General features: G+C 59.5%; 84 protein-coding genes, 7 tRNA genes and 3 pseudogenes (1 of these 94 only partly in view). 44 read left to right on the forward strand and 50 right to left on the reverse strand.

Annotated elements, in window-relative coordinates; all coding sequences use genetic code 11:
- The 5 genes from tsaD to H3V04_RS01925 all read left to right on the forward strand — a co-directional run.
- A protein-coding gene (gene tsaD, locus H3V04_RS01905; protein ID WP_198187026.1) for a tRNA (adenosine(37)-N6)-threonylcarbamoyltransferase complex transferase subunit TsaD crosses the window boundary here: on the forward strand, positions 1–544 show its 3' portion. It extends 500 nt beyond the left edge of the window; only the last 544 of its 1,044 coding nucleotides appear in the window; the start codon falls outside the window, past its left edge; the stop codon is at positions 542–544.
- Between the two features lie 78 nt (positions 545–622).
- Positions 623–695 (forward strand) — tRNA-Asn (locus tag H3V04_RS01910).
- A 396-nt stretch (positions 696–1,091) separates the two neighbouring features.
- Positions 1,092–2,627 (forward strand): alpha-N-arabinofuranosidase, encoded by a 1,536-nt coding sequence (locus tag H3V04_RS01915; protein ID WP_198187027.1) that lies wholly within the window; start codon positions 1,092–1,094, stop codon positions 2,625–2,627.
- 196 nt (positions 2,628–2,823) lie between these two features.
- Positions 2,824–3,489, forward strand: coding sequence for a M23 family metallopeptidase (locus H3V04_RS01920; protein WP_198187028.1), 666 nt, complete (start codon positions 2,824–2,826; stop codon positions 3,487–3,489).
- 119 nt (positions 3,490–3,608) lie between these two features.
- Positions 3,609–5,435, forward strand: coding sequence for a long-chain fatty acid--CoA ligase (locus tag H3V04_RS01925; RefSeq protein WP_198187491.1), 1,827 nt, complete (start codon positions 3,609–3,611; stop codon positions 5,433–5,435).
- On the opposite strand, the gene H3V04_RS01930 is transcribed toward H3V04_RS01925, so the two are convergent.
- Positions 5,405–6,973, reverse strand: coding sequence for a hypothetical protein (locus H3V04_RS01930; protein ID WP_198187492.1), 1,569 nt, complete (start codon positions 6,971–6,973; stop codon positions 5,405–5,407). The genes H3V04_RS01925 and H3V04_RS01930 overlap by 31 nt on opposite strands.
- A gap of 256 nt (positions 6,974–7,229) precedes the next feature.
- Positions 7,230–8,480, reverse strand: coding sequence for an NADP-dependent isocitrate dehydrogenase (locus H3V04_RS01935; protein WP_198187029.1), 1,251 nt, complete (start codon positions 8,478–8,480; stop codon positions 7,230–7,232).
- Between the two features lie 163 nt (positions 8,481–8,643).
- Here H3V04_RS01935 and H3V04_RS01940 point away from each other — a divergent pair, with 163 nt between their 5' ends.
- From H3V04_RS01940 to H3V04_RS02055, 24 genes are all read left to right on the forward strand, one after another.
- Complete coding sequence (locus tag H3V04_RS01940; protein WP_198187030.1) at positions 8,644–9,768, forward strand: GuaB3 family IMP dehydrogenase-related protein; 1,125 nt, start codon at positions 8,644–8,646, stop codon at positions 9,766–9,768.
- 187 nt (positions 9,769–9,955) lie between these two features.
- Positions 9,956–10,510: a hypothetical protein gene (locus H3V04_RS01945; RefSeq protein WP_198179538.1), complete on the forward strand. Its 555-nt coding sequence runs from the start codon at positions 9,956–9,958 to the stop codon at positions 10,508–10,510.
- 38 nt (positions 10,511–10,548) lie between these two features.
- Positions 10,549–12,531, forward strand: a complete 1,983-nt coding sequence (locus H3V04_RS01950; RefSeq protein WP_198179540.1) for a long-chain fatty acid--CoA ligase — start codon at positions 10,549–10,551, stop codon at positions 12,529–12,531.
- A 3-nt stretch (positions 12,532–12,534) separates the two neighbouring features.
- Entirely contained in the window at positions 12,535–13,017 is a 483-nt protein-coding gene (locus tag H3V04_RS01955; protein WP_045935314.1) for a peptide deformylase, read from the forward strand.
- Between the two features lie 225 nt (positions 13,018–13,242).
- Entirely contained in the window at positions 13,243–14,112 is an 870-nt protein-coding gene (gene rpsB / locus H3V04_RS01960) for a 30S ribosomal protein S2 (protein WP_198187031.1), read from the forward strand.
- A gap of 26 nt (positions 14,113–14,138) precedes the next feature.
- Positions 14,139–14,990 (forward strand): translation elongation factor Ts, encoded by an 852-nt coding sequence (tsf, locus tag H3V04_RS01965; protein WP_015021749.1) that lies wholly within the window; start codon positions 14,139–14,141, stop codon positions 14,988–14,990.
- 219 nt (positions 14,991–15,209) lie between these two features.
- Positions 15,210–15,965, forward strand: coding sequence for a UMP kinase (gene pyrH, locus H3V04_RS01970; RefSeq protein WP_198177834.1), 756 nt, complete (start codon positions 15,210–15,212; stop codon positions 15,963–15,965).
- A 114-nt stretch (positions 15,966–16,079) separates the two neighbouring features.
- Complete coding sequence (frr, locus tag H3V04_RS01975) at positions 16,080–16,634, forward strand: ribosome recycling factor (protein ID WP_110412761.1); 555 nt, start codon at positions 16,080–16,082, stop codon at positions 16,632–16,634.
- 26 nt (positions 16,635–16,660) lie between these two features.
- Positions 16,661–17,650: a phosphatidate cytidylyltransferase gene (locus tag H3V04_RS01980; RefSeq protein ID WP_198187032.1), complete on the forward strand. Its 990-nt coding sequence runs from the start codon at positions 16,661–16,663 to the stop codon at positions 17,648–17,650.
- Between the two features lie 44 nt (positions 17,651–17,694).
- Entirely contained in the window at positions 17,695–18,882 is a 1,188-nt protein-coding gene (rlmN, locus tag H3V04_RS01985; RefSeq protein ID WP_198187033.1) for a 23S rRNA (adenine(2503)-C(2))-methyltransferase RlmN, read from the forward strand.
- Positions 18,883–18,996: 114 nt separating this feature from the next.
- Positions 18,997–19,773 (forward strand): imidazole glycerol phosphate synthase subunit HisF, encoded by a 777-nt coding sequence (gene hisF, locus H3V04_RS01990; protein ID WP_198187034.1) that lies wholly within the window; start codon positions 18,997–18,999, stop codon positions 19,771–19,773.
- Positions 19,774–19,912: 139 nt separating this feature from the next.
- Positions 19,913–20,326, forward strand: coding sequence for a phosphoribosyl-AMP cyclohydrolase (hisI, locus tag H3V04_RS01995; protein ID WP_198187035.1), 414 nt, complete (start codon positions 19,913–19,915; stop codon positions 20,324–20,326).
- A 64-nt stretch (positions 20,327–20,390) separates the two neighbouring features.
- Positions 20,391–22,496, forward strand: coding sequence for a tryptophan synthase subunit beta (gene trpB, locus H3V04_RS02000; RefSeq protein WP_198187036.1), 2,106 nt, complete (start codon positions 20,391–20,393; stop codon positions 22,494–22,496).
- The gene (gene trpA / locus H3V04_RS02005) at positions 22,496–23,395 is read left to right on the forward strand and encodes a tryptophan synthase subunit alpha (RefSeq protein WP_198187037.1); all 900 of its coding nucleotides are present in this window, start codon (positions 22,496–22,498) and stop codon (positions 23,393–23,395) included. Before trpB ends, trpA begins: the two co-directional genes overlap by 1 nt.
- A 37-nt stretch (positions 23,396–23,432) precedes the next feature.
- Positions 23,433–24,344 (forward strand): prolipoprotein diacylglyceryl transferase, encoded by a 912-nt coding sequence (gene lgt, locus H3V04_RS02010; protein ID WP_045935325.1) that lies wholly within the window; start codon positions 23,433–23,435, stop codon positions 24,342–24,344.
- Between the two features lie 90 nt (positions 24,345–24,434).
- The gene (gene rpe, locus H3V04_RS02015; protein WP_029678892.1) at positions 24,435–25,100 is read left to right on the forward strand and encodes a ribulose-phosphate 3-epimerase; all 666 of its coding nucleotides are present in this window, start codon (positions 24,435–24,437) and stop codon (positions 25,098–25,100) included.
- A gap of 31 nt (positions 25,101–25,131) precedes the next feature.
- Positions 25,132–25,395 (forward strand): phosphoribosyl-ATP diphosphatase, encoded by a 264-nt coding sequence (locus H3V04_RS02020; RefSeq protein ID WP_046322855.1) that lies wholly within the window; start codon positions 25,132–25,134, stop codon positions 25,393–25,395.
- A gap of 51 nt (positions 25,396–25,446) precedes the next feature.
- The gene (gene hisG / locus H3V04_RS02025) at positions 25,447–26,298 is read left to right on the forward strand and encodes an ATP phosphoribosyltransferase (protein WP_198187038.1); all 852 of its coding nucleotides are present in this window, start codon (positions 25,447–25,449) and stop codon (positions 26,296–26,298) included.
- 4 nt (positions 26,299–26,302) lie between these two features.
- A complete protein-coding gene (locus tag H3V04_RS02030) occupies positions 26,303–26,917 on the forward strand; it encodes a CDP-alcohol phosphatidyltransferase family protein (RefSeq protein ID WP_198187039.1) in 615 nt (204 codons plus the stop codon).
- Positions 26,910–27,866, forward strand: coding sequence for a DUF881 domain-containing protein (locus tag H3V04_RS02035; RefSeq protein WP_198187040.1), 957 nt, complete (start codon positions 26,910–26,912; stop codon positions 27,864–27,866). Before H3V04_RS02030 ends, H3V04_RS02035 begins: the two co-directional genes overlap by 8 nt.
- Before the next feature lies 1 nt (position 27,867).
- Positions 27,868–28,200: a small basic family protein gene (locus H3V04_RS02040; RefSeq protein ID WP_015021764.1), complete on the forward strand. Its 333-nt coding sequence runs from the start codon at positions 27,868–27,870 to the stop codon at positions 28,198–28,200.
- 4 nt (positions 28,201–28,204) lie between these two features.
- Positions 28,205–29,038 carry a DUF881 domain-containing protein gene (locus H3V04_RS02045; protein WP_198179559.1) on the forward strand — a complete coding sequence of 278 codons (834 nt, stop codon included), beginning with the start codon at positions 28,205–28,207 and terminating at the stop codon, positions 29,036–29,038.
- A 6-nt stretch (positions 29,039–29,044) separates the two neighbouring features.
- Positions 29,045–29,488 carry an FHA domain-containing protein gene (locus tag H3V04_RS02050; RefSeq protein WP_015021766.1) on the forward strand — a complete coding sequence of 148 codons (444 nt, stop codon included), beginning with the start codon at positions 29,045–29,047 and terminating at the stop codon, positions 29,486–29,488.
- 13 nt (positions 29,489–29,501) lie between these two features.
- Positions 29,502–30,098, forward strand: coding sequence for a MerR family transcriptional regulator (locus tag H3V04_RS02055; protein ID WP_198187041.1), 597 nt, complete (start codon positions 29,502–29,504; stop codon positions 30,096–30,098).
- 223 nt (positions 30,099–30,321) lie between these two features.
- On the opposite strand, the gene H3V04_RS02060 is transcribed toward H3V04_RS02055, so the two are convergent.
- From H3V04_RS02060 to H3V04_RS02085, 7 genes and pseudogenes are all read right to left on the reverse strand, one after another.
- Positions 30,322–31,053: an HAD hydrolase-like protein gene (locus tag H3V04_RS02060; RefSeq protein ID WP_198187042.1), complete on the reverse strand. Its 732-nt coding sequence runs from the start codon at positions 31,051–31,053 to the stop codon at positions 30,322–30,324.
- Complete coding sequence (locus H3V04_RS02065; RefSeq protein ID WP_198187043.1) at positions 31,046–31,393, reverse strand: RNA polymerase-binding protein RbpA; 348 nt, start codon at positions 31,391–31,393, stop codon at positions 31,046–31,048. Before H3V04_RS02065 ends, H3V04_RS02060 begins: the two co-directional genes overlap by 8 nt.
- Positions 31,394–31,477: 84 nt before the next feature.
- A complete protein-coding gene (locus H3V04_RS02070; RefSeq protein ID WP_198187044.1) occupies positions 31,478–34,042 on the reverse strand; it encodes an RNA helicase in 2,565 nt (854 codons plus the stop codon).
- Positions 34,043–34,055: 13 nt separating this feature from the next.
- Positions 34,056–34,379 (reverse strand): hypothetical protein, encoded by a 324-nt coding sequence (locus H3V04_RS02075; protein WP_045935335.1) that lies wholly within the window; start codon positions 34,377–34,379, stop codon positions 34,056–34,058.
- 21 nt (positions 34,380–34,400) lie between these two features.
- A pseudogene (locus H3V04_RS10500) lies at positions 34,401–35,498 on the reverse strand (helix-turn-helix transcriptional regulator); the annotation flags it as partial.
- Between the two features lie 74 nt (positions 35,499–35,572).
- Positions 35,573–36,356 (reverse strand): annotated as a pseudogene (locus H3V04_RS10505) (WYL domain-containing protein); the annotation flags it as partial.
- Between the two features lie 143 nt (positions 36,357–36,499).
- Positions 36,500–37,930: a UTP--glucose-1-phosphate uridylyltransferase gene (locus H3V04_RS02085; RefSeq protein ID WP_198187046.1), complete on the reverse strand. Its 1,431-nt coding sequence runs from the start codon at positions 37,928–37,930 to the stop codon at positions 36,500–36,502.
- 179 nt (positions 37,931–38,109) lie between these two features.
- On the opposite strand from H3V04_RS02085, the gene H3V04_RS02090 reads away from it, so the two are divergent.
- Positions 38,110–38,183, forward strand: a tRNA-Pro gene (locus H3V04_RS02090).
- Between the two features lie 677 nt (positions 38,184–38,860).
- Here H3V04_RS02090 and H3V04_RS10510 read toward each other — a convergent pair.
- Together H3V04_RS10510 and H3V04_RS02100 are read right to left on the reverse strand one after the other, a co-directional pair.
- Positions 38,861–39,133 (reverse strand): DUF2599 domain-containing protein, encoded by a 273-nt coding sequence (locus H3V04_RS10510; RefSeq protein ID WP_198187047.1) that lies wholly within the window; start codon positions 39,131–39,133, stop codon positions 38,861–38,863.
- Between the two features lie 15 nt (positions 39,134–39,148).
- Entirely contained in the window at positions 39,149–39,868 is a 720-nt protein-coding gene (locus tag H3V04_RS02100) for a hypothetical protein (RefSeq protein WP_198187048.1), read from the reverse strand.
- Between the two features lie 509 nt (positions 39,869–40,377).
- On the opposite strand from H3V04_RS02100, the gene H3V04_RS02105 reads away from it, so the two are divergent.
- The 4 genes from H3V04_RS02105 to H3V04_RS02120 all read left to right on the forward strand — a co-directional run bounded on the left by H3V04_RS02105 (position 40,378) and on the right by H3V04_RS02120 (position 44,526).
- Entirely contained in the window at positions 40,378–40,866 is a 489-nt protein-coding gene (locus H3V04_RS02105; RefSeq protein ID WP_198187049.1) for a hypothetical protein, read from the forward strand.
- Positions 40,867–41,082: 216 nt separating this feature from the next.
- Positions 41,083–43,263 (forward strand): glycosyltransferase family 39 protein, encoded by a 2,181-nt coding sequence (locus tag H3V04_RS02110; RefSeq protein ID WP_232342421.1) that lies wholly within the window; start codon positions 41,083–41,085, stop codon positions 43,261–43,263.
- Positions 43,254–43,382 (forward strand) — tRNA-Arg (locus H3V04_RS02115). Before H3V04_RS02110 ends, H3V04_RS02115 begins: the two co-directional genes overlap by 10 nt.
- 691 nt (positions 43,383–44,073) lie before the next feature.
- Positions 44,074–44,526 (forward strand): hypothetical protein, encoded by a 453-nt coding sequence (locus tag H3V04_RS02120; protein WP_198187051.1) that lies wholly within the window; start codon positions 44,074–44,076, stop codon positions 44,524–44,526.
- Between the two features lie 872 nt (positions 44,527–45,398).
- On the opposite strand, the gene H3V04_RS02125 is transcribed toward H3V04_RS02120, so the two are convergent.
- From H3V04_RS02125 to H3V04_RS10105, 6 genes are all read right to left on the reverse strand, one after another.
- Positions 45,399–45,578, reverse strand: coding sequence for a hypothetical protein (locus H3V04_RS02125; protein WP_198187052.1), 180 nt, complete (start codon positions 45,576–45,578; stop codon positions 45,399–45,401).
- 427 nt (positions 45,579–46,005) lie between these two features.
- Entirely contained in the window at positions 46,006–47,037 is a 1,032-nt protein-coding gene (locus H3V04_RS02130; RefSeq protein ID WP_198187053.1) for a hypothetical protein, read from the reverse strand.
- Complete coding sequence (locus H3V04_RS10515) at positions 47,021–47,587, reverse strand: hypothetical protein (RefSeq protein ID WP_373564642.1); 567 nt, start codon at positions 47,585–47,587, stop codon at positions 47,021–47,023. The genes H3V04_RS02130 and H3V04_RS10515 overlap by 17 nt, the downstream gene beginning before the upstream one ends.
- A gap of 442 nt (positions 47,588–48,029) precedes the next feature.
- Positions 48,030–48,623 (reverse strand): hypothetical protein, encoded by a 594-nt coding sequence (locus H3V04_RS02135; RefSeq protein ID WP_198187054.1) that lies wholly within the window; start codon positions 48,621–48,623, stop codon positions 48,030–48,032.
- Between the two features lie 317 nt (positions 48,624–48,940).
- Entirely contained in the window at positions 48,941–49,414 is a 474-nt protein-coding gene (locus H3V04_RS02140; protein ID WP_198187055.1) for a hypothetical protein, read from the reverse strand.
- A gap of 273 nt (positions 49,415–49,687) precedes the next feature.
- Positions 49,688–50,023 carry an ATP-binding cassette domain-containing protein gene (locus H3V04_RS10105; RefSeq protein ID WP_373564644.1) on the reverse strand — a complete coding sequence of 112 codons (336 nt, stop codon included), beginning with the start codon at positions 50,021–50,023 and terminating at the stop codon, positions 49,688–49,690.
- 381 nt (positions 50,024–50,404) lie between these two features.
- On the opposite strand from H3V04_RS10105, the gene H3V04_RS02150 reads away from it, so the two are divergent.
- Together H3V04_RS02150 and H3V04_RS02155 are read left to right on the forward strand one after the other, a co-directional pair.
- Positions 50,405–51,163, forward strand: coding sequence for a TipAS antibiotic-recognition domain-containing protein (locus H3V04_RS02150; RefSeq protein WP_232342423.1), 759 nt, complete (start codon positions 50,405–50,407; stop codon positions 51,161–51,163).
- An 84-nt stretch (positions 51,164–51,247) separates the two neighbouring features.
- Entirely contained in the window at positions 51,248–51,775 is a 528-nt protein-coding gene (locus tag H3V04_RS02155) for a hypothetical protein (RefSeq protein ID WP_198187057.1), read from the forward strand.
- A gap of 308 nt (positions 51,776–52,083) precedes the next feature.
- Here the strand turns inward: H3V04_RS02155 and H3V04_RS02160 are convergent, their stop codons facing one another.
- The 11 genes from H3V04_RS02160 to H3V04_RS02210 all read right to left on the reverse strand — a co-directional run bounded on the left by H3V04_RS02160 (position 52,084) and on the right by H3V04_RS02210 (position 62,612).
- On the reverse strand, positions 52,084–52,488 hold the full coding sequence (locus H3V04_RS02160; protein ID WP_198179596.1) for a DUF2511 domain-containing protein: 405 nt from the start codon (positions 52,486–52,488) through the stop codon (positions 52,084–52,086).
- Between the two features lie 35 nt (positions 52,489–52,523).
- On the reverse strand, positions 52,524–53,384 hold the full coding sequence (locus H3V04_RS02165; RefSeq protein WP_198179597.1) for an ABC transporter ATP-binding protein: 861 nt from the start codon (positions 53,382–53,384) through the stop codon (positions 52,524–52,526).
- Positions 53,385–53,415: 31 nt separating this feature from the next.
- Positions 53,416–54,174, reverse strand: coding sequence for a murein hydrolase transporter LrgB (locus H3V04_RS02170; protein WP_198179599.1), 759 nt, complete (start codon positions 54,172–54,174; stop codon positions 53,416–53,418).
- Entirely contained in the window at positions 54,171–54,788 is a 618-nt protein-coding gene (locus H3V04_RS02175) for a hypothetical protein (protein ID WP_198187058.1), read from the reverse strand. The genes H3V04_RS02170 and H3V04_RS02175 overlap by 4 nt, the downstream gene beginning before the upstream one ends.
- A 967-nt stretch (positions 54,789–55,755) precedes the next feature.
- Positions 55,756–56,352, reverse strand: a complete 597-nt coding sequence (locus tag H3V04_RS02180) for an RNA polymerase sigma factor (RefSeq protein ID WP_373564645.1) — start codon at positions 56,350–56,352, stop codon at positions 55,756–55,758.
- Positions 56,353–56,560: 208 nt separating this feature from the next.
- On the reverse strand, positions 56,561–57,094 hold the full coding sequence (locus H3V04_RS02185; protein ID WP_198187059.1) for a ClbS/DfsB family four-helix bundle protein: 534 nt from the start codon (positions 57,092–57,094) through the stop codon (positions 56,561–56,563).
- A 316-nt stretch (positions 57,095–57,410) separates the two neighbouring features.
- Positions 57,411–58,796: a hypothetical protein gene (locus H3V04_RS02190; RefSeq protein ID WP_198187060.1), complete on the reverse strand. Its 1,386-nt coding sequence runs from the start codon at positions 58,794–58,796 to the stop codon at positions 57,411–57,413.
- Between the two features lie 32 nt (positions 58,797–58,828).
- Positions 58,829–59,587 carry an ABC transporter ATP-binding protein gene (locus H3V04_RS02195; RefSeq protein ID WP_198187061.1) on the reverse strand — a complete coding sequence of 253 codons (759 nt, stop codon included), beginning with the start codon at positions 59,585–59,587 and terminating at the stop codon, positions 58,829–58,831.
- A gap of 288 nt (positions 59,588–59,875) precedes the next feature.
- Positions 59,876–60,916 carry a zinc-dependent alcohol dehydrogenase family protein gene (locus H3V04_RS02200; protein WP_198187062.1) on the reverse strand — a complete coding sequence of 347 codons (1,041 nt, stop codon included), beginning with the start codon at positions 60,914–60,916 and terminating at the stop codon, positions 59,876–59,878.
- Between the two features lie 306 nt (positions 60,917–61,222).
- Positions 61,223–61,900: an endonuclease III domain-containing protein gene (locus H3V04_RS02205; RefSeq protein ID WP_198187063.1), complete on the reverse strand. Its 678-nt coding sequence runs from the start codon at positions 61,898–61,900 to the stop codon at positions 61,223–61,225.
- A gap of 64 nt (positions 61,901–61,964) precedes the next feature.
- Positions 61,965–62,612, reverse strand: a complete 648-nt coding sequence (locus tag H3V04_RS02210) for an HAD family phosphatase (protein WP_198187494.1) — start codon at positions 62,610–62,612, stop codon at positions 61,965–61,967.
- 67 nt (positions 62,613–62,679) lie between these two features.
- On the opposite strand from H3V04_RS02210, the gene H3V04_RS02215 reads away from it, so the two are divergent.
- The 3 genes from H3V04_RS02215 (at position 62,680) to H3V04_RS02225 (ending at position 64,001) form a co-directional block, all read left to right on the forward strand.
- On the forward strand, positions 62,680–62,832 hold the full coding sequence (locus H3V04_RS02215) for a hypothetical protein (RefSeq protein WP_198187064.1): 153 nt from the start codon (positions 62,680–62,682) through the stop codon (positions 62,830–62,832).
- A 91-nt stretch (positions 62,833–62,923) separates the two neighbouring features.
- Positions 62,924–63,262 (forward strand): metalloregulator ArsR/SmtB family transcription factor, encoded by a 339-nt coding sequence (locus H3V04_RS02220; RefSeq protein ID WP_198177806.1) that lies wholly within the window; start codon positions 62,924–62,926, stop codon positions 63,260–63,262.
- A gap of 10 nt (positions 63,263–63,272) precedes the next feature.
- Positions 63,273–64,001 (forward strand): SdpI family protein, encoded by a 729-nt coding sequence (locus H3V04_RS02225; RefSeq protein ID WP_198187065.1) that lies wholly within the window; start codon positions 63,273–63,275, stop codon positions 63,999–64,001.
- A gap of 443 nt (positions 64,002–64,444) precedes the next feature.
- On the opposite strand, the gene H3V04_RS02230 is transcribed toward H3V04_RS02225, so the two are convergent.
- The 3 genes from H3V04_RS02230 to H3V04_RS02240 all read right to left on the reverse strand — a co-directional run bounded on the left by H3V04_RS02230 (position 64,445) and on the right by H3V04_RS02240 (position 68,039).
- Positions 64,445–64,921 (reverse strand): GNAT family N-acetyltransferase, encoded by a 477-nt coding sequence (locus tag H3V04_RS02230; protein ID WP_198179614.1) that lies wholly within the window; start codon positions 64,919–64,921, stop codon positions 64,445–64,447.
- A gap of 239 nt (positions 64,922–65,160) precedes the next feature.
- The gene (gene der, locus H3V04_RS02235; protein WP_198179616.1) at positions 65,161–67,269 is read right to left on the reverse strand and encodes a bifunctional cytidylate kinase/GTPase Der; all 2,109 of its coding nucleotides are present in this window, start codon (positions 67,267–67,269) and stop codon (positions 65,161–65,163) included.
- Positions 67,266–68,039, reverse strand: a complete 774-nt coding sequence (locus tag H3V04_RS02240; protein ID WP_198177802.1) for a pseudouridine synthase — start codon at positions 68,037–68,039, stop codon at positions 67,266–67,268. Before H3V04_RS02240 ends, der begins: the two co-directional genes overlap by 4 nt.
- A 170-nt stretch (positions 68,040–68,209) precedes the next feature.
- On the opposite strand from H3V04_RS02240, the gene H3V04_RS02245 reads away from it, so the two are divergent.
- Positions 68,210–69,484 (forward strand): MIP/aquaporin family protein, encoded by a 1,275-nt coding sequence (locus tag H3V04_RS02245; RefSeq protein WP_198179618.1) that lies wholly within the window; start codon positions 68,210–68,212, stop codon positions 69,482–69,484.
- 29 nt (positions 69,485–69,513) lie between these two features.
- Here the strand turns inward: H3V04_RS02245 and H3V04_RS02250 are convergent, their stop codons facing one another.
- The 17 genes from H3V04_RS02250 to H3V04_RS02330 all read right to left on the reverse strand — a co-directional run bounded on the left by H3V04_RS02250 (position 69,514) and on the right by H3V04_RS02330 (position 87,051).
- A complete protein-coding gene (locus H3V04_RS02250; RefSeq protein ID WP_232342426.1) occupies positions 69,514–69,861 on the reverse strand; it encodes a DUF3017 domain-containing protein in 348 nt (115 codons plus the stop codon).
- Positions 69,862–69,993: 132 nt separating this feature from the next.
- Positions 69,994–71,367, reverse strand: a complete 1,374-nt coding sequence (locus H3V04_RS02255; RefSeq protein ID WP_198187066.1) for an NAD-dependent succinate-semialdehyde dehydrogenase — start codon at positions 71,365–71,367, stop codon at positions 69,994–69,996.
- A gap of 129 nt (positions 71,368–71,496) precedes the next feature.
- On the reverse strand, positions 71,497–73,098 hold the full coding sequence (purH, locus tag H3V04_RS02260) for a bifunctional phosphoribosylaminoimidazolecarboxamide formyltransferase/IMP cyclohydrolase (protein ID WP_198187067.1): 1,602 nt from the start codon (positions 73,096–73,098) through the stop codon (positions 71,497–71,499).
- A 52-nt stretch (positions 73,099–73,150) separates the two neighbouring features.
- Positions 73,151–74,527, reverse strand: coding sequence for a DUF6350 family protein (locus tag H3V04_RS02265; protein ID WP_198187068.1), 1,377 nt, complete (start codon positions 74,525–74,527; stop codon positions 73,151–73,153).
- A complete protein-coding gene (gene sucD, locus H3V04_RS02270) occupies positions 74,524–75,447 on the reverse strand; it encodes a succinate--CoA ligase subunit alpha (protein ID WP_198187069.1) in 924 nt (307 codons plus the stop codon). The genes H3V04_RS02265 and sucD overlap by 4 nt, the downstream gene beginning before the upstream one ends.
- Positions 75,444–76,658, reverse strand: a complete 1,215-nt coding sequence (sucC, locus tag H3V04_RS02275; protein WP_198187070.1) for an ADP-forming succinate--CoA ligase subunit beta — start codon at positions 76,656–76,658, stop codon at positions 75,444–75,446. Before sucC ends, sucD begins: the two co-directional genes overlap by 4 nt.
- Positions 76,659–76,680: 22 nt before the next feature.
- Complete coding sequence (locus H3V04_RS02280; protein ID WP_198177795.1) at positions 76,681–77,265, reverse strand: adenine phosphoribosyltransferase; 585 nt, start codon at positions 77,263–77,265, stop codon at positions 76,681–76,683.
- Between the two features lie 108 nt (positions 77,266–77,373).
- Positions 77,374–77,940, reverse strand: coding sequence for a preprotein translocase subunit YajC (locus H3V04_RS02285; RefSeq protein ID WP_198187071.1), 567 nt, complete (start codon positions 77,938–77,940; stop codon positions 77,374–77,376).
- 66 nt (positions 77,941–78,006) lie between these two features.
- Positions 78,007–79,083: a Holliday junction branch migration DNA helicase RuvB gene (gene ruvB / locus H3V04_RS02290; protein ID WP_229281692.1), complete on the reverse strand. Its 1,077-nt coding sequence runs from the start codon at positions 79,081–79,083 to the stop codon at positions 78,007–78,009.
- 3 nt (positions 79,084–79,086) lie between these two features.
- Positions 79,087–79,698, reverse strand: a complete 612-nt coding sequence (ruvA, locus tag H3V04_RS02295; RefSeq protein ID WP_198187072.1) for a Holliday junction branch migration protein RuvA — start codon at positions 79,696–79,698, stop codon at positions 79,087–79,089.
- 43 nt (positions 79,699–79,741) lie between these two features.
- The gene (ruvC, locus tag H3V04_RS02300) at positions 79,742–80,323 is read right to left on the reverse strand and encodes a crossover junction endodeoxyribonuclease RuvC (RefSeq protein ID WP_154313483.1); all 582 of its coding nucleotides are present in this window, start codon (positions 80,321–80,323) and stop codon (positions 79,742–79,744) included.
- A 4-nt stretch (positions 80,324–80,327) separates the two neighbouring features.
- Entirely contained in the window at positions 80,328–81,083 is a 756-nt protein-coding gene (locus H3V04_RS02305; protein ID WP_045935369.1) for a YebC/PmpR family DNA-binding transcriptional regulator, read from the reverse strand.
- 61 nt (positions 81,084–81,144) lie between these two features.
- Complete coding sequence (locus H3V04_RS02310) at positions 81,145–82,431, reverse strand: glycosyltransferase family 4 protein (RefSeq protein ID WP_198187073.1); 1,287 nt, start codon at positions 82,429–82,431, stop codon at positions 81,145–81,147.
- Entirely contained in the window at positions 82,406–83,416 is a 1,011-nt protein-coding gene (locus H3V04_RS02315) for a phosphatidylinositol mannoside acyltransferase (RefSeq protein ID WP_198187074.1), read from the reverse strand. Before H3V04_RS02315 ends, H3V04_RS02310 begins: the two co-directional genes overlap by 26 nt.
- 4 nt (positions 83,417–83,420) lie before the next feature.
- Positions 83,421–84,095, reverse strand: coding sequence for a phosphatidylinositol phosphate synthase (pgsA, locus tag H3V04_RS02320; RefSeq protein WP_198187075.1), 675 nt, complete (start codon positions 84,093–84,095; stop codon positions 83,421–83,423).
- Positions 84,096–84,098: 3 nt separating this feature from the next.
- Entirely contained in the window at positions 84,099–86,144 is a 2,046-nt protein-coding gene (thrS, locus tag H3V04_RS02325) for a threonine--tRNA ligase (protein ID WP_198177789.1), read from the reverse strand.
- A gap of 76 nt (positions 86,145–86,220) precedes the next feature.
- On the reverse strand, positions 86,221–87,051 hold the full coding sequence (locus H3V04_RS02330) for a PAC2 family protein (protein ID WP_015021823.1): 831 nt from the start codon (positions 87,049–87,051) through the stop codon (positions 86,221–86,223).
- A gap of 162 nt (positions 87,052–87,213) precedes the next feature.
- On the opposite strand from H3V04_RS02330, the gene H3V04_RS02335 reads away from it, so the two are divergent.
- The 4 genes from H3V04_RS02335 (at position 87,214) to H3V04_RS02350 (ending at position 87,583) form a co-directional block, all read left to right on the forward strand.
- Positions 87,214–87,286, forward strand: a tRNA-Gly gene (locus H3V04_RS02335).
- A gap of 27 nt (positions 87,287–87,313) precedes the next feature.
- Positions 87,314–87,384: transfer RNA gene (locus H3V04_RS02340), tRNA-Cys, on the forward strand.
- Between the two features lie 23 nt (positions 87,385–87,407).
- Positions 87,408–87,479: transfer RNA gene (locus tag H3V04_RS02345), tRNA-Val, on the forward strand.
- A 31-nt stretch (positions 87,480–87,510) separates the two neighbouring features.
- Positions 87,511–87,583 (forward strand) — tRNA-Val (locus H3V04_RS02350).
- A 571-nt stretch (positions 87,584–88,154) separates the two neighbouring features.
- On the opposite strand, the gene H3V04_RS02355 is transcribed toward H3V04_RS02350, so the two are convergent.
- Both H3V04_RS02355 and H3V04_RS02360 read right to left on the reverse strand, forming a co-directional pair.
- Entirely contained in the window at positions 88,155–88,808 is a 654-nt protein-coding gene (locus H3V04_RS02355; protein WP_198187076.1) for a transcriptional regulator, read from the reverse strand.
- Between the two features lie 750 nt (positions 88,809–89,558).
- Positions 89,559–90,233 (reverse strand): annotated as a pseudogene (locus H3V04_RS02360) (chromosome condensation regulator RCC1); the annotation flags it as partial.

The raw sequence follows: 90,233 nt of genomic DNA on the forward strand, positions 1-90,233 counted from the left end.
GTGCTTCGACAAGATCGCACGTCTGCTGGGCTTCCCCTATCCCGGCGGCCCCCACATCGACCGCCACGCCCGGGTGGGCGACCCTCACGCCATCGCCGTGCCCCAGGGGCTGACCAAGGGCCGGGCCGGAGCAGAGCATCCCTATGATTTCAGCTTTTCCGGGGTCAAGACCGCCGTGGCTCGATGGGTCGAGCGCAGACAGCAGGCCGGGCTCGACATTCCCGTGGATGATGTCTGCGCCTCCCTGGCTGATTCCGTGGCCACCGTCCTCTCCCGCAAGGCCATGGCCGCCTGCCACAGATTCGACACGGGTACCCTGATTGTCGGCGGCGGGTTCTCGGCCAACTCGCAGCTGCACGGCAAGCTTGAAGAGTTCGGCGAGCAGGATGGCGTCAAGGTTCGCATTCCGAAAATCAACCTGTGCACGGACAACGGCGCCATGGTGGCCATGCTGGGCGTCAATCTGGTCCAGGCGGGACGGGCTCCCTCTGCTCCCGACTTCTCCATTGATTCGGCCATGCCCCTGGACAGGATCCTCATGTAATCGACACGCCAAGTTGTCGGATACGAGAGTTCTGACTATAGTATGGTAATTGTGTTCAGCGAGAGTTGAACGGGACATTCCCGCATAGCTCAGTTGGCAGAGCGTTCGACTGTTAATCGAAATGTCGCTGGTTCAAGCCCAGCTGCGGGAGCTCTCAACCGCCGGTCCTCCGGCGGTTTTCTTTATCTGCCAGGTTTCTTTGCATTGTGCAATCTGCCAAGCAACCCCCCCCCCTCCACCTATCTCGAATGCTCCCGGTTGTTGCAAATATGGGTGTCGGGATGCTCAACCGACTGAATTGATGAGATATTTCCTGGCTCAAGGACTGATGCTGTCGGCTTGTTTTGAATATTCTCATCTCTCGTGTGAGGTGATTATGCAGCCTGTCGTTGGATACTGGGACAAGCATATTTGTGATTGCTCTGTGCCGCATGGGGCGACAGACGGGTGGCTCGCCGAATTCACAACGTTGTACTATTCAGATGTTCCATAGTTTCAACATGGACGAGAATCATGGACGATACAGTCAGAACGAAGGAGTCGGACAGTGACGCAAGGGCAGCAGAATCACAGGGGCAGGGCACAGTTCAGGGTGGATGAGGAGCAGGAGTCCACGCCCATTGACGATCGCCTCTTCGGATCCTTCGTGGAGCACCTGGGCAGGGGAATCTACTCGGGCATCTATGAGCCGGGTCATCCGACAGCAGACGAACAGGGTTTTCGCCGGGATGTCATGGATCTGGTCAAGGAACTGGGCGTGACCACCATCCGATACCCGGGCGGCAACTTCGTCTCGGGCTATCGCTGGGAGGATGGCGTGGGACCGCGCGAGAGCCGTCCCCGTCGTCTCGATCTGGCCTGGCACTCCGGCGAAAGCAACGAGTTCGGCCTGCACGAGATGCGCGACTGGCTGGACAAGCTGGGCGGCAACGAGCTCATGGAGGCCGTCAACCTGGGCACCAGGGGTATGCAGGAGGCCCTGGACCTGCTCGAATACTGCAATGTCCCCTCGGGCACCGAGCTGTCGGAACGCCGTCGTGCCAACGGCCATGATCGCCCCTTCGACATCAGGATGTGGTGCCTGGGCAACGAGATGGACGGCGACTGGCAGATCGGCCATAAAAGTGCTGAGGAATACGCCGATCTGGCCAACCGGACGGCTGTGGCCATGCGGATGATCGACCCGGACTTGGATCTGGTTGTCTGCGGATCCTCCTCACACACCATGCCCACCTTCGGCCTCTGGGAGCGCACCGTGCTGGAGCGCTGCTTCAAAAATGTGAACTTCCTCTCATGCCATGCCTATTACGCGCCCAGGGATGGGGACATGGCCAGCTTCCTGGCTTCAGGCGTGGACATGGACAGTTTCATCACCGACGTGGCGGCCACCATCGCCGCCTCGCGTGCCCGGCTGGGCAGTGATCATCAGGTTTTCATTTCCTTCGACGAATGGAATGTCTGGTACCAGGATGCTGAGGCCAGCAGATCGCCCGAAGGCATCGGCAATTGGCCTGTAGGCGCGCCGCTCCTGGAGGATGTCTATTCGGCGGCGGATGCCGTGGTGGTGGGCGACCTGCTGATCACCCTGCTCAGACATGCCGACGTCGTTCATGCGGCCAGCCTGGCCCAGCTGGTCAACGTCATTGCCCCCATCATGACCGAGCCCGGCGGCCCGGCCTGGAGACAGACCATTTTCTACCCCTTCGCCCTGACCGCCCGTTATGCGCGGGGCGCCAGCGTGCTCAAGAGCCTGCAGAGCGGCGACACCTATGAGACATCCCGCTATGGCCAGGTGCCGATGACCGATTCGGTGGCCGTCAGAGGTGCCGATGGCTCCCTCAGCGTTTTCGCGGTCAACCGCAGCCTTGACCGTTCTGTTGATTTCAGCATCGCCCTGCCCGAGCAGGATCGACATCGGCAGGCCACGGTCAGCACCCTGCACGAGGACGACCCCTCGGCACGCAACACGCTTGAAGACCAGGAACGAGTCGTCATGCATGCCCGGAAAGACTTTAGGATGGATGGGGACGCCTTGGACCTCCAACTGCCTCCCGTCTCCTGGACGGTCATACATCTGGCTTAAACAGGCCTCCAAAGGCATCTAGGTTGGGGAACCCATAGGGGATTTCCGATTACGGTGCCTTTATGGTCCATGTGGATGTGGACGATCACATATTCGACCACATGCCTCCTTCCGGTTCACGTGGCTTCGGCATCCAATCCATCATGATGGTGGACGCCAAATCGGGCATCCACGTTGACGGAATGAAGGTGCGACCATGGCCTGTGCGCGCGACCATAAGAACAAGGGCATCAGGCGGGTTACCGGACGGATGTCCATCATGCCTTCCGGCTGTCGGCCCCCCTGGTTTCCCGGGACTCTGCTGGTGTTGATACTGACACTGGTCCTGTCTGCTGCGGGGCCCACGGCAACCGTCACGGCTCAGCCTGCGCCGATCCTGCCTTCGGCTGCAGCTCCGGCGCAGAAGGGTCGAGTTGCCTCGTCGACCACAGCCTGTCGCCGGGGTTGGCTGTGGCCCCTTGAACCTCTGCCTGGCGGTAAGAACGCACCGCAGGTTACGAGTCCCTTTGATCCTCCGGATCGTCCATGGCTGAGCGGTCATCGCGGGATGGATTTGGCGGCGGAGCAAGGCAGCAGTATCCGTGCACCGGCAGACGGTGTCATCGACTTTGCAGGCTCCGTAGCAGGCAAGGACGTGGTCTCCATACGTCACGGCGACCTGGTCTCCACCTATGAACCTGCACAGAGCTCTCTGCCGGTAGGGACCCGGCTGCAGACCGGTACAGTCTGGGGAAGGGTGCAGGGAGCCTCCGACCACTGTGCCCAGGAGTGTCTGCACTGGGGCCTGAAAGACGGTCAAGGCCGTTATCTGGATCCCGGTGCCAGGGTCGGATGGCATCGTATTCGTCTCAAGCCCCTGTAGGAATGTGGGGTTTGCTTGCAGGACTCGCGCGTTTGCAGACCGGGTATATCGCCAGCCCGGGGGAGCGGTTAGAATCGTTATGCATAACGCCGTTTCAGCAGGGAGTGGTCATGCAGAACATGCAGCAAGAATTCACGCGTCCGCTTGAGGAGCCGATAGATGCTGATGCCAGCGTCTTTTCCCTGCTTGAGGACAGGGTGGAGCGCCTGGGCGACGACCCTTTGATCGAATACCGGAGCGGACGTGAGTGGAAGGCCATCACGGCCCGTGAGTTTCGGGACCGCGTTGTCTCGTTGGCCAAGGGGCTTATGGCCCGGGGGATAAACCGTGGGGATTCGGTGGCCATCGTCTCGCACACCCGATGGGAGTGGACTGCCCTGGACATGGCCATCCTGTCCATCGGAGCGGTGACGGTGCCGGTTTACGAGACAGATTCTCCAGATCAGATCCGGCGCATCTTCAACGACTCCCACGTGGGCATGGCCTTTTTGGAGGATGACGACATGAGGGCGCGTGTGGACGCGGTTCGTTCCCAGTGCGCCTATCTGAACGACCTGTATGTGATCACCAGGGGTGCGCTGACCACCATGACCGCCTACGGACGGGCGGTGGACCAGGCGGACTTCCAAGCCCGGGCCGACTCGGTGCAAGGCTCCGACCTGGCCACCATCGTCTACACTTCAGGCTCCACTGGCAAGCCCAAGGGCATTGAACTCAGCCACAGCAACATCGTCTTCACAGTGCGTTCGGGTGCTCAGGCGGTTCCTGACATCTGCCTGGGCGAGGGCAGGCGGCTTCTGCTCTGTCTGCCTCTGGCCCACGCCTTCGCCCGCTGCCTGCAGTTCTTCGCCATCGCCACGGATCTCACCCTGGGGCTTACCGGGTCCATCCGCAATCTGCTGCAGGATATGCAGACCTTCAAGCCCACCTTCATCCTGGCTGTCCCGCGCATCTTCGAGAAGATCTACAACGCCGCCTCCCAGCGAGCCGGCACAGGCGCCAGGGGCAGGATTTTCCTGGACGCTGCAGGTGTGGCCAGGCAGTGGTCCCGTCATCAGCAGACCGGCAGCCGGGTTCCCATGTCGCTGAAGACCAAGCACCTCATGTACACGGGCACCGTCTACGATCCCATCCTGGAGGCCTTGGGCGGCCGGGTCAAGTATGCCATTTCGGGCGGCGCCCCCCTGGACAGGGACATTGCGGACTTCTTCAATGGCATAGGCCTGCCCCTGCTGGAGGGCTACGGCATGACCGAGACCATGGGTCCTGTGACGGTCAACCCCACCGAGGACTATCGGCTGGGCACCATCGGCCTGCCCATGCCCGGCATCACTGTGGGCATCGACCAGGAGGGCCAGCTATGCGTCAAGGGCCCCGACGTCTGCATGGGCTACCACAACCATCCCGAAATCACCACCAGGCAGATTCGCGACGGTTGGCTGCTGACCGGCGATCTGGGCAGCCTGGACGAGGACGGGTTCGTTCGGCTGACCGGCCGGCGCAAGGAGATTATCATCACTGCAGGGGGCAAGAACATCTCGCCGGCGCTGCTGGAGACGGCTGTAGAGCGTTCGCCCCTCATCAGCCACTGCATGGTCATCGGGGACCGCAGGCCATTCATCTCTGCCCTGATAACCCTCAATCCCGATGAGGTCGACCGATGGCTGCGGGACCAGGGCGCTGAGCCCTTGAAGGATGCCGCTGCGGCCGGTGAGAACCCCATCATCCGCACCGAGGTCGACCGTGCCGTGGACGCGGCCAATGCTCAGGTATCCCGGGCCGAAGGCATCCGCCGCTATCTGATCCTGGACCAGGACTTCACTCGTGAAAACGGATTGCTGACCGCATCATACAAGCCCCGCCGTCAGGAGGTTCTCAAGCGGTATGAGGACCGGATCGAGCAGGAGATCTATGCTCAGAGACCCGCGTCGGCTGGCTTGATGTAGCCTGTATCGATCAGCGCCGCCTTGAGGTTGGAGGCCGAGACCGCGACCAAGGGTCTTGATAGGCGACGCAACTGTTTGCCGTTCTGGTCGATGGTCTGGACCGTATCCATGGCCGGCACCTTGCCTTGGCTGTTGAGGCCGACGCAGGCCTTGGCGATATCAGCTGCGATCCCCAGCCTGTCCTCCAGACCGGTCATCCACTGACGTCCGTCAACGATTTGAGGGATGTTGTCCACGTAGGCGCCATATCCGCTGATGATGGGCCAGGCGGGGTGGTCGTCCGAGGGCGTGGAACCTTCGGTCTTGCCCGTGGTCTGCTGTGAAGGATCCGCATCCGACCCCGGCGGATTCTGGGTTACAGGGCTCTGGGCGGGTTTGGGTACCCGCTGCCGATGCAGATCCTGGCGGCCGGCCATGGACCCGACGATGCCTGATATGGAGATCTCCGGGTTGACGTCCGCTGATGTACCCCGATAACCCAGATCCCCGAGCTCGGAGACCACACCGGAAACAATGAAGTCGTTCATGGCCAGAATGCCGTCCACCTCGGTATGGGTCTTGGTGTCATCGTTCATGGACAGGCGGGTCGCCAGCTCTTTGCCGGTAGCCGAGGCATCCTTGCCTGGGTCAAAGGCGACCGCCTGCCAGTCCTTCTCGGTGCTATCCGCCTTCAGACGTCCCGACGGGCTGACAGCCCGCCCGTCCTTGAAGTAAGGACCCAGCACCTGCCAGATTCCGACGAAGGCCTGGGCGGGGAAAGAACTCTGCCCATCCCGCTCTTCTTGCCGGTCCTGCTCAGCCTGGCCGGCTTCAGCATCCTCGTCAGCAGAGGATGTATCCGAGGATGATGCATCAGAGGAGGATGTCTCGGCTGTGCGGTTGGGCAGCAGGATCTCGATGCGGCAGGGGTTGTTCTTGCTGGCCTTGTCCAGCTCCAGCTTGCTGGCCAACTTGTCCGCCTGCATCTGCCCAATGGCCCGAGCATCGGACAACTGCACGAACAGATCCGGGTGAATGCCCGGCACCTGATTGGCCAGCAGCACCACATGCATGCCCGCGCCCGCAGCAAGGCGCAGAGACGAGACCAGGCGTGCGCTCGCCTTGTCTTCGGCATCGGCATCCAGTGACTTGCTGATGTAGTCGCCATACTGGCGGGTAATGGAGTCTGGCGAGGTCATGGGTGCCACCACCAGTGTGGTCGGCTCTGAGGTCTTCCCGGCCTTGCGCTCCGAAAGGCGGTTGACCACATAATCCTGCAGTTCCTTGCTTTGGTCCTCCAGATTCCCGCTGGTGTAGGCATCGATGCGCTTGCCGGAAAGATGCTCCTTGGTCAGTGCCGCCTTGAGCTCTGGAACCAGGGCGGCCCACTTGTTGATGGGCGTGTGCTGGGAGAGGGTGATGCCGTCAGAGGGGGTGAAAATGGCCACCCGACCGGGCACTTCTGCAGGTGCCGTGGAAGTCGCCCGGCTCTGCGGGGCGCTCGGGGATTGTTTCCCCCCGCCCATGGCCGGATCGCAGGCGCCTGCCGATGCCACCATGACCAAGCATGCCAGCAGGGCCAGCAAGCCGGACAGATGCCGTGCAAAGCCGGTCTTCTTCACATTCGCTCCTTCGTTCCGACAGAGCCCGACTTTGGCCGAGTCCCGAGCAACCATTGTATGGGCTCTCGGGCAGGAGCGTATGGAGTCTCCCTGCTTTTGCGCACAAGCTTCTCGCCAAGTGGCAGACGGTCAAGGCCGAACCGGACAGATCAGCGGCCTGTTCTGGCCAGGGAATGATACCCTGTCCAATCGGTTAGTCCTCCTTGGGGTTCGTGGCCTCTGTCGCAGCTGAACCCATATGCGCGGCAAGGGCCTGGTCCAGGGCATCCATGAACGCCTCGGTGTCCAGCCAGGGCTGATCAGGGCCGACCAGGCTGGCCAGATCCTTGGTCATGCGGCCGGAGCGCACGGTCTCGATGACCACTGACTCCAGGGTTTGTGCGAACTGGGCCACCTTGGACGTATCATCCAGCCGTGCCCGCTGCTTGAGTCCGCCGGTCCAGGCGAAGATGGAGGCGATCGGGTTGGTGGAGGTTGTTTCCCCCTTAAGCCAGCGCCGGTAATGCCTGGTCACGGTCCCATGGGCGGCCTCGGCCTCTACGGTCTGCCCGTCGGCCGTCATCAACATGGAGGTCATGAGGCCAAGGGACCCGAACCCTTGAGCTATCGCATCGGACTGGACATCGCCGTCGTAGTTCTTGCAGGCCCAGACATAGCCGCCCTGCCACTTGAGCGAGGAGGCCACCATGTCATCGATCAGCCGATGCTGGTAGGTCAGCCCCTCCTGCTCGAACCGGCTCCGGTACTCCTGCTCGTAGACCTGGGCGAAAATATCCTTGAACCGGCCGTCGTAGGCCTTGAGGATGGTGTTCTTGGTGCTCAGGTAGACCGGGTAGTGCCTTTGCAGGGCATAGTTGAAGCAGGAGCGTGCAAAGTCGCGGATGGAGTCGTCAAGGTTGAACTGCACCTGGGCCACGCCCGGACCCGGGTAGACGGTCACTTCCCGGGTCACCGGGTCGCTCCCGTCCTCGGGGGTGAAGGTGACGCTCAGTTTTCCCGGCCCGGGCACGGTGAAATCAGTGGCCTGGTATTGGTCGCCAAAGGCATGGCGGGCCACCACGATGGGCTTGGACCATCCGGGAACCAGCCGGGGGATATTGTCGATGACGATGGGCTCGCGGAAGATGGTTCCGCCAAGAATGTTGCGGATGGTGCCGTTGGGCGACTTCCACATGCGCTTGAGACCAAATTCCTTCACACGGGCCTCGTCCGGGGTTATGGTGGCGCACTTGACGCCCACATGCTCGCGCTGAATGGCCTGGGCCGCCTGCACGGTTACCTTGTCGTCGGTGGCGTCCCTGTTGCGGATGCCCAGATCGTAATAGTCCAGGTCCACATCCAGATAGGGCAGAATCAGCCGTTCCTTGATCATTTTCCAGATGACCCGGGTCATCTCGTCACCGTCGAGCTCGACGATGCGTCCCTTCACGGCGATCTTCTCCATGGCGGCCTCCTAACAGTGGGCGGGTCGGGGGCCGGATCCTGCTCCCGGTGCCGCAGTTGCGCTCGCGAACAGTTCTATCCCAAGTTTGTTACTCTCTGTTCCCCGGCTTGTAACCCGTTCGTAGCAAGCCGGAGCGTCATCATGAGGCGCTAGGCTGGCAGACATGACACAGGAAATCGAAATCGGTCTCGGCAAGAAGGCCACGGTGGCCTACACCCTCGATGATGTCTCCATACTCCCATCAAGAAGGACCAGGGATCCCCAGGATGTCTCCACGGCCTGGCAGGTGGATGCCTACGAGTTCGACCTGCCCCTGCTGGCGGCGCCCATGGACTCGGTGACCAGCCCGGAGACGGCCATCGCCCTGGGACGGTTGGGCGGACTGGGCGTGCTGGACCTGGAGGGGCTGTGGACCCGCTACGAGGATCCGCGCCCCCAGCTGGACCGGATAGCCCATGCCACGCCGGAGCAGGCGACCGAGGTCATTCAGGAGGCCTACAGGGAGCCGGTCAAGGCGGAGCTGATCACCCGCCGTCTGCAGGAGATTCGCAAGGCCGGGGTCACGGTGGCCGGGGCCCTGTCGCCCCAGCGTACCCAGGAGTTCTACACGACGGTGGTCGATGCAGGCGTGGATCTGTTCGTGATCCGCGGCACGGCGGTATCGGCCGAGCATGTCTCCACCAGCCATGAGCCCTTGGATTTGAAGAAGTTCATCTATGACCTGGACGTTCCGGTCATCGTCGGCGGGGCCGCCACCTACCAGGCTGCCCTGCATCTGATGCGCACGGGTGCCGCCGGGGTGCTGGTCGGGTTTGGCGGGGGAGCCTCCTCTACCGACGCCGCCACCATTGGAATTCAGGCTCCTATGGCCACGGCCATCTCGGATGTGGCGGAGGCGCGTCGTGACTACCTGGACGAATCCGGCGGCCGCTACGTTCAGGTCATCGCCGACGGGGAGACCGGCACCTCGGGGTCCTTTGTCAAGGCCTTGGCCATGGGGGCCGACGCGGTCATGCTGGGCACGCCCCTGGCCAAGGCCACGGAGGCTCCCGGTCAGGGCATGCACTGGGGGGCCGAGGCCCATCATCCTGAGTTGCCCAGGGGTCGCAGGGTCCAGGTCGGCCAGGTGGGGAGCCTGGAGCGCATACTCTTCGGACCCAGTGATCGCACCGATGGCAGCCTGAACTTGATCGGGGCCCTGCGCCGGGCCATGGCCTCCACCGGCTACGTGGATGTCAAGAACTTCCAGAAGTGCCGCGTGGCAGTGACTCCCGCCCCTCGCTGCTGAGCAGGTATTTATCCACAATCCGTATCAAGGCCGGTTCAGGTTGACCACATTCCTGAACCGGCCTTTACATTGCCTCAGGGCATTCTTACTCTGGACGTAATCGCTGTCGTTGCGTCGGTCACCCAGTGCACCTCGCCGGCATGAGAGGGGGAAGCAAACAAGCACATCGAAGTGCGAGGGGAGAAGTATGACGGAGTATATGGATCTGGCGCCGACCTGGGATGGGGATCGTGCAATCGGGGACTCGGCAGGACAGGACGTCGGCGGCTGGTGGCCGTCCACCTGCGTTCAGGTGCCGCTGGGGCTTGGGGGCATCAACCTGACAGTGCGAACCGTCAACTTCGTTCGACCGGCGGATGCGGCCGGGCATGAGGGTCTGACGGGGGATCTCAAGCGAATTCTGGTCAACCTGTGCGCCCTGGCATCCAGGGTCTTCGATGTACTGCGGGGTCGTCTGCCGATGAAGGGCCTGGACCGTGTGCTCAACCGCGTCTGCATGGAACGGCTGGCTATGCTGGCCCGGCTCATGCGTGATCGGCATCTGGGCATGGTCCGCACGTCGGATCATGTCGGCCTGGCCTATCTGCCGCTGGTTCCTAAACTGGTCGAGCTCTACCGGGTGGACTGCGACCGTTACGAAACCACCATCGGATTCCTGGTCGGAGAGCGCACGGTGCTGACCAACCTGATCGTCGCCAGAAGTGGTTCGCGCTGGCTCTGTGTGCGCTTCGACATGGGCTAGGCGCCGGCTTTGGCGGGTTGACCCATATGATGGTGGGTATGTTGCGTGAATATACGGTCGAGCTTCAACACCCGACGACGGACAAGGACACCATCTATTCACTCCTGGCAAAACGCACCGCCCGCGACCCTGAGGAGCTGGTTGCCCAGTGGCAGGATCCCATGACCAGAAACTGGCATGATGTCAAGGCCGGGCAGATGTCCGCACGGGTTCGCGCCGTGGCCAAGGGCATGATGGCCTTGGGCGTGGAAAAGGGCAGCACCGTGGTCATCTATGCCTCCACCAGCTATGACTGGGGGGTCACGGACTTCGCCTGCGCCGCCATCGGGGCGGTCTCGGTGCCCATCTACGAGACCGACTCGCCCAGCCAGGCCCAGAAGATCGTTCAGGATGTGGACTGCGTCCTGGCCTTCGCCGGCGACTCGGAGCATGCGCAGATCCTGGAGCAGGTGCGGGGATCCTCGCCCAAGCTCAAGTATGTCTTCAACTTCGAGGCCGGGGGTCTGAACGCGGTCAGCGAATTCGGCCAGGGGATCGACGACGAGCGTCTGGACCAGGCCATCGCCCAGGTCAAGGCCGACGATCTGGCCACCATCGTCTACACCTCGGGCTCAACCGGTGAACCCAAGGGCGCCATGCTCTCCAACCGGAACTTCGTCCACATCGTCTTCGTGGGTTGGGATGTGCTCTACCACATGCTGGCGGCGCCCTCCCGTCTGATGCTCTTCCTGCCCCTGGCCCACTGCTTCGCCCGCTACATCCAGTACGTGGCCATCGGCGCCCAGGGCGTGGTCGGATACGTCTCCAATGCCAAGCACCTGCTGACCGATCTGCGCACATTCCGTCCCACCTATCTGTTGGGCGTGCCCCGTGTCTTCGAGAAGGTCTACAACGCCGCCTCGCAGAAGGCCGGCACAGGTCTGGCCGGCAAGGTCTTCGCCAAGGCCACCAGGCACTTCATCAAATGGTCCAAGGATGAGCAGGAGGGGCGCGGTCACTCGCCGCTGACCCGCCTGGCCCATGCCTTCTACACCAAGACCGTCGGCAACACAATCGAGTCCGCCCTGGGCTCCAACCTGAGCTACCTGGCCTGCGGCGGCGCGCCCATGAACGCCGACCTGGCCCACTTCTTCAACGGAATCGACGGGATCACCTTCATCCAGGGCTACGGGATGACCGAGACGGCAGCCCCCTGCATCGTCAACTTCGAGGATGCCAACGAGGTGGGGTCGGTCGGCCGACCAGGCTCGGGCATCACGGTCAGGCTGAGCGACGACGACGAGCTTCTGGTCAAGGGCCCCAGCGTCTTCATGGGCTACTACCACCAGCCCGAGCTGGATTCCACCGTCCTCGATAAGGACGGCTGGCTGCACACCGGTGATCTGGCCCAGATCGACGACCAGGGCTTCGTCTTCATCACCGGCCGCAAGAAGGACGTCATCATCACCGCCGGCGGCAAGAACGTCAGTCCGGCTCCCCTGGAGGATGTCATCAGCACCTGCCCGATTGTCTCCCAGGCCGTGGTCGTGGGCGATGGCAGGCCCTTCGTCGGTGCCCTGGTCACCCTGGATGCCGGTATGCTCAAGTCCTGGCTGACCTCCCAGGGTCTGGACGCTGACATGAGCATGGAGCAGGCCAGCCGTAACGATGCCATCCATGCCTTCATCCAGCAGTATGTGGACAAGGCCAACTGCAATGTCTCACGTGCCGAGTCGGTGCGCAAGTTCCTGGTGCTGGACAAGGACTTCACCCAGGAGGATGGCACCCTGACCCCCAGCCTGAAGGTGGTGCGCCCCGAGGTGCTCCGCCAGTACGCCGAACTTGTGGACAAGGTCCTCTATGCGCCCAGGACGCCGGCCAAGCCCGCCGCCAAGGAGAACGACATCGTCAGCAGGGCACGGACCACCATGAGCGATTCCCTGGCCAGCATGACCGGACGCAAGCGTGATGGCCGCCAGGAGGAGGAAGCAGCCCCAGAGGACGAGAAGGACGGCCGCGACGGCCGGGATGACGAGGAGTAAGCAGTGGCGATTCGTACAATCAGAGTGGTTCCCGATCCGGTTTTGCGCACGCCCTGCGATCCGGTGACCAGCATCACCCCGGCTGTGCGCAGTCTGGTGCGTGACCTGGTGGACACTGTCGACGACCCGGGCAGGGCCGGCCTGTCGGCCAATCAGATCGGCGTGGGCCTGCGCGTATTCTCGTATAACATCGGCGGCAAGGTGGGCTACATCATCAATCCGGTCATCGACAAGACCTCCGGCGAGCAGTATGGCGAGGAGGGATGTCTGTCCCTGCCCAACCTCTGGTATCCGACCAGGCGGGCCGACTACGCCCGAGCCCACGGCATCGACTTGGACGGCAAGACGGTGACCCTCGAAGGCCATGGCATCATGGGGCGGATGATCCAGCACGAGTGCGATCACCTGGACGGCCATGTCTATGTGGATCGGCTGGAGAGCGATGTCCGCCGCAAGGCCATGCAGCAGCTGAGATCAGCCAAGTAGGCAGAGGGCGAACATGATACCCGAGGTCATTGGCCTCGGGTATCATGGTAATTCGGCGTGTCATTGCGCAGGTCCGCTGTCACGGGTGGGCAGGCGCGCCAAGAGTATTCCCGAACACACGCCGCGAATTCGCGCCATGTCCGCGACGTCCTGTGTCGGTCGGCTCCCCGGAGTTGCACGCAGGTGCACATGGCCAGGCAATAACCGACAATGAAAGGTACGGACATGGCACAGATCACCATGAGCGAAATGCTGAAGGCCGGCGTCCACTTCGGACACCAGACCCGTCGTTGGAACCCCAAGATGAAGCAGTACATCCTGATGGAGCGCAACGGCATCCACATCATCAACCTCTTCAAGTCGCTCGGTCTGATCGACCAGGCCTATGACTTCATCAAGCAGACCGTGGCCCACAACGGCACCGTGCTCTTCGTGGGGACCAAGAAGCAGGCCCAGGAGGCCATCAAGGCTCAGGCCACCCGGGTGAACATGCCCTACGTCTCCGAGCGCTGGCTGGGCGGCATGCTGACCAACTTCCAGACCGTGACCAAGCGGGTCGGCCGCTTGAAGGAGCTGGAGGAGATGGACTTCGACGACGTGCACGGCTCGGGGCTGACCAAGAAGGAACTCCTGCTCCTGCGGCGCGAGAAGGACAAGCTGGAGCGCCAGCTGGGCGGCATCCGCAACATGAACCGCACCCCTTCGGCCCTGTTCGTGGTCGACATCAACAAGGAGGCCCTGGCGGTCTCCGAGGCCAACAAGCTGGGCATTCCGGTGGTGGCCCTGGTGGACACCAACACGGATCCTGAGCTCGTCACCTACCCCATTCCCGCCAACGACGATGCCATTCGCGGCGTCGAGCTGCTGACCAGGCTCATGGCCGATGCCGTGGCCGACGGTCTGCTGGAGCGCTCCGGCAAGGCCGCCAAGACCGAGGAGGCCTCCGACCAGCCCATGGCCGAGTGGGAGAAGAACCTGCTGGAGAACAAGGACGGACAGCCGCAGGAGCAGGCCCAGGATGCCGCCCAGGCTCCCCAGGCCGGGCAGCCTGCGCAACCGCAGCAGGAGACCCCCGCTGCTGATCAGGCCGCCTGAATCTGGCGTCTAGATAGGAGAGTTTCATGGCAAAAATCACCGCTGCACTGATCAAGGAGCTGCGTGATCAGACCGGCGCCGGCATGATGGACGTCAAGAAGGCCCTGACCGAGGCCGAGGGCGACATGGCCCGTGCCAAGGAGATCATCCGCGCCACCGGCATCCAGGCCGCAGGCGCCCGTGAGGGCCGCAAGGCTCAGGAGGGCCTGATCGCCTCCACCGTCGTCGAGGGCGGACAGGGCCAGATCGGCTATGCCGTCGAGCTCAACTCCGAGACCGACTTCGTGGCCAAGACCCCTCAGTTCGTCGAGTTCGGCCAGGAGGTCATCGACGACGTGGCCAAGGCTGATGCCTCCAACGCCGAGCAGGTCGATGCCGCTCCGTCCAAGTCCGGCACCGTCAAGGAGACTGTGGAGGAGGCCGGCGCGCTCTTCCATGAGCACGTCAAGGTCGGCCAGGTGGCCCGGGTCGAAGGTCCCCGTGTGGAGATCTACGCCCACCGCAAGTCCGTGGAGATGCCCCCCTCCATCGTGGCCATGATCGCCACTGATGAGGCCGGCGCCCAGGTGGCCCATGAGGTGGCCCTGCAGATCTCCGCCATGAGCCCCAAGTGGCTCAGCCGCGAGGATGTGCCCGCCGACGTGGTGGAGTCCGAGCGTCGTGTGGCCACCGAGAAGTCCCAGGCCGAAGGCAAGCCCGAGAAGATCATTCCCAAGATCGTCGAGGGGCGTCTGAACGCCTTCTTCAAGGAGACCGTCCTGCTGGAGCAGCAGTACGTCAAGGACACCTCCAAGACCATTGGCGACCTCTTCAAGCAGGCTGGCGGCAAGGCTCTGGCCTTCGCCCGTCTCGAGGTCGGCAAGGGCGACGAGGAGTAGTCGGTAGTCCGGCAATGTCGTGGGTCGTCTCGCCCGATCCTGTCTGAGGGATGGGCAGACGGCCGGCACTGATGGCAGGGGAGTGGCCTTCGTGGTCGCTCCCCTTCCTTTGTCCTGGGTCAATTCCCAGGGCCTGCTCAGGTAGGGGTTGTCGCCCAGCCTCGATACTCTGGTTGGCGGCGTACTCCGCCCGTCATCATGTTTGAAGAAAGGGCATTTATGACCGGATCCGATTCAGCACAAAACCCAGCATCGCCTCGTCGTGTGCTGCTCAAGCTCTCCGGAGAGGCCTTCGGGGGAGGCGAGGTCGGCATCGACGTGCAGGTGGTCAAGCGCGTGGCCAAGGAGATCGTCCAGGCGGTGCAGAGCGGCGTGCAGGTCGCCATCGTGGTTGGCGGAGGCAACTTCTTCCGCGGAGCCGAGCTCAGCCAGGCCGGAATCGAGCGTTCGCGCGGCGACTACATGGGCATGCTGGGCACGGTCATGAACTGCCTGGCCCTGCAGGACTTCCTGGAGCAGGACGGTCAGGCCACCAGGGTGCAGACAGCAATCACCATGGGCCAGGTGGCCGAGCCCTACATCCCGCTCAAGGCGATCCGCCACCTGGAGAAGGGGCGTGTGGTCATCTTCGGTGCAGGATCAGGCATGCCTTACTTCTCCACTGACACGGTCTCCATCCAGCGGGCCTTGGAGATTCATTGTGTCGAGGTCCTGATGGGCAAGAACGGTGTGGACGGCGTGTATACGGCTGATCCGCACAAGCAGGCTTCTGCGCGCATGTTCACCAACCTGAGCTACCAGCGGGCCCTGGTCGACAATTTGGCCGTCATGGATGCGGCAGCCCTGTCCATGGCCCGTGACAACGACATGCCCATCCGAGTCTTCGGACTGGAGGGTGAAGGCAACGTGACCGGAGCGCTCAAAGGCCGGCGCCTGGGCACTCTGGTCCACGGCGGTCCCGATCGCACCCTGTGACCGGTAGCGGGCACACCCCGCGCCGCTTGGCCCCTGTGGCCCCATGGCCGTAGAGTATAAGAATGACGGACCTCGCGCGCACAGGCGGATGGTCCATACAGCAAGGAGCAGATCATGACCACAGTGGTGGACCAGGCCGGAAGGCAGATGGACAAGAGCATCGAGGCGACCAAGGAGAACTTCTCGGGGATCAGGACCGGGCGTGCCAACCCCTCCTTCCTCAACGACATCATGGTGGAGTATTACGGCACTCCCACGCCCATCAAGTCGCTGGCGTCCATCGGCGTCCCGGAGCCTCGCACCCTGGCTGTCACCCCCTTCGATCCCTCACAGGCAGGCGCAGTCGAGAAGGCCATCCGCGACTCGGACCTGGGCGTCAACCCCAGCCGTGATGGCAACGTCATCAGGGTCACGATGCCCGAGCTGACCGAGGAGCGCCGCCGGGACTACGTCAAGCTGGCCAAGAACAAGGCCGAGGAGGGCAAGGTGGCCGTCCGCAACATCCGGCGCAAGGTCAAGGAGGAGCTGGAGGCCAAGGTCAAGGACGGCGACCTGGGCGAGGACGAGGGCAACCGGCTGCAGAAGGAGCTGGAGACCGTCACCAAGCAGAAGAACGACACGATCGACCAGCTTTTGGATGCCAAGGAGAAGGAGATCCTCGAGGTCTGATCCGGCCTGGGGAGGATCCACACTTCATGAGTACCAAGGAAAACTCTGCCGAGAAGGCAGGTCAGGATGCCGTCGCAACCCTGAACAAACGAACCGGACGCAACATGCCGCAGGCGGTGGCCACCGGTGCGCTTCTGGTGGTCATCATCCTGGCCTGCATCCTGGTGCGCATCGACGCATTCATCTACCTGATCGTGATCTTCATGACCCTGGGGCTCTGGGAGCTCAGAGTGGATTTTGCCACGGCGGGTCTGCATATACCGGTGGTCGAGCTCTGGATTTGTTCGGCGGCCACCATGCTGGCCTCCTTCTACGCGCCTGACCATGTGGCGGTCATGACCGCTGGAGTTCTGGTCACCGCCCTGGTCGGGGCTCTTGCGGCCACGCGCAACCATCGCCTGGGCGGCCGTCTGCTCAAGGCGGTGAACGCCAAGCTGTCGGGCAAGGATGCTCAGACCATGGCCGATGCCTCCTACGGCACCGCAGAGGGGGAGAGCCGGTCAAGCAGCCTGGCCAATGTGGGCGTCACCCTCCTGACCGTTGTCTATATCACCCTCCTGGCCTGTCTGATAACCCTGCCCACCACCTTCGGCGGGCATCCTGCCGCACACGCCTTCATGGTGATTTTCCTGCCTGCCTTGAGCGATATCGGCGGACTGCTCTTCGGCTCGCTCTTCGGCAAGCACAAGATCTCGCCCCGTATCTCTCCCGGCAAGTCCCTGGAGGGGCTGGCAGGCTCCATGCTCTGCTGCCTGATCGGCGCCCTGGTCATCTTTGCGGCTACCTATCCCATGGCGGATTGGGGACGGATCTGGTGGGTCGCCCTGCTCATGGGCATCATGGTCGGAGCCACAGGCACCCTCGGGGACCTGAGCGCATCCTTGATCAAACGCGACCTTGGGATAAAGGACATGGGTCACCTGCTCAAGGGCCACGGCGGGGTGCTGGACAGGGTGGATTCGATCCTCATGTCCGCACCGTTTATCACACTGGTGCTTTTGATTACCGGCCTGTGACCGGAATTGATGGTCGGATGACTGATACAGGATGAGGTAGAGGTATGACAGATGTCGATTTGACCGGTGCCGAGCCTGAGACCGGCATCACCCCCGGAGGCAAGGATGGCGCCTTCCGGGACGTTCTGGCTGCCGACCATGCCCGACGAGGCAAGCCGCCGCGCCACTTTACCGACATGGACCGGAAGGAGCGCCAAGAGGTCTGCGCTCAAATGGGCCTGCCTAAATTCCGGGTCTCGCAGCTGGCCAACCATTACTTCAACCATCTGTCCACCAACCCGGACGACTTCACGGACTTTCCCTCGGCCAGCCGCCAGGAGGCCGCACACCGCTTCTTCCCCGAGCTGATCACCCCGGTCACCGTTCAGAAGGCGGATCAGGGGACGACCATCAAGACCCTCTGGGAGCTCTTCGACGGGTCCAGGATCGAGTCCGTGCTCATGCGCTACCCCTCCAGGGCCACCCTCTGCATCTCCAGCCAGGTCGGCTGCGGCATGGGTTGCCCCTTCTGCGCCACAGGTCAGCTTGGGTTGACCCGAAACATGTCGACCGGCGAGATTCTGGAACAGGTCAGGGCCGCCTCCCGGATGATGCGGTCCGGACAGGTTGCCGGAGGTCCGGGGCGCCTGAGCAACATCGTCTTCATGGGGATGGGCGAGCCCATGGGCAACTACCGGGCTGTCCTGTCCGCAGTCAGGCAGATCAGCGCCCTGCCGCCCAAGGGATTCGGCATCTCGGCCAGGAACATCACCGTTTCCACGGTCGGCGTGGTCCCCGGCATTCGCAAGCTGACCCAAGAGGGAATACCGGTCCGTCTGGCCGTCTCCCTCCATGCCCCCAGCGACAAGCTGCGCGACGAACTGGTTCCCATGAACCGCCGCTTCAACACCACCCAGGTCCTGGACGCGGCCCACGACTACTATCTGGCCAGCGGCAGGCGGGTCAGCATCGAGTACGCCCTGATGCGCGGCATCAACGACCAGGCCGAGCATGCCCGCCTCCTGGCCAAGCGCCTCAACCACTACGGGGACGACTGGGCTCATGTCAACCCCATACCCCTGAATCCGATTGAGGGATCTCGCTGGACTGCCTCCAAGCCCGAGGATGAGCAACGCTTCCTGGACATCCTCCACAAGGCCGGCATCACTGCAACCATGAGGGACACCCGCGGATCTGACATCGACGGTGCTTGTGGGCAGCTGGCAGCCAAGGCCGTCAAACTTCAGGCATGATTCAGCGTTATGCAATGTGGTCATGCCATAGTGTGGACATGTCATGATTTTCGGACACTGCAGAAGCTAAGGTCGTGACTCAAACAAATCGGTTCAGGTAGGAAGGCAGGTCGCATGACGGTAGCGGTTCGTGTCATTCCCTGCCTTGATGTCGACCAGGGCCGTGTGGTCAAAGGCGTCCACTTCAAGAATCTGCGCGATGCGGGTGATCCGGTCGAACTGGCTTCGGCCTACTACCGCCAGGGAGCCGACGAACTGACCTTCCTGGATGTGACCGCTTCGGGCAGCGGACGGGCCACCATGGTGGACCTGGTCAAGAGCACCGCCGACCAGATCTTTATTCCGCTGACCGTCGGCGGAGGCGTGCGCAACCCGCAGGATGTCGATACCCTCCTGCGGTCAGGCGCCGATAAGGTCGGCATCAACACGGCAGCCATCGCCAATCCGCAGGTCATCGGAGACATCGCCCAGCGGTTCGGCCGCCAGGTTCTGGTCCTTTCGGTCGATGCCCGCCGGTCTGATGCACAGGGCATTACCTCAGGATATGAGGTGACCGCCATGGGTGGCCACCAGTCCACCGGCATCGATGCCATCGATTGGGTCAAGCAGGCCCAGGAGCTCGGGGCCGGTGAGATACTCCTCAATTCCATGGATGCGGACGGCACCCGTCAGGGCTTCGATCTGGAGATGATCGCCGACGTGCGCAAGGCCGTATCACTTCCGCTCATCGCCAGTGGAGGGGCAGGCAAGGCCGCCGATTTTCCTCCTGCTGTCAAGGCCGGGGCCGACGCGGTTCTGGCGGCTTCCGTCTTCCATTTTGGCCAGGTTTCCATCAAGGACGTCAAGCAGGCGCTTCATACGGCCGGGTATCCGGTTCGATGGCAGGCCTAAACCAATCCCGCAGATAATTTCGGCACCGCACGGTGCTTGGCATTTGTAAGCCCTGTCGGCAGCCATCGGGGAACCATACCCATACCATAGACAATCAACCGACAAGGTCATGTCGAACAAATCAGGAGAACGAGGATCAATGTCACAGTCTTCGAAGGACCGGGAAGCACGTTTGGATCCGAGCATAGCGACCAGGCTCAAGAAGGATGCCAAGGGACTTGTGGCCGCTGTGGTCCAGCAGTATGACAGCCGTCAGGTGCTAATGGTCGGGTACATGGATGAGGAGGCCTTGAGACGGACCCTGACCACGGGTAGGGTCACCTTCTGGTCCCGCTCCAGGCAGGAATACTGGCGCAAGGGAGACACCTCCGGGCACGTCCAATACGTCAAGGGAGTCAGCATCGACTGCGACGGGGACGCGCTGCTTATCGAAGTAGACCAGGTGGGGGCGGCCTGCCACACCGGACACAGGTCGTGTTTCGAGGCCGGAGGACCCTTGCCCGCGTTGCAGGGCAACCGTACGCAGGCACAAATGCAGAGCGAGGAAGGGTAATCCAGTGCAGAAAGACGCTAAGGTTGTGGCAGGGAGCACACAAAAAACTGGAGGGAAGGGCTCTATGACCGTCTTGGATGAACTGGTGGCCGGCGCCGTGGAGGATGCCAGGGGCCGGGTACAGAAGATTCCCTTGGAAAGCCTCAAGCAACAGGTCAGGAGTATGAAGCGCAAACCCCTTGATGCAGCCCGACTGCTCAGGGAGAGCGTCGGCATTCCGATCATCGCGGAAATCAAGCGCGCCTCGCCCTCCAAGGGGTATCTTGCCGACATCAAGAATCCCGCCGCACTGGCCCGGCAGTATGCCAACGGGGGTGCCTCTGCCATATCGGTGCTGACCGAGGGCAGACGCTTCCTGGGGTCCTTGGAGGATCTGCGGCAGGTCAGGCAGGCCGTGGGCATTCCCGTGCTCAACAAGAATTTCATTGTCTCCGACTACCAGGTCTGGGAGTCCAGGGCCAATGGGGCCGATATGATCCTGTTGATTGTGGCGGCCTTGGATGACACCCGTCTCAAGCACCTGCTCGACCTGGCCGGGAGACTGGGCATGACCGCTCTGGTCGAGACGCATGATCGACAGGAGATCGAGCGGGCCATTGCGGCCGGCGCCAGGGTGATCGGCATCAACGCCCGGAATCTGAAGGACCTGAGCGTCGACATCGACCAGTATGCCCGGCTGGCCTCCAACCTGCCCAAGGACGTGGTCAAGGTGGCCGAGTCCGGAGTGTTCGGCACGGTCGAGCTTGAGCGGTACGCCCGGGCCGGGGCCGATGCGGTCCTGATAGGAGAAGGACTGGTCACCTCCCAGGACCGGGAGGGCACCGTCCGCTTGCTGGTTCAGGCCGGTCACCGCTTCAAGGCCGCCGAGGCCAGGCCCCTGTCGACCCATGACGGTCCCTATTTCGGCCCATATGGCGGACGTTTCGTACCCGAGGCCCTGGTTGGTGCCCTTGACGAGCTGGAGCGCGTCTACAAGGAGGCCAAGGCCGATCCGGCCTTCCGCGAGGAGTTGAACAGGCTCAACCGGGTCTATGTGGGGCGTCCCTCGGCTCTGACGCCGGCTCCCAGGTTCGCCAAGCTGATCAGCGATCGGGTCGGCGGCCAGGTCAGGGTATTCCTGAAGAGGGAGGATCTGAACCACACGGGCGCCCACAAGATCAACAACGCCCTGGGTCAAGGGCTCCTGGTCAAGCGCATGGGCAAGACCCGCGTCATCGCGGAGACCGGAGCCGGTCAGCACGGCGTGGCCACGGCTACGGTCTGCGCCCTCCTGGGCTTCAAGTGCCGGATCTACATGGGGCAAATCGACGCCCGCAGGCAGGCCCTGAACGTGGCCAGGATGCGGATGCTGGGAGCCGAAGTAGTGGAGGTGACCACCGGGACCAGAATTCTCAAGGACGCCATCAACGAGGCCCTGCGCGACTGGGTGACCAACGTGGAGTCCACCCACTACCTGCTGGGCACGGTGGCCGGCCCCCATCCCTTCCCGACCATCGTCAGGGACTTTCAGAAGATCATCGGCGAAGAGGCCTCCGCACAGCTTTCCGCATATGGCATCGACCATCCTGACGGGGTTGTGGCCTGCGTGGGTGGAGGCTCCAACGCCATAGGCATCATGAACACCTTCCTGGACGATCCCCGGGTCTCCCTCTACGCATACGAGGCCGGTGGAGACGGGCCCAGCTCGGGCAAGCACGCCATCCGCCTGTCGCCAGGCACAGGACAGGTCGGCGTCTTCCAGGGGACCAAGTCCTATCTGCTGGAGGACGACCAGGGCCAGACCATGGACACCTACTCCATCTCCGCCGGCCTGGATTACGCCTCGGTGGGGCCCGAGCACGCCTGGTTGCACGACATGGGCCGGGTCAAGTACGACTATGCGACCGACAAGGAGGCCATGCAGGCTTTCAGCGACCTCTGCCGGACCGAGGGCATCATCCCTGCCCTGGAGTCCTCGCACGCCTTGGCCGGAGCCAGCAAGGCGGCCACCGACCTTCTGCGCAAGGGAATCAGGAATCCTGTCATTCTGATCAACATCTCGGGCAGGGGCGACAAGGATGTGGCCACGGCGGGCAGATGGTTCGGCTACCTGTCCGAGCAGGAGGCCAGCGCTCTGGAAGCCCAGGCCGGGCACAGCAAGAGCGATCAAGCAGAAGAGGAGGCCCGTTGATGGTCAACCAGCAATGGCAATGGCAGAAAGCCCCCGTCCAGCCGGTCCAGCCCGCACAGCCCAAGGGGTTCAGTCGCACGGCCAGCCCGGTGGCATCCACGCTGCAGGCCCTTCGTCAGCAGGGCAGGCCGGCCTTCATCGGCTACTTCCCCTACGGATTCCCCGATGTGCCAACATCCCTGGAAGCCATGCGGGTCATGGTGAAAAGCGGGGTCGACATCCTCGAGATCGGACTGCCCTACAGCGACCCGGTCATGGATGGTCCGGTCATCCAGGCGGCCAGCAAGTGCGCCATCGACAATGGTGTCAAGGTCGAGGGTGTCTTCGATGCTGTCCGCCAGGTCCAGGCGGACGGTGCAAGGGCTCTGGTCATGAGCTACTGGAATCTGATTCTGCATCACGGGGTAGCCGATTTTGCGCGGCGCATGGCCGATGCCGGCGGGTCCGGGCTGGTCACCCCGGATCTGATCGTCGACGAATCCGGGGAATGGATAGAGCAGTCGGACCGCTATGGCCTTGACCGGGTCTATCTGGTCTCGCCAGACTCCACCGATGCACGTCTGCAGCTCACCTCCCGAGCCGCCAGGGGCTTCGTCTACGCGACCTCCCGGATGGGCGTGACCGGCGAACGAACCAGCATGTCCAACTCGGCTCAGAACCTGGTGGCGAGAGTCAGGCATGCGGGAGCTCCGTATGTGTGCGTGGGCATCGGGGTTTCGACCGCCCAGCAGGCCTCCCAGGTCGGCGCCTACGCGGATGGGGTCATCGTCGGCTCGGCCCTGGTGCACTGTCTTCTGGATGACGAGGGCAGGCCGCGGAAGGACCGCAGAAAGGCTCTTGAGGCCCTGGCCGAGATCTGCTCCGACCTGCGCTGGGGCATATCCCAGGCCAGGAAGTGAATGGGGCTGTAAGGTCCAGGGGCTAGATTGGGGCTTTATGACGCTTGCCTACATTCCATCGCCGGGAATATCCAGCTTCCAACTGGGGCCGGTCACCATCAGGTTCTATGCCCTGACCATGCTTCTGGCCATCATCGTGGCTGCCTGGATCACGGCCAGACGCTGGAAGAAGGAGGGTGGCCGGACCGACCAGATTCTGGACATCGCCATCTGTGCGGTACCGGCCGGTATCGTCGGCGCAAGGCTCTATCACGTCATCACCACCCCCGAACGCTACTTCGGAGCCGATGGCAACCCAGCGGATATCCTGCGCATCTGGCGTGGAGGCCTGGGCATCTGGGGTGCGGTCCTCCTGGGAGCTCTGGCGGCCTGGGCCTGGTGCCGTCACAAGAATTACCCGACCGCCCTGCTGGCCGACAGCGTGGCTCCAGCCCTTCTGGTGGCACAGGCCATCGGGCGGCTGGGCAACTGGTTCAACCAGGAGCTCTACGGGGCTCCCACCACGCTGCCCTGGGGTCTGAAAATCGACGCGGCGGGTTCCGCCATCGGCAGCAGCGAACAGTGCTATGACGGGGCCACCTGCCCGACCGGCACCCTCTTCCAGCCAACATTCCTTTATGAGATGATCTGGAATCTGATCGGCGCGGCCCTCCTGGTCTGGATCGGCCACAAGGCGGTGAACGTCCTCAAGGCCGGCTCCCTCTTCGCCCTCTATGTCATGTGGTACACCCTGGGGCGCACCTGGATCGAGGCCCTTCGCATCGACTTCGCCCATGAATTCCTGGGGGTCAGGATCAATGTCTGGGTGTCCATGACGGTCTTCTTCCTGGCGGCTGCAGCCTTCGTCCTCATCGGGCGCAAGGGCAAGCCGACCTCCCTGCTGTCCGAAAAGCTGAGGACCATCACCGAGCTTGAGGTCCGTCAGGAATCCGAGGCCCGGAGCAAGTAGGGCGGGGGTCGACCACCCAAGGGTCGGGACCTGTGTAATTGAGCTACAAACCGGTGCCGCCAGTCTTCCGCACAACATAGAATAATCTTCATGAGCATTCAGATAGCACCAAGCATTCTTTCCGCCGATTTCGCCAACCTGGAGCGGGATCTCAAGGCTATTGCCAATGCCGATATGGTCCACGTGGATGTGATGGACCACCATTTCGTTCCCAACCTGACGCTAGGCGAACCCGTAGTGGAGCGCATCTGCCAGGTGACCGACCTGCCGGTTGACGTGCATCTGATGATCGAGGACCCCGACCGCTGGGCCCCTGAATTCGCCAAGCTGGGTGTCGCCTCCGTCACCTTCCACACCGGAGCCGTCCATGCCCCGGTCCGTCTGGCGCGCCAGCTGCACGACATGGGGGTCAAGGCCTGTCTGGCCGTGCGCCCTGCCGAACCCGTGGAGCCTATTTTCGATATTCTCGATGAATTTGACATGATTCTGGTCATGACCGTGGAGCCAGGCTTCGGCGGCCAGAAGTTCCTGGACAATCAGATGCCCAAGACCCGCCGCCTGCGTGACCAGATCACCGCCCGCGGACTCAAGACCCATATCCAGGTGGATGGCGGGGTAAGCCCCACCACGGCCCCCATCGTCGCAGAGGCTGGAGCCGATGTCCTGGTGGCAGGCTCTGCGGTCTACGGTGCCGACGACCCGGCCAAGGCCATTGACCAGATCAGGCAGGCCGCGCAGGTAAGCTACAAGGATTGACAGGTTTTGCAGGAAGAACGGAGATAGCCAGATGAAGACCTTCGATGGGTTGTTTGAGGAGCTCACGACCAAGGCCAAGGAGCGCCCAGAAGGATCCTTGACTGTTGACGAGCTGGACAAGGGCACGCATTTCATCGGCAAGAAGATCAATGAAGAGGCCGGAGAAACCTGGATCGCCGCTGAGTATGAGGGCAAGGAGCGGACGGCTGAGGAGATGAGCCAGCTGCTGTATCACATCCAGGTCATGATGATCGATCGGGGCATTACCTTGGAGGATGTCTACAGGTACCTGTGACCCCCCAATCCCATTCCGCTGTAGATTCGCTTCCGCAATTAGGAGGTTGCCGTGTTGAAGGTCGCGGTGCCCAATAAAGGCATGTTGTCCCAGCCCGCATGGAGATTGCTGTCAGAGTCCGGCTATCGTCTGCGTTCCAACGATCGGCAGCTGGTGGTCGACGACGTCGACAACGACATCCAGCTCTTTTACTTAAGGCCCAACGATATAGCGGTCTATGTCGGCCTGGGAACCATCGATCTGGGCATCACCGGGCGTGATCTTCTGTTGAATTCGGGTACCGGGGCCGTCGAGGTCGCCCAGCTAGGATTCGGCGCTTCCACCTTCAGGTTTGCCGCTCCGGAGGCCAGCTCCATCAACATCCTGCAGGACGTGGACGGCAAGCGGATCGGCACCACCTTCGACCGGCTTCTTGAAGACTACCTGACCAGTAAGGGGCTCAAGGCCGAACTGATCCACTTGGACGGGGCAGTGGAGTCGTCGGTTCAGCTGGGAGTAGCCGACCTGATCGCCGATGTGGTCTCCACCGGCACCACCCTGCGCAACGCCGGGCTTCGGGTCTTCGGTGATCCCATTCTGAAGTCGGAAGGGATTCTCATCAGGTCGCCACGCCTGGATCCGAATGATGAACGGTTGGCGGTCATGTCCCGTAGGCTGGAAGGTGTGCTGACAGCCCGCCGCTATGTACTGATGGATTACGACATCCCGGTCGAGCGTGTAGCCATGGCTGTAGGCATCACGCCCGGGTACGAGTCGCCGACGGTCTCCTCCCTGCATGACAAGCAGTGGGCGGCTGTCAGGGCCATGGTCCCCAGGGACCAGGTGAACAACCTCATGGACCGGCTCTATGAGATTGGTGCGCGTGCCATCCTTGTAACAGCCCTTCAAGCTTCTAGAATGTAGTCGGATGGCACTGATCGATCGAATTTCACGCAGCAGGTACAGCCCTGAGCCGCGGTCCGTGATTCTCACGGTACCCAATGTGATCAGCATGCTCCGTATCCTGTCCATACCCCTTATTGCCTACCTGGTGGCCAATCGCCATCTGATCATCTCCCTGGTGGTCATGCTGATTTCGGCCCTGTCGGATGGGGTGGATGGGATTATTGCCCGTAGGTTCAACCAGGTCAGCAAGCTGGGGCAGATCCTGGATCCGGTTGCCGATCGCCTGCTCATTCTCTGCTCCGTCCTTGCCCTGAGCATCGCCTCCATACTGCCCTGGTGGCTTCTGGCCCTGGTCGGTGTGAGGGATGTGCTCATGGGCCTGCTGGTTCTGGCGCTGGCCCAGCACGACTATGGCCCTCTGCCGGTCCACTTCGCTGGCAAGACCGGGACGGCCGTGCTCATGCTGGCTATACCTGCCCTGATCTTTGCGGATGTGGGCACTTCGGCCTTCTTCCACTTCTTCCATCTTGTGGCTCTTGCGGCTGTCATCTGGGGTGTGGCGCTTTACTGGCTGGCGGGGCTGATATACGCACGTCAAGGTATTGGACTGCTTCGTCGGGACGGCCATCATGACTGAGCCACAGATGACGCCTGAATCCTTCCCCGTGCCGCCCGACCGTGCCCTGATTCACCGCCGGGCGGCTTTTTCACATTCCACCGCTGGTCTGGACCGTCACTATGTGGATCAGGAGAGCTCCGAACCCGCCCAGGAGTCCATTCGTCGTCGCATGGCCGATGAGTCCCTGAGGCTGATCGATGATCTGACCAACCGTCCCATGGATCCCATGTTCGAGGATGCCCGCCTGCTGCCCGCTGAGCGCAGGTCGCCCCTGAGCGTCTGGATCAACAGGATCCTGGTCTTCGTCATCTGTGTGCTGGTCGGATTGGCCGGCACGGGTATAGTTCAGGTGTTGCACCGGGACCCACGTCAGAAGGTGCGCGAAAAGCTGATAACCCAGGTGGAAGCGGTCAGCAAGCGTGCCAACGACCTCAACGGACAGATTTCCGACCTCAACGGCAATATCGACACACTGTCGGGTCAAGTGGGCGGCCAAGGCCAGAACAGCACCCAGACCGCCGACGATCTGACCAATGGCACCAGCAAGGTGCAGGGACAGGGCATCGTCATCACCCTGGCCAACCCGATAGCCTCCAAGGATTCCCGGGACAACGCTGATCAGATCAAACTGGTCACGGACCAGGACCTGCAGTGGTTCCTGACCAAGCTCTGGTCTGCGGGAGCCGAGGCCATCGCCATCAACGGCAATAGAATAGGAACGCAGACCTCCGTGCGCACGGCCGGTCAGACCATCCTGGTGGGGACTGCCTCCATCGAGGCACCCTACAAGATCGAGGCCATCGGCGACCAGAGTGCTCTGTCTGATCTGATGGCTCGCAGCGATCTGCAGACTCGCCTGCGTGACCTGAAGAACGCGAACATCACCGTCAATGTGACCAAGCAGCGGCGCCTGAACCTGAACGCTGTAGGTCTGCCCAATCTGTCCTATGCCGGAAGGAGTCATTGACATGTCGGCAATTCTCGGCCTGATCCTAGGTGTGGTGGCGGGCATCTTCCTCAAGCCCGACATTCCCATCGTCCTGCAGCCCTACCTGCCCATCATGGTGGTGGCGGCCCTGGACGCGTTGATGGGCGCGGTCCGTTCCTACTTCGAGCGCAGCTTCTCGGACCGGGTCTTCGTGGTCTCCTTCATCTCCAACGTGATCACCGCCACTCTTCTGGTCTTCCTCGGCAACCAGCTGGGTGTGGGCTCCCAGCTGTCCACGGCCGTCATCGTGGTCCTGGGTATCCGCATCTTCTCCAACGTCTCCGCTATCCGACGGTTCATTTTCAAGGGGTGAGCACATGAGACACACCCTCAGGAAAAAGCGCGATGAACAGATGCCCGAGAGCATTCCGCCCAGGCGGCCTGGACGGGTCAGGGCTCCATCCGACGACACGCAGACCGGTGCTTTCCCGGTGGTTCGTCGGCGGCCTCTGCGCACACTCAACTCCAACGCCACCAGGGTCAGGCTGGTCACCAGCGTCCTGGTGGCCCTTATGTGCGCCCTGCTGGGCTTCGGGTACGCGGTCCAGGTGCGCAATAATCAGTCCTCCTACCAGAGCCTGTCCGAGGAAGAGCTGGTACGGGTGCTGGACGAGACCAGCAACCAGGTCGACAAGCTGGAGGAGCGCAAGAGCCAGCTCAACCAGCAGCTGACCTCCATCAAGTCCGCCGCCGACAAGCAGAAGGAGGCCGCCCGCATCGCCCAACAGAACGAACAGAGCAGCGGCATCCTGTCCGGACGGCTGCCGGCCCAGGGCAGGGGAGTGGTCGTAACGGTCACTGAGGACAGCGACCGCGTGGATGCCTCGACCATGTTCAACCTGATCGAGGAGTTGCGCAATGCCGGGGCTGAGGTCATATCCTTCAACGATGTCCGGGTGGTCACCAACACCTATCTGCTGGATACCCGCACCGGCCTGCAGTGCGACCACGCCAAGCTGCACAGTCCCTATGTCGTCAAGGCCATCGGGGATCCGGATAGCCTGCAGAATGCTATTCAGATAGCCGGGGGAGTGGGCTCGCGGATCAAGGTGCAATTCCATGCATCCGTATCAGTGGACCAGTCCGATAGTGTCAAAATCGACCAGGTTCGACGCGTGCAGGATTATCAGTATGCAAAGCCTGTAGAATAGGCAGTTATGACAGAACCTATTCCCACTGCGGGCGAGACGACCATCATCGGCATGCCGGCCCTGAATATTCCAGTCACCTCCAACGGTGACCGTCCACTGACCAAGGACGACCTGGAGACCATGGCCCGATTGCCTGAGGGTACAGCCCTATTGATCTCTACCAGGGGAGCGGTGTCGGGATCGCGCTATCTGCTGGACGAGGATCAGGTCAGTGTGGGGCGCGATCCGAAGGCGGACATTCTGTTGGACGACTCGACGGTCTCCCGCGCGCACGCCATTTTCGTTCGGACCGATCATGGCTTCCGTGTCGAGGACACGGGCAGTCTCAACGGCACCTACGTCAACCGTGAACGCGTGGACCAGGCCGACCTGCACAACGGCGACGAGATCATGATCGGCAAGTTCCGGTTGGTCTACTTCGATAATCGGGCAGTCATCTCCAAGAACTGACAGGGGGCTTGACATGGCCGAAGAGGCGCCGACGCTGGTCCAGGGTGAGCTTTTTTCGCCTGAGCAGGCCGAGGGCACGACCCGGGGCTACCGGGGCACGGTCGCGGCCAAGGTTGCCGGCATCACCTATCGGCAGCTGGATTATTGGGCCCGCAAACGAATTGTAGAGCCATCCATCAAGGCCTCGCACGGTTCAGGCTCACGTAGGCTTTATTCCTTCAAGGATGTGGTCATCCTGGCTGTCCTCAAGCGCCTCCTGGATGCCGGTGTCAACCTGGTCAACGCTACGAGCACTGTGGCTTATCTTGAGCGGCGGACCGTCGGTCAGCTTGAGCATGTGACCGTGGTCTGCGACGGTGACGAGGTCACCGAATGTTCAAGCCCGGATCAGGTCTTCGCGCTGATGCAGTCCGGGCGTGCTGTGTTTGCTATCTCTGTGGGCGCAATCTGGCATCGGATGGATCAAGAATTGCAGACCTGCGATCATGTGGATTTGACTACCGGACTGCTGACACCGGGACTGCCTGAGCGGCCCATCGATGAACTGACGGCCATGCGCCTGCGCCAGCGTCTGGAGCACCAGCATGAGCAGCGTCAGCGGGCTGCATGAATCGACGAGGACAACATTGGCGAACAGCGTATGGCGAGCTAAATAGGGGAGAAAAACAATAAATAATATGACATAACGTACATTATCGGCCTATTAGGTCTTGATTACAATTTCGCCGTTTCCCGGCGATTTTCCAGCGATATCATTGTCTGTTTATTAGGGCCACCCAGGTAATCTCTGGTGACCCTAATAGATGCAACAGTTCTATACAGTTCTGGCCGATTCAGTGCTGGGTATGGTCGTTGTCGAAGTAATCATCGGCAGCTTGGCACAGCTGGTCGACCTGCTCGATGATTCGGTAGCAGCCGTGAGATTCCAGTTCTCCGGGCTCGGCATAGCCCCAGCGGCATCCTAGGCAGTCCAGGCCGGTTTCCAGCGCGCCATCGGCATCTGTCCAGCGGTCACCGACCATAAGGGCCCTGTCGCTGGGTTTTGCATTGAAGCCAAGCTGCTCAAGTGCGTAGGTGATGACCTGGGCTTTGGTGATCCGTGTGGAGTCCTTACTGGCTCCATAGACACCATCCACCAGTGGTGTCAGCCCGAAGTGGTCGCAGACCGGCAGAGCCTGATACTCGGGTTTGCAGGTGGCCACAGCCAATGTCAGACCGTGTTCGCGCATACGACTCAGCTGTTCGGGGATGCCGTCGAAGACCTTGGCGAGCAGTCGTCCAGGGACCTGTTGCCCAGGATGCTCGGGATCCTCGAATGCTGCTATCTCGCTATAGTAGTGCCGGTAGATTTGAACGCCCCTGTCGACGTCTTCCTCTCTGATGCCGTTGTGGCGCAAGGACACTTCGATAGCTGGTCCGATGAATCGTCGAAGCGCGCTCTCATCGGGCACAGGATGACCAAGCTCTTTGAAAGTTTGCATCACAGAGGCGATAATGCCAGGATGAGAAGCTGTCAGGGTGCCGTCCAGATCCAACAGAACCAGGCGGCGCGGTGATTTACTCATAGTCGGGGAACCATCCTTCGCGGTGCATTTTCAGGCGCTTGTCCAGCACAGCCTTGAGCTCGTCCTCGGACCGACGCTCCAGCAGCATGTCCCAGTGGGTCCTGGTCGGCTTGCCGGTCTTGCCGGCCTCCTGCTCGTCGTGTCCCTCAAGGTGAGCGATCTGCCCGCAGCGGCACTCCCACTCCTGCGGCACCTCAGCACCCTCAGCCAGCGGCAGGATGGTCCGATGGCCCTTGGGGCAGATATAGGCGACCTCGCTGCGTGCCGCGAAGTCCACATTCTGATCGGATTCCAGGGACTTCGCCCCAATGCTCATGCCGCGAAGACTGCGCTCTGCCATGATTCCTCCATACTCGTGTCCGTCACTGCCTCCAAGCTACAGAACAGTGTTGACCTGAAACTTATTCCCCGATTGGGCCCGTGTTCACTCCACGCCGGTGTAAGCCACAATGCCGCGATTGACCTGGTCGGCGGCGATGCTGGCAGTCCTGGCCAGGTGATGCCCTCCCCTGCCCAGGTAGGGTTCCACCTGGACGATCTGGGTGAGCACGTCGGACAGGCGCTTGGCGTTGCGCACGAAGTCCCCCGCCGTCAGATCGCTGTCACGCAGGATGGTGGTCAGCGAGTCGCCGCAGGCCCAGTCGTAGATGGTCGGCCCCAAGCCGAAGTCGAGTTCCGGGGGCAGCTCCAATCCGGCCTGATCGCAGCGTTCCTGCACCTGGGACCACTGACGCTTCATATCCTCCATGGCTTCGACCAGTCTGGGAGCCCGGTATCCGGCCCTCTCCCCCGGCTGCTCCCCTACCCCACGGCGGGATTCGTAGACCAGCCCGGAGACCGCGGCCGCCAGCTCGGGGGGCTCCAGATCGTCGAGGATGCCCCGATCCAGAATCTCGGCAAGGCTCAGATCCTGTTCGCTGTATATGCGCCGAAGCAGTTGGCCCTTCCGGGTCAGTCGGCAGTCGTCGGGATCCACAGCCCGGGTGTAGCGCAGGTCGGCCAGAATCTGGCAGATCCTGTCGAACTGGCGTGAGACCGACCCCGTTTTGGACTCGTACTGCTCCCGGGTGCGCTGTAGCTCCTTGTCCATGCGGATCCACCGGTTCCCCCAGCGCAGGTGCTTGGGCAGGTCCGGGCACTGTCGGCAGGGATGGTTGCGCTCCTGCTCGCGTAGCTGGTCGATGTGCCGATCGAGGTCGCGGAATGCCCGGTCGCGGGCCTTCTCGCTGGTGAATCGCTGACGCTTCAGGCGGCGGCGATCGTTCTTCTGGGCCGAGGATAGGGCCGCACGGATGCGCATGAATTCGATCAGATCGCCACGGCTGCACCGGGCGGCTTTACGGTAGTCCTCCAGGCCGCTGGTCAAGGTCTCGATGCGTTCCTCCAGCTCCGAGGCTGATCGGTTGGCCTCCCACTGCGCAAAGGAGTGGTCCAAGGTGTCCCGGGCACGCGTGTAGCTGGAGGAATTGAGCAGGTTGACGGCCATATTGAAGGTGGGCCGGAAACTGGAGTGTAGCGGGTAGACCCTCCTGCTGGACAGGGCCGCCATGGTCTTGGGGCTGAAATCCCGGTGGTCGACCACCACCACATGGCCGATGTCGTCGATGCCGCGCCGGCCCGCCCGACCGGTCAGCTGGGTGAACTCGCCGGGTGTCAGGGCTACATGGCCGGTGCCGTCGAACTTCTCCAGCTTCTCGACCACGACGCAGCGGGCGGGCATGTTGATGCCCAGGGCCAGGGTCTCAGTGGCGAAGACCACCTTGAGCAGTCCTAACTCGAACAGATGCTCGACTATCTGCCGGAAGAGGGTGACCACACCCGCGTGATGGGCGGCGAAGCCCTGCTCCAGCGCGAAACGGAACTGGGAGAATCCCAGCGCCTTGAGATCCTCCTTGCTGAGCTGGCCGGCTGCCATGGAGTCCACGATGTGCCGTATGCGGCGGGCCTCCTCGTCGGTGGTCAGCTGCAGCCCTGCCCGGATGCACTGTTGGACGGCCTGGTCGCAGCCGGTGCGGGAGAAGATGAAGTAGATGCCGGGCAGCATATCCATGAAGTCCAGCTCATCGACCACGTCGGCCCGGCTTGGACGGTACCGCTCCCCCATTCGTTGCTCCGGCCTGCCGCCGCGGCCATGACGGTGGTGGTGCCCCTGGTCGCGGGCCTGGGCACGTTCCTGTCCGGTCTTGTCCAGCTGAGCCAGCCGGGAGACCAGACGCGGGTTGATCTTTGGGGTCTGTCGTCCTGAGCCGTCGTGCCGATATAGGTCCAGGATTTCGGGCTCGGTATGCCTGTCGGCCTGGACCAGGACATGCTGTTCCAGCGGCACGGGCCTGCGCTCGGAGACCACCAGATGTGTGCGCCCACGCACCGAAGAGATCCAGTCGGAGAATTCCTCCACGTTGGACACGGTTGCCGACAGCCCCACAATTCGGATGGAAGCCGGAAGATGGATGATGACCTCCTCCCAGACTGGCCCCCGGAAGCGGTCGGCCAGATAGTGGACCTCATCCAGGATCACGTACTTCAGGGCCGTCAGGGTGGAGGACTGCTCGTAGAGCATGTTGCGCAGGACCTCGGTGGTCATGACCACGATGTCCGCCTCGGAGTTGATGGAGGTGTCGCCGGTCAGCAGCCCCACCCGGTCCTCGCCATAGCGGTCGACCAGGTCATGGTATTTCTGATTGCTCAGGGCCTTGATGGGGGTGGTGTAGAAGGTCTTGACGTTCTGCTCCTGGGCCAAAAATACGGCGAAGTCCGCCACAATGGTCTTGCCGGCGCCGGTCGGAGCGGCCACCAGGACGTTGTCGCCATCCTCCAGGGCGGTGATGGCCTCCAACTGGAAGTCGTCCAGAGGGAAGGGCAACTTGGACTGAAAACGTGCGGGCGCTCCGGTCATGCGTTTGCGGTTGCGACTGAAGCGGGCGTAGCGTTCCGCCGGCCCCGGTTCGGATGCTGATGAATCCTGTCCGTGGTGACGATGACCTGACATGTTCCTCCAAGAACTACCTATTGAACTGCTTCCACCGCCGCCAGATGCGGCCGTGGTTCCTTCTGCGCTGCTCCTTGCGCTCCAGCACCAGGGCATGGGCCTGGCTGTATCGCTCGGTTGACTGCGACAGGGGCAGGGCGAAGGCCGGACCTTTGGTCCTATCCGTTGCCTGGGACTGCCCTGCTGCCGGGGGCTGCGGCATGTGACGGTTCAGATCGTCCGAGACCCGCCCTATGGAGCGGCTGGCTGCCATGGCGTGGCGGATGGCGTAGACGGCTCCGCCGATCAGCATGGCCAGCATGAAGATCACAAGAAGGATCCAGATCCATCCAGGCATGGCACTCCTCTCCGACCGGGACTAGTGCCGGTCCTGCTCCTTGTCGTGAGCGTCGCTGATGGTGATCTCGCGCTGGGCACGGGCCAGGATCATGGTGCGCAGGGTCTTGGGTGCCACCGCGGTGATGTGCTTGGCGTGGGCGATGCAGAAGGCCACGAACCAGGAGTCCGAGGAAACGGTCAGGTGGACCTTCTGCCCGGACCCGCAGGGCTCCACAGAGGCACCCGGCAGGGACTTGATGTAGGGCAGGTCCGGCCGGTCGGTGATGAAGACCGCAGCCGTGCCGTTGTCGAAGGACCACTTGCGCAGTTCGCTGACCGGTACGTCCGGGAACTCCACCTTGTGCCTGGGCTTGACGATGGTTGCATGTTCGATTCTGGCGATTCGCAGAACCTGCCACTGCCTGTTGCGTCCGGTGCCCTGTTTGAGGTGGCGGCTGGAATCCGAAGGAGCATCCGCGGCCTCGGTGCCCTCCGCTGCATCGCCGATATCGGTCCAGGCGGCGACATAGTAGACACCCTCATCCACGAAGATCTTGGCGGGGGCCACCACCTTGCGGCGGGTCCGGCCGGCGGCGTCCGTGTACTCCATGTCCAGCAGGGACTCGGTCTTGATGGCCCGGCGTACCACCGAGAAACTCTTGGGCTCGGTCTCGTACCCGGTAAGGGAGAGCCAGGGTGTCTCGCCCGGCCCTACATGCGTTCGCAGGCGCTGATAGAGCGACTCGGCCTGGGTGCGGGATTGCTCGGGCAGCAGGGGCGAATGGGCCAGGTAGTTGAGCGAGGCGGTCAGCATGCTCAGGTACTGGGGTGAAATGCCAGCCAGTCGCTCCAAGCCCAGCGAGTTGGTGGCCGAGACGATGCCGCTGTCATCCAGCAGGGACCAGTCGATGTCGAAGAACTGGCTGCCGGCCATCTCCCCGTCATCCGAAACCGTGGTCAGGGTGTTGATGTCCTTGTGGATGGTATTGACGTACTTGCGCAGCTCTTCCTTGCTGTTGGGGTGGCCGATGAAGCGATCGGCCAGCTCGGCCAGGGAAAATTCCTCGCCTAGATGTGCGGACAGGAAGAGCATGAGCCGCAGTCGGCGGTCCACCTCGGACCCGGTCTGGAAGGAGGATGCGCTGGCTCGGCGGGCGTGGCGGAGGTCGGTATCGTCGTCGCTTAGGTCACTGGCGAAATGCTCGACGCTGGTCCGGGCGATCTCCGGGGAGATGACCGTTGCCGCGCCAGGGCTCTGCGACTCGTCGGCCAGCTTGAAGCGGGTGGCTGCATCCAGACGCCGACGGAAGGCGTCTGCGGCCTCCTGCGGGCTGACGATGGAGGCATCCGGGTGCTCCAGGACGAACATGGCCAGATCGTCCGAGTCGGCATATGCCACGTTCAGGTTCTCCCCGTCCACGTCCACCGTGGCGGCGAAGCGACGGGAATCGATGACCTTGACCAGGTTGTCGGGAATGCGCTGAGTACCCAGCCCAGGGGCTATGGAGTCCAGACCCAGGCCAGGGATGGGCACCTGCGGCACTCGGGGCGTGGTGCGCGAGACCGGTCGGGTCGGCTCCTCGCAGGCCTCCTGGGACATGGCGATTGATCGTGCAAGGTAGTTTGCCGCAGCCAGCACCGGCATGTCCTCCTGATTGAAGTGCATGCGGATGCGCGGCTCATCCCCCAGTTGCAGACGGTAGGAGGCGAAATCCTGCCCCTCGGACTTGGAGGAATACTCGGGCTGACGGGATTCGATGGCTATGCCCATGGCCGCCAGCTTGGCCCGGTCACGCTGGAACTGCTTGGCGAAGGCTGCCTTGGCGGCCTGGTCGGCCAGCTCGCCGTAGGAGTCGGCATAGGCCTTGACCCGCTGCGCTATTTGCCTTGATGTAAGCCATTGCGGGAAAGCGGACGATAAGACGGCCAGGACATCAAGTTCGTGCTTGCCCCACTTATCCGAGAAACGCCGTCTTCCGTTCGTGCCTTCTGCCATCAGTCCTCGCGTATCGTTAAAATTTGTGTATCAGTGCGCCTAACGCACGTCTACCTATCATAGATTGATTTTCAGGACCGTGGGAGCCAAACACCCAAATACGGTCCCTTTTCTTGACAGGCTGAACCCTGTCGGGCCTGGCCTTAGACCCACTCGTCCGGTTCGATACCCTGAGGTCCCACATACTGGCCGTTGGGCACGTATGAGGAGCGCCCTTGGTCGCTCAGATGGGCGTCCGCATACAGGGTCACATCCCTGCCGAAGGTCCAGTCTCCCTCGATGGTGACCGAGTTGGCAGCTGCGAGGCTGGGAACCCCGTAGGGGAAGCGCTCGTCGAAGTCGGCGATGTACTTGTAGTAGCGCTCATCCAGCTGGACGTTGGGGAAATCGTAGTTGCCGTCCTCCATCTCATAGGAGTCGGTCAGATGGAAGCGGTCGGAGCGCATGATGAACAGGTCGTCGGTGGTCTTGACGGGCAGGAAGCGCATGCGGTCCACCTGCACGCAGATGGCTCCTTCGAAGAGCGTGGCGGCAGAGCCCATGGCGGTCTCCAGTTGCACCACGGGACGGGTGGAGGGATCGGTGGGGTCGACGGTCTTCCGGTTCTCGATGATAGGCAGGGGCAGCACGCCGTCATATTGGGCCAGCTTGTCGCGCAGGGCATCGACCCTGACCCAGATGCTGTTGGTGTTGAAGTAGGGATGCTTGCGGATGGACATGGCCGAGCTGCGGTCGTGCGGGTCCACCTGGGACATCTCCCGCAGGATGAGACGTCCGCTGGTCTTGTCGATGACGATATGGCCGCCCTTGCGGTCAGCCTCGGTCCGCTCGGCCACCTCGATCATGAAGGGCGCTCCGGACTGTGCGAAATAGCCGGCCAGGGTCCTTGAAGGCCGGGCGCCCAGGTTGTCGGAGTTGGAGATGAACAGGTAGTCGATCCCCTGCTCCTTGAGTGTGTCCAGCAGGCCGGTCTCCCAGATGGTCGAGAAGATGTCGCCGTGGCCGGGAGGGCACCATTCAAGGTCCGGCTTGGCTGGAAAGTCGACCGGACGGCCGGTGTCGGCGTCGATTTTGGGCTCGATGTGCTGAATGATTTCCATGGGCACGTCGTTCTGGACGAAGCGGCGGTCCTGCTTGACCACGCGCATGGTGTCGCGCGAGGTGCGGAAGGAGTTCATGAAGATCAGCGGCAGGGGTACTCCCAGGCGCTTGCGGGCTGTCAGCACCTGGCCCATGATGATGTCCAGAAAGCGCATCCGACGGGCCTTGTGGCGACGTATGGGCAGCAGAGACTTGGCCTTTTCCAGGCCCATGGAAGTGCCCAGCCCCCCGTTGAGCTTGATGAAGGCGGTGCGGGAGAACGCGTCCAGGGCCATGTCCATGTCCATGGTGTCGTGGATGTCCTTGGTGCGGGGCACGTCCTTGAGCGGGGTGACGTCCTTCTCACGCACGCAGGCCTTGGCATCTCCTCGTTGCCAGGTTTCGTAAAGATGCCTGAACTGGTTGATGGAGACTTCGCTCATGCCCTTGTCTCGCATCTTCGCGGCCGAAAGGTCGAAAACGTCTGTGCTCATGGAACCCCTTCCGGGCTGGGACGACTTGCGGCCGACGCGGATTGCGCTGACCATTCAGAATCATGATAGCAAGTCGATCATGGGGATCAGTCTGTCTGAACTTGTCAGCCGGGACTCGCCGGACCATTGTCGGTCCGGTGACGCTGTGCTACTATCTCTACTCGGTGCTGATGCACCGTCGGGCCGTAGCGCAGTTTGGTAGCGCACTTGACTGGGGGTCAAGGGGTCGCGGGTTCAAATCCCGCCGGCCCGACAAAGTTATACAAGTTGCCAAGGTTCTCGAAATTTAATGTCCTATTTGTTTTGCTCTGGTGACATATATGATAAAAACTGTATTTCTGATTATCCGCCTCTTCGGTATGACAAATTATGTGCTATGTATTCGTTAATGACGCGGGGCTCCTCACTTTCTTACAGGCATGCACATATATAAGGTATATAAATTAAGGTATATAGATAGAATTCTATTACGCTACACTTTTTAATATCGCTACGAGAGGTTTTATAGAGGCAAGCTTGGCAAAAGCTATATTTTCTTCGGTTGAAGAGATGACTTTCGTTCTGTTTGTTCTGTAATCTGAATAATCAATGTAAGTGACAGTATACAGAGAGCAAAAAAAAGAAAAACACAAATCCATGCAAGATTTCCTTGCGACTCATCAAATTGGTTATAAAGGCTGGGGTGTTCGTCACTGTAATACCCAATCTGAATCTGCATGTATAATGTGACAACTAATCCCACAAGACTCATTACATTTATAAATATCGCGACGACCTTCATAAACAGCTCTTTTCATCAGATTTGTGCAACCACTAATGATAATTTGATATTAATATGATTATCTGGTTAGTATGCGTAGTTAAGGATATTTAATAGTTGAGAGTGAGGAGCCGACAAGCAACCCCTTACTCTCAACATGGGCAATAATGTTACGGGTTACATCTTGTTTTTAGATAAGTGCCGAAATCAGGGTTCGGCCGATCAGGTTCTATATTGAAAGCCGATTTCCAAAAACCGAAATGAAAATGGCATTCGTATTGGTTGAACATACCGTTTACATTTCTATCTCTCCAGTGCCCATTAGCATGGTGTTTTGCATAAATTTGATTCCAAGCTTGTCGATTAACAATTTCTTCGGCAACACCGTTTAATCCGCCAGCGACTCGGAACCATGAGTTAGGAACCAGAGATAAAGACCACATCGGGGATCGGTATATTCATCCATCGGAACTAAAGAAAGTTCCTATAGATGTAAAAGTCGAAACAATCGGGTATTCAACATTCGACGTCTGGTCAATCAACTGGACTAGGTTATGGTCTTCGATTTGGTAATGAATACGTACCGGTTTCCCGTTAGCATCTTTTACAGAGGGAACGGGCATAAAGAGAATTGGATTATTTTCAGCAGCATCTTCAAACAGAGCTACGCTACCATCAGTCCGCCCTTTATTGTCTTTAGCAAATGCCAAATGGGCTGATCCTTTGGTCGAATAATTCACTGAAATCAAGCGAGTAGCGGCATTGTTTTTTATATAAGCAATCTGCTGTATTCCACCGTCTACGACTTGTAGGCCTATAAACATATTTTTATCTTGAGTAACAACAGTGTTTTTCTCAACGTACTGCTTGGGATTTATACTATCAACTGAAGCTTTTACAAGAACTGCGTTGGGCTCATTTTGATTAAATATCGAAACAGGTTGTTCAGGGTTCTTAGGTATTGACACAGTAGCCAGTCCCGCCGCGGCCTCATAGAATCCGCCATGAGATTTCAAGAGTTCAACAGTCAACTTCGACGTACTTATTAAACCGCTCATTACTTTCGTATCGTAGCTTTTCTCTGGTGGCGCCTCCGCTGCATTTGCGACTGAGGGAGTTAAAGCTACGAAAATGACTGCTGTGCTGCACGCAATGGCAATACGTTTCAAGTTTTTCATAATTTACCAATCTTCTTTGAATGTTAATAAATTCTATACATCACGTGAGAAATATTATCAATATATATAAAACCTCACCACGTTCATTTATTATACTTGTTTCCTTTCCTTTTTGAAAGAAGGCACCGTATCTGGTTCAAGGAGTACACCTCTATTTACATATGCCAATATTCATATATATGGCCACCAGAAGGGAAAGCCCAATATATCGCAAAACATACTGCAAGTGCAGAATCAAATCCGAATGGATCGTTACAATCGATATCATTTTGAATCGATGCATAGATTGTGCATAATACTGATACTGATGACGGATGCTTTCGAGTGCATATAAAGCGCATAGTAAGCGATTAAGGTAGAAAAAAATCAAACACTCACATCTTGCTGAGGAGCTACTCCCTTGTTAAGAGCCTTAACTTTCCCTCTTGTCTATTATTCACTTGCATCGTCCCTAATCTAAGCATTCCGCTCTCCAGGGCGGGGCTGACATCGCCTTTGGCTCGCGTCTTATGCCACAATCTCAGGTCACCCGCTCCCCCAAACGTGAATTCATTTCGCGCACCTACAACCTCATGCTCCGCTCATATCTGGCGGTCTCCTTTCATGATGCCCAATGCGGTTTCAAGACCATTACTGCCCAGGCTGCACATGTCCTGCTGCCGCAGGTGAAGGATGACGAGTGGTTCTTCGATACCGAGCTGCTTGTACGAGCCCAGCAGGTCGGGATGACCATGTTGGAGCTTCCTGTTCGCTGGGTGGAGGATGCCGGATCGACGGTCGATATTCCAGACACGGTAAAGAAGGATCTGGAGGGCATGCATCGGGTCAGGGAGGATATGGAGGCCCGAGCGGTCGATGGGCTTCGCGTTGACCTGGACTCCCCTGCCGTCTGGACCCAGATCCGCCAGCATGAGCTGCGCGGATCCCTCTTGCCTGCCAAAGAGGAGGATCCGCATTCACGTATGCAGAATCCAGACAAAGAGACTGCCGCTTGCTGAGCGGCTGACAGCAAACGAAATCTCGTACAGAAAGAGCAAACTTCACCTATCATGAACGCTTCATTGGCTTCTCACAGCAGCTATGGCTTCTCCCAGCATTCGCGGACTTTCAATCCGCCACGATCAACAAGCGCAGATGCAGTCGCTGATGAGCACTCTTCCCGCGCGTATATTCTGCCCCGACGGACTCGTGAAGACTGGGTGGCGCTAGGTGTCATGCTGCTTGCAGCCTGTGCAATATTCTTCATCAATCTTACGGCCTCCGGGTATGCCAACGAGTTCTATTCGGCTGCGGCCCAGGCTGGCTCGGTCAGCTGGAAGGCCTTTCTCTGGGGGTCCCTGGACTCAGGGAACGCCATCACCGTGGACAAGCCACCTGCAGCTCTATGGCCGATGGCACTTTCCGTGCGCATCTTTGGTCTGAGTTCCTTTGCCATCCTCCTGCCGGAAGCACTTATGGGGGTGGCGACCACCTATCTGCTCTATGCCACCGTGCGTCGATACTGGGGCAACTGGGCGGGCATTGTCACCGGATTCATCTTCATGCTCACTCCGGTAGCAGCGCTCATGTTCCGCTTCAACAACCCAGATGCCTTGCTTGTGTTATTGATGACCGGTGCCACTCACGTGCTCCTCAGATCCCTGGAGTATGCCAACCATCCTTCCGGCAATCGAAAGCGCACCTGGTGGATGGTCCTGGCCGGTGCTCTGATCGGATTCGGCTTCCTTGCCAAGCAACTGCAGGTGCTGCTCGTACTGCCTGGTTTTGCCCTGGCTTTTCTTTTGGCCTCGCCGACAGACATGGTTCGTCGCATCCTGGATTCACTGGCTGCCATTGGTTCCATGATCGTCGCCGCTGGCTGGTGGGTGCTGCTGACGGTCATCGTGCCTGCCGGCGACAGACCTTATGTAGGTGGTTCCCAGCGCAATTCCTTCCTTGAGCTCACTTTTGGCTACAACGGTTTCGGACGCTTGACCGGCAGCGAAGAAGGATCCGTCATACCTGGCCACGGCCATGAGGGAGGCGGCATGCCGGCTGGCGGTGGTCGTGGTGGTGGCATGTGGGGCCAGACTGGTCTCAATCGTCTGTTCAGCGGCGAGTTCGGTACGCAGATTTCCTGGCTGGCTCCTTTGGCTTTCGCAGGCATTGTCATCAGCTTGCTGGTTATCGGCAGGGCCGTTCGCACTGACGTGCGCAGGGCCAGTGTCATTGCGTTCGGAGGTTGGCTGACCGTCACTTGGCTCGTTTTCAGCTTCATGGCCGGCATTTTCCACCAGTATTACACCGTGGCTCTGGCTCCTGCCCTGGCTGCTCTGGTGGCCATCGGGGCATTCAGTCTGTGGATCGCCCGGGACAAGCTCTGGGCCAGGATTGTCACGCCGATTCTTATCGCCTTTACAGCCTTCTGGGATTTCAGCCTGACAGGTCGCTCCCAGTGGCTCCCCTGGCTCAAGTGGGCCATTCTCATAATCGGTCTCATGGGCGCCCTCGGTTTTGCCCTGGCTGGACTGTTGCCAATACGACGACGCGCTCTTGTAGCCCTCATTCTCTCAGTCATAGGGCTTATGGCTGGCCCTGCTGCATGGGCGCTGTACACCGTATCCCAAGGACACATGGGATCGATCGTTTTAGCCGGACCCAGCCTTAGCTCAGGGAGGATGGGCGGTGGCCCCGGTGGTATGCCCGGGGGTGCTCCTGGTGGTGGCCGGGCGGGCGGCATGGCACCTGGCAATATGCCACAGCAAGGTAAACCTGGAGGTGACGGCGGTCACATGGGCTCATATCAAATGGGCCAAGACCCGATGAATCAGCAGGGTCAGTCACGCCAGCAGGGCCAGATGCCTGGCGGCAGTTCGAATAGTCAACAGGCTCCCAGCATGGGTTCTCAAGGACCAGGTCCAATGGGCCAGGGTTCCTCGGGGTCACAAGGGGAATCCAGCCCTTCGGGTGCGCCCTCCATGCGTTCACAGCGCAGAAGCCAATCTGGATTCCAGGGTGGACCAGAAGGAGGAAGGATGAAAGGAGGAAGTCTGCATGGTGGAGGCCGGTCCAGTTCCAAGATCGTAGCCAAACTGGAAAAGTCATCCGACTCCCATCGCTGGGCCGCTGCCACGACAGGATCCCAGCAGGCGGCGGGCTATCAGCTGGCTTCTCAAAAGCCGGTCATGGCCATTGGCGGGTTCAATGGTTCCGACCCCTACCCCAGCTTGGAACAGTTCAAGCAGTACGTGAAGGATAGGCAGATTCATTACTACATAGCTGGTGAGATGGGCGGACATCAGATGGGAGGTTCCGACACTGCCACGCGAATCTCGCAGTGGGTGGCCAAGCACTATACCGCAACCACGGTTGATGGTGTCACTGTTTATGATCTGACCCAGCAGCAGGCCAGCTGAGCGCAAAGAGGGCCGAACTATCCAAAAGCTACTCCCTCCGTTTGCGGTAACAAGATAAAGATGAGACGAGCTACTGACTTCTAATCTGTAGGTCGAGAGTTCGAATCTCTCCGGGGTCATCAGACAAACCCCTACTCCCCAAACGGATGTAGGGGTTTTACCTTATCTGCAGCAGTAACTAGCAATTCACGGTTCGTGTGTCATAGTCAGCAAAATCATCGATCCGCCCTGTACCTGCACTTGATCTCCGTGACTGTCTTCTTGGTTGCCCAGTACCGTATTGTGGCGAGGTCAGATCTTATCTGCTGGTGGGCGACTGAGAGGCGCTTGCGGTCCTGTCGGCTGAGTCCGGCCTGATTCTCCAGTCCGATAACTTGGTTCAAGCTCTTGAGTAAAAGGATGATCAGCCGCTCCCGCTCGTCGTTCGACGCGGCACATAGCCGGGTGGTTGTCGGGGATCTAAGAGATGTCATCAGGGATATAGGCCACACCTGGATGATAGGTCTGACATCGAGGCAATTATCGAGTTGCTTAGGTTGGTGGACTAAGCCTATAGGCCTTCGTGTTTATCGGTTTTTGCCGTGTATCCTGAATGAGGATCAAATAAGACCTAGCAAGGTGGCTTACATAGTAGGCGAAGCACCAAAAGATATGAGTGAAATCACCATGGATGAATGGTTGAAAATTGGAAACAACTCTTCCGGTAGTGATCACTATTTGCATTCGTATTTAATCTGAGGCATTAAGGATGAGGACAGAGAAAAGATTGAACCGTTCGCACCGATTCCCGCCGTTTATGATTACTGCGATGTGATTCATCTGACGGTCAAAGCGCCTAACGTAGTGCAGGTAAGTCCAAAAGTTTTGGATCCTAGAGAGCCTAAAGGTTACGACTGGGCTGGAGAGCCTAATTCGCCGATTACCATAGAGTGCTCAGGCATAGAAGTAGATTTAAGCGCGAACTACAACACAAAGAGCAGAATTCCGGAATCTGTGCGTGTACAAAATTTCAGAGGCGTTTACAACATGCCTGTGATAGCTTACGGTAAAGAATCTATGTGGCGGCTTCCATTGGCCTATGGCGTTGCGAATATGCATACCGGGAATGCTGCGTTTAGCATCGGGCTTGACGGCACGCCATCCATCAATTTTTATGAAGAAAAAAGTGGGGACTGGCTTTGCAATATAAAGATCCAACAGAATGGCAAAAGGTATGAGGGAAATATCTATATGTCGAAAAACCTTCGCCTGGAAAACCAATGAAACCTTCTTCAACTACTATCAAAAATAATATTGATAAGCTAAGGCTGGAACTTTAGACGTTAGTGCAGGCTATGGAACCATAGTAAAAGAAGTTGATGGATACTTCGAATTGCTTTTTAGTCGAATTCTGATCATGGTGATAGCAATGGTCAATATTCATTAGTTTTGCAAAATGAGCATGATCATAAAAACATAAGCATTGGCGGTTGCTCAACTCTTACGACATGCATCGCCACTCCATCCAAGGCAAGACCACCATCACACTCAGCCAATCCCTCAAATAAAATATCATGACGTCCGCATTATTAGGGGAAGCCGGACGGCACGACAAGACCAGACTACGTGATGTGTGCAAGCCATCGCGGGCAGATCGTCGGAAACATGGATAAATCCTCGCTGAAACGCGAAAACTCCCCCGCTCCCAGGCTTGGTGTCGGGTTTGGGGGGTGAAAAATAATGAGTTGCTTGCTGACATGCGGTCTAGACACCGCTGGTGGCGGTCACGACGATTTTGATGTGGTCGAGCAGATCGTGTACGGCCTTGTCGACGATGCTGGCGATCGCCCGTGGGGTCGATCCCGTTGACCGCGCTCACCGCCTTGACCGCCGTCTCGAGCGCCTCGATTTTGACCTGTCTTACCTTTGCCGAGCCGGCCGCTTGGTTGATGGCACCGTAGGCGTCCTCGCAGTCCGCCGCGCCGGGACCTTTGTAGGCCATGGCTCATGGGGCAGCTTGTTGGCCTTGTCCAGGGACGGCTGCGACCCATCGTAGCTTGCGGTGAGGTAGTTGAACGGCGTGGTCGATTTACCGTAGGTATAGGATCACACCTCCCGTGTTGCGGTCTTACTCAGTCTGCTGATATCGCCATCGCTCAATGGCATGTCATCATCGCCATTCCATCTGAGATAACAATCCCAAAGAAAGTTGTAATAGTTGGAAATATTAGTTTCGCCGCCAGTTTGGTCTCCCTGGCCTCTTCAGCGCTGTTGTACTCACTTTGGCCGGTCTGGGTGAGCTTGCCGTTGCCGAGGTAGAACGCGACTTGGTGCACGTCATTGAGCAGGATGTCGCCGAGCTGCGGCCGGCCGTTGTTAGGCAGCCTGGCTCAGCCGCGAGCGGTGAGCCGCGGAGAGGTTACCCCGTATAGGTCGCCTGCCCCGTGTTGAAACTGGCCTCTTCAGGCAGAGGATGGCCAATAAGGAACAATCGCAGTTGCCGCCAGTAGGGTTGAAATGCTGGCGGCCGGACTGGCTGTAACCCATATTCGCCTCGGAGCGGAACCGCGTGAGATATGGAAAGACGACCCTGCCATCTCTAGAGCAAAGATATCCAGCCTTGATCACCAACATGGCAAACGACTTCTGCAGCACCAAGTGATTCTTCACTGGTTCAGAGTCGTGGCGGACTTAGCACCGAGCGCAAATCTTAATAGACCGCAAGTACACATCGTAAATAAACAATGCATGCGCTATCTGTCTCTAAAGGAGGTGAATTGCAGTGGCTCGATACTTTTCGCCCTCTTCACCAGAGAATGATCCAGATGTCCTAGTCACTACTGTTTCTATAACCACACGCGAACCAACTTCAATTCCTTCGAGTGACCCTTCAGGTAAATTAGATCCCACAACATGTATGGTCTCCAACGGGTTTCCGTTTTCAAAGGGTGTGATAGCCAAAGCTGTAATGTCGCTGACGGTGCGCATGACACCCTTAATCTGCGATTCTTCTTCATCAGTAGAGCTGTGAGAGATAAGTTCAGCTGCACGTTCCGCAAGAGATGGTGTTAGACGGTCTGACTGCAAGGTTGGTTTCCCCGGCTCCTCCCAGGACAAATCTAGAGACAGATTACTATGATATGAACTGTCAGCCAGATGATGTAGCGAAGAAGCTACCCTTGGCCCAAGTTCCCGTAGTTGATTCGCTAGAATCGAGTTATCCGCCTCCAATTCCTGTGTCGGATCTTCTGGCAATGCAACCATCAACCCAAAAAGCTCGTTGATTCTTGGAAAAACAAGGTCCAGTAATTGGTCCGTTTCAGGATCGATGAGCGCGGTATCTCTACCTTCCAGTTCAGCACTAGGCAATATCCTGGGGCTGATTGAGAAAACCACGGAACCGGGCATAGGACTTGCGTTTAAATCAAGGCGAGTTTTCTCCAGTACGGTTGAAGGCAGCTTGCCTCGATTGCTTTTGTGCCCGTTTAGGGATCCTCCCACACTATCCGCCAAATTCTGAAAATTCAGCAACAACTTACTTAGGTTCCTCAAATCGGCGCGATGCTCAGATGAATCGCCTTCTATGACGTGCAAACGGCCTTTTGATGTCAGATTTCTCCCGGGCTGATTCGTATGACTTGATACAAAACTTTCGAAGGATATTCTATCTAAATCAGACGCTTCGAAATTCGGAACAGCCATATTAGAAGGGATAAGGTCAATCAGGTTGTGTCTACCAGTAGATTCGATACCCGCAGAATTCACAGGCAAATCACGGTCACTGTCCGTAGCCATCAAGAACCACCTCCAGATATCCTCGTTCAGGTCTTGAGTCTCTTCTCAATGAAGAAGGTTGATTAGATCTGCAACGTTGCCAAAAGTCATCCCAATATCCCCGCCATGAAAAGTAATTAATACGATTGTTATCATTCGGGTTTCCGTTCATGAATGCCCGCCAAGTAACCGTATACGTATCGACTTTCAGCGGTATCCGTAAGTGAGCCCATCCTAGATGCCCTCTGCCAGACGCGAGGAGGAAGTTCTTCGCTTGTGCACTCATATCAGGGAATCTAGCATCCAGCTCCTCACCATCCAATAGCAGCACGATATCTATATCGTTCGGATTGACTTTCCGACTAATAAACGACCCTGCTATCCAAACCGCACAGACCGGTGTCAAAGAACGCAAAGCAGAGAGGTAATCCAAAAAATCAGACCATATACCTCGTCTTGTCACTGATTGAGCATAACTTTTGGAATCAACAAAACGGGTTCTCACCTCATTGAGACTGCAACTATACCTGCCAACAGGCAAAAAACCGCTAGGCTCTATGTCCGGTATCATCTTTTCTGCTCCTCATTGGCCTACGATCCGTTTTCTTACTCTATCAGCTTCGCTTAATAGGCATATACTATGTACATTGTGTTTCTACAAATATTGAGATGCATTCGAAAGCCATCACAAAATAACGCAACTGATAATAGGGTGTAAATTCACTAGCTCTAATGACTAGGTACATACCAATCCACTTTCAGGATTCAAAAATGCGGCTCGGTATGCGTAGAGCAATCCGTCAGCGCCCAGACGACGGACAAGTGGAAGCGACTGGCAAAGAAAGGCATCCACGAATATAGGAAGAAAGACTTGGAGTAGATTGCAAGCTCGAAGGAGCGACGGGGGGGGGGGGGGGGATTCGGAGCTTATCTTGATAGGTTTCTTCCCTCATCTATTGGTTACTTTGGGATTATAATTCAGATAATATGCTTCCACAGTGCAGAAACCAGAGTTAGACTTTTATCAGACTGATTGCAGCAATGAATGCTGTTATGACAGTTAGAGCTTCTGTGATTGCTTTCCAAGCGATTTTATGTTGGTATGCTGCTGACCGCTTGAAGATTTTTTGCTCTTTTTCGCACAGCAGCTCTATTGCTCTATCATATCTCTTCACCGCTATATTAGCGATACTGGTGCAAGCTGCACTGATGGCTGGTAAAATGAGAACCGCGAAATAACAGATGAGGTATATGGTACGTCTAGTTTCGGGTGAGAAAATTCCTAATATCAAGGGTAATCTTTGCTGGACGGCAAATATGGAAACTATAATAATCATACTACCGAATAGAACTATTTTTTGTAAGCAAGTCAGTTTCTCTCTTGTCTTGCTTTCGACCCAATAGTCTATTCTGCGCTGTAGCTCTTTTTTAGTACTTTTGTATTTTTTGATTTCTTCGCGACCGGTGGGTTTATTGTCAGGTACTTCCTGGATCGCACGTTTTACTACATCATCAACTTGTACTTGACTCTTAATTACTTTGTAATCATCATAAACAGCAGCAAGCTCCAACTTTCTTACTTCTGCATCTTTCTGAATTTTGCACATTCTTGTGAACTTCCTCCTCCGACATTGATGATTGAGCTTTGCTTTCCTCATACGATATAGCTGTTTGCTGTGTCATATCTACATTCGTTTGTTCAGCGTCCCATATCATTTTTTAAGTTTAGTTGATAGTCAGATTCTGATGTGCTGTGATGCTCAGTTTAATACAGTAACATGAAGGATTTGTCATCTCGTGGAGTGCCGAATTATTGTTGCCCACCTCCCAACGCAGTGCGGAGTTCAGTTTCTTAAATCATGTTCAACATTTATTTTGCTCGCATCGGAGAAAGTCAAGCAATCAGTTCTCTCAGTAAAAACAATCAGGGATTGAAACTGTTTATTCGGCACACAATAAATAAGTTGAAGATGGGCACAGTCTGTTTTACGCTCATCAAGTCAAGCTTCCCCGACACGCAGGTCATGGCCTCAAGTGTTCGAAATCCTGTTGTATTCGCATGCCTGTGTCGGCCCAATCTTCTTAACGACATCTGCCTCGCTTCGGCAGGACTTTCCTTATTATCAAGTCTTGTCGGGCTCCGCCTTCCTGCCGCCCACGCCCTTGAGTGACCCACAGAGTACTCGTGGGGTCGCCACTCCTCCTCCGCAATCTGCTCTCCGGTCGGTTCGGAGCCTGCGGGTAGGAGCGACATAGGCAGCCGCAGGGCGTCGGGGATGGCTTTGACCGCGTCGGCCTGCTGCTCGCTGTCGATGGTGGTGTAGATGTCGTCCACCTTGATGCTGGTGCGGCCGATCATCTCTTCGATGGCCTTGGTGTCCTTGCCTGCCTTGCGCATGAGGGTGACAGCGCAGTAGCGAGTCTTGTGCCCGGTCCGTTCGGCCGAGTCCTTGCCGGCCTTCTAGAGGAGTGCCTTGAATTCGGCGGTGTCGGTGGACCAGAGCCGTGGGCGGCCGTCCCGGTTGCGGAAGAGATGAGCCCGTGCGGTTTGGGCCGGTCCCTGGTTGCCTTCAGGTACGGTACCGGCGCATGACCTCGACGAGCTGCGAGACGAGGAGAAACGGGCCTGACCTGTCCGCTCTCTTGGGGGTGACGAGGCACAGCCGTCCCCTTACAGGTGCTCCATCGTGTATCCGTCGGACCTTTCATATGGCTTTGGGGCATTGTGCCTCGTAGTGGTGCCCACAAGGCCTGGCTGGATCGTGCTCTTGTTTCCGACCTGCTGTCCTAGCAGCCACATGCTTCCAGCAGTCGGTTTTGTCAATTCCAGGAGGAGCTTCATGGTTGTCGATTTTCCGGCTCCGTTTGGTCCCAGCAACCCGTAGACCCCGCCAGCTGGCACCTGTAGATTCAGCCCATCCACGGCTTTGAAATCTCCATAGGCTTTGATCAGCCCCTGTGTAACCACAGCCAGTTGCGGGTCATTGTTTCCGTCCGTATATGCCACTGCGCCTCCCCTTCCAATCGGAATTCAACTGATTCCTATGCAAGTTCGGCGGGTGCAATCCTTCAACGCGGGAAAAGAAACTGACCCCTGCAGGGGACAAGTCGCTGCTGATGAGGCTGATTTGCATCCATAGGAAAAGAGGCTCGCTGGATTTAGTCGTCTTTATGATTGAGTAGGGGCTACTTTGCAAACATGCAGAACTAAAAGCGTCCTCATCAAGAACTTGTTATTGGGTATTGGGACGCTAGGGGCCGGTGTGTGCATGCACTCACTCACCCATCCCCCAGAAAACAAACGATTCGATCTTGACATAATGGCAGGGTTTAGGGTCAAGGCATGACACGCGAAAGTAAATTCAGTGGCGAGGGCAGCAGGAGCGGCTTGAGCATCGGTCAGATGTCTGAGCTTATTGGGGTCAGTCGGAGAATGTTGCGCCACTGGGAGGAGGAAGGACTGATCTTCCCCCTTCGCGACCAGTCGAATTACCGGCATTATCTGCAGGGTGACGTCGCGCAGCTGGAGCGAATTGTGACATACAGGGAGATGGGCTTCAATGCCCGACAAATCAAGGCATTGCTCAATTGCAAGGCACCGCTGGCCTTGGATGAGTTGCGAGGTCAGCGTTTGCGGATTGAGGAAAAAATCCAGCTTCTTAGGAAAGCTACGAATCGTTTGGACCGGCTCATAGTCCTTGCTGAGGTGAAGTCGGGTAATGATTCAGCCGCTACGAAGACCGGTCAGGAGGACCAGTACTTTTCGGAAGCATACGAACGCTGGGGTACTAGTAGGCAGTGGCTTGAATATGCGGAGCGAAAAGCCATGTGCTCCGAGCAAGAGCAGAAAAAGGACACGGCCCGGCTCAAAAATGTAGAAAATGAGCTTGCACAAGCCAAGCGAAAAGGTCTGCCACCGTCCTCAGATAAGGTTCTCGAACTGATTGACGAGCATCGGCAGGCTTTGTCATGGTTCCATGTGACGCCGTCCATGCATGTCATTCTGGGGCGATTATATGTGGCCGACCCGCGTTTCAGACGCCATTACGAACAACTGGAACCTGGATTGGCGAAATGGATGCTGGTCGCAATCGAAACTGCAGCGCGTGCAAGCGGGATAGATCCGGCAACCGTCAAATGGGAGTGATGCAGTCAGTATCTTCCGTCTACGTATCACGTTTTCTGTTCGACTACCCAATTCAAAACACTTCAACTAAGGAACGAGGTAGCCATGGACAACCATGACCAGCCCAAAGCTACTGCTTATGCATGTGCAGGCATAAGTCCCGTGCCGGAGCCGGGGAAGGATGCGAAACCGCCGGAGCCTTATAGGGGCATCTATCTCATGCCCATGTTCATGTGCCTGTATAGCGACGATCTAGATGAATCAGAGGTTTTCTGGACGCAGGGATTGGGTTTCATCAATTTATACACCATGCCGGGCATGATGATTCACTTGAGGCGCTGGGCCTTTCAGGATGTGCTGATTCGTAAGAGTGGTTCCAATACTGGCGACCCTGATACGGATATGGAGTCCATAGGAAGTCTGAGCGTAGCAGTCACGGAAAAGCAGATCAGCAAGATTGTGGATTCATGCGAGCGCCTTCGTCCTGGCTCCACTTCAGCTCTATTACGTAAGCCGTGGAACTCGCTTGAAGCCAGGATTCACACTCCGGAAGGCCTGGCCCTTACCCTTACCGCTGCCTTGGCTGTCGATAAGAAGCAGACCGAAGTTTATCTAAACTCGCACGGTCAATGAGCAAAGTTCAAGCCCTCCTCCCCCGTCATTATTTGATTCTAAGAGCAACGATTAGATGTCCCTAACGGCTGGTGGGTTAAAACATAAGGCTCTATGTCTTTGAACAGATAATTATTGGCTCCAGCCTCGATGGCCGGCAGAATATGGTGGTAAGAGGTGCATTCCAACTGCGCTGCCAGCCAGTTGAATGGCACGGTTGAAACAGAATGTAGATGCATAATCCGGCAGGCTGCTCTGGACCCGGTAAGATCAGGTAGGGTGCCTGAAGAGGACAAACCGCAAAGCCCTGTAAAATTGGTTTAGTTGGTTTATTTTGGTATGTTACAGACCGAGAAGGCGAAACTCATAAGAGTTCCCACTGATTTACTCTTATCTGATTTTAATGTTTCAATGCTTTTGAGATGCTCATTGTCTTGCACCTGGTTCAGCGCGTACTGTTCACCATCTGAGGTGGTAAAGCGGAGGATGGGGTCTCCCTGCTTGCTGAGCTTGCATGACACGGTGCCTTTATCTACCTTCAGAGGCCAGGTGTGTCCCAGTTCTTCTTTTGAAATTGCTTGCGGGTTACTGGTAGCTGCAACCCTGTTGCTTCCATCAGTGGAATATTCTTCAGGGTGTCTCATGCCATCAGTGCAGCCGACAACCCCCACTGTCAGCATAATTGTGGCGCATATCAGGAAAAGGGTTCTGAGGCTCTGCTTGATTCGTTTCATAATTATCGACGTTCTTTCATACTTAGGGACGGTTTCTAGCGCTCGCTGGCCAAAGCCATATATCCGTCCTCGAGATTGGGCGCAGTTTCGACAGAGCCCGCAGGCGGTGTATCGGTAACTATGCGGTACCTCGTCCCCTGTGGGGTGGGTTCCGCGTTGATGATTGTGGCATTTTCCGGTAGGGCCGCGATAGGGGGCGTGATCCAGGTGTGACCGGCAGCTTCATGGATCAGCCCCTCTGTCGGCCCGTCATACTGGTTGCGTCCGCAACGTAATACACACACCCAGGGGCAGGTTTGTGCAACATCATCGAGTATGTGGGTGGAGAGGATAACGGTTCGATCCTGCCCCAGCTGGGCAAGGAGCGTGCGGAACCGCATGCGCTCTTCGGGATCCAACCCCGCTGTGGGTTCGTCGACTACCAGTAGCCGGGGGTCGCCCATAAGTGCCTGTGCGATGCCTACCCTGCGCCTCATACCCCCGGACAACCCTCCGATAGGTTGGTTCATCACGTCTTCCAATCCCACCTGTTCCAGGAGGGTATGTGCCTGCTCCTGCCGTGCACGTTTATTCTCGATCATTTTCAAGATGCCGATATAGTCAAGGAATTCAAGCGGGGACAGGTTCTCGTAGGGGGTGATGTGCTGTGGCAGATAACCCAGGTGCCGTTTTAGATTTCGCCTGTTGGCCGGCGAAGACAGGTCTTGTCCATCAATAAAAATTTTACCTTTAGTCGGTTTGATTATTCCGGTGAGAATACGCATGAGGGTTGTTTTGCCGGCACCATTTGGTCCTATGAGCCCTATCATGCCCTGTGGAAGATCGACGGTCAGATCGTTCAAAGCGGCCGGTCTCCCCCGAAAATCCTTGGTCAGATGGTCAATCGAGATAAACATGTGAGTAATTCCTTTCGAAGTCAGTGGATAGTCAGACCCGAGCTTTTATGTGGTTGGAGGCTATGTTTGCACCAGTGAAAAGAAGGAAGATAATACACACCTGCCAGAGCAGCGATATGACTCCTGATTGGGCGGTAAAGGGGCCGTTCGCTGGTGCGTACATAGGATTGGTGTGGAACCATCCCTGCGCGATCGGATCGCCAATGACTGATAGGGGGCCGCCATTGAGCGTCGGAAGTGGTAAGAGTGGGGTATAGAAAGCCAGCCAAGCCCATGCCAGGACGGCAAGAATTCGGGCCAGGATTGTGGGTAACAGGGCTCCCAGCAGGGCGGATATCCCCATGGCAATCAGCATTGATGGTGAGAGTATGACAAGTGCTACTGCCAGGGCCACCAGTACTGCCTTACCGTTGCCGTGGATGGCTTGGTGGACAGCGATCAATACAAGGAAAAGCAGGGAAGGTGATATGCAGATGACCCAGGCTCCCAAGACATGAGCTGCGCGGATGACTGCCATCGGCAAGGGGGAGGTGGATTCAAGTTCGTCCATACCTGTTCGCCTGCCGGCAGTCATAAGGTCGCTAAAGGATGCTGCGTATGCCAACGGGGTGAACATAGCAAGAACCTGTCCGGTAAAGACAAGACCCTGTATGTTGCTGAATCCAGGTGACTTAGGAGAGGCATAGGCCAAAAAGAGTGCGAAGAGCGCCAGCGGTATGCTGGCTATCCACAGAGCTTTACGCCGATAAAACATCAGTAGTGTGATGCGTACAAGGCTGAGTATCCTCATAGTTCTGCCACCTGCAATACGTTGCGTTCTGTATTACTGCACGTTTTCCATCCGAAGATTGCGCATGCTGCTGCAATAATCGATGGGACGAGTCGTTGCCCGGCCGGATCGGTTATGTACGGATCCCATATGAAACATAAAAACAGCCAAATAGCCATGGAAGCCAGCGACGACGTTGGCATGGACATGGTAAGTACGGCTATGAGGAAAACCAGGCAATTGACAATGAATATACCGCCAACCGGGGTAATTATGCTCACCCATCCCAGGTCACGTGGCCACAGTCGCATCATATGCAAACCGAGAAAAAGAAGGCCTGCGGCAGTAAGAAATGCCACGGTAATGATAAGCAGCCTGGTCGCTTGAACCTTCCGCCATCCAGTTGGAGTTGACTCGGAGAGTTCAACGAGTGGGTCGCCGTTGAGCACGAAAGCTGTGCATAGGCCAGCAGCAATGACTGGCACCTGAGTGAGAACCATCATAACTGGCCGTATGCGGCCCGGTGACCAAATGCCCTCCAGCAAGAAGCCCGCAAGAAGAATACCTGCGGTCAGTAAGAATGGCAGCAATACCAGCCTATAAAGCCTCTTGAACTGTATACCTACGAAAGCCAACCTCGTTCACCTTCTTCATATCTGGTTTTGGCTTCGGTTGCCGCCAGATATTGCTCGCTGCTTGTTCCGTCTGCTTAGTTAGTAGCGAGAGAGGATGAAAAGGTTCATTAATTTTTATATCCACAGGCGAGTTGAGTATGCCAGGCAAGAGGGGCTGTAAGGATAACAGCAGATAGGAGTCCCAGTGTCAGTAGGATGGTCCCTGCCCAGGCTGCGGTTGTAGTGGGTACCGAATTGACCCATGCCGGTAGGAAAAATGATGACCTAAAGTTCTGCAAAGTTCTCAATAGTGGTACAAGTACCCCTAGGAGCAGTGCAATCCAAGAGCATTGCCATATGCATAAGAGGGCCACGATATTCGCCAGGAGTGTTATGGGGGCTATCGTTTGGGCAATAACTGGCAGGGGCCTTATTCCAGGGTTAATCGCAGTGACAATCAATAAGGCTGCTCCCCCGACGACAATATTGGAGATAAAGGCCAGGAGCAGTCTAGTAGCTACTACAACTTGAGGTCCCAGGGGCATAGTGAGCATTAACTCACGATCGTCTTTAATGGAAAAAACCAGGATTATTGTCAACGCCATGTTGAGCATGAGCATATTTGCAAAGATATGCAGACCGAGACTGCCATACCGTGCACCTTGCATAGCGTTGCTAATTAAAACCGCGCATGCTGCTATCGCAATTTCCACCAGTAAGATATATCGCGGTATGAGGCGGAATTGGGTTCGAACAAGTGGGCTACAGGAACGCACTCGACGCATGAATGGTATCGGTTGATCCGTTGCCAGTGACGGCTTCTGGTGGATGGCCTTCAGTACGCTAGTAAAAGCCGGAACTGCCGGCTGAACATTCTGCTCTTTTTCCCTAAGCGCCTCTTGAACCTCACCCCGGTATTCTTCGGTGACCGGGCCTGTGCTGTCTGGGCTTGTGCTCTTATATCGGTCTGTCATAATCACCCCTTCAATTATCTCTGGCTCGGCACTTTATGGGTTTTGACAGGAGCGAGGTCGGTCAACTGTGGGCGCAGGATCTGCCTTGCCCGAGCAATGCGAGACTTCACAGTCCCAACCGGGACGTCGAGCAAGGAGGCTATTTCCGTGTAGGGTAACTCGTGGAGCCAGGCCAGCGTCACCGTGTATGCCATTTCTGCTGGGAGTGCATCAATCCTTTGCCGTATTATTTCCATCGTCAGATCCTTATTGACCAGTTCTACAGGCTCCAACTGATCATCGGTTATCGAGTCAAGTTCCGTCTGATCCATTTGGTCAGGTGGTTTCGGTTTGCGACGTTTCATATAGATTTGCCGCCGGGCAATGCTGAGTATCCAGGTGAGCACCTTGCTGTCTGCGCGAAAGGTTTTTGAGGAACGCCAGCAGCCCAGCCATGTGTCAGCAAAAACTTCATTGGCGTCCTCATCGTCGGATATTCGCAGGGAAATAAAGGCTTGGACGGTATGGGCATACTTATTGTAAAGCGCTTCAAAGGCCGATTCATTCTCAGCGGCCACCATTTTGATCAGACTTATATCATCAGCATCTGGATCAATGCGAGATCGTTTCACTGATGATGTCCTTCTCCGTATTGTCTACATCCCAGATATCGTCTTGCGTACTGCTATGCAAGCGGTTATCGCGGTTATGCTTCATTGCTATTACGAATATGCTGAGATGCTGCTTCTGGGGTCACCCATACTGTGAATCTGGTCGCATGGCAACACATTAACGTCTGCGCATCAAGTAACTTCTCATCAGGTGTAGGTGTCCCAGCGCTTATTTACGCCCTTTCAAGTACTTCCATATCTTCTTTAGGGCCCAGTCGTAGTGGCTGGAAGTCGAGGAGATGAAGGCAGAGCCCAAGGTAGAGTTGCCTGTCCATGGGAGGGCGCCCTTGGTGAACAGCTGTTCGTTGGTGAACGATTGCGCCAGGGCCATGACCTTCTTATGGGATTCGACGAACAGGTTCAAGGCCTGATCGTAGGTGGTGTCATCATGCTTGTCCCGCAGCTTCACATTCATCTCGCCGTAATTACGCCAGTTGTAGCTGTCCGGAAGAAAGTCGTGGGTCCTGCCCTGCTGGTTGTCCTCCACCCAGTTCAACAGCAGCTGATGCCACTCGTAGAGATGGACGAGCACGTCCTTGATGTTCCTGTCGCGTGCCCAATGGGCCCCCTTCTCCTTGCTCAGGTCGAAGGAAAAGCGGCCATTGCGTTCTTCAGGTGTCAGCGGCTCAAGCAGCGCCATGATTTTGTCGAAGCCATCATCAGCCGCCTTGATGAATTCTTCCTTGGTGGTCGGTCGCGCCATGACGGTCCTCCATTTGTCTGTTGTTGACAAGATTTGACTGGTCCATCGTCACCTGTCTCGGTTTGTCATCGACTGTACCCTATATGAGCCTTACAAATGCTCGCGTATAGGAAATCGTCGCGAACTCAAGTGCTTACATGTACTGGTGAAAAGCCATCAATTACTCACAGTCGCATCTACCCACCAATTAAATTCATTAAGCCGAGCGCTGCATATACCGACTTAATTTATTTAACAAGAGACCTGAAGGAATGACAGAGGTCGGCAGGCTTGCTGTGGCTCAAATATGTGCCCGGCTGTATGCAGCGAGGCTTTATTACTCGCCGATGGCATGCGATATGACACTGACAGAGTTCTCGAATCTGGTGGTCAGGGCTTGGATTCCTGTGGCTGCGGCACCAAGCAGGGATGCGATGAGCATCACTACGATCCAAGCGCCCCATTGCACGCTCATCTGTGCTTTGCCCATAAAGCGTGAGAGCATGAAGGTCAGGGATGAGGTGCAGAGCAAGGTGATGACGAGGGAGAACAGTGTGCTGGTAATCATAGTGATGATGCCGTCAAGTGCGCCCAATACTCTGAGCTGGCCGATTCCGGCACCTGATACGTAGGTCAGCGCCAGATCAAGTCCTCGGCCTTTGGAAGTGATCAAGGTGCCTGCAATTGCACCTGTTATCGCGATGATCATTGGCGGTCCAGTGAGCGCCAAGAGACTCGCAAACATGTCTGTGGTCGCCGGAACAGTGCCTGGTGTGTGGGGAAAAGCGACTAGCAAGGTGGTGATCATTGTGCTCAACCCTCCGCCGACGGTCATCAGCAATGATAGACCCGCAGTCATCGGGATTATCGTCGCTCCCTGGCGCTGTATGCTGCCGACAGCCTGCTGGCCTGCCAGCCTCCAGGTTCTGGATGGCAACGCCACAATACGTGTCCATATCGCCGTGAAGCCGGGAAAGAGGTATGGCGCGAAAGCTGCCAGCGAGAATATCAGGAGGAACATGCCGCCCATGGCGAAGGCGAGAAATACCGTCATCCGATCCGCAGCGGCATCGCTGCTCATCTGACTGGCAGGAGGGTTAGTTGCAAGTGCAAAAGCTGGAATCAGCAACATGCAGCCAGCACCAATCAAGCATACGATTCCCAGGAGGAAGCGGAAGACGCCTATCCGCTTTGGCGGATTCTGGGATTGCCTGAGGGCTTCCATTGGTCGTATTTTCGAGAGCGAACGGATAGTCAACAAGGTGCTTATGAAGATGGGCGCAGCGCTGAAAGCGAGGCCTTTGCCCGGCGAATCGAACAGGTGGCTGCCGGTATAGGTCAAATGCAAATCTAATGGATTTGTCACCATGGCGAAGGTCAAGGGCGTAATCACCGGCAGCAAAAGGCAGGTGCCTGCAACAGACAGGATGAATAATCCAATGACTATCAGCAGATTCCAGGCCAGCAGTTGCCAAGGCAGAGCGCCTTGTAAAACCATGAGCGCCAGTTGATGCCGCCGTTGATTGAGTGCTGAGTTCATGACCCATAGCAGCACAGCTATGGTGATGATCACGCTGAATGCCAAGGCGGGACCAGTGTATGCGGATCCAAGTTCCTGCTCCGGACCCTGATAGTCCTGATCAATGATTGCGGCGACCGCGATAAGGGAGCAGATGACAGTCTGGGATACTACCATGGCCAGCAAGACGGCGCTCCAGACCATGGGCGCTGCTTTGAGTTCGGACAGAGCGCCTCTCATACCATGGGCGCTTTCGCAGAGAATGACTGGCTGATACGGCCATCGCGCACGGCAAACAGCCGATCGCACTGACCTGCCACCTCATTGTTATGCGTCACCAGTACGATGGTTTTCTTTTCGTGGTTGGCAAGGTCCTTCAGCACCGATATGACCTTTTCTCCGGATTCCTGATCCAGGGCGCCAGTCGGCTCGTCCGCGAATACCACGTCTACGTCGGATAACAGGACCCGGGCCAGGGCAACACGTTGCTGCTCGCCGCCCGACAGCAGGGTGACGCTTTTCTTTTTCTGATCGATCAGGCCAAAGTACTTCAAGAGGGAATCCGCCGTCTTTCTAGGAAAGCGGGATCCGCGAAGGGTGAATGGCAGAGCCAGATTCTGCTCGACTGTCATGCTGGTGATCAGGTTGTAGGACTGGAATACGAAGCCTAGATGCTGGCGTCTGAACTTGGTCATGGCCGATATCCCCAGACGGGTTATGTCCCTGCCCAGCAGAAGCACAGTGCCGCTAGTGGCCTTCTCCAGCCCAGCCAGGCAATACAGCAGCGTCGATTTGCCGCTGCCTGACGGCCCTATGATGCCGGTCATCTCCCCCGGATAGGCAGTGAATGCTATGTCATTGAGAATGGTCAGTGAATCGCCGCGGCGCGGGGAGACCACCATGGACAGCCCCGTAGCTTCAATCGTTGGTGTCGGGCCTCTGCTTTCGCTTACGTTGGGGTTATTCATAGTTGCATCTTTCCCTTGGATGATCATCGACGACCTTCCAGACCGAGGCATCTACGCCCAGTAATGCTGATGCGCCTCGCAGATGTCATGTGCCCTCGTTCGTCGCTTGCCCCTGTATGACGGTCATCCTTGTCGTCATCAGTCACTTCCATTGATATCAGCGAAAGAAGGGATGAAATACCCTGATTTACCCTGAATTATCCCTGACTGGGCCCTGATTTTTTCGAAATAACGGACATGTTCGAGCAGCTATGCTTACGCGCCGCCACTGGCAAAGTCAGTAGCGGCGGGGATCAGCTGATTACTGCTGCAGGCTCATTCGCTGACAAGCAGTAGGGATTTGATGGCGGTGCGCTGGTCCATGGCCTCATAGGCTTCCTGGATGTGATCCAAGGCAAAGCGCTGGGTGAAGACCTTGCCTGGCTGGATGCTGCCCTTGAGCACCTGGTCAAGGAGCAGATGCCTGTCATATGTGGTGACTGCGGCCGTGCCTCCTCGCAGACCGACGTTGCGCCAGAACAGCTTAGAGGTGTCCATGGTAGCCTGCTGCGGCACACCCACCCTGCCGACCACTGCGCCGGGCCGGGCCACTCTGACGGCAGTATCGGTGGACAGTTCGGTGCCCACGCATTCCAGGACTGCATCGGTTCCTGCTCCGTCGGTGAGGGCCATGACCTGCTCCACAGCAGCGTCGCCGCGTTCAGCCACGATGTCAGTGGCTCCGAATTCACGCGCCAACTTCTGGCGGTCCTCATGTCGGCTCATGGCAATGATGCGTTCGGCCCCACGCAGCTTGGCTGCTATGACACCGCACAGACCCACCGCCCCATCGCCCATGACCACGACTGAGTCGCCTTCTTTGACCTGGGCTGTTGCGGCTGCATGATAACCCGTGGCCATCACGTCGGAGAGGGTCAGCAGTGAGTCGAGCATGTCGTCGCTGTAGTCCTCTGGCTGGCCTGGAATCTTCACCAAGGCCCAGTCCGCGTTGGTGAAACGCAGATACTCACTCTGGTAGCCGCCGCTCCCCCGCCTGTCCGGATCAAGGCAGTCACCGTCGAAGCCGGCCCTGCAGGCCGCGCAGTGTCCGCAGCCATGGGTGAAGGGCGCAATGACGAAGTCACCAGGTTGGACATGAGAGACATCCGAGCCCACTTTTTCAACCAGGCCGATGGCTTCGTGCCCTACGTGACTGCCTGAGGGCATTGAGGAAATCCCCCGGTACCACCACAGGTCGGATCCGCACACGCAGGCCCGGACGACCCGAATTACAGCATCTCCGGGCTTTTCGATGGTCGGCATCGGTGCTTCCTCCAGCTCGATGCGGCCTGGCTTCACAAACTTTGCTGCCTTCATGCTTCTGCTCCCCATTCTTCACTACCAGGCATATATGTCTGCCAAGTATGCGGATGAAACATAGTCTAGGGAGTTCAATCCGCTTGAAGTCAAGTCGATGCCTTATTGCGCGCGATTCACAGAGGTGCGGACAAGATTGTCACACGGGAATACGGTCATAAGATGCAGCCAGATATAGGTGCTGTATAGGGGTGCCGTATAAGGCTTGCTATGTAGAGGTGGCGTATGGAGGTATCTTCATATGCCTTGTGACAGATCGCATGCATTCCTGCATGCACGTCGTAGGCCGAGCCTCAACGATTCAACTCATTTGGAGGAGCTTTGTGGACCGCCAAGTGCCTTAAGGAAGGCGGCATAGGCCTGGGGGTTGCGATGGTTTTTGCCTGCTTGGACAATCAGCCCGTGATATTCACGCAGATCGTTGAGCGGCCATTGATCAACCCGGATAAAATCCGCCTCGTACTCTTCGCCCTCCTGGTATGACCGCAAGGAGGCCCATCCCAGACCGTCCAACATCCGGCGTGCATAGGCGTCCCAGATAAAGCAACGCTGGCCGAAGGCATAGAGCCGTATGACATCCGCCGTCTCGCGTCCGACTCCGGCAATGGTGAGCAGGTCGTCACGCAGACCTTCATCCGCGCAATCCTCAACATTGGCCGTGCGGATGCCGTGAGCCAGCAGCCACTGAGCCAGGGCCTTGCAGGTGCGTGCCTTGGCCTTCATGAAGCCGCTGGATCTGATCAGCGCGGTCAAAGTAGTCAGGTCGACGTCGGCCATGTTGCAGGGGTTGAGCAGATCGGCCGTGCGCAGCTGCTCGATGGACATGGCCGCGTTCCCCCAGGCTGTATGCTGGACCAGCACCGCTCCGATCATCATCTCGAAGTCGGTCTCTGCCGGCCACCAATTCTGCACTCCCAGACGAGCGAGCAAACGCGAGTACAGCCACTGTGAGCAACCGGCATTTATCCTGCCTGCATCGCCCATAACGCCTCCATACGATTCCTGACGCTTTCATGGTAACAGCTGGCTCCAGCCGGTGCGGAGCGAGTCAGAGGATGGCAGGCGCCTGGGCGAAGTCTGTGATAGCGCCATCGGCCTTGGAACGGATGGAATCCCAGTCCTTGGCCGAGGACTGGTCGTACATGGCCCAGACCTTCATCCCAGCGCGCTTGGCCGAATCGACGGCGACAAGAAGATCCTCGAACACTGTGCAGTGGTCAGGCGCAACGCCCAACATCCGCGAAGCCAACAGGTAGATTTCCGGCTCCTCCTTGCCTATGCTTTCGGCGTCATCCACACTGCAGACCTGGTCGAAACAGTCGACCATGCCTGCATGTTTCAGGGCAGCCTGTCGCAGGCGCGGCGGGAGGCTGGTCGCCACAGCCAGTGCGGCACCGCTGGCCCTCAGCGCTCGCAGGTAATCGAGTGCATGCGGCTTGGGCTGCACGGCCGTGGCGTAGAGCAGGAGCGCGTCCTGGTTCCACTCCTCCACCAAGTCCTCTGGGCGCTCGTCAAGGTGGAAGCGGTCAATGGTGTATCTGGCGATGGCGCCGGTCTGCATGGAGGCCACTGCAGAGGCGTAATCGTCTGGCATGGGGATGTTGCGGCGAGCGAAGAAACGTTGGTCGATTTCCTTCCAGACTCCCATGGAATCCAGAAGTGTGCCGTCGAGATCGAAGATGGCGGCCTTGCCAATGTTGACTTTTGTTCCATTTTCGCTCACGCTGCAAGTTCTCCTATTCGTCGAAGTCATTCATAGTAGCATGACCGCAGATCACGTCCGGACCGGCGGCCTGGAGCCGAAGCACTGCCCAATCAGCCTTGGCTTCAAAAAAGTAGGTATGTTCAACAGTTTAATATTGCTGCACAATGCATCAATCCAGGCGCTTGTCAAATATTTTGCGCTCAGTGAGTGAAAAGCGCATAAAAGTTGAAGAAAATATACAATATTGATTGAAACAATGTTAGCATGCAAATACTAGAGAAAATCATCGAAAAAGGAGACTTATGGCTATTCAAGAAACGACAGCGGCTCTGGCTGATCCACTGCGTCGTCGTGTGATGGATCTTTTGGAGCAGGGCGGCATGGAGGCTGGACGCCTGGCCGAAAAGCTGGGAATGACGCCATCCAAGCTGTCCTATCATCTGCGGAAATTGAAAGAAGCAGACCTGATTGTCGGCCACAAGCAGGGCACCAGGGTCATCTACGAACTCAATCTGAGCGTGTTGGACAGCACTATTCAGTGGCTCTACCGCCTGCGGACCAGCGCCAGCGACAAGAGAAGTGTGTCTGAGCCGCAGACTGTGAGCAAGGAAACTGGTTCGACGGCAGTTTCCGAGTCCTAAGGAGACTCTCATGGCGGATGGCAGCAAAGCGGGTCGGTTCGTCCCGACCCTTGTCGCGGCTCAGTGGTTGCCGGGGATAATCATGCTGGGCGTAAGCCGCATAGTGGTCAATCGTCTGACGAATGAAAAGGTCCCGCTTCATTGGAATGCACAGAACCAGGTGGACCGCTGGGGCTCTCCCCAGGAGCTGGTTTGGATGCCCTGCTTCTGCCTTGTCATTGCGCTGATTTGGACCATCCTCATGCTCGTCCTGCGCGCATATTTGATTAAACGTGGTGATGAAGCGGGACATACCTTGACCGTTTTTCTGCTTGGTGGTCTATGCATGCAGATTATTTTCGCGGTTTTAGATCTGTTCGAATTAGCTGTTGCTGATCCGCATTGGGGCTGGTGGCCGACGGATTTCGGCATTGATAAGGTCGCCATGCTTTTGACCGGTCTGACTCTCATAGTCATCGGCAATCTTGCTCCTAAAACCAGACCCAATGGCATCAGCGGTTTTCGGGTGCCAGGTGCCTACTCCAGCCGCGAGGCTTGGCGCCGTTGTCAGCAGTTTGGCGGGGTGCTCTTCATGATTCTGGGCGTGGTCATGATCCTGGCCGCCCTGGCTTATAGCGGAGTCAGGCTCTACTGGATCTGTGGAACCGCTCTGGCAATCGTCCTTGTACTCATATGTGCCTATGGTTCATACGCTGGCAGGAAGTATGCCGGGCAGGGAGAACCTATATACCACCGTTAGTTCCTGTATGCAATGCGTGGACTGAATGAGACGGTAAATGTCAGATCAGAATACAAGTAAGAACTTCCAGAATTCGCTGGAAGGATGTCGAAGCTGATTTAGATCAAATCAAGTATCCGGCAACATGGTGCTTGATGGTAGCGTCAGTACACGAGTCAAATTCGACAGTTCGACCAGTCATCGGCTTTCACGCAGAAAGCTCTATTAGTGGCCATGGTGCACAGCCTGTATTTCATGGAAATCAGCCTGTCGAAAACAAGGATTAAAGCCAGCGCACTTCTGTCGGGGATTATTGAGGAAGTAAGAGCATCCCCGGTATCTTGCTCGTCTGACTAATCCAAGAATGACTGGCTACACGCCCAACAATCACCCGCACACTCACCCGCTTGAACTTGCATAGCTGTCCAGCCAGTTCAGATTCCAGGGAAGTTCTTGCTTTCTCATCAATGATTCACAGTTTTGCTTAGATTAATGAATTCATATACGCCATCGTTTGATTTCTGCAGTTTAGAACCATCTGTTTTAAATCCTGCTCTCTGGTAAACTTTAATTGCACGTTTATTGAAGCTAGCTACAGATAGAACTATTATTCTGTAATTGAAATTATTCTGTATAAATGCTTCGATCTCTGTAATGAAATTTAATCCCAGCCCTCGTCCAGTCAAGTCCGGTCTCAATCCTAAACCGACTTCTACCCTTTCCTCTGATAACCTTTCCAAGCAAAAATAACCAACCAGTTCATCTGTATCGTCCAAAATCTGATAGTACTTATTTGCCCGCAACCTTGGAGTGATTATCTCTTCAAAATCCTCTTGATCATTCTCCATATCGTAAAAACTATACATATCGCTGTAATGCCATTCTCTGGCTATCTGGTCTGCATTTGCCTGAGTTAATAACGCTATTTTTTCAAACTTCATATTTTTCCCTTACTCAATATACAGACTCGGAATTTATATTGGTAATAATGGTACAAAGACCTCGTTTAAGTGACCCAACAGTCAATCAATAAAACCCAAACTTTGGAAAAGACACGAATCTTGTAAGCCAAGTTTGCATTGCGAGGCTACCGGAGTGAGATGGTCGAGGTGCTGCGCCCGGTCCGCAGGGGTATGGAAAGGTCCCTGGGCCGACTCAGGAGCCGGGCCAGGGACCTTCTTTACTTGCGCTTCTTCTTCTCGCGTATATGCACCGAGATCTGGATGGGAGTGCCCTCGAAGCCGAACTCCTCGCGTAGGCAGCGTTCCAGATAGCGGCGGTAGCCGTGCTCTAGGAAGCCGGTGGCGAAGATCACGAAACGCGGCGGTCTGGTGGAGGCTTGGGTGGCGAAGAGGATCCTCGGCTGCTTGCCGCCCCGCAGCGGATGCGGGTGTGCAGCCTGAACCTTGCCCAGGAAGGAGTTGAGCTTGCCGGTCGGTATGCGCTTGTCCCATGATTCCAGAGCGGTGCGCATGGCCCTGGCCAGCCGGTTGGTGTGCCAGCCGGTCTTGGCGGAAAGGTTGACCCGCTCGGCCCAGGTGACCCGGTCGAACTCGGTCTGCCAGAGCCGCTCAAGACGCTGACGGCCGAAGTCGTCCAACAGATCCCACTTGTTGAAGACCAGGACGATGGCCCGGCCGGCATCCACAGCCTGGCTCATGACCTTCAGGTCTTGGTCGGCGATGGGCTGGGAGGCATCAAAGAGAATCAGCGCCAGTTCCGAGCGTTCGATGGCCGCCTGGGTGCGCAGGCTGGAGTAGTACTCGGCACCCGAGATCTTGTGCAGGCGGCGCTTGATGCCGGCGGTGTCGATGAAGAGCCAGTCCTCGCCGTCCACCTGGACCACCTCGTCGACCGGGTCACGGGTGGTGCCGGCCACATCGTGGACCACGGCCCGCTCCTCGTGGGCCAGCTGGTTGAGCAAGGAGGACTTGCCCACGTTGGGCCGCCCGACCAGAGCCACCCGGCGCAGGCCCTCCGGGGTGAGGAATCCTGAGGTCTTCTCGGCCTTGCTGAGCTGTTCCAGCGCGGCGTCCAGCAGATCGCCTATCCCCCGGCCGTGCATGGCGGAGATGGCATAGGGTTCGCCCAGGCCCAGCTTCCAGAATTCGGAGGCGGTGTAGTCGGCCATCCGGTCATCCAGCTTGTTGACGGCCAGGACGACTGGCTTGCCTGCGGCCCGAAGCATGGTGACGATCCGCTCGTCGCTGGCGGTCAGCCCCACCTGGCCATCCACGACCAGAATGACGGCATCCGCCAGGGATACGGCGACCTGCGCCTGGGAGGCAATGGCGGATTCGATGCCCTCCACATCGCTCTCCCAACCGCCGGTGTCCACCAGCTTGAATTGGGTGCCGGCCCACTCGGCCTCATAGCTGACCCGGTCCCGGGTCACGCCGGGGGTGTCCTCGACCACGGCGGCACGACGGCCGAGAATCCGGTTGACCAGGGTGGACTTGCCCACGTTGGGCCTACCCACCACGGCCAGCACGCCTACGGCCTTGGGGCCATGGTCCTGGTCATCCTGGTTTTCGGAGCCTCCCTCCAGCAGGGCTCGGTCCTCTTCATCCAGCTCATAGTCGTCCAGGTTGCGGGCATACTCGTCGTAGGAGTCCTCCTCCATGGCCGAGGAAACCAGATCGATCAGGACCTGCAGGGTCTGCTCGAAGGTCAGATCGGAGTTGTCCACGGTGGTCACCCCGTCAGCGGCGCTCATGAAGGAGGTGACCTTGGCATCCCGGGCATCCCGGGCAGCCAGATCCTCGGCGCCAGCCGACCCTGAGTGTGCCTGGCCGCTTCGGCGAGCCTGACGGACCTCCTCACGGGCTGTCAACAGCACACGTACCTGGGCATCCGGGGCCACTACCGTGGTGATGTCCCGCCCCTCGGCCACCACGCCTCGCTCCTGGTCGGCCATGATTGCCTGCTGGGCGGCGATGAGGACATGGCGCACGGCCGGAATCGAAGAGACCACGGAAACATGCTCGGAAACCTTGGTGGAACGTATCTCTTCATCCACATCACGGTCATCCAGGCTGACTCTGGGATGTTCGGGGTCCAGTCCCATGACCAGGTGGCCGCCGGTGATGGAATCGGCAACGGCTTCAGTGATCGCCTCCTGGTCGGGTTGATCCGCGTCCAAGTCCAGCCCGCGGTCCATGCACCAGAGGGTGACCGCCCGGTACATGGCACCCGTGTCCAGGTAGGCCAGGCCGAAATGTTTGGCCAGGGCCCGCGAGGTGGAGGACTTGCCCACGCCTGCCGGGCCATCGATGGCGACGGTGATCACAGTCCGACCTCCTTATCCAGGGCCTTGATCTCGGCGGCGGAGAGCACCCGGTATGAGCCCGGACGGATCTCGCCCAGTCGGATGGGGCCAATCTGGGTGCGCACCAGCCGGGTCACCGGGTAGCCGATGGCGCCGAAGATGCGCCGGACTATCCGGTTCTTGCCCGAATGCAGGACCACCTTGACGATGGTGTGCTCGCGGTTGTGGTCGATGATGGCGCAATGGTCCAGGCGGATGAGGCCGTCGTCCAGCTCCACCCCTTGGCTGACCAGCCGCCGGCAGACGTTGCCGCCGATGTGACCACTGAGCGTGGCGATATAGGTCTTCTCCACCTCGTAGCGCGGGTGCATGACGTGCTGGGCCAGCTCCCCGTCGTCGGTCATGAGAATCAGGCCCTCGGAGTCGTAGTCCAGCCTGCCCATGTGGAAGACCCGCTCGTAGCGGTCCCCGATGATGTCGCGCAGGGTGAACCGGCCCTTGGGGTCGTCCATGGTCGAAAGGACCTTGCGGGGCTTGTTCAGGGCCAGCGTGACGTGCTTGTCGTTCAGATGGATGCGGGATCCATCCACGCGAATTTGCTGGTGGGAGGGGTCAACCCGGCTGCCCAAGGTGGTGACCAGCTCGCCGTCGACCTCGACCCTGCCCTGGGTGATGATCTGTTCGCATTTGCGACGAGAGCCGAATCCGGCCTGGGCCAGCACCTTCTGGAGGCGGATGCCTTCCTCCCCCTGTTCGCGCGCTCTGATCGCCTGTGTGTATGGATGTGGCATCGTTCTCCCAACGTGGCCTGATAGATATGTAACGGATGACGTTCTGGACGACCGCAGCCGCCGAAAGGTCATATCATACTATATCGGAGCCTAGGGAAGTGTTGTTGGCTTGCTCTAAGCTAGAAACTGTTGTTGTTCATTGTCGTCGAAGGGATTGCAAGGTGGGGAACATGACTATGGAAGCAAGTGCTGAGCCGGTCCTCGAAAAGGCCGACGGGCAGGTTGCCGCAAAGCCCGTCCGCAGGCGGATCAGGGCCCGTGATGTTCGCTGGATTCGTGCGGCCGCAGAGCTGGCGGGCACCTTCCTGATCTGCGCGGTCATCTACCTGTCCTACAGCTTCGGCCAGCTGGTCATGGGCCAGCCAAGCGTGGTGCTGCCGGTTCTGGGAACCGCCCTGACCTACCTGGTCGTGACGGCCATGCTGGGTGGCGTCTCCGGTGGACACTTCAACCCCGCTGTGACCGTGGCCGCCATGTTCACCTCTCAGATCGGCATTGTTGATGGGCTGATCTACATCGTCGCCCAGGTGATCGGCGCTATTGGCGCCGGTGCGATCGCCGTCGCCCTTGTTCCGGTCAGCAAGTCCGTGCCGGACAGGACCTGGCTCATGTTCTCGGTCAACGGTTTTGCCGGAGGCTCGCCCGCTGCAGCCACCCTGGGCCAGCAGCACATCGCCTTCGGGGCGCCCATGGCCATCGTGGTTGAGCTGATCGGCTGCATGATCGTGGTGGCTGCGGCCATCACCACCCTGCGCTCCGACGGCCGTGCCCGTCGCAACCATGCCCTCTATACCGGGCTGGCCTACGGCGTCGGCGTACTGGTCACCTACCCCATCACCTGCTCGGGACTGAACCCGGCTCGCTCCACCGGCATCGCCATCTTCGCCCAGTCCAAGCACATGGCCGTCAGCCCGATCTCCCAGCTCTGGCTCTTCTGGATCTGCCCCCTGCTGGCTGCATCCCTGGTGGCCCTGGTCATCATCGTGACCAGCATCATCACCGACAACATGGCCATGCGCGCCATGGGCGCTGCTACTGATGCGCAGCTAGTTGTACAAATGGATGCAGATGCTCAGGCACAAGCACAAGCTGATGCTTTTGCCCCCGGTGCCCAGGCTCAGGCGGGCCCGGATGCTCAGGCTGAAGCCTTTGCTCCTGCCGGTGCCCAGGCTCAGGATCAATCGGCCCAGGCATCTCCTGCTCTGGTTCAAACCCCTGTTGCTGATACAACTGACACGGTCGCCCCTGCAGACACCAATGCTCAGACCGTCGATGTATCGTCTCTATCCGATTCCGATGCAGGTCAGAATACTGATGCTGGAGAGGACACTGTTGCCCCTGCTGAGGCAGGAACCATTCCTGATCTGCAGATCGAGCCCCTTCACACCACTTCCGAAGACGAAGACGGTGACACTCAATCCGAAGACAAGCCTACTGAAGACTGAACCATCGAGGATTGAAAGCCTGGAGGGGGTCACAGCAGCAGCTGAATGCTGAAGTAGGTGACCAGGAGGCCGATGCCCAGGGCTATGCTGATGAAGGCATCGAAGGGCACTGACCGCACCTTCCAGGGGCTGCGATCCTTGAGGATCAGCCGCAGGGCGCCGCAAACCAGGGCCGCGATGGACACCAGTCCAGTCGCGGCCCATGTGTATCCGAGGAAGGCCACAAGCGCGGCGACCAGCACCACCAGAAAGATGATGCCCTCGCAGACAGGACGACCCTCCTGAGCCTCAGAGACGAAGGGATGGCCTCGGCCTGATGTCTTGGGTGGCTGTGGGGGCTTGAGGTCCGGATTCTCGACCTTGTCTGCGTCTGTCATACTCTCCTGCCTCTGCACTTGCTCTGTCGGTTCGAGCCTACCAGCGCTGCTGACGCAAAGCGACCGTGCCGCCATCGCCCTTGGACGATGATGGCACGGTCACTGTTTCAACAAGGAGCCAGAGCAGTCCGATCAGTTCTTGTGCTGGAAGATCAGATGCTCGTTGGCGAAGGTGTCGAAGCCCAGGCTGTAGAGCTCGCGGCCATAGCCGGAGTTCTTGATGCCTCCGAAGGGCAGCTCTGGCATGGTCACCCAACCGCCGTTGATGAAGGTCATGCCGGTCTCGATGCGACGTGCCAGGGCATCCGCATGTTCGGTATCCGAGGAGAAGACCACACCACCCAGGCCGTAGCTGGAGTCGTTGGCCAGTTCGATGGCTTCATCCTCGTTGGCCACCTTGTAAATGGAGGCTACGGGGCCGAACATCTCCTGGTTGTAGACGGGGTTGTCACGGTCGATGTCCGTCAGAACCGTCGGGGTGAAGAAGGCCCCCGGCGAATCGTAGGGCTTGTTGCCGTAGACTACCTTGGCTCCACCGGCCACAGCCTTTTCGACCTGCTTGGCCAGATTGTCGCGGGCGGAGACCATACACATGGGGGCCAGGGTGGTTTCGGGGTTGCTGGGATCACCCAGAACCGCGTGCGAGAAGGCGTCGACGATGAGCGAGACGAAGTCGTCGTAGCGGTTCTCCGTGACGATGAAGCGCTTGGAGGAGGTGCAGACCTGGCCGGCGTTCGTCAGCCTGGCGCCTGGGGCCACCTTCTTGAGCAGATCCCAGTCAGCGTCATCCAGGACGATGAAGACGTCGTTGCCGCCCAGCTCCATGGAGGATTTCTTCAGGTGGGCTCCGGCCGACTTGGCCACTGAGGCACCACCGCGCTCCGACCCGGTAAGGGCCACGCCAGAGACCCGTGGATCGGCGATGGCACGGTCCACCTGGTCATAGTTGATGAAGAGGTTGGTCAGGCTGCCCTCGGGGGCTCCAGCCTTGGTCACGGTCTCCTCGAAGGCCACCGCCGAGCCGGGCACGTTAGAGGCGTGCTTGAGGATCATGGGGTTGCCCAGAATGAAGTTGGGGGCAAACACACGCATGATCTGGTAGTAGGGGAAGTTCCAGGGCTCCACCATGACCAGGACGCCCGTTGCCTGCTTGACGTAGTAGGCCTTGCCAGCGGGGTTGTCCAGGGGGACGGGAGCCAGCAGCTCCTCGGCGTGGTCGGCGAAGTAGTCGGCGATGTCCGCGCACAGCTCCACCTCGGCGCGGGCCTCGCCCACCAGCTTGCCCATGTCCCTGGTCAGGTTGGCTGCCAGAGCGTCCTCATCCTGACGGAAGAGCTTGGCCACCTGCCGCAGCTGAGCGGGGCGGTCGCCGGGGCCCTCCTGCTTGCGCCAGGTCTTGTAGAGGTCATGGCCGCGGGCCAGGGCGTTCTCCAGATCTTCGTCTGTGGCATCCGGGTAGGTCTTGATCAGTTGGTTGTTAAAAGGATTGACTGTCTGATAGGTCACAATATCTCCTTCGATTATGGGTCCCAGTCAGCATCATCGCTGGTCAGTTCATTCAGCATATCACTGCATTGGACCCCGCGGTCAACGAATTTGCCGCAGGGCGACATTCGACCGCGGGGTCCGGTTTCATCAGTGGAAGAAGTGGCGGGTTCCGGTCAGATACATGGTCAAATCGGCGTCCTGGGCGGCCTTGATCACCTCGGGATCACGGATGGACCCTCCCGGCTGCACCACGGCCCGGATACCGGCCTGGATCAGATACTCCAGACCGTCTGCGAAGGGGAAGAAGGCGTCGGATGCAGCCACAGAGCCCTTGGCACGGTTACGGCCCTCGTCCAGGGTGTTGGCACGCTCGACCGCCAGGTGGCTGGAGTCCACCCTGTTGACCTGGCCCATGCCGATGCCCACGGTGGCTCCCTGGTTGGCCAGGAGCACGGCGTTGGATTTGACCGAGCGGATGGCCCGCCAGGCGAAGGTCAGATCATCCATGGTCGCCTGGTCGGCGGGGCTGCCGGAGACCAGACGCCAGGTGGAGGGATTGTCTCCCGGGGCGTCGATCAGGTCGGGCGTCTGCACCAAGGCTCCCCCGTCGATTTGACGGATGACCGGGCGCTGACGCGGGCGGCGTTCCACAGCCAGGATGCGCAGGTTCTTCTTGGTACGCAGCAGGTCCAGGGCCTCGGGCTCATAGCCCGGAGCCACTATCACCTCGGTGAAGACCGGCTTGATCTGCCGGGCCATGGTCAGGGTGACGGTTCGGTTGGCGGCGATGACCCCGCCATAGGCGCTCATGGGGTCGCAGGCGTGGGCTCGGCGGTGGGCTTGGGCGATGTCCTCCCCCACGGCCAGACCGCAGGGGTTGGAGTGCTTGACCACGGCCACTGCGGGCAGGTCGGGGAAATCCCAGACCGAGCGCCAGGCGGAGTCAGCGTCCACATAGTTGTTGTAGCTCATTTCCTTGGCCCCGCCCAGGTGCTCTGCCGCGGCGAAGCCATCCCGGTCCAGCGGGTCCAGGTAGAGGGCGGCCTCCTGGTGGGGGTTCTCGCCGTAGCGCAGCTGGTTGGCCAGACGCCAGGTGCGAGTCAGTGCCGGGGCCGATTGCTGATCTTCGGTCTTGTCATGCTTGTCGTCGACCCATGTGCGTGCAGTCCACTCGGCGATGGCCGCGTCGTAGGAGGCGGTCAGGGCGAAGGCTTTGGCAGCCAGGTGTCCACGCTCGGACAGGCTGAACCCGGTGCCGGAGGCGATGCGCTCGGCGGCCAGGGCATAGTCGTCCGGGTCGGTGATGACAGCCACACTGGCATGGTTCTTGGCGGCGGCCCGGATCATGGCAGGGCCGCCAATGTCGATACGCTCCAGGCACTGGTCTGGGTCGGCGCCCTCAAGGACGGTCTGCTCGAAGGGGTAGAGGTTGACCACCACCAGGTCGAAGGGGGCTATGCCCAGGTCTTTGAGTTGCCGGACATGGTCGGGGTTGGTCATGTCGGCCAGCAGCCCGGCGTGGATGTGCGGATCCAGGGTTTTGACCCGGCCGTCAAGGCTCTCGGGAAAACCGGTGACCTTTTCCACCGGGGTGACCTGGACGCCCAGATCCTGCAGCTTCTTTGCGGTGCTGCCGGTGGAGACGACCTCGGTGCCTGCCTGGCGGAAGGCCGATGCCAGGGATTCGAGGCCCTGCTTGTGGTAGACCGAGACCAGCGCTCGGTTGATGGTGCGATTCGTGGTGACCATGGAAACTCCTACTCCTATGCTTGATTGCCGAGGCGCCCCGCCACCTTCGGACCTACTTGCCTGGTCTGCGGGTGGACGAGACTTGTCGTGGTGTGTCTGCTCGGTCGGTTGCCTTGGGCTCCTTTCCCTCCTGACCGCGTGATTGGTTGTGTTTTTCCTTGTTTTCCGCTTTGGCGGAAGTCTTTTTGTCTCCTGCCTGGCGCAGATAGACGACCAGGGCATCCTTGATGATGACCAGTGCGGCGATGATGAGGGCCAGTAACCATACGCCCAGCAGGCCGACCCCCAGGGAGGTCCCGATCATGCGCAGGGAGGAGGCTATGGGCACGCCCACCCCGGCCAGTCGCTGGCGGCCCAAGGCCCCGTTGGAGAGTTGGAAAAGCAGGGCAAGGCCGAGCAGGGTGACCAGCCAGGCCAGGGCCATGGCCAGGGTTGCCATCAGGAAGCAGACTGCCGTATCCCGGGACTTCAGCCCTGCTTGGCGCACGGCAGCGTGAATTCTGACCCCCCATGGCCCGGTCAGCAAGAGAATGCCGGCAACCACGCCGGCCAGCAGAGGCAGGTTGAGCAGGAGCATACGAACCCGCTGCCGGGAGACCGGCTCTGGGAAAAGCCCGAAGAGAGGCAGCGAGGGCAGGCTGGAGGCGTGGCCGGACCAGAGGGTGAAGGTGGCCAGCTGGCCGATCTTGAAACCGTTTCCGAAGAGCCAGGAGGCACCCCAGATGATCAGGTTGGGCAACCAGGCCAGGGACGCCAGGCTGGTCGTCACAGCCGAGGCGGTGCCCATACGTGTCAGTTTGAACAGGCGGCCCACATCTCCGTGATAGAGAACGATCCAGACGATCAGGGCGATCAAGCCGGCGGCCAGCATGGCTGCCAGGAGGATCAGGCCGGCTGTGAGGCCAAGCCGAACGGTCTTGCGGACCTGGACAGGCAGAGCTTCTTTGGTGCGCTTGGCTACAGCTTGTCGGAATGGTTCGGAACGGACCCATGCCCAGCCGTAGCCCAGCAGAAAGACCAGTCCGGTGCGCAGAAGAATGACCGGGGTGGTGTCCACCTGGATGGTCTGGCTGCCCTGCATGAGGATGAGGCTGCAGAGCACCCAGACGACCAGACCGGCGATGCAGCCGCCGACGGACATGCCCATGCGGCCGACCAATGTGCGGATCACCCAGATCAGCAGACCGGTCAGCAGCAGGGGAATGATGGTCAGGGTCAGGGCTCCGGCCGTGAATCCGCAGCCTTGGGTGAGCAGGGTGATGGTTTCCGTCAGGGCCACAGTGGCCATGGACAGCGATGGACCGCCCTCCTCAATGGAAATGATGAGCAGGAGCAGGGCCATACAGGCACCTAGGGCGACAGTGTAGATAAGCATACCTAGGAAGGCCTCTAGGGCCCCCCGGAGCCATACCTTCACCCTGTCGGTCATATGATGGCATGCTCCCGCAGCAGGTCGCGGGTCAACCTGGCCGTCTCACCGGGTGTGGTGCCCACCTTGATGCCGACGGACTCGAGCACTTCTTTCTTGTCTGCCGCCGTGCCCTTGCCCCCCGAGATGATGGCTCCGGCGTGGCCCATCTGCTTGCCCTCGGGTGCGGTGAAGCCGGCGATGTAGGCCACGATGGGCTTGGTCATGTGGGTGGAGGCCCAGTGTGCGGCCTCCTGTTCAGCCGAGCCGCCGATTTCGCCGATCATGACGCAGGCCTTGGTTTCAGAATCGCGGTTGAAGGCCTGTAGAGCCTCCAGCATGGTGGTGCCCACAATGGGGTCGCCGCCGATGCCCAGGCAGGCGGTGAAGCCGATGGAGGACAACTCCCCCATGAGCTGATAGGTCAGGGTGCCGGACTTGGAGACCAGGCCAAGCGGACCGCGACCGGCGATGCCCTGCGGGATGATGCCCAGATCCACGCCGACGCCGTTGGGCCGGTCGGACATGGTCATCAGTCCGGGGCAGTTGGGGCCTACGATGCGGCAGCCGTGTTCCCTGGCCAGGGCTACGCAGTATGCGGTATCGGACACGGGAATGCCTTCGGTGATGACCACGATCAGGGTGATGCCGGCCTCGATGGCCTCGACCATGGCATCCTTGGCGAATCTGGGCGGCACGAAGACCACGGAGGTGCGGGCTCCGGTCGCCTGACGGGCTGCTGCGCAATCGGCGTATACGGGCACATGACGGGCCTGGCCGTCCGGACCCTCGAAGTCTACCGTCATTCCGGCCTTGCGGGCGTTGACCCCGGCCAGGATGTTGGTGCCTGCCGCCATCATGCGGGCCGTGTGGACCATGCCCTGGTGGCCGGTCATGCCCTGGACCATGACGGGGGCGCCGTCTTCAACGAAGAGGGTCATCGTCCCGTCTCCTTTTCTGCCTGAGCGGCCAGAGCCACAGCCTGGTCTGCCGCCTCCTCCATGGTGCGGGCCACCTTGAGCCGAGGCTGTCGGGCCCTGACCAGCAGGTCCAGTCCCTCTGCAGCCTCATTGCCGTCGAAGCGGACCACGATGGGCCGGTCGTCGTTCTGATCCTGCTCGCCTGCAGCGTTCACGGCGGCCAGGATGCCTTGGGCCACCTGCTGGCAGGAGGTGATGCCCCCGTAGACGTTTACCATGACCGAACGGACCTTGGGGTCGGAGAGGACCACGTCCAGGCTGGTGCGCATGACCTCGGGCGAGGCTCCGCCGCCGATGTCAAGGAAGTTGGCGGGTCCAACAGGAACGCCCTGTCTGCGTCCCGACCCGGCGACCGCATCCAAGGAGCTCATGACCAGTCCTGCGCCGTTACCGATGACGCCCACCTGGCCGTCCAGATGGACGTAGTGCAGGCCTGCGGCCTTGGCCTTGGCTTCCAGCGGGTCCACTTGGGCCGGGTCCGTGAACCGTTTCCAGCCGTCGTGCCGGAAGGCTGCGTTCCCGTCCAGGGAGATCTTGGCATCGAGGGCATCCAGATGCTTGGTGGCCTCGTCGTCCGGGTCGCCCACCTTGGCCAGAGGGTTGATCTCGACCAGGGTTGCATCGCTGTCCTGGAAGGTGTGCCACATACACAGGAGTATCTGCGCAGCCTGCTCCAGATCAGCGTGGTAGAAGCCGATGCGCTCGGCCATGGTGCGGGCGGCCTGCCTGTCGAAATCCTCCAGGGGGCCGATGTGCAGGCGCCGGACCGATTCGGGGTGCTCACGGGCGATGGTCTCCACCTCGGTGCCGCCGCTGGCCGTGGCCAGGACATCATAGTCCCGGGAGGTGCGGTCCACCGAGATGGACAGGTAGTACTCGTGCAGGATGTTGCGTGCCTCGGTGACCAGGATCCCGCTGACCGGATGGCCATCAATGTTCATGGGCAGGATGGCCTGAGCCAGAGCCACGGCCTGATCGTGATTCTCGGCTCGCTTGACGGCGCCTGCCTGTCCCCTGTGGCCGATGGTGGCCTGGCCCTTGATCATGCAGGGGTAACCGATGACGTCGGCTGCCTGACCGGCCTCTTCTGCGGTTGAGGCATAGACGGCCCTTGGCTGGGAGATGCCATGTTCGGCGAGCAGCTGCCTGGCCTGGTATTCGTACAAATCCATGGTGAAGGTCCCCCAATCGAGCTCAGGCGGGCATGTTCATCAGGCAGGTGACCGGGTAGTCGCCCAGGGCCTTGCGGCCGTCCAGACCGTTGAGTTCCATGACGAAGCTGAAACCAGCAACCCGGCCTCCAGCCTGCTCCACCAGATGTGCAGCAGCCTGTGCGGAACCGCCGGTGGCGATCAGATCGTCGACAATCAGGACTCGCTGGCCGCGGCTCAGGGAGCCCTGCTCGATTTCGATTCGGGCGTTGCCGTACTCGAGGGCGTATTCCTGGCTGTAGGTGGGCTCAGGGAGCTTGCCGGCCTTGCGCATCGGCAGGAAGCCCTTGCCAAGGTCGCAGGCCAGCTGGGGGCCGATCAGAAAGCCGCGTGCCTCAAGCCCGGCTACCAGGTCGAAGTCCTCTGGCTTGACGGGCAGGGTACGCTTCATGGCGTCGAGGATGATGGCTAATCCCCTGGGATCCGACATGGCAGGGATGAAGTCCCTGAAAAGGATCCCCTTCTTGGGAAAGTCCGGAATGGTACGGATCAATGAGATCAGATAAGCGGCGTCATCATCGCCCACCTGCTTAAGTTCTCCAACCTTGATATCGTCCGATTGAGCCATGATCTTCTTTCTGTTTTGCTCCTTGGAAGTGGTTGCCGGGGCCATCATACGCGCGCCGCGTTTCCGTTCGGAGTCAGCCTGACGGAAGGTGTGGCGCGCGTATGATGTTCAGGACTTGTCGGAAGTTGAATCCGAAGTCTTGGAATCCTCGGACGCCTCCGATTCGTCAGCCTCATCGGACTTTTCCTCATCCTCAGTCTCGGCCTTGTCTGATTCGTCTTCTGGCTCTGGTTCGGAATCCGACCTGGATTCGGCCTCATCCTTGTCCTCGGATGCGGCAGAGTTCTCTGTGGCAGCATCATCGGCGGTGGTGTCTTCTGCGTCGGTGACCTCGGCGGGCGCATCCGCATCCTCGGCCTGCTCGGGCAGGGGGTTGCCGTTTTCGTCGACCTCGTCATCGTGGATGTAGGCCGGGACGATGGGCGGCTGGGTAATGGCCTGGATGCGCCAGCGTGACTGCGAACCCTCGGAGTCGATGACCACCTGCTCCTTCTCCAGGTCAACGGAGACGACCTTGCCCAGAAGGCCGGTGGTGGTGGCTACCTCGTCACCGGGCTGCAGGGACTGGCGGAAGTCCTGGACGGCGGCCTGCTGCTGTTTGCTCTTGCGGGAGCTTCCCCACATCATGGCGATCATCAGGGCGATGATGACGATCATGAAAATCATGGATCCCATGGTTGTTTCCACTCCTTGTTTCGACGGGTATCAAACGGCGCTATGCATTGCTGCGAAGACCCCAGTCTAGAACAGCTTCATGACATCCTCGGGCGGTTTGCGGCCCAGGTGCTCCCAGGCCTTGGAGGTCGCCACACGCCCCTTTGGGGTGCGTACCAGGAAGCCCTCACGCACCAGGTAGGGCTCACAGACCGTCTCCACCGTCTCGGCCTCCTCGCCCACCATGGCGGCCAGGTTGTTCAGGCCCACGGGTCCGCCGTCGAAACTGTTGACGATGGCCTTGAGGACGGCCAGATCCAGACGGTCCAGCCCCTCGGAGTCGATCTGGTAGAGGGCCAGGGCCTGCTTGACATCGTCAGGGCCGACCTGGTCAAGATCGTGGACTATGGCCCAGTCGCGCACCCGGCGCAGGAGGCGGTTGGCGATCCTGGGCGTGCCACGGGAGCGCAGGGCCAGCTGATGGGCGGCATCATCCTGCAGAACGATGCCCAGGACCCTGGCCGACCGCTCGACCAGCTTCTCCAGCTCCTCCTCCGGGTAGAAGTCCAGGTGGGCGGTGAAGCCGAAGCGGGCCCGCAGGGGCGAGGGCAGCATGCCCTCACGGGTGGTGGCGCCGATGACCGTGAACCTGGGCAGGGTCAGCGGAATGGAGGATGCGCCAGGGCCCTTGCCCACCATGACATCCACGCGGAAATCCTCCATGGCGATGTAGAGGAGCTCCTCGGCGGCCCTGGGCAGGCGGTGGATCTCGTCGATGAAGAGCACCTCGCCGGCTTCCAGGGAGCTCAGGATGGAGGCCAGGTCGCCGGCGTGCTGGACTGCCGGGCCCGAGGTGACGCGGATGGGCACCTCCAGCTCGTGGGCGACGATCATGGCCAGGGTGGTCTTGCCCAGGCCTGGAGGGCCTGCCAGCAGGATGTGATCCGGGGCCACGTCACGCTTTTTGGCGGCCTTCAGGAAGAGTCCCAGCTGGGCCTTGAGCCGGGGCTGGCCGATGAACCCGTCCAGGGTTTCCGGACGCAGCTCCTCGTCGCTGACCGGCTCGCCTTCGATGGGTCGGGCCGAGACCATCCGCAGGGATTCCTCCTGGGCATCGCCATTCTGGGAGTCGATGTACCCCGTGGACATCTGCTTGTCAGCCATGGGTCAGCGCCCCCTGTCCAGCCGGGTCAGGGCCTGCTTGAGGACCTTGGGAATGTCGGCCGACTGAAGGGGCAGGGAGTAGCCGCCCTCGCTGCAGGTCTGCTCCACGGCCTGCTCGGCATCACGTTGCATCCAACCCAGGGAGATCAGCCCCTCCACCACCTGATGGGCGCCATCATCGGTCTGGGCGGGTCCCTGCTTGCCTGTGCCGGCATCCAGATCCAGCTTGCCGGAGAGTTCGAGGATGATCTTCTGAGCGCCCTTCTTGCCAAGGCCAGGCGCCCGGGACAGGGCCGCAGCATCGCCGTCGGCCACGGCCTGGGCCAGCTGGTCCGAGTTCAGGGTGGCGAGGATGGACAAGGCCACGCGGGGCCCGATGCCGCTGACCTTCTGTAATTGGGCAAAGAGCGATTTGGAGGTGCGGCTGAGGAATCCATAGAGGGTCAGCGCGTCCTGGGTCAGGGAAAGGGCGGTGTAGACGGTTACCGTGGACTCGGCCCGCATGGAGGCCAGGTCCGACTGGGGCATGCGCACCTCGAAACCCACTCCCGAAACATCGATGATGGCAGAGCCTGTTTCGATGGCGGCCACCCGCCCGGTCAGCATTGCCAGCACTTGATCACCCCTCGATGGAATTCGAACGTCTGTTCGAATCAGCTTACATGTCTCGCTGGACTCCCCGGTGCCTGCCGTACCTGGCAGAGGCCTGGGCCCACTGACGTTGGGCCTGGGTCAGATGCTCCTCGCGCTCCCCGCCCTGGATGGCCCCGGCCGGCCTCAGGGCGTGGCAGATGGCCTGGGCAAGAGCGTCGGCGGCATCGGCAGGCTTGGGCAGCTGGTTGAGACCGAGAATGCGTGCCACCATCCGCTGCACCTGGATCTTGTCGGCCTGGCCGTTGCCGGTCACGGCCATCTTGGCCTCGGTGGGCGTGTGCAGAGCCACCGGAATGCCTCGTTGTGCCGCCCCCAGCATGGCCAGCCCGGCCGCCTGAGCGGTTCCCAGCACGGTGTTGTGATTGGACTGGGCAAAGACCCGCTCGATGGACACCACGTCGGGGCTGAAACGGTCCAGGGCGGCCGTCAGCCCCTGGTAGATGGTCAGCAGCCGCAGGTCCTGGCTCTGTTCGGGGTCTGAGCGCACGACGTCCACATGAACAAAGGAAAGCCGGCGCGATGCACCGGCTTCAATGACGCCAACGCCGCATCGGGTGAGCCCCGGGTCGACGCCGAGAACGATCATAGGGTCACTCGTCGTCCAACTGGGCCATGACCTCGTCGGGGGCGGTCCAATTGCTGTAGATCTCCTGCACGTCGTCCAGGTCGTCCAGGTTGTCGATCAGCTTAGAGACCTTGCGGGCGGAGTCCAGGTCCAGGGTGACCTCGCTCTTGGGGTTGAGGACCAGATCGGCGGAGTCGTAGTCCATGCCCGCGTCCTGCAGGGCCTTGCGGACGTTGACCATGTCGCCGGGGGCAGTCAGCACGGTGTAGCTCTCGCCGTTGTCCTGCACGTCCTCGGCACCGGCCTCGGCGGCCTTCTCGAAGACCGTATCGTAGTCCAGGCCCTCCGAGGGGACGATGATCTGGCCCTTGCGCTCGAAGTTGAAGCTGACCGAGCCGTTCTGGGCCAGGGAGCCGCCGCCCTTGGTCAGAGTGGAACGGACCTCGGCGGCCGCGCGGTTGCGGTTGTCGGTCAGGCATTCGATGATGATGCCCACGCCTGCGGGAGCGTAGCCCTCGTAGACGATGCTCTCGTAGTTGGCCGCTCCGGCCTCCTCGCCCGAGCCGCGCTTGACGGCCCTGGTGATGTTGTCTGCGGGCACGGAGGACTTCTTGGCCTTGACGATGGCGTCGTAGAGGGTGGGGTTGCCGTCGGGGTCACCGCCGCCGGTGCGGGCAGCAATCTCGATGTTCTTGATCAGCTTGGCGAAGAGCTTGCCACGCTTGGCGTCGATGGCTGCTTTCTTGTGCTTGGTGGTCGCCCACTTCGAATGCCCTGACATATGTCTCCTGACGGTACGAATGCGTAAACGAATGGAATTCTAGTTCCGCTCTTCGACAATTTTACGGGTTTTCAGGCCCTTTCGTGGGGGCTTCATCGTAAAGAGAACCAGCCTTCCGGCCCACCAGTCTGCCCAGCAGGCCACGGCGATGATCGGGCCGGGCTGCCAGGGCCCTGGCGTAGACATCCAGAACCTGGTCGGTGACCCGCTCCCAGTCGTAGTCGCTGGCACGGCGCATTCCGCACGAGGCCAGGTCCAGGCGGGCAGGTCGGTCGTCCAGCAGGCCCAGGACCACCCGGGCGCAGTCCTGGGGGTCTCCGTTGGCGAACAGGCGTGCGCTGCGCCCGTTCTGGGAGACATCCTGGAAGGCGGGCAGGTCCGAGGCCACCACCGGGCAGCCCGCCGCCATGGCCTCGACCAGCACGATGCCAAAGCTCTCTCCCCCGGTCTGCGGTGCCACATACAGGCCAAGGCTGTGGTAGAAGGAGGCCTTGTCCTCGTCGCTGATCCGTCCCAGGAAGGTGAAGTGCCGGGCCAGTCCGGGATCGACGGCTTCGAGTATTTCCCGGGCCTCCCCCTGGCCATCACCTGCACACAGGAAGCGGGCTCCGGGCACCCGCTGCAAGATGGCAGGTGCGGCCTGGGCCAGAATCTTGAACCCCTTGCGCTCCTCCTTCATCCTTCCCAGGAATCCGATGGTGGGTTCCCGCTCGCTCCCCTGCCATTCCGGGCGCGGCCGGGCATTGCGCAGGGCTCCGGTCTCGATGCCGTTGGGGATGATCTGGCTGGGTATGCCCGGTTCCAGCAGATTCTTGGCGTTCTGCATGGCCGAGGGGCTGACGAAGATGGCCTGGCTGATGTTGGCCAGGTATCGGCGCAGGTAGCGCTTGGTCAGCCTCAGGGCCAGCGGGGTCGTATCGAAGGCCGCATGGAAGGTGGCCACATAGGGGCAGGGAATGAATCCGGGCCTCAGGGGCTTGTGGCTCAGGGAGGGCACCTCGGGCTCGTGCAGGTGCAGGATGTCGAAATGGCCCTGCCTGACCCACTGCCGGGTCTTGTGGCCGGCCACGCCGAAGTAGCTCAGGTTGGCCACGGATCCGTTGTAGGGAATGGAGAAGGAGGAGCCGGTGGTTTGCACCCAGAGGGGCATGTCCTGGGTGCGGCGGCCCGGGGCCAGAACCTGCACCTGGTGGCCGCGGTCCATAAGATGCCTGGCGAAGTCGCGGATGTGCAATTGGACTCCGCCCGGGGTCTCGAAGGAGTAGGGCGAAATGATCCCCACCCGCAGAGGCGCCTTGATGGCGGCCCGTTCCGGCTCCCGCTCAGGCCTTTGCTCGGGTGCCTTCATGCCCGTCACCTCCCTTGTTCTTGGATGCCTGGGCCAGGATGAAGTCCGGCAGGTCGTGCATCCGGGATAGATCCAGATCCTCAAGGAAAATCGGCTGGAGCATGTGCCAGTCCTCGGGATGCTCACGAATGCCTTGGGCCCACTGGTCCACCCAGGCCTGGGTCAGGTCCTTGATGGCCCGCTCCCGGGGCATGTCCAGGTAGGGCTCGATGGCGATGGGCCCGTCCACCTGGCAGACATAGCCGTAGGGGGTCTTTGCCTGCCGGCGGCGCTCCCCCGTCAGCCTTTCCCTGTGCATGTTCACGGTATACAGGGGCAGACGGGCATCCAAGGCAATGACGGCAGGTCCGGCGGCCACGCGAATCCAGGAGTCGAAGGCCTTGACGAAGACGCCTCGGCGGCTCAGGTCGCGGTCGGCCAGCAGGGGCACCACCTGGTCAGGCTTCCGCAGCAGGGTCGTCAGACGGCCGGTGATGTCCGGCTCGCCGGTCAGCAGGATGTTCATGCCCAGGCGGCGACGGATGTCCGCAAAGGTGTTGAGCATGCCTTGGTCCCGCAGCCGCTCGGCCACCGTGGTGACCTGGCCGACCGTGGAGCAGGCCCAGAAGCCCGCGTAGTCCCAATTGCCCTGGTGGCCCATGCCGATGGGCAGGGATCGCAGGCCGATGTCGCTCTTGGCCGGATCCGGGTAGGCGCTGCCTCCGCCGTGTATGCGTGCCAGCAGCTGCTCCTTGGTGCGGGCTCCCACGGTCAGGGCCTCGACGAAGTAGACGAAGTAGGAGCGCATGCCCTGGCGAGAGGTGCGCCGCAGGCTGCGACGGTCGGCCTCTGGCATGACATGGGCCAGGTTGCGCTCCAGCTGTCTGACGCCGCCTATCCGAAACAGCCAGCAGAGGTCGGCCGCCGCCAGGAAGAGGCCGCGCAGCAGCCCCTCGGGCACCAGACGCGCATGCTGCGCCAGAAAGATGAGCAGTCGGTCCGGCATAGGCTCACTCGTGGTTGGGGTTGGCGGGCTGCGGGTTGCGGCTCATGTCCTTGGCGACGTGGCTGATCCGCTGCCAGACGGTGACGATGCCCAGCAGGGCCAGCAGGACCAGGAAGCAGCTGAGCACTGCCAGGGGCAGCCCGGCTCCCGTCAGGGCCATGCCCACCAGGATGATGACCAGCCGGTCCGATCTGGTGGCGATGCCGTTCTTGGCCTCGAAGCCCTCGGCCTCGGCCCGGGCCCGGGCGTAGGAGGTGACGAAGGAGGTCATGATGGCGAAGAGGGCTGCAGCCATGCCCACCTGTGCCCAGATGTCGGGACCCTGGTGGCTGCCGTCGGCCACCCAGGCCAGCTCGTGGCGGCGCAGGTAGATGATGACCCCGGTCAGGACGGCCCAGTCGGCTATCCGGTCAAGGGTGGAGTCCAGGAAACCTCCGAATTGGGTGCCACCGCCGGTCAGCGCGGCCACGGACCCATCCAGGGAGTCGAAGGCCACCAGAATGGCCAGGACGATGGCCCCGGGCAGGAGCCAGCCGGTGAACCCGGTCGCGATGGCGACCAGGGTGGTGCCTACGGCTCCGCTGATGGTGACACCGTTGGCGCTCACGCCCAGACGAACCAGACCGCGGGCGATGGGGGCGATGATGCGCTTCCAGGGGCGTCGTAGATGCTCGAACATCGGTCAGTCCTGACTGCAGGAGGTGTTCGCTCGGAAGTCGTCTGCCGAGTTGATCTGGGCGCGGACCTTGATGGCCTCGTTGATCCAGGCGCGGGCCTGCTCCACGGGCACCCCGTTGAGCTGGCTGCCGTCGCGGAAGCGGAAGGAGACCGCGTTCTTGGAGACGTCCTCCTCGCCGGCGATCAGGATGAAGGGGGCCTTGGACTTGGCCGCGTTGCGGATCTTCTTGCCGAAGCGGTCGTCGGAGCGGTCGATCTCGCAGCGGACCATGTCATCGCGCAGCTGGTCCAGCAGGTGCTCCAGGTGGGGGGCGAACTCGTCGGCCACGGGCACGGCCTGCACCTGGACCGGGGCCAGCCAGGCCGGGAAGGCGCCGGCGTAGTGCTCCAGCAGGATGGCGAAGAAGCGCTCGATGGAGCCGAAGAGGGCCCGGTGGATCATGACCGGCCGCTGGTGGGAGCCGTCGGCGGCGATGTACTCCAGCTGGAAGCGCTCGGGCAGGTTGAAGTCCAGCTGAATGGTGGAGACCTGCCAGGTGCGTCCGATGGCGTCCCGGGCCTGCACGGATATCTTGGGCCCGTAGAAGGCGGCGCCCTCGGGGTCGTCAACCAGTTCCAGCCCGGAGTCCTTGGCCACCTCGGCCAGGGTGTTGGTGGCCTCCTCCCAGACCTCGTCGGAACCGACGAACTTGTTGGGATCCTTGGTGGACAGCTCCAGGTAGAAGTCGTTGAGGCCGAAGTCCTTCAAGACCTTGAGCACGAACTGGAGCAGGTTGGTCAGCTCCCCCTTCATCTGGTCCCGGGTGCAGTAGATGTGGGAGTCGTCCTGGGTCAGGCCGCGCACGCGGGTCAGGCCGTGGACCTCGCCGGACTTCTCGTAGCGATAGACGGTGCCGAACTCGAACAGCCGCAGGGGCAGCTCCTTGTAGGAGCGCTGGCGGGACTTGAAGATCAGGTTGTGCATGGGGCAGTTCATGGGCTTCAGGTAGTAGTCGAAGCCCTGACGGGTGACCTTGCCGTTGGCGTCCTTCTCTTCGTCCAGGTGCATGGGCGGGTACATGCCGTCCTTGTACCACTGCAGGTGGCCCGAGATCTCGTAGAGGTGGCCCTTGGTAATGTGCGGGGTCTGCACGAAGGAGTAGCCGTTGCGCCGGTGCATTTCACGGGAGTAGTCCTCCATGGCGTTGATGACAGCCGCGCCCTTGGGGTGGAAGACGGGCAGGCCGGGCCCGATCTCATCCGGGAAGGAGAAGAGGTCCATCTCGGCGCCCAGCTTGCGGTGGTCACGGCGGGCGGCCTCCTCCAGACGGGCGGTGTAGGCCTTCATGTCGTCCTTGTTGGCCCAGGCGGTGCCGTAGATGCGCTGGAGCATGGGGTTCTTCTCGTCCCCGCGCCAATAGGCGGCGGCCGTGCGCATGAGCTTGAAGGAGCGGATGTAGCGGGTGTTGGGCAGGTGGGGGCCCCGGCAGAGGTCCTTCCAGACCGTGTTGCCCTCGCGGTCCAGATTGTCGTACATGGTCAGCTCGCCGCCGGTGGCCACCTCGGTGGCCTCCTCGCTGTTGATCTCGGCCTCCTTGGCCCCGATCAGCTCCAGCTTGTAGGGCTGGTCGGCCTCCTCCTTGCGGGCCTCCTCCTCGGTGACCACGCGCCGGCGGAAGCTCTGGGAGGACTTGATGATCCGCTTCATCCGCTGTTCGATCTGCTTGAGGTCGTCGGGGGTGAAGGGCTTGTCCACGTCGAAGTCGTAGTAGAAGCCGTCCTTGATGACCGGGCCGATGCCCAGCTTGGCGTCCGGACGGATCTCCTGGACGGCCTGGGCCATGACGTGGGTGGCCGAGTGCCGCATGATGGCCAGTCCCTGGTCGCTCTCCAAGGTGATGGGCTCGACCTTGTCGCCCTCGTGCAGGGGTGTGTAGAGGTCACGTGGCTGCCCGTTGAGGTCGACGGCGATGATGTCCTTGTCGTCAGCAAAAAGCTGGACGCCAGTCTGATCCGCCGCCACCTCCTTCCGTTCGCCCTTGACGATGATGGAGATGCTCGACTGTGTCATGAATGCCGTCCTTGCTATCGGAGCCCGCGTTACAGGGTGCAGGCTGGACATGGTTATCGAGCCACAGCCTAGGTCGTCACTCAGACAAGGAGGGGCCTTTGTTGCCCATGGAGCGCAGGTAATCCTCGGCTTCCCGGACCAGCTCTTCGGCGGCCGGCTCGTCCACCTGGGCCTGGTCGACATCCATCTCCAGACGGTGGACGTAGTTGGCCAGGTCGTCGTTGCAGCGCAGCAGCATGCCGGCCTGGGCCTTCCACTCGGCGGCCTTGCGGGGCAGCTCCCCCTCGTCCAGGTGGACGCCAAGCATGGCCGAGAGCCTTTGCAGCAGCTGCAGGGTGCCCTGGGCGCACTCGTCGCTGCCCAGGTACTGGGGCACGGAGACCCAGATGGACTCGGTGCTGTAGCCGTCCTGGGTGGCGAGGGCATCCAGGACGGTGGGGATGCCTATGGGGCCGGAGTGGCCGTCGGTGTCAGTCTTGGGCTGGTCGCCGGCCAGGTCGTCGATGGGCAGGGGCCTGGTGTGGGGGCAGTCGGCGAACATGGCGCCCAGGGTGATGATGGCCTCCGCCTCGTCGTCTTCGGCCCAGTGGATGCTGCGCCGGCAGAAGTCGCTCCAGTGGTAGTTGGGCTCCGGGCCCATCTCCAGCAGGAGGGTGTGGGTGTCATCAATCTGCACCCGGTAGATCTTGGCAGAGGGCCAGATGATCCGCCGCCGACCCTGCACATGGCAGAGCATGGGCCGTGACATCTGGTAGTCGTAGAACCCGTCGCCCGGAATGCTGCCGATCTCGTGGGACTCGTAGACGTTCAACAGGTGGCGGATGACGTTGGTCGAGGCTGAGCACGCATCGTTCCAACCATCGAAGGCGGCCACCATGGTGCAGTGCTGCCTGGCTTCTTCACTCATACCTCTCACCCTACCGGTAGGAAGCCTTGTATTGCGCGGCTTTGCCATCAGCGGAGGGTGGCTTTATAACGCGGCGACACGCGCTTTTTGCCAAGTGCGGAGGTCTACGCTACAGTAGTGCAACGTGCTTCGGCAGTCACCACCACGGTGAAGGTTGAATGTGCGGGCATAGCTTAGTTGGTAAAGCGCGACCTTGCCAAGGTCGAGACCGCGGGTCCGAGTCCCGTTGCCCGCTCGAGGTTTCGAGCAGTTTAACCAATACGGTGGGTTAGCCAAGCGGTTAGGCAGCGGCCTGCAAAGCCGTATAGACGAGTTCGACTCTCGTACCCACCTCTCTCTCGAAACGAGAATGACCCGGGCGGTTGGCGCAGAGGTAGCGCACTTCCCTGACACGGAAGGGGTCACTGGTTCGAATCCAGTATCGCCCACGAGGATCACTTCGGTGGTCTTTCCCAATCCGGGCGATTGGCGCAGCGGCTAGCGCACTTCGTTCACACCGAAGGGGTCGCAGGTTCGATTCCTGCATCGCCCACCTGGATTTTCCCCTCTCCCCTATTTTTCATTCAGAGACAATTCTCAGTCTGCCATTGGCAGCCAACCAACCTGCTGAATTATCCCTGATTCCCCTAGCGGAAACCAGGTAATAAATTATTGTTACCAATTCAGCTGAGGTTTACTGTTCAGGCTCATTCGTAGTGGTCGTATCCGCTGAATCGCGCACTGTCTGGCGCCTGCAATGCCGGTTGTCATGGCGGATAGCGAACGGAGTGTTGAGCATGTCCGGGACCTTGTGATAATTTGCTCTTAGCAACAGGTCGGGGGACCTGCCAGAAACGGGAGTACCTGATGCATCCTTGAAGAGGTGATAGTATGAAGAAAGGCCTAGGCCAATGAGGGCACGTAACTAGCCTGGCTGATTCTGCACTGCATCACAGCTTGAGGAAACTGTGGGCTCCCTGTTTTATCTATGAAATACTTGCGTGGTCTGTCTGTGTGGCCACGTTCCGGTTGTCGCCAGTGGCGGCGGCCGTGCTGTAAAGCTCCTCCGGCGGCACAGAAATATACCCCCCTCTCCTGCCGCCGGGGGTTTTACTTTTTAGGCCCTATTTGAGGGCCTGCAGGTACCGGTAGAGGGTGGGGATCGAAATCTTGAGCTCGGGAGCGACGATGCCCACCGCGCCCTTGATGAGGAAGATGCCCCGGTCCTTGATGTTGCGGATGATGTCCAGCCTGTCCTGCTTGGTCAGCTTGTCCATGGGGATGTTGAACTGGCGGACCTCATCCCTGGTGATCCTGCGGATGTTCTCGGCAGGCTCCTCACTCATGTGGCTGCGCGAGGTCTCGGTGGAGATCTGCACATCGTTGGAATCGATCGAGGACAGGGTCTGCAGCACATGCGCCGCCTGCTGCAGCTCGGTGATGTTGATGCTGATGCAGAGCAGGCCAATGACGGTCTGCTCCTGGTTGCGGATCAGGTAGGAGGAGACGCGGAACTCATGCTTGTTCAGGCGGCGCCCACGGTAGTCGGAGACGAAGTCGGCCCCGTCCTGGTCGGCCCGTATGGCCAGCTGGAGCGTCTGGTCGGTAATCCCGTCGCCCAGGGAGCGTCCGGAGAGCTGGCCGTTGCGGATGAAGACGATGGAATTCTCCGGGTGGGTGATGTCATGCACCACAATCTCGGCCATGGGACCGAAGGAATCGGCTATGAATTCTGCCAGGGGAAATACCTCTTCAAGGTTGTCTACTGTGAAATGCATGGCTGATCCTCAACATCCTAACAGGGCGGCTTGTAGCCACCGGTTGGTGCTGCGGGAAGCGAAAGGCATTGGATGGCGTGATATGGTCCATCACCTCCATACCAGCCAATCGGCCTCCTCTACTCCCGTATATTAGACCTTCTTTTGCGCACTTCTGTCCCTTGCATACGGCCTATCGAGGCCGCAGGAGAGCCGAAGTACCGAAGGAGTTTTCATGGTAGCGCACGAAAGCGGCTGAATCTTGCTTTTCGCAAACCCGGCCAGTCGTAACGGACGCAGCGTCGTGGCGGAGCCGCTTCCCACCTATCCTGCAGGACGGGATGAGAGCGGAAACATGGTAATCATGGGGAACCGAGTGATTCAGAAGCTGAGGATAAGTGCCTGTAGCGCGCCTAGGACAAAGTGCATGAACAATGTGAGTCTGGTCACGTATTTTGGGATCGGCTGGTTCTAAAGGCCACTTTGTCAAAGAAATTAAACAAGTTGATACGACACATGTCTGAATGGATGAACAGCGGCCGGGCTGGCTGGGGGCTGTTGAGCCTTCTGGCCGGCCTGGCTGTGTTTCCTCCTCTCCCGGGCGGGGTCGGGGGCGTGCATGCCTGCCCTCGGCTTCTGCCTGCGGAAGTGTGGTGGGGGCGCGGGAGGAAGTGTCGGCTCTCTCGGGGTTTGAGCCTTGATTGGCACGTTCCTCCCTGCTCCCCCTTGATGGGCCGGGGGCGGGGGGATTGATACGCCGCCCGGCCGCTCTTACTCGTGCGAAGCATGTGACAGACTATGTTGTTCTTTTCTGTGGCGGCGTGAGGCGAGGACCCCGCCCATGCCGGTCATGCCGGTGGCCAGGGCGAGCAGGATGCCCTCCCCGCCTGCCTTGGGGAGCACGCCTGCTGGCAGGTACGTGTATCGGAGAGAAGTGTCGGGCGTTTGGGGTGCGCCGCCCAGCGTGTAGTCCACGCTGACGGTGACCGTGCCCGGCTGGTGCGCGGGCGTGGTCACGGTCACGCTGCTGCCATCGCCGCGCGTCAGACTGGATACAGCGGTCTGGTCGAACCTGACGCCGGTGATCACCAGAGCCAGGTTGAACGACACCGGCACAGGAGCCGACTTGTTGTTTCCAGTGCCGTCGCCGAGCTGGCCATCGCTGTTGTTTCCCCAGGCATAGGCGTTGCCGTCGCTGCCCACGGCCAGGGAATCATGGTATCCGGCGCTGACCTGTGCGGCTTTGAGCCCTTTGCTCGTGTCTGTGGGGCTGGCGGGGTCGCGCACGCGCACAGGAACAGACGAGCTGCCGCTGCTGTTGTTGCCGAGGTCACCAGACCCGTTGCATCCCCATGCCCAAGCGTTGCCGTCGCTGCCCAGGGCCAGGGAATGAGAGCCTCCGGCGCTGACCTGCAGGTAGGTGAAGTCCGCTGGCAGGTCCGGGTA

Origin of the sequence: Bifidobacterium sp. M0353, from assembly GCF_016100645.1 — a bacterium.
GTDB lineage: Bacteria > Actinomycetota > Actinomycetes > Actinomycetales > Bifidobacteriaceae > Bombiscardovia > Bombiscardovia choladohabitans.

Bases quoted from the DNA above. Each gene is read 5' to 3' on its own strand.
- H3V04_RS01920 (WP_198187028.1), top strand. From the start codon at position 2,824: ATGGCCTGTGCGCGCGACCATAAGAACAAGGGCATCAGGCGGGTTACC.
- H3V04_RS01925 (WP_198187491.1), top strand. From the start codon at position 3,609: ATGCAGCAAGAATTCACGCGTCCGCTTGAGGAGCCGATAGATGCTGAT.
- H3V04_RS01930 (WP_198187492.1), bottom strand. From the start codon at position 6,973: ATGGTGGCATCGGCAGGCGCCTGCGATCCGGCCATGGGCGGGGGGAAA.
- H3V04_RS01935 (WP_198187029.1), bottom strand. From the start codon at position 8,480: ATGGAGAAGATCGCCGTGAAGGGACGCATCGTCGAGCTCGACGGTGAC.
- H3V04_RS01940 (WP_198187030.1), top strand. From the start codon at position 8,644: ATGACACAGGAAATCGAAATCGGTCTCGGCAAGAAGGCCACGGTGGCC.
- H3V04_RS01945 (WP_198179538.1), top strand. From the start codon at position 9,956: ATGACGGAGTATATGGATCTGGCGCCGACCTGGGATGGGGATCGTGCA.
- H3V04_RS01950 (WP_198179540.1), top strand. From the start codon at position 10,549: ATGTTGCGTGAATATACGGTCGAGCTTCAACACCCGACGACGGACAAG.
- rpsB (WP_198187031.1), top strand. From the start codon at position 13,243: ATGGCACAGATCACCATGAGCGAAATGCTGAAGGCCGGCGTCCACTTC.
- tsf (WP_015021749.1), top strand. From the start codon at position 14,139: ATGGCAAAAATCACCGCTGCACTGATCAAGGAGCTGCGTGATCAGACC.
- pyrH (WP_198177834.1), top strand. From the start codon at position 15,210: ATGACCGGATCCGATTCAGCACAAAACCCAGCATCGCCTCGTCGTGTG.
- frr (WP_110412761.1), top strand. From the start codon at position 16,080: ATGACCACAGTGGTGGACCAGGCCGGAAGGCAGATGGACAAGAGCATC.
- H3V04_RS01980 (WP_198187032.1), top strand. From the start codon at position 16,661: ATGAGTACCAAGGAAAACTCTGCCGAGAAGGCAGGTCAGGATGCCGTC.
- rlmN (WP_198187033.1), top strand. From the start codon at position 17,695: ATGACAGATGTCGATTTGACCGGTGCCGAGCCTGAGACCGGCATCACC.
- hisF (WP_198187034.1), top strand. From the start codon at position 18,997: ATGACGGTAGCGGTTCGTGTCATTCCCTGCCTTGATGTCGACCAGGGC.
- hisI (WP_198187035.1), top strand. From the start codon at position 19,913: ATGTCACAGTCTTCGAAGGACCGGGAAGCACGTTTGGATCCGAGCATA.
- trpB (WP_198187036.1), top strand. From the start codon at position 20,391: ATGACCGTCTTGGATGAACTGGTGGCCGGCGCCGTGGAGGATGCCAGG.
- trpA (WP_198187037.1), top strand. From the start codon at position 22,496: ATGGTCAACCAGCAATGGCAATGGCAGAAAGCCCCCGTCCAGCCGGTC.
- lgt (WP_045935325.1), top strand. From the start codon at position 23,433: ATGACGCTTGCCTACATTCCATCGCCGGGAATATCCAGCTTCCAACTG.
- rpe (WP_029678892.1), top strand. From the start codon at position 24,435: ATGAGCATTCAGATAGCACCAAGCATTCTTTCCGCCGATTTCGCCAAC.
- H3V04_RS02020 (WP_046322855.1), top strand. From the start codon at position 25,132: ATGAAGACCTTCGATGGGTTGTTTGAGGAGCTCACGACCAAGGCCAAG.
- H3V04_RS02030 (WP_198187039.1), top strand. From the start codon at position 26,303: ATGGCACTGATCGATCGAATTTCACGCAGCAGGTACAGCCCTGAGCCG.
- H3V04_RS02035 (WP_198187040.1), top strand. From the start codon at position 26,910: ATGACTGAGCCACAGATGACGCCTGAATCCTTCCCCGTGCCGCCCGAC.
- H3V04_RS02040 (WP_015021764.1), top strand. From the start codon at position 27,868: ATGTCGGCAATTCTCGGCCTGATCCTAGGTGTGGTGGCGGGCATCTTC.
- H3V04_RS02045 (WP_198179559.1), top strand. From the start codon at position 28,205: ATGAGACACACCCTCAGGAAAAAGCGCGATGAACAGATGCCCGAGAGC.
- H3V04_RS02050 (WP_015021766.1), top strand. From the start codon at position 29,045: ATGACAGAACCTATTCCCACTGCGGGCGAGACGACCATCATCGGCATG.
- H3V04_RS02055 (WP_198187041.1), top strand. From the start codon at position 29,502: ATGGCCGAAGAGGCGCCGACGCTGGTCCAGGGTGAGCTTTTTTCGCCT.
- H3V04_RS02060 (WP_198187042.1), bottom strand. From the start codon at position 31,053: ATGAGTAAATCACCGCGCCGCCTGGTTCTGTTGGATCTGGACGGCACC.
- H3V04_RS02065 (WP_198187043.1), bottom strand. From the start codon at position 31,393: ATGGCAGAGCGCAGTCTTCGCGGCATGAGCATTGGGGCGAAGTCCCTG.
- H3V04_RS02070 (WP_198187044.1), bottom strand. From the start codon at position 34,042: ATGTCAGGTCATCGTCACCACGGACAGGATTCATCAGCATCCGAACCG.
- H3V04_RS02075 (WP_045935335.1), bottom strand. From the start codon at position 34,379: ATGCCTGGATGGATCTGGATCCTTCTTGTGATCTTCATGCTGGCCATG.
- H3V04_RS02085 (WP_198187046.1), bottom strand. From the start codon at position 37,930: ATGAGCACAGACGTTTTCGACCTTTCGGCCGCGAAGATGCGAGACAAG.
- H3V04_RS10510 (WP_198187047.1), bottom strand. From the start codon at position 39,133: ATGTGGTCTTTATCTCTGGTTCCTAACTCATGGTTCCGAGTCGCTGGC.
- H3V04_RS02100 (WP_198187048.1), bottom strand. From the start codon at position 39,868: ATGAAAAACTTGAAACGTATTGCCATTGCGTGCAGCACAGCAGTCATT.
- H3V04_RS02105 (WP_198187049.1), top strand. From the start codon at position 40,378: ATGCCACAATCTCAGGTCACCCGCTCCCCCAAACGTGAATTCATTTCG.
- H3V04_RS02110 (WP_232342421.1), top strand. From the start codon at position 41,083: ATGCTGCTTGCAGCCTGTGCAATATTCTTCATCAATCTTACGGCCTCC.
- H3V04_RS02130 (WP_198187053.1), bottom strand. From the start codon at position 47,037: ATGGCTACGGACAGTGACCGTGATTTGCCTGTGAATTCTGCGGGTATC.
- H3V04_RS10515 (WP_373564642.1), bottom strand. From the start codon at position 47,587: ATGATACCGGACATAGAGCCTAGCGGTTTTTTGCCTGTTGGCAGGTAT.
- H3V04_RS02135 (WP_198187054.1), bottom strand. From the start codon at position 48,623: ATGTGCAAAATTCAGAAAGATGCAGAAGTAAGAAAGTTGGAGCTTGCT.
- H3V04_RS02140 (WP_198187055.1), bottom strand. From the start codon at position 49,414: ATGCGCAAGGCAGGCAAGGACACCAAGGCCATCGAAGAGATGATCGGC.
- H3V04_RS02155 (WP_198187057.1), top strand. From the start codon at position 51,248: ATGGACAACCATGACCAGCCCAAAGCTACTGCTTATGCATGTGCAGGC.
- H3V04_RS02160 (WP_198179596.1), bottom strand. From the start codon at position 52,488: ATGAAACGAATCAAGCAGAGCCTCAGAACCCTTTTCCTGATATGCGCC.
- H3V04_RS02165 (WP_198179597.1), bottom strand. From the start codon at position 53,384: ATGTTTATCTCGATTGACCATCTGACCAAGGATTTTCGGGGGAGACCG.
- H3V04_RS02170 (WP_198179599.1), bottom strand. From the start codon at position 54,174: ATGAGGATACTCAGCCTTGTACGCATCACACTACTGATGTTTTATCGG.
- H3V04_RS02185 (WP_198187059.1), bottom strand. From the start codon at position 57,094: ATGGCGCGACCGACCACCAAGGAAGAATTCATCAAGGCGGCTGATGAT.
- H3V04_RS02190 (WP_198187060.1), bottom strand. From the start codon at position 58,796: ATGGTCTGGAGCGCCGTCTTGCTGGCCATGGTAGTATCCCAGACTGTC.
- H3V04_RS02195 (WP_198187061.1), bottom strand. From the start codon at position 59,587: ATGATCATCCAAGGGAAAGATGCAACTATGAATAACCCCAACGTAAGC.
- H3V04_RS02200 (WP_198187062.1), bottom strand. From the start codon at position 60,916: ATGAAGGCAGCAAAGTTTGTGAAGCCAGGCCGCATCGAGCTGGAGGAA.
- H3V04_RS02205 (WP_198187063.1), bottom strand. From the start codon at position 61,900: ATGGGCGATGCAGGCAGGATAAATGCCGGTTGCTCACAGTGGCTGTAC.
- H3V04_RS02215 (WP_198187064.1), top strand. From the start codon at position 62,680: ATGACCGCAGATCACGTCCGGACCGGCGGCCTGGAGCCGAAGCACTGC.
- H3V04_RS02220 (WP_198177806.1), top strand. From the start codon at position 62,924: ATGGCTATTCAAGAAACGACAGCGGCTCTGGCTGATCCACTGCGTCGT.
- H3V04_RS02225 (WP_198187065.1), top strand. From the start codon at position 63,273: ATGGCGGATGGCAGCAAAGCGGGTCGGTTCGTCCCGACCCTTGTCGCG.
- H3V04_RS02230 (WP_198179614.1), bottom strand. From the start codon at position 64,921: ATGAAGTTTGAAAAAATAGCGTTATTAACTCAGGCAAATGCAGACCAG.
- H3V04_RS02240 (WP_198177802.1), bottom strand. From the start codon at position 68,039: ATGCCACATCCATACACACAGGCGATCAGAGCGCGCGAACAGGGGGAG.
- H3V04_RS02245 (WP_198179618.1), top strand. From the start codon at position 68,210: ATGACTATGGAAGCAAGTGCTGAGCCGGTCCTCGAAAAGGCCGACGGG.
- H3V04_RS02250 (WP_232342426.1), bottom strand. From the start codon at position 69,861: ATGACAGACGCAGACAAGGTCGAGAATCCGGACCTCAAGCCCCCACAG.
- purH (WP_198187067.1), bottom strand. From the start codon at position 73,098: ATGGTCACCACGAATCGCACCATCAACCGAGCGCTGGTCTCGGTCTAC.
- H3V04_RS02265 (WP_198187068.1), bottom strand. From the start codon at position 74,527: ATGACCGACAGGGTGAAGGTATGGCTCCGGGGGGCCCTAGAGGCCTTC.
- sucD (WP_198187069.1), bottom strand. From the start codon at position 75,447: ATGACCCTCTTCGTTGAAGACGGCGCCCCCGTCATGGTCCAGGGCATG.
- sucC (WP_198187070.1), bottom strand. From the start codon at position 76,658: ATGGATTTGTACGAATACCAGGCCAGGCAGCTGCTCGCCGAACATGGC.
- H3V04_RS02280 (WP_198177795.1), bottom strand. From the start codon at position 77,265: ATGGCTCAATCGGACGATATCAAGGTTGGAGAACTTAAGCAGGTGGGC.
- H3V04_RS02285 (WP_198187071.1), bottom strand. From the start codon at position 77,940: ATGGGATCCATGATTTTCATGATCGTCATCATCGCCCTGATGATCGCC.
- ruvB (WP_229281692.1), bottom strand. From the start codon at position 79,083: ATGGCTGACAAGCAGATGTCCACGGGGTACATCGACTCCCAGAATGGC.
- ruvC (WP_154313483.1), bottom strand. From the start codon at position 80,323: ATGATCGTTCTCGGCGTCGACCCGGGGCTCACCCGATGCGGCGTTGGC.
- H3V04_RS02305 (WP_045935369.1), bottom strand. From the start codon at position 81,083: ATGTCAGGGCATTCGAAGTGGGCGACCACCAAGCACAAGAAAGCAGCC.
- H3V04_RS02310 (WP_198187073.1), bottom strand. From the start codon at position 82,431: ATGAAGGCACCCGAGCAAAGGCCTGAGCGGGAGCCGGAACGGGCCGCC.
- H3V04_RS02315 (WP_198187074.1), bottom strand. From the start codon at position 83,416: ATGCCGGACCGACTGCTCATCTTTCTGGCGCAGCATGCGCGTCTGGTG.
- pgsA (WP_198187075.1), bottom strand. From the start codon at position 84,095: ATGTTCGAGCATCTACGACGCCCCTGGAAGCGCATCATCGCCCCCATC.
- thrS (WP_198177789.1), bottom strand. From the start codon at position 86,144: ATGACACAGTCGAGCATCTCCATCATCGTCAAGGGCGAACGGAAGGAG.
- H3V04_RS02330 (WP_015021823.1), bottom strand. From the start codon at position 87,051: ATGAGTGAAGAAGCCAGGCAGCACTGCACCATGGTGGCCGCCTTCGAT.
- H3V04_RS02355 (WP_198187076.1), bottom strand. From the start codon at position 88,808: ATGCATTTCACAGTAGACAACCTTGAAGAGGTATTTCCCCTGGCAGAA.